The sequence below is a fragment of the Salipiger thiooxidans genome (assembly GCF_900102075.1).
Taxonomy (GTDB): domain Bacteria; phylum Pseudomonadota; class Alphaproteobacteria; order Rhodobacterales; family Rhodobacteraceae; genus Salipiger; species Salipiger thiooxidans.
In genome coordinates, this window is sequence record NZ_FNAV01000008.1 from 1 (window position 1) to 109,120 (window position 109,120).

At 69.7% G+C, this 109,120-nt stretch carries 108 protein-coding genes and 1 riboswitch (1 of these 109 cut by a window edge); of the genes, 67 read left to right on the plus strand and 41 right to left on the minus strand.

Annotated features, from left to right (window positions below; translation table 11 throughout):
- On the plus strand, positions 1-413 hold a 413-nt coding region (locus BLQ77_RS29035), incomplete at its 5' end, for a hypothetical protein (protein ID WP_207545840.1).
- 183 nt (positions 414-596) lie between these two features.
- Here the strand turns inward: BLQ77_RS29035 and hpaR are convergent.
- A complete protein-coding gene (gene hpaR, locus BLQ77_RS12890; RefSeq protein WP_242661711.1) occupies positions 597-1,007 on the minus strand; it encodes a homoprotocatechuate degradation operon regulator HpaR in 411 nt (136 codons plus the stop codon).
- A gap of 156 nt (positions 1,008-1,163) precedes the next feature.
- Here hpaR and BLQ77_RS12895 point away from each other — a divergent pair, with 156 nt between their 5' ends.
- From BLQ77_RS12895 to BLQ77_RS12920, 6 genes are read left to right on the plus strand one after another with little or no spacing between them, the layout of a single operon-like run.
- Positions 1,164-1,556 carry a 5-carboxymethyl-2-hydroxymuconate Delta-isomerase gene (locus BLQ77_RS12895; protein ID WP_089959725.1) on the plus strand — a complete coding sequence of 131 codons (393 nt, stop codon included), beginning with the start codon at positions 1,164-1,166 and terminating at the stop codon, positions 1,554-1,556.
- A 3-nt stretch (positions 1,557-1,559) separates the two neighbouring features.
- On the plus strand, positions 1,560-3,071 hold the full coding sequence (hpaE, locus tag BLQ77_RS12900; protein WP_089959727.1) for a 5-carboxymethyl-2-hydroxymuconate semialdehyde dehydrogenase: 1,512 nt from the start codon (positions 1,560-1,562) through the stop codon (positions 3,069-3,071).
- Positions 3,072-3,103: 32 nt separating this feature from the next.
- Complete coding sequence (gene hpaD, locus BLQ77_RS12905) at positions 3,104-4,084, plus strand: 3,4-dihydroxyphenylacetate 2,3-dioxygenase (RefSeq protein WP_089959729.1); 981 nt, start codon at positions 3,104-3,106, stop codon at positions 4,082-4,084.
- A gap of 10 nt (positions 4,085-4,094) precedes the next feature.
- The gene (locus tag BLQ77_RS12910) at positions 4,095-4,961 is read left to right on the plus strand and encodes a fumarylacetoacetate hydrolase family protein (protein ID WP_089959731.1); all 867 of its coding nucleotides are present in this window, start codon (positions 4,095-4,097) and stop codon (positions 4,959-4,961) included.
- Positions 4,955-5,755: a 2-oxo-hept-4-ene-1,7-dioate hydratase gene (hpaH, locus tag BLQ77_RS12915; protein WP_089959734.1), complete on the plus strand. Its 801-nt coding sequence runs from the start codon at positions 4,955-4,957 to the stop codon at positions 5,753-5,755. The genes BLQ77_RS12910 and hpaH overlap by 7 nt, the downstream gene beginning before the upstream one ends.
- The gene (locus tag BLQ77_RS12920) at positions 5,755-6,513 is read left to right on the plus strand and encodes an aldolase/citrate lyase family protein (protein WP_089959735.1); all 759 of its coding nucleotides are present in this window, start codon (positions 5,755-5,757) and stop codon (positions 6,511-6,513) included. Before hpaH ends, BLQ77_RS12920 begins: the two co-directional genes overlap by 1 nt.
- A 22-nt stretch (positions 6,514-6,535) precedes the next feature.
- Here BLQ77_RS12920 and BLQ77_RS12925 read toward each other — a convergent pair whose 3' ends face one another.
- Positions 6,536-7,438, minus strand: coding sequence for a LysR family transcriptional regulator (locus BLQ77_RS12925; RefSeq protein WP_089960304.1), 903 nt, complete (start codon positions 7,436-7,438; stop codon positions 6,536-6,538).
- 110 nt (positions 7,439-7,548) lie between these two features.
- Between BLQ77_RS12925 and BLQ77_RS12930 the strand changes: the two genes are divergently transcribed.
- The 6 genes from BLQ77_RS12930 to BLQ77_RS12955 all read left to right on the plus strand — a co-directional run bounded on the left by BLQ77_RS12930 (position 7,549) and on the right by BLQ77_RS12955 (position 13,120).
- Positions 7,549-8,724 (plus strand): cytochrome P450, encoded by a 1,176-nt coding sequence (locus BLQ77_RS12930; protein ID WP_089959738.1) that lies wholly within the window; start codon positions 7,549-7,551, stop codon positions 8,722-8,724.
- A 36-nt stretch (positions 8,725-8,760) separates the two neighbouring features.
- Complete coding sequence (locus BLQ77_RS12935) at positions 8,761-9,084, plus strand: 2Fe-2S iron-sulfur cluster-binding protein (RefSeq protein WP_008887707.1); 324 nt, start codon at positions 8,761-8,763, stop codon at positions 9,082-9,084.
- Positions 9,081-10,256, plus strand: a complete 1,176-nt coding sequence (locus BLQ77_RS12940) for an NAD(P)/FAD-dependent oxidoreductase (RefSeq protein WP_089959740.1) — start codon at positions 9,081-9,083, stop codon at positions 10,254-10,256. Before BLQ77_RS12935 ends, BLQ77_RS12940 begins: the two co-directional genes overlap by 4 nt.
- Before the next feature lie 91 nt (positions 10,257-10,347).
- On the plus strand, positions 10,348-11,328 hold the full coding sequence (locus tag BLQ77_RS12945; RefSeq protein ID WP_089959743.1) for a TRAP transporter substrate-binding protein: 981 nt from the start codon (positions 10,348-10,350) through the stop codon (positions 11,326-11,328).
- Positions 11,328-11,825, plus strand: a complete 498-nt coding sequence (locus BLQ77_RS12950) for a TRAP transporter small permease (RefSeq protein WP_311135901.1) — start codon at positions 11,328-11,330, stop codon at positions 11,823-11,825. The genes BLQ77_RS12945 and BLQ77_RS12950 overlap by 1 nt, the downstream gene beginning before the upstream one ends.
- A complete protein-coding gene (locus BLQ77_RS12955) occupies positions 11,822-13,120 on the plus strand; it encodes a TRAP transporter large permease (protein WP_089959746.1) in 1,299 nt (432 codons plus the stop codon). The genes BLQ77_RS12950 and BLQ77_RS12955 overlap by 4 nt, the downstream gene beginning before the upstream one ends.
- Before the next feature lie 117 nt (positions 13,121-13,237).
- Here BLQ77_RS12955 and BLQ77_RS29335 read toward each other — a convergent pair whose 3' ends face one another.
- Positions 13,238-13,399, minus strand: a complete 162-nt coding sequence (locus tag BLQ77_RS29335) for a hypothetical protein (RefSeq protein ID WP_242661712.1) — start codon at positions 13,397-13,399, stop codon at positions 13,238-13,240.
- A gap of 45 nt (positions 13,400-13,444) precedes the next feature.
- On the opposite strand from BLQ77_RS29335, the gene BLQ77_RS12960 reads away from it, so the two are divergent.
- Positions 13,445-13,888, plus strand: coding sequence for a LysR substrate-binding domain-containing protein (locus BLQ77_RS12960; RefSeq protein WP_242661713.1), 444 nt, complete (start codon positions 13,445-13,447; stop codon positions 13,886-13,888).
- Here the strand turns inward: BLQ77_RS12960 and BLQ77_RS12965 are convergent.
- Positions 13,810-14,352, minus strand: coding sequence for a TetR/AcrR family transcriptional regulator (locus tag BLQ77_RS12965; protein ID WP_040384923.1), 543 nt, complete (start codon positions 14,350-14,352; stop codon positions 13,810-13,812). The genes BLQ77_RS12960 and BLQ77_RS12965 overlap by 79 nt on opposite strands.
- A gap of 108 nt (positions 14,353-14,460) precedes the next feature.
- Between BLQ77_RS12965 and BLQ77_RS12970 the strand changes: the two genes are divergently transcribed.
- Genes BLQ77_RS12970 through BLQ77_RS12980 form a run of 3 tightly spaced genes read left to right on the plus strand, consistent with a single transcriptional unit; the run spans position 14,461 to position 18,225 of the window.
- Positions 14,461-14,964, plus strand: a complete 504-nt coding sequence (locus tag BLQ77_RS12970) for a (2Fe-2S)-binding protein (RefSeq protein ID WP_089959750.1) — start codon at positions 14,461-14,463, stop codon at positions 14,962-14,964.
- Positions 14,961-15,998 (plus strand): FAD binding domain-containing protein, encoded by a 1,038-nt coding sequence (locus tag BLQ77_RS12975; protein WP_089959751.1) that lies wholly within the window; start codon positions 14,961-14,963, stop codon positions 15,996-15,998. Before BLQ77_RS12970 ends, BLQ77_RS12975 begins: the two co-directional genes overlap by 4 nt.
- A complete protein-coding gene (locus BLQ77_RS12980) occupies positions 15,991-18,225 on the plus strand; it encodes a xanthine dehydrogenase family protein molybdopterin-binding subunit (protein ID WP_089959753.1) in 2,235 nt (744 codons plus the stop codon). Before BLQ77_RS12975 ends, BLQ77_RS12980 begins: the two co-directional genes overlap by 8 nt.
- Positions 18,226-18,342: 117 nt before the next feature.
- On the opposite strand, the gene BLQ77_RS12985 is transcribed toward BLQ77_RS12980, so the two are convergent.
- Positions 18,343-19,899: a DHA2 family efflux MFS transporter permease subunit gene (locus BLQ77_RS12985; RefSeq protein ID WP_089959756.1), complete on the minus strand. Its 1,557-nt coding sequence runs from the start codon at positions 19,897-19,899 to the stop codon at positions 18,343-18,345.
- A complete protein-coding gene (locus BLQ77_RS12990; RefSeq protein ID WP_089959760.1) occupies positions 19,896-21,065 on the minus strand; it encodes an HlyD family secretion protein in 1,170 nt (389 codons plus the stop codon). The genes BLQ77_RS12985 and BLQ77_RS12990 overlap by 4 nt, the downstream gene beginning before the upstream one ends.
- Positions 21,066-21,202: 137 nt before the next feature.
- Between BLQ77_RS12990 and BLQ77_RS12995 the strand changes: the two genes are divergently transcribed.
- On the plus strand, positions 21,203-21,865 hold the full coding sequence (locus BLQ77_RS12995) for a TetR/AcrR family transcriptional regulator (RefSeq protein ID WP_089959764.1): 663 nt from the start codon (positions 21,203-21,205) through the stop codon (positions 21,863-21,865).
- Between the two features lie 5 nt (positions 21,866-21,870).
- Here BLQ77_RS12995 and BLQ77_RS13000 read toward each other — a convergent pair whose 3' ends face one another.
- A complete protein-coding gene (locus BLQ77_RS13000; RefSeq protein ID WP_089959767.1) occupies positions 21,871-22,341 on the minus strand; it encodes a MaoC family dehydratase in 471 nt (156 codons plus the stop codon).
- A 154-nt stretch (positions 22,342-22,495) separates the two neighbouring features.
- On the opposite strand from BLQ77_RS13000, the gene BLQ77_RS13005 reads away from it, so the two are divergent.
- The 10 genes from BLQ77_RS13005 to BLQ77_RS13050 all read left to right on the plus strand — a co-directional run bounded on the left by BLQ77_RS13005 (position 22,496) and on the right by BLQ77_RS13050 (position 33,390).
- Positions 22,496-23,722, plus strand: a complete 1,227-nt coding sequence (locus BLQ77_RS13005) for a CaiB/BaiF CoA transferase family protein (protein ID WP_089959770.1) — start codon at positions 22,496-22,498, stop codon at positions 23,720-23,722.
- Positions 23,719-24,786, plus strand: a complete 1,068-nt coding sequence (locus tag BLQ77_RS13010) for an acyl-CoA dehydrogenase family protein (protein WP_089959773.1) — start codon at positions 23,719-23,721, stop codon at positions 24,784-24,786. Before BLQ77_RS13005 ends, BLQ77_RS13010 begins: the two co-directional genes overlap by 4 nt.
- Entirely contained in the window at positions 24,783-25,937 is a 1,155-nt protein-coding gene (locus BLQ77_RS13015; protein WP_089959776.1) for an acyl-CoA dehydrogenase family protein, read from the plus strand. Before BLQ77_RS13010 ends, BLQ77_RS13015 begins: the two co-directional genes overlap by 4 nt.
- 128 nt (positions 25,938-26,065) lie before the next feature.
- Positions 26,066-27,202: a TAXI family TRAP transporter solute-binding subunit gene (locus BLQ77_RS13020; protein WP_242661714.1), complete on the plus strand. Its 1,137-nt coding sequence runs from the start codon at positions 26,066-26,068 to the stop codon at positions 27,200-27,202.
- A 145-nt stretch (positions 27,203-27,347) separates the two neighbouring features.
- The gene (locus BLQ77_RS13025) at positions 27,348-29,315 is read left to right on the plus strand and encodes a TRAP transporter permease (protein ID WP_242661715.1); all 1,968 of its coding nucleotides are present in this window, start codon (positions 27,348-27,350) and stop codon (positions 29,313-29,315) included.
- The gene (locus BLQ77_RS13030; RefSeq protein WP_089959781.1) at positions 29,312-30,130 is read left to right on the plus strand and encodes an alpha/beta fold hydrolase; all 819 of its coding nucleotides are present in this window, start codon (positions 29,312-29,314) and stop codon (positions 30,128-30,130) included. The genes BLQ77_RS13025 and BLQ77_RS13030 overlap by 4 nt, the downstream gene beginning before the upstream one ends.
- Entirely contained in the window at positions 30,130-31,323 is a 1,194-nt protein-coding gene (locus tag BLQ77_RS13035; protein ID WP_089959783.1) for a CaiB/BaiF CoA transferase family protein, read from the plus strand. The genes BLQ77_RS13030 and BLQ77_RS13035 overlap by 1 nt, the downstream gene beginning before the upstream one ends.
- On the plus strand, positions 31,320-31,952 hold the full coding sequence (locus tag BLQ77_RS13040; RefSeq protein WP_089959784.1) for a carboxymuconolactone decarboxylase family protein: 633 nt from the start codon (positions 31,320-31,322) through the stop codon (positions 31,950-31,952). The genes BLQ77_RS13035 and BLQ77_RS13040 overlap by 4 nt, the downstream gene beginning before the upstream one ends.
- A 28-nt stretch (positions 31,953-31,980) precedes the next feature.
- Entirely contained in the window at positions 31,981-32,592 is a 612-nt protein-coding gene (locus tag BLQ77_RS13045) for a flavin reductase family protein (RefSeq protein ID WP_008887768.1), read from the plus strand.
- Between the two features lie 30 nt (positions 32,593-32,622).
- Positions 32,623-33,390: an enoyl-CoA hydratase/isomerase family protein gene (locus BLQ77_RS13050; RefSeq protein WP_089959787.1), complete on the plus strand. Its 768-nt coding sequence runs from the start codon at positions 32,623-32,625 to the stop codon at positions 33,388-33,390.
- 54 nt (positions 33,391-33,444) lie between these two features.
- Here BLQ77_RS13050 and BLQ77_RS13055 read toward each other — a convergent pair whose 3' ends face one another.
- From BLQ77_RS13055 to BLQ77_RS13095, 9 genes are all read right to left on the minus strand, one after another.
- On the minus strand, positions 33,445-34,197 hold the full coding sequence (locus BLQ77_RS13055) for a GntR family transcriptional regulator (protein WP_008887769.1): 753 nt from the start codon (positions 34,195-34,197) through the stop codon (positions 33,445-33,447).
- A gap of 129 nt (positions 34,198-34,326) precedes the next feature.
- Positions 34,327-34,995: a glutathione S-transferase gene (locus BLQ77_RS13060; protein ID WP_242661716.1), complete on the minus strand. Its 669-nt coding sequence runs from the start codon at positions 34,993-34,995 to the stop codon at positions 34,327-34,329.
- 3 nt (positions 34,996-34,998) lie between these two features.
- A complete protein-coding gene (locus BLQ77_RS13065; protein WP_089959795.1) occupies positions 34,999-37,098 on the minus strand; it encodes a 3-hydroxyacyl-CoA dehydrogenase NAD-binding domain-containing protein in 2,100 nt (699 codons plus the stop codon).
- Positions 37,099-37,114: 16 nt separating this feature from the next.
- Complete coding sequence (locus BLQ77_RS13070; protein ID WP_089959798.1) at positions 37,115-37,948, minus strand: alpha/beta fold hydrolase; 834 nt, start codon at positions 37,946-37,948, stop codon at positions 37,115-37,117.
- A 36-nt stretch (positions 37,949-37,984) separates the two neighbouring features.
- Complete coding sequence (locus tag BLQ77_RS13075; protein WP_089959800.1) at positions 37,985-38,470, minus strand: UTRA domain-containing protein; 486 nt, start codon at positions 38,468-38,470, stop codon at positions 37,985-37,987.
- The gene (locus tag BLQ77_RS13080) at positions 38,467-39,429 is read right to left on the minus strand and encodes a D-2-hydroxyacid dehydrogenase family protein (RefSeq protein WP_089959803.1); all 963 of its coding nucleotides are present in this window, start codon (positions 39,427-39,429) and stop codon (positions 38,467-38,469) included. The genes BLQ77_RS13075 and BLQ77_RS13080 overlap by 4 nt, the downstream gene beginning before the upstream one ends.
- 74 nt (positions 39,430-39,503) lie before the next feature.
- On the minus strand, positions 39,504-40,454 hold the full coding sequence (locus BLQ77_RS13085) for a Bug family tripartite tricarboxylate transporter substrate binding protein (protein ID WP_089959805.1): 951 nt from the start codon (positions 40,452-40,454) through the stop codon (positions 39,504-39,506).
- Positions 40,455-40,480: 26 nt separating this feature from the next.
- Positions 40,481-42,025, minus strand: coding sequence for a tripartite tricarboxylate transporter permease (locus BLQ77_RS13090; protein WP_089959809.1), 1,545 nt, complete (start codon positions 42,023-42,025; stop codon positions 40,481-40,483).
- Positions 42,025-42,474 (minus strand): tripartite tricarboxylate transporter TctB family protein, encoded by a 450-nt coding sequence (locus BLQ77_RS13095; RefSeq protein ID WP_089959811.1) that lies wholly within the window; start codon positions 42,472-42,474, stop codon positions 42,025-42,027. The genes BLQ77_RS13090 and BLQ77_RS13095 overlap by 1 nt, the downstream gene beginning before the upstream one ends.
- Positions 42,475-42,844: 370 nt before the next feature.
- Between BLQ77_RS13095 and BLQ77_RS13100 the strand changes: the two genes are divergently transcribed.
- The 3 genes from BLQ77_RS13100 to BLQ77_RS13110 all read left to right on the plus strand — a co-directional run bounded on the left by BLQ77_RS13100 (position 42,845) and on the right by BLQ77_RS13110 (position 45,847).
- Positions 42,845-43,909, plus strand: coding sequence for an AbrB family protein (locus BLQ77_RS13100; protein ID WP_165617093.1), 1,065 nt, complete (start codon positions 42,845-42,847; stop codon positions 43,907-43,909).
- A 23-nt stretch (positions 43,910-43,932) separates the two neighbouring features.
- Positions 43,933-44,325 carry a CoA transferase gene (locus BLQ77_RS29340; RefSeq protein WP_242661717.1) on the plus strand — a complete coding sequence of 131 codons (393 nt, stop codon included), beginning with the start codon at positions 43,933-43,935 and terminating at the stop codon, positions 44,323-44,325.
- Between the two features lie 592 nt (positions 44,326-44,917).
- Positions 44,918-45,847, plus strand: a complete 930-nt coding sequence (locus tag BLQ77_RS13110; protein WP_089959819.1) for a hypothetical protein — start codon at positions 44,918-44,920, stop codon at positions 45,845-45,847.
- A 30-nt stretch (positions 45,848-45,877) separates the two neighbouring features.
- On the opposite strand, the gene BLQ77_RS13115 is transcribed toward BLQ77_RS13110, so the two are convergent.
- Positions 45,878-46,696, minus strand: a complete 819-nt coding sequence (locus BLQ77_RS13115) for a sugar phosphate isomerase/epimerase family protein (protein WP_089959823.1) — start codon at positions 46,694-46,696, stop codon at positions 45,878-45,880.
- Between the two features lie 267 nt (positions 46,697-46,963).
- Here BLQ77_RS13115 and BLQ77_RS13120 point away from each other — a divergent pair, with 267 nt between their 5' ends.
- From BLQ77_RS13120 to BLQ77_RS13155, 9 genes are all read left to right on the plus strand, one after another.
- On the plus strand, positions 46,964-48,607 hold the full coding sequence (locus BLQ77_RS13120; protein ID WP_089959826.1) for an ABC transporter substrate-binding protein: 1,644 nt from the start codon (positions 46,964-46,966) through the stop codon (positions 48,605-48,607).
- 125 nt (positions 48,608-48,732) lie between these two features.
- Positions 48,733-49,722, plus strand: a complete 990-nt coding sequence (locus tag BLQ77_RS13125; RefSeq protein WP_089959829.1) for an ABC transporter ATP-binding protein — start codon at positions 48,733-48,735, stop codon at positions 49,720-49,722.
- Positions 49,719-50,702 carry an ABC transporter ATP-binding protein gene (locus tag BLQ77_RS13130; RefSeq protein ID WP_089959832.1) on the plus strand — a complete coding sequence of 328 codons (984 nt, stop codon included), beginning with the start codon at positions 49,719-49,721 and terminating at the stop codon, positions 50,700-50,702. Before BLQ77_RS13125 ends, BLQ77_RS13130 begins: the two co-directional genes overlap by 4 nt.
- A 10-nt stretch (positions 50,703-50,712) precedes the next feature.
- Positions 50,713-51,639, plus strand: a complete 927-nt coding sequence (locus BLQ77_RS13135) for an ABC transporter permease (RefSeq protein WP_089959835.1) — start codon at positions 50,713-50,715, stop codon at positions 51,637-51,639.
- Positions 51,640-51,651: 12 nt separating this feature from the next.
- A complete protein-coding gene (locus BLQ77_RS13140; protein WP_008887750.1) occupies positions 51,652-52,515 on the plus strand; it encodes an ABC transporter permease in 864 nt (287 codons plus the stop codon).
- Between the two features lie 14 nt (positions 52,516-52,529).
- Positions 52,530-53,273 (plus strand): glycerophosphodiester phosphodiesterase family protein, encoded by a 744-nt coding sequence (locus BLQ77_RS13145; protein WP_089959839.1) that lies wholly within the window; start codon positions 52,530-52,532, stop codon positions 53,271-53,273.
- Positions 53,270-53,968 (plus strand): HAD-IA family hydrolase, encoded by a 699-nt coding sequence (locus tag BLQ77_RS13150; RefSeq protein ID WP_089959842.1) that lies wholly within the window; start codon positions 53,270-53,272, stop codon positions 53,966-53,968. The genes BLQ77_RS13145 and BLQ77_RS13150 overlap by 4 nt, the downstream gene beginning before the upstream one ends.
- A gap of 82 nt (positions 53,969-54,050) precedes the next feature.
- Positions 54,051-54,320: a hypothetical protein gene (locus BLQ77_RS28750; RefSeq protein WP_165617094.1), complete on the plus strand. Its 270-nt coding sequence runs from the start codon at positions 54,051-54,053 to the stop codon at positions 54,318-54,320.
- Positions 54,321-54,322: 2 nt separating this feature from the next.
- Complete coding sequence (locus BLQ77_RS13155) at positions 54,323-55,480, plus strand: NAD(P)/FAD-dependent oxidoreductase (RefSeq protein ID WP_165617095.1); 1,158 nt, start codon at positions 54,323-54,325, stop codon at positions 55,478-55,480.
- Positions 55,481-55,712: 232 nt separating this feature from the next.
- Here BLQ77_RS13155 and BLQ77_RS13160 read toward each other — a convergent pair whose 3' ends face one another.
- From BLQ77_RS13160 to BLQ77_RS13185, 6 genes are all read right to left on the minus strand, one after another.
- Complete coding sequence (locus BLQ77_RS13160; RefSeq protein ID WP_089959845.1) at positions 55,713-56,864, minus strand: mandelate racemase/muconate lactonizing enzyme family protein; 1,152 nt, start codon at positions 56,862-56,864, stop codon at positions 55,713-55,715.
- 29 nt (positions 56,865-56,893) lie between these two features.
- On the minus strand, positions 56,894-58,156 hold the full coding sequence (locus BLQ77_RS13165; RefSeq protein WP_089959847.1) for an NAD(P)/FAD-dependent oxidoreductase: 1,263 nt from the start codon (positions 58,154-58,156) through the stop codon (positions 56,894-56,896).
- A 100-nt stretch (positions 58,157-58,256) separates the two neighbouring features.
- Complete coding sequence (locus BLQ77_RS13170; protein WP_089959849.1) at positions 58,257-59,819, minus strand: ABC transporter substrate-binding protein; 1,563 nt, start codon at positions 59,817-59,819, stop codon at positions 58,257-58,259.
- Between the two features lie 98 nt (positions 59,820-59,917).
- The gene (locus BLQ77_RS13175; RefSeq protein WP_089959850.1) at positions 59,918-61,699 is read right to left on the minus strand and encodes an ABC transporter ATP-binding protein; all 1,782 of its coding nucleotides are present in this window, start codon (positions 61,697-61,699) and stop codon (positions 59,918-59,920) included.
- Entirely contained in the window at positions 61,699-62,577 is an 879-nt protein-coding gene (locus tag BLQ77_RS13180; protein ID WP_089959852.1) for an ABC transporter permease, read from the minus strand. The genes BLQ77_RS13175 and BLQ77_RS13180 overlap by 1 nt, the downstream gene beginning before the upstream one ends.
- Positions 62,574-63,515, minus strand: a complete 942-nt coding sequence (locus tag BLQ77_RS13185; RefSeq protein WP_008887651.1) for an ABC transporter permease — start codon at positions 63,513-63,515, stop codon at positions 62,574-62,576. The genes BLQ77_RS13180 and BLQ77_RS13185 overlap by 4 nt, the downstream gene beginning before the upstream one ends.
- A 211-nt stretch (positions 63,516-63,726) precedes the next feature.
- On the opposite strand from BLQ77_RS13185, the gene BLQ77_RS13190 reads away from it, so the two are divergent.
- Positions 63,727-64,488: an IclR family transcriptional regulator gene (locus BLQ77_RS13190; RefSeq protein WP_089959854.1), complete on the plus strand. Its 762-nt coding sequence runs from the start codon at positions 63,727-63,729 to the stop codon at positions 64,486-64,488.
- Positions 64,489-65,678: 1,190 nt separating this feature from the next.
- Here BLQ77_RS13190 and BLQ77_RS13200 read toward each other — a convergent pair.
- Together BLQ77_RS13200 and BLQ77_RS13205 are read right to left on the minus strand one after the other, a co-directional pair.
- Positions 65,679-66,779, minus strand: a complete 1,101-nt coding sequence (locus tag BLQ77_RS13200; RefSeq protein ID WP_089959862.1) for a ParB/RepB/Spo0J family partition protein — start codon at positions 66,777-66,779, stop codon at positions 65,679-65,681.
- A complete protein-coding gene (locus BLQ77_RS13205) occupies positions 66,776-68,080 on the minus strand; it encodes an AAA family ATPase (RefSeq protein WP_008887757.1) in 1,305 nt (434 codons plus the stop codon). The genes BLQ77_RS13200 and BLQ77_RS13205 overlap by 4 nt, the downstream gene beginning before the upstream one ends.
- 583 nt (positions 68,081-68,663) lie before the next feature.
- Here BLQ77_RS13205 and BLQ77_RS13210 point away from each other — a divergent pair.
- Positions 68,664-69,356, plus strand: a complete 693-nt coding sequence (locus BLQ77_RS13210; RefSeq protein WP_089959864.1) for a DnaA N-terminal domain-containing protein — start codon at positions 68,664-68,666, stop codon at positions 69,354-69,356.
- Here the strand turns inward: BLQ77_RS13210 and BLQ77_RS13215 are convergent.
- The 9 genes from BLQ77_RS13215 to BLQ77_RS29345 all read right to left on the minus strand — a co-directional run bounded on the left by BLQ77_RS13215 (position 69,353) and on the right by BLQ77_RS29345 (position 77,160).
- Entirely contained in the window at positions 69,353-70,003 is a 651-nt protein-coding gene (locus BLQ77_RS13215) for an energy-coupling factor ABC transporter ATP-binding protein (RefSeq protein WP_089959867.1), read from the minus strand. The two genes, BLQ77_RS13210 and BLQ77_RS13215, sit on opposite strands and share 4 nt — an antisense overlap.
- A complete protein-coding gene (gene cbiQ / locus BLQ77_RS13220) occupies positions 69,994-70,782 on the minus strand; it encodes a cobalt ECF transporter T component CbiQ (protein ID WP_089959872.1) in 789 nt (262 codons plus the stop codon). Before cbiQ ends, BLQ77_RS13215 begins: the two co-directional genes overlap by 10 nt.
- Positions 70,783-70,785: 3 nt before the next feature.
- Positions 70,786-71,358, minus strand: coding sequence for a NikL family nickel/cobalt ECF transporter subunit (locus BLQ77_RS13225; RefSeq protein WP_089959875.1), 573 nt, complete (start codon positions 71,356-71,358; stop codon positions 70,786-70,788).
- Positions 71,355-71,966, minus strand: coding sequence for a cobalt transporter CbiM (cbiM, locus tag BLQ77_RS13230; protein ID WP_008887566.1), 612 nt, complete (start codon positions 71,964-71,966; stop codon positions 71,355-71,357). Before cbiM ends, BLQ77_RS13225 begins: the two co-directional genes overlap by 4 nt.
- 16 nt (positions 71,967-71,982) lie before the next feature.
- Positions 71,983-72,768 (minus strand): DUF4198 domain-containing protein, encoded by a 786-nt coding sequence (locus BLQ77_RS13235; RefSeq protein WP_089959878.1) that lies wholly within the window; start codon positions 72,766-72,768, stop codon positions 71,983-71,985.
- A gap of 144 nt (positions 72,769-72,912) precedes the next feature.
- Positions 72,913-73,116, minus strand: a riboswitch (cobalamin riboswitch).
- A gap of 204 nt (positions 73,117-73,320) precedes the next feature.
- A complete protein-coding gene (locus tag BLQ77_RS13240) occupies positions 73,321-74,673 on the minus strand; it encodes a cytochrome c (protein WP_089959881.1) in 1,353 nt (450 codons plus the stop codon).
- An 11-nt stretch (positions 74,674-74,684) separates the two neighbouring features.
- On the minus strand, positions 74,685-76,454 hold the full coding sequence (locus tag BLQ77_RS13245; protein WP_089959885.1) for a GMC family oxidoreductase: 1,770 nt from the start codon (positions 76,452-76,454) through the stop codon (positions 74,685-74,687).
- Between the two features lie 3 nt (positions 76,455-76,457).
- Positions 76,458-76,988, minus strand: coding sequence for a gluconate 2-dehydrogenase subunit 3 family protein (locus tag BLQ77_RS13250; RefSeq protein ID WP_242661718.1), 531 nt, complete (start codon positions 76,986-76,988; stop codon positions 76,458-76,460).
- Positions 76,891-77,160, minus strand: coding sequence for a twin-arginine translocation signal domain-containing protein (locus tag BLQ77_RS29345; protein ID WP_242661719.1), 270 nt, complete (start codon positions 77,158-77,160; stop codon positions 76,891-76,893). Before BLQ77_RS29345 ends, BLQ77_RS13250 begins: the two co-directional genes overlap by 98 nt.
- 429 nt (positions 77,161-77,589) lie before the next feature.
- Here BLQ77_RS29345 and BLQ77_RS13255 point away from each other — a divergent pair, with 429 nt between their 5' ends.
- The 6 genes from BLQ77_RS13255 (at position 77,590) to BLQ77_RS13280 (ending at position 85,364) form a co-directional block, all read left to right on the plus strand.
- The gene (locus BLQ77_RS13255; RefSeq protein ID WP_242661720.1) at positions 77,590-78,702 is read left to right on the plus strand and encodes an NAD(P)/FAD-dependent oxidoreductase; all 1,113 of its coding nucleotides are present in this window, start codon (positions 77,590-77,592) and stop codon (positions 78,700-78,702) included.
- 21 nt (positions 78,703-78,723) lie between these two features.
- Positions 78,724-79,713 carry a TRAP transporter substrate-binding protein gene (locus BLQ77_RS13260; RefSeq protein WP_008887574.1) on the plus strand — a complete coding sequence of 330 codons (990 nt, stop codon included), beginning with the start codon at positions 78,724-78,726 and terminating at the stop codon, positions 79,711-79,713.
- 92 nt (positions 79,714-79,805) lie between these two features.
- Positions 79,806-80,303, plus strand: a complete 498-nt coding sequence (locus BLQ77_RS13265; RefSeq protein WP_089959889.1) for a TRAP transporter small permease — start codon at positions 79,806-79,808, stop codon at positions 80,301-80,303.
- Positions 80,300-81,592: a TRAP transporter large permease gene (locus BLQ77_RS13270; protein ID WP_089959892.1), complete on the plus strand. Its 1,293-nt coding sequence runs from the start codon at positions 80,300-80,302 to the stop codon at positions 81,590-81,592. Before BLQ77_RS13265 ends, BLQ77_RS13270 begins: the two co-directional genes overlap by 4 nt.
- Positions 81,593-81,616: 24 nt before the next feature.
- Positions 81,617-83,641, plus strand: a complete 2,025-nt coding sequence (locus BLQ77_RS13275; protein ID WP_089959893.1) for a hydantoinase/oxoprolinase family protein — start codon at positions 81,617-81,619, stop codon at positions 83,639-83,641.
- A gap of 4 nt (positions 83,642-83,645) precedes the next feature.
- Positions 83,646-85,364, plus strand: coding sequence for a hydantoinase B/oxoprolinase family protein (locus tag BLQ77_RS13280; protein ID WP_008887816.1), 1,719 nt, complete (start codon positions 83,646-83,648; stop codon positions 85,362-85,364).
- An 88-nt stretch (positions 85,365-85,452) separates the two neighbouring features.
- Here BLQ77_RS13280 and BLQ77_RS13285 read toward each other — a convergent pair whose 3' ends face one another.
- The 5 genes from BLQ77_RS13285 to BLQ77_RS13305 form a co-directional block, all read right to left on the minus strand.
- Positions 85,453-85,770 (minus strand): DMT family transporter, encoded by a 318-nt coding sequence (locus tag BLQ77_RS13285; protein ID WP_008887654.1) that lies wholly within the window; start codon positions 85,768-85,770, stop codon positions 85,453-85,455.
- Positions 85,771-85,928: 158 nt separating this feature from the next.
- The gene (locus BLQ77_RS13290) at positions 85,929-86,231 is read right to left on the minus strand and encodes an SH3 domain-containing protein (RefSeq protein ID WP_008887701.1); all 303 of its coding nucleotides are present in this window, start codon (positions 86,229-86,231) and stop codon (positions 85,929-85,931) included.
- 231 nt (positions 86,232-86,462) lie between these two features.
- A complete protein-coding gene (locus BLQ77_RS13295; RefSeq protein WP_089959895.1) occupies positions 86,463-86,807 on the minus strand; it encodes a RidA family protein in 345 nt (114 codons plus the stop codon).
- Positions 86,808-86,863: 56 nt separating this feature from the next.
- A complete protein-coding gene (locus tag BLQ77_RS13300; protein ID WP_089959898.1) occupies positions 86,864-88,222 on the minus strand; it encodes an FAD/NAD(P)-dependent oxidoreductase in 1,359 nt (452 codons plus the stop codon).
- A complete protein-coding gene (locus tag BLQ77_RS13305) occupies positions 88,219-88,500 on the minus strand; it encodes a (2Fe-2S)-binding protein (RefSeq protein ID WP_089959900.1) in 282 nt (93 codons plus the stop codon). The genes BLQ77_RS13300 and BLQ77_RS13305 overlap by 4 nt, the downstream gene beginning before the upstream one ends.
- Positions 88,501-88,606: 106 nt before the next feature.
- Between BLQ77_RS13305 and BLQ77_RS13310 the strand changes: the two genes are divergently transcribed.
- The 7 genes from BLQ77_RS13310 (at position 88,607) to BLQ77_RS13340 (ending at position 97,181) form a co-directional block, all read left to right on the plus strand.
- Positions 88,607-89,512 (plus strand): LysR family transcriptional regulator, encoded by a 906-nt coding sequence (locus tag BLQ77_RS13310; protein ID WP_008887779.1) that lies wholly within the window; start codon positions 88,607-88,609, stop codon positions 89,510-89,512.
- Positions 89,513-89,579: 67 nt separating this feature from the next.
- Positions 89,580-90,233 (plus strand): response regulator, encoded by a 654-nt coding sequence (locus BLQ77_RS13315; protein ID WP_089959903.1) that lies wholly within the window; start codon positions 89,580-89,582, stop codon positions 90,231-90,233.
- The gene (locus BLQ77_RS13320; RefSeq protein ID WP_089959905.1) at positions 90,230-91,582 is read left to right on the plus strand and encodes an ATP-binding protein; all 1,353 of its coding nucleotides are present in this window, start codon (positions 90,230-90,232) and stop codon (positions 91,580-91,582) included. The genes BLQ77_RS13315 and BLQ77_RS13320 overlap by 4 nt, the downstream gene beginning before the upstream one ends.
- A 185-nt stretch (positions 91,583-91,767) precedes the next feature.
- The gene (locus tag BLQ77_RS13325; RefSeq protein WP_089959907.1) at positions 91,768-92,850 is read left to right on the plus strand and encodes an efflux RND transporter periplasmic adaptor subunit; all 1,083 of its coding nucleotides are present in this window, start codon (positions 91,768-91,770) and stop codon (positions 92,848-92,850) included.
- The gene (locus tag BLQ77_RS13330; RefSeq protein ID WP_089959909.1) at positions 92,847-95,924 is read left to right on the plus strand and encodes an efflux RND transporter permease subunit; all 3,078 of its coding nucleotides are present in this window, start codon (positions 92,847-92,849) and stop codon (positions 95,922-95,924) included. Before BLQ77_RS13325 ends, BLQ77_RS13330 begins: the two co-directional genes overlap by 4 nt.
- A gap of 54 nt (positions 95,925-95,978) precedes the next feature.
- Positions 95,979-96,881, plus strand: coding sequence for a YghX family hydrolase (gene yghX, locus BLQ77_RS13335; protein WP_089959912.1), 903 nt, complete (start codon positions 95,979-95,981; stop codon positions 96,879-96,881).
- Positions 96,882-96,917: 36 nt separating this feature from the next.
- Complete coding sequence (locus tag BLQ77_RS13340; RefSeq protein WP_089959913.1) at positions 96,918-97,181, plus strand: hypothetical protein; 264 nt, start codon at positions 96,918-96,920, stop codon at positions 97,179-97,181.
- Positions 97,182-97,207: 26 nt separating this feature from the next.
- Here the strand turns inward: BLQ77_RS13340 and BLQ77_RS13345 are convergent, their stop codons facing one another.
- On the minus strand, positions 97,208-97,909 hold the full coding sequence (locus BLQ77_RS13345) for a GntR family transcriptional regulator (RefSeq protein WP_089959916.1): 702 nt from the start codon (positions 97,907-97,909) through the stop codon (positions 97,208-97,210).
- 140 nt (positions 97,910-98,049) lie between these two features.
- On the opposite strand from BLQ77_RS13345, the gene BLQ77_RS13350 reads away from it, so the two are divergent.
- The 8 genes from BLQ77_RS13350 (at position 98,050) to BLQ77_RS13385 (ending at position 106,712) form a co-directional block, all read left to right on the plus strand.
- Positions 98,050-98,337, plus strand: a complete 288-nt coding sequence (locus BLQ77_RS13350) for a UxaA family hydrolase (protein ID WP_008887813.1) — start codon at positions 98,050-98,052, stop codon at positions 98,335-98,337.
- Positions 98,338-98,342: 5 nt separating this feature from the next.
- Positions 98,343-99,524, plus strand: a complete 1,182-nt coding sequence (locus BLQ77_RS13355; RefSeq protein ID WP_040384934.1) for a UxaA family hydrolase — start codon at positions 98,343-98,345, stop codon at positions 99,522-99,524.
- A gap of 4 nt (positions 99,525-99,528) precedes the next feature.
- Positions 99,529-100,461: a hydroxyacid dehydrogenase gene (locus tag BLQ77_RS13360; protein ID WP_089959918.1), complete on the plus strand. Its 933-nt coding sequence runs from the start codon at positions 99,529-99,531 to the stop codon at positions 100,459-100,461.
- Positions 100,448-101,464, plus strand: a complete 1,017-nt coding sequence (locus BLQ77_RS13365; protein WP_242661721.1) for an Ldh family oxidoreductase — start codon at positions 100,448-100,450, stop codon at positions 101,462-101,464. The genes BLQ77_RS13360 and BLQ77_RS13365 overlap by 14 nt, the downstream gene beginning before the upstream one ends.
- Positions 101,465-101,507: 43 nt before the next feature.
- A complete protein-coding gene (locus BLQ77_RS13370) occupies positions 101,508-102,455 on the plus strand; it encodes a tripartite tricarboxylate transporter substrate binding protein (protein ID WP_008887755.1) in 948 nt (315 codons plus the stop codon).
- 128 nt (positions 102,456-102,583) lie between these two features.
- Positions 102,584-104,554 carry a tripartite tricarboxylate transporter permease gene (locus BLQ77_RS13375; protein WP_089959921.1) on the plus strand — a complete coding sequence of 657 codons (1,971 nt, stop codon included), beginning with the start codon at positions 102,584-102,586 and terminating at the stop codon, positions 104,552-104,554.
- A gap of 13 nt (positions 104,555-104,567) precedes the next feature.
- Complete coding sequence (locus tag BLQ77_RS13380) at positions 104,568-105,608, plus strand: YeiH family protein (RefSeq protein ID WP_089959925.1); 1,041 nt, start codon at positions 104,568-104,570, stop codon at positions 105,606-105,608.
- Positions 105,609-105,692: 84 nt separating this feature from the next.
- On the plus strand, positions 105,693-106,712 hold the full coding sequence (locus BLQ77_RS13385; RefSeq protein ID WP_089959927.1) for a helix-turn-helix domain-containing protein: 1,020 nt from the start codon (positions 105,693-105,695) through the stop codon (positions 106,710-106,712).
- Between the two features lie 10 nt (positions 106,713-106,722).
- Here BLQ77_RS13385 and BLQ77_RS13390 read toward each other — a convergent pair whose 3' ends face one another.
- Complete coding sequence (locus BLQ77_RS13390; RefSeq protein ID WP_089959929.1) at positions 106,723-107,490, minus strand: hypothetical protein; 768 nt, start codon at positions 107,488-107,490, stop codon at positions 106,723-106,725.
- A 193-nt stretch (positions 107,491-107,683) separates the two neighbouring features.
- Here BLQ77_RS13390 and BLQ77_RS28440 point away from each other — a divergent pair, with 193 nt between their 5' ends.
- The 4 genes in view from BLQ77_RS28440 to BLQ77_RS13405 are tightly spaced (at most 12 nt apart) and all read left to right on the plus strand, a layout consistent with a single transcriptional unit that may run on beyond the window.
- Complete coding sequence (locus BLQ77_RS28440) at positions 107,684-107,959, plus strand: hypothetical protein (RefSeq protein ID WP_131822016.1); 276 nt, start codon at positions 107,684-107,686, stop codon at positions 107,957-107,959.
- 12 nt (positions 107,960-107,971) lie between these two features.
- On the plus strand, positions 107,972-108,394 hold the full coding sequence (locus tag BLQ77_RS29655) for an ABC transporter substrate-binding protein (RefSeq protein ID WP_089959932.1): 423 nt from the start codon (positions 107,972-107,974) through the stop codon (positions 108,392-108,394).
- Positions 108,340-108,636: an ABC transporter substrate-binding protein gene (locus BLQ77_RS29660; RefSeq protein ID WP_089959935.1), complete on the plus strand. Its 297-nt coding sequence runs from the start codon at positions 108,340-108,342 to the stop codon at positions 108,634-108,636. The genes BLQ77_RS29655 and BLQ77_RS29660 overlap by 55 nt, the downstream gene beginning before the upstream one ends.
- An 8-nt stretch (positions 108,637-108,644) precedes the next feature.
- Positions 108,645-109,120, plus strand: partial view of an ATP-binding cassette domain-containing protein gene (locus BLQ77_RS13405; protein WP_242661722.1) — the 5' portion only. It continues 196 nt past the right edge of the window; 476 of the gene's 672 nt are visible here — the first part of the coding sequence; it begins with the start codon at positions 108,645-108,647; the stop codon falls past the right edge of the window.

Sequence of the window (109,120 nt, forward strand, 5' to 3'; positions counted from 1 at the left end):
AAAGATATAAAGGCCAGGAATTGCAAGACCGTATGGGCGCATTATTGTGGTTCCGCTCTCCCCTGGTTTTGGACTGGATCGAGAGGAACGCACCGGATGTCAATGTAGCCGACAATTGGGGTCAGCTTGCTGCGCTTTCCAACCTCAATTGGACAAAGGCTGACACGTGGCTTACCCGGGGCCGACCGTTTAGTCTGATTGCATTGGATGCACTCGATAAGTTTACACCACGGCCCAAGCATTCATCTATAGTTCGAGAACTAGAGCCGATGCTTCTCGGCAACCCGGATCGTCAGACCATCTTACAGGCCCTTCGATTGCAGATGCTTAACGACCCGGCACCACGAAGCGTCAAAAGGTGTAAATACCTGATCGAAAACGCTGACAAGCTTCGCATTTCCAATGAAAGTTGATCACCAAAGCCGCTGTTTGTCGTTCACGCAGCATAGGTCAATCCGGGCTCGCTGCCGACCTTCGCTGCTTAGGGCACGAACGACAGCTCTTCCTTTGCACATGCGATCTGGGTCAGCGACCTGACTGGAAAGTCGCTTTTGCCTGAGACCTGACACCCTCGCCGGGCGCCCGCCGCCTGGGCCTCAGCTCTCCTCGGCCTCGTCCAGCAGGTCCAGCGTCTCGGCCAGCGCGTCGATGAGCTCGGCCATGCGCCCTGCCCCGATGATCTTCTCGAGCCGCGCGTAGCTCGCGGCGCTTTCGGGCGTCAGCCTTTCGATGAACGCGTTGCCGGCGGTGCTCAGCCGGATCATCGTGCGGCGCCCGTCGCTCGAATCGCGCGCCGTCTCGATCAGCCCCCGGGCATTCAGGGTCTTGAGGATCCGCGACAGCGACGGCGCGAGGATGCAGGCCCGCTCGGCCACATCGCGGGCGTCGAGTTCTTCTGCCTCCTGCAGCACCCGGAGCACCCGCCACTGCTGCTCGGTCACGTCATGGGCATGCAGCATCGGGCGGAATTCGTTCATGATCCGCTCGCGCAGGCGCAGCAGATTCATCGGAAGGTTCCGGCGCGTGTTGGACAGGTGGAACCCGTCCCTGATCGGTTTTTTCGGCATGGGCGTCCCGAGTGGTCTCTTCTGGATTCATGAAATCATCCTTCTTGACAAGCGTCCAGTTAATTAACATGTTCACTATCAGGAGGAGACGAACCCATGCCGCACATGCGCATCGAATACTCGCACGGGCTGACCGTGCCCGAGGTCGAGAGCCTTTGCCGCGCCGTTCACGCGGCGATGGTCGGGGCCGGGATCTTCCCGCTTGCCGGGATCCGCGTCCGGGCCTTCCGCGCCGACGTGGCCATCGTCGCCGACGGTGACGCGAAGAACGATTTCGCCGCGCTGACGCTCTCGGTCGGCGCCGGACGCAGCACCGAGGCACTGCGGGCGGGCGGCGATCTGGTGTTTCGCGCCGCGCAGGGTGCGCTCGCCCACCGGCTTTGCGAGCCCCATTTCGCCCTGTCGCTCGAGATCCGCATCATCGACCCGGAGCTGAGCTGGAAGGACACCCCCATTCACGCCCGCCTGTCGGGACAGAAGAAGGACTGAACGATGAGCGTTCTGCAGGACAACATCGCCAAGGCGCGCGGCTACATGCAGCCGCTGGTCGACACCGGCGTTCTGAACCACATCGACGGCGCGACCGTGCCGGCGCGCTCGGGCGCGGTGATGGAGACGATCAGCCCCGTCGACGGCAGCGTCCTGGCGCAGGTCGCGAAGAGCGGCGCCGAGGACATCGACGCCGCCGTCGCCGCCGCCAAGACCGCCTTCCCCGGCTGGTCGAAGATCCCCGGCGCCGAGCGCCGCAAGATCCTCATCAAGGTGGCGGAGGCCATCGAGGCCCGCGCCGAGGAGATCGCCTTCACCGAGTGCATGGACACCGGGCAGGCGCTGCGCTTCATGTCCAAGGCCGCGATCCGCGGCGCCGCCAACTTCCGCTTCTTCGCCGACCAGGCGCCGGGGGCCGAGGACGGCATGGTCAAGCGCACGCCGACGCAGATGAACACCACCTCGCGCCGTCCCATCGGCCCGGTGGGGGTGATCACGCCGTGGAACACGCCCTTCATGCTCTCGACCTGGAAGATCGCGCCGGCGCTGGCCGCGGGCTGCACCGTGGTGCACAAGCCCGCCGAGTTCTCGCCGATGACCGCCAAGCTGCTGGTCGAGATCGCCGAAAGCGCCGGCCTGCCCAAGGGCGTGCTGAACGTGGTCAACGGGCTGGGCGAGACCGCCGGCAAGCGCCTGACCGAGCATCCCGACATCCGCGCCATCGCCTTTGTCGGCGAGTCGAAGACCGGCTCGATGATCATGAAGCAGGGCGCGGACACGCTGAAGCGGGTGCATTTCGAGCTCGGCGGCAAGAACCCGGTCATCGTCTTCGACGACGCCGATCTCGACCGGGCCGTCGATGCGGCGGTGTTCATGATCTACTCGCTGAACGGCGAGCGCTGCACCTCCTCCTCGCGGCTGCTGGTGCAGGCCTCGGTCTATGACGCGGTCACCGCCAAGGTCGCCGAGGCCGCGGCGCGGATCAGGATCGGCCACCCGCTCGACCCCGAGACGGTGGTGGGCCCCCTCATCCACCCGGTGCACGAGCAGAAGGTCCTGAGCTACTTCGACACCGCCCGCGCCGAGGGTGCGACCATCGCCACCGGCGGCGAGAAGGTCGGCACCGAGGGCTGCTACGTCGCGCCCACGCTTTTCACCAATGCCACGGCGGACATGGCGATCTCGCAGGAAGAGATCTTCGGCCCGGTGCTCACCGCCATTTCCTTCGAGACCGAGGAAGAGGCGCTCGCCATCGCCAACGGCACCGACTACGGCCTCTCGGCCTATCTCTGGACCAACGATCTTGGCCGGGCGATGCGCATGACCGACGCGCTCGAGGCGGGGATGATGTGGGTGAACTCCGAGAACATCCGCCACCTGCCGACCCCCTTCGGCGGCGTGAAGGCCAGCGGCATCGGCCGCGACGGCGGCGACTGGTCCTTCGATTTCTACATGGAGACGGTGAACGTCAGCTTCCCCCGCACCGAGCACCGCATCCCGAAACTCGGCGGCTGACGCCGCCCCTGTCTGCCTGGAGGAGACCAGACATGCCGATCCCCACCCCGAACCTCTACCCGCCCTTCAACATCGTGCGGCTGAGCCACGTCGTCTTCGGCGTCACCGACCTTGCGAAGTCGCGGCACTTCTACGTCGACACGCTGGGCCTGCAGGTGACCGACGAGAGCGAGGAGCGCATCTACCTGCGCGCCATGGAAGAGCGCGGCCACCACTGCATCGTGCTCGCGAAGGCCGAGAGCGCCAGCGCGCGCGCCCTGTCGTTCAAGGTCTACTCGGAAGAGTGCCTCGACAAGGCGCAGGCGTGGTTCGTCGAGAAGGGCCATGCCACGGAATGGGTCGAGCGCCCGTTCCAGGGCCGCACGCTTGCCACCCACGACCATGACGGCATGCCCATCGAGTTCTACCATCGCATGGACCGCCTGCCACCGATCCACCAGCAATACGCGCTCTACAAGGGCGTCAAGCCGCTGCGCATCGACCATTTCAACTGCTTCAGCCCCTCGGTCGACAAGTCCGTCGCCTTCTACAACGAGCTCGGATTCCGGGTGACCGAGTACACCGAGGACGAGGAGAGCAAGCTGCTCTGGGCCGCGTGGACCCACCGCAAGGGCGGCGTGCACGACATCGCCTTCACCAACGGGCTGGGCCCGCGCCTGCACCACACCGCCTTCTGGGTGCCGACGCCGCTCAACATCATCGACCTCTGCGACCTGATGGCAACCACCGGCTACGTCGGCAACCTCGAGCGCGGGCCGGGGCGGCACGGGATCTCGAACGCCTTCTTCCTCTACATCCTCGACCCCGACGGCCACCGGATCGAGATCTACTGCTCGGACTACCAGACCGTGGATCCCGACCTCGAGGCGATCAAGTGGGATCTCAAGGACCCGCAGCGCCAGACGCTCTGGGGGGCGCCTGCGCCCAAGTCGTGGTTCGAGCACGGCTCGGTCTTCGAGGGCGTGACGCCGCGCCCTGCAGAGCTGAACGCAACGCCCATCGTGGCACCCTGAGGAGCCGGACATGACCGAACGCATCGCCACCTTCCGCGCCGGCGGGCGCGACCGATACGGGCTCGTGACCGAGGGCGGGCTCGTCGATCTCACGCCCGAGTTCGGCGCCCGGTTCCCGACACTCCGCGAGGTGATCGAGGCCGGCGCGCTGGACGCGATGGTGCAGGCGGGCGCCGGGCGGGCGCCCTCATGGGCCGAGCAGGACGTCACCTTTCTGCCGCCGATCCCGCGCCCGGACCGGATCATCTGCGTCGGGGTGAACTTTCCCGACCGCAATGCCGAGTACAAGGACGGCAGCGCCCAGCCCGAGCACATGTCGCTGTTCCCGCGCTTCCCCTCGTCCTTCACCGGCCACGGCCAGCCGCTGATCCGCCCGCCCGAGAACGACACGCTGGACTACGAGGGCGAGATCGCCGTCGTCATCGGCAAAGGCGGCCGCCGCATCGCCGCCGAGGACGCCTATGACCACATCGCGGCCCTGACGCTCTGCAACGAGGGCACCATCCGCGACTGGGTGCGCCACGCCAAGTTCAACGTGACGCAGGGCAAGAACTGGGACCGCTCGGGCGCGCTCGGGCCGTGGCTGGTGCCGTTCCGCGACGCCGCGCAGCTCGATGACGCCAGCATCGAGACCCGGGTCAACGGCGAGCTTCGCCAGAAGGACGCGCTGCGCAACATGATGTTCCCGATCCGCAAGGAGATCGCCTACATCTCGACCTTCACCACGCTTGCCCCCGGCGACATCATCGTCACCGGCACGCCCTCGGGCGCCGGCGCGCGCTTCGATCCGCCGCGCTACCTCGTGCCCGGCGACGTGATCGAGGTCGAGGCCCCCGGCATCGGCATCCTGCGCAACACGGTGGCCGACGAATGCTGACGCCGGAACAGATCGAGACCGCCGCCGCGGCGCTGCTGGCCGCCGAGGAGACGCGCGAGCAGATCGGGCTGCTGTCCATTCAGCACCCGGGCATGACGCTCGACGATGCCTACGCGATCCAGTCGGCGCAGATGCGGCAGAAGCTGGCGGCGGGCCGCAGGGTCATCGGCTGGAAGATCGGCCTCACCTCGAAGGTCATGCAGGACGCGCTCGGGATCGACACGCCCGACAGCGGCGTGCTCTACGACGACATGCTGTTCCGGAGCGGCGAGGTCGTGCCCGAGGGCCGCTTCATCCAGCCGCGGGTCGAGGCCGAGATCGCCTTTGTCATGAAAGATGCCATCGGCGGCAACGTGACCCGCGACGAGGTGCTGGCCGCCACCGACCACGTGGCCCCGAGCCTCGAGATCCTCGACACCCGCATCCTGCGCAAGGACCCCGGGACCGGCCGCGCCCGCGTCATCGTCGACACCGTCTCGGACAATGCCGCCAACGCGGGCATCGTGCTGGGCACGCAGAGGAACGCGCCCCGCGCCTTCGACCTGCGCTGGACCGGCGCCATCCTGCGCGCCGGTGGCGAGGTGGTCGCGACCGGGCTCGGCGCCGCGGTGCTGGACGACCCGGTGATGGGCATCGTATGGCTGGCACGGCGCATGCACCAGTATGGCCAGCGCATCGAGGCCGGGCAGGTCATCCTCTCGGGCTCGTTCATCGCGCCGATCGAGTGCCGCCCGGGCACGCGGATCGACGCGGATTTCGGCCCCTTCGGCCAAGTATCGACGGAGTTCGCCTGATGCCCGCACCGCAAAACCGCTTCAAGAGCCGCCTCAGGGCCGGCGAGACGCAGATCGGCCTGTGGGTCGCGCTCGGCGATCCCTCGGTGGCAGAACTCTGTGCCCACGCCGGCTTCGACTGGCTGGTGATCGACGGCGAGCATGGCCCGAACGGGCTGCGCGACCTGCTGGCGCAGCTTCGCGCCGTGGGGCAGGCCTCGCACCCGGTGGTCCGGGTCAAGGACGACGACCGCGCCGGCATCAAGCAGGCGCTCGACATCGGCGCGCAGACCCTCCTTGTGCCCATCGTCGAGAGCGGCGAGCAGGCCGCCGAGATCGTGCGCTCGGTGCTCTACCCGCCGAAGGGCGCGCGCGGCGTCGGCGCGGCGCTGGCGCGGGCCTCCGGCTATGGGTCGATCCCCGACTACCTGCAGACCGCCGACGAGCAGATCTGCCTGCTGCTGCAGGTGGAAACCGTCAGGGGCATGGAGGCGCTCGACGACATTCTCGCCGTCGAGGGCGTGGACGGCATCTTCGTGGGCCCTGCCGATCTGGCCGCCGACATGGGCCACCGCGGCAACCCCGGCGCGCCCGAGGTGCAGGCGACGATCATCGACGCGCTGACCCGGATCCGCGCGGCGGGCCGGGCGGCGGGCATCCTGACGTCGGACAAGGCGCTGGCGCAGTCCTACATCGACATGGGCTGCGAGTTCGTCGCCGTGGGCTCGGACGCGGGCGCGCTCATGGGCGCGCTGAAGGCGCTTCGCGCGCAGTACTGAGCGTCACCGGGGGACCGCGCCGTCACTCGGAGCAGCTCTCCAGCACCAGCTCGCGCAGCCAGCGGTGCATGGCCGAGCGGTGGGTGCGGGCGGTCCAGACCGCGCTGATCTCGAACCGGCCCTTGAACGGGCTCGGCCCCATCACAAGGTCCGCCGCGATCCGCTCGCCAAGGCGGCGCGGCACCGTGGCAACAAGGCTCGAGCCCGCCAGAAGCTCGCGCAGCCCCGCCGGGCTCGGCACGATCAGCGCCGGGCGCAGCTTGTGGCCCGCGGCCTCGAGCTCATGCAGGTAGGCCGATTTCCAGCTCACCCCGTAATCGATCAGCAGGTGGTTGAGCGTAAGGTACTCCTCGACCGTCAGCGCCCTGCCCGCGTCCGGGTGCGAGGGATCCATCAGGCAGGCATATTCTTCGGAATGGATGCGCCGCGAGTGAAAGCCGGAATCCGTCCGCCCCAGCGGCCCGACCAGCAGGTCGGCATCGTGGTTCAAGAGCCGCAGGTGCCCGTCGCCAAGCGCGTTGATCACCCGGATCGACAGGTTCGGCGCCTCCTTGCGCAGCGCCGAGACGATGCGCGGGATCAGCAGGATCCGCTCGTAGTAATTGCAGGCGATGGTCACGCTGAGATCCGATCCCGCCGGGTCGAAGACCTCGGGCTGGGCCATCAGGTCGAGCATGTCGAGCATCTGCCCCGCCTGCGCCAGCAGAGCCTCGCAGCGCCGCGTCGGCACCTGCCGCCCGGCCTCGCGCACAAACAGCGGATCATGGAAGCAGCGCCGCAGTTTCGAGATCGTGTAACTCACCCCCGACTGGTTCACGCCCAGATGCTCCGCCGCCGCGGTGAAGGAGCCCAGCCGGTGCACCAGCAGCAGCGTGTTGAGCGCCGCGAAGTCGAGGCTCCCCGCCTCGCCGCCGAGTCTGTCCATGCCGATCCCCATCAAATTTTCTGATACCATATACAAAATGCATCTTATTGCTCAAGGGCGCACGCGCTCGGTATCAGGAGGGCGAGGAGACATTTCGGGGAGGAGACACTATGGCGGTCGCACCGCTTGACGATACCATTACGCTTGCGCAACTGACGGCGGATCCCTACCCGCTCTACCAGCGCATGCGGCGCGAGACCCCGGTGCTGCGGGTCAAGGCGCTGGGGCGGACCTTCCTGACGCGCGCCGCGCTCACCAAGCAGGTCAAGGACGACCCCGAGACCTTCAGCAGCGACGATCCGAACACGCCGATGAAGCCCGCCTTCCGCGCCCATACGCTGATGCGCAAGGACGGCGCCGAGCACATGTCCGAGCGCAAGGCGATCATGCCGGCGCTGGCGCCCAAGCGCATCAACACCGACTGGGGCCCGCTCTACGAGCGCCTTGCCGAGGAGTACATCTCGCGCCTGCCGCGCGGCGAGACGGTCGATCTCTTCCGCGAACTCTGCGGCCCGCTGGCCGCGCGCATCCTTGCGCATATCCTCGGCATCCCAGAGGCCACGGACGAGCAGATGCGGCGCTGGTCGCAGTGCCTCATCGATGGCGCCGGCAACTTCGGCTGGAAGCGCGAGCCCTTCGCCGCATCGGACGCCGCCAATGACGAGATGGACGCGCTTTTCGACCGGCTGCGCGACGAGCGGATCGGCAACCCGGACGGCTCGGCGTTCTCGTCGATGCTGACCGCCGAGAACCCGATCCCGCTCAGCCAGATCTATTCCAACATCAAGATCGCCATCGGCGGCGGCATCAACGAGCCGCGCGACGCGCTGGCGACGGTGCTCTACGGGCTGCTCGACAACCCCGACCAGCTGGCCGAGGTCAAGGCGCAGGACGCCTGGGGCAAGGCCTTCGAAGAGGCCATCCGCTGGGTCGCCCCGATCCAGGTCAGCTCGCGCCTCGTCACCGCCGACACCGAGCTTGGCGGCTTCGAGATCCCCAAGGGCGACACGGTGATGACGATCCAGGCCTCGGCCTGCCGCGACGAGGAGCTCTACGAGAACGGCGAGGACTTCTTCGTCTTCCGCGACAAGAACCCCCACCAGGCCTTCGGCAACGGCCCGCACCATTGCGCGGGCGCACATGTGGCGCGGCGCACCGTCGGGCGGATCATCCTGCCGATGCTCTTCGACCGGTTCCCGGACATGAAGCTCGACACGGCCGGGGACGTGGTCTGGAAGGGCTTCGGCTTCCGCGGCCCGATCAACCTGCCGGTCACGCTCAACTGACCGCAGCGACGGACATCACGAATGAGGAGGAATGCCATGGTCCAGGTGACCTATGTCGCCCATGACGGGGCGGAAACGACGATCGACGCGACCGAGGGCGACAGCGTCATGCAGGCGGCGGTGGCCAATGACGTCGACGGCATCGTCGGCGAATGCGGCGGCGCGATGATGTGCGCCACCTGCCATTGCTACGTGGACGAGGCGTGGGCCGAGCGCACCGGCCCCCGCGACGAGGGCGAGGACGACATGCTCGAGGGTGCCGCCTCCGAGATCACCGAACGCTCGCGCCTGTCCTGCCAGATCAAGCTTACCGCCGAACTCGACGGTCTGGTCGTGCACCTGCCCGAGGAACAGCTTTGAGCCCGCAGCACATCGTGGTGGTGGGCGCCGGTCAGGGCGGGCTGCAGGCGACCATCAGCCTGCGGCATGCGGGTTATGCCGGGCGGCTCACCCTGATCGGCGCCGAGCCCGGCCTGCCCTACCAGCGCCCGCCGCTGTCCAAGGCCTACCTCAAGGAGGGCCGCGCCGAGGCGCTGATGCTGCGGCCGCAGAGCTTCTTCGAGAGCAAGGACATTGCCTACCTTCCGCAGACCACGGTCGAGGGCATCGACCGTGGCGCGGGCGAAATCGCGTTCCACGGCCCCGACGGCAAGGGGCGCCTGCCCTACGACCACCTCGTGCTCGCCACCGGCACACGCAACCTGCGCCCGCCCATCGAGGGGCTCGAGCACGCCTGCGACCTGCGCACCCTTGCCGACGCCGAGACCCTGCGCACCCGGCTGGGCACGCCGCGCCGCATCGCCGTGATCGGCGGCGGCTTCATCGGGCTCGAGTTCGCCGCGGTGGCGCGCGGGCTCGGTCACGAGGTCGCGGTGATCGAGGCGGCGCCCCGGCTGATGGCGCGCTGCGTCTCGGCCCGGATGTCCGAACATTTCGCCGACCTGCACCGCGGCATGGGTACGGCGCTGCATCTCGGCACCCCGGCGGTGGCCGTCGATGCGGGCGGCGTGACGCTCGGGGACGGCAGCCATCTCGCGGCCGATTTCACGCTGCTTGCCGCCGGGGTCGTGCCCAATGCAGAGCTGGCCGCCGAGGCCGGGCTCGAGGTCGAGAACGGCGTCCGGCTTTGCGGACGGCTCCTGACCAGCGATCCGCAGATCTCGGCGCTGGGGGACTGCGCCAGCTTCCCCGACCCGCGGGACGGCCAGCGCATCCGGCTCGAGAGTGTGCAGGCCGCCACCGACCACGCCCGCTTCATCGCGGCGCGCCTCAGCAAGGGCGGCGAAGATCACTACGCTGCCCTGCCGTGGTTCTGGTCGGACCAGGCGGACAGCAAGCTGCAGATCGCGGGGTTTGCCGGTCCCGGCACCTCGGAGGTGGTGATCTGCGACGGCGTCGTGGCCCGGCTCGACGACCGGGGCCTCGTCGCGGTGGAGACCGTCAACAACGCCGGCATTCACATGAAGAGCCGCCGCCTGCTGTCGGGAGGCACGCCGGCCGGACTGGACGACCTCGTGCAGATCGCCGCCTGAGGCGGGATCCACGGGGCTGGGCCAATACAGTTAACTTGTTAATTATCGTCTCCCGTGGTAGGGAAGACTCATCTGAGGGAGGAGACCCAGAATGAAACATCACCTGATCGCCGCTTCGGCGGGCGTGTCGCTGTGCCTTGCCACGAGCGCGGGCGCCAACGAGCTGAAATACGCCAACTGGGCCTCGCCCATGCACACCATCGTCGCGGCACAGGTCGACCCTCTCGCCAAGGCGCTGGACGAGGGCACCGGCGGCGAGACCACGCTGCGCAGCTACAACGGCGGCGAGCTCGGCGCGGGCCCGGCGGACCAGTTCGTGCGCGTGCTTCAGGGCACCGCCGACATGGGCTGGGGCGTGCATGGCTACACCTCCTCGCAGTTCCCAAAGAGCCTCGTGCTCGAGCTGCCGGGCGCACTGCCGCTCGACCAGCCGGGCTACGCCGCGCTCTGGCGCGCCTTTCCCGACGAGCTGGCGCAGGAATACCCGCGCACCGAGGTGATCGCGCTCTGGGCCTCCGAGCCCAACATCCTGATGATGCGCGACAAGGAGGTGCACAGCCCCGCCGACCTCAAGGGCCTGAAGATGCGGGTCGCGGGCTCGATCTCGGCCGAGGCGATGGAAGCGCTCGGCGCAACCCCGGTGCAGATCCCGATGACGCAGGTCTACAACGGCCTGCAGACCGGCCTCATCGACGGCGTCATCTCGGGCGCCTCCGTGCTCTCGGACTTCAAGCTCAACGAGGTGGTCGGCAGCATCACCTCCGGGCCGAACTTCGGTCGCCTGACCTTCTACACCGTGATGTCGCAGGGCGCCTATGACGGGCTCTCGGACGAGGCCAGGGCCGCGCTCGACACGCTCAAGGGCGAGGAGATCTCGCGCATGACCGAAGAGGCCTGGGTCGCCACCGCCGACGAGGCGCTGGAGGCCGCGCGTCAGGCCGACGGCATCACCGTGCTCGACCTCGAGGGCGACGAGGCGCAGGCCTTCAACGACGCGCTGGCCTCGGTGACCGACGCCTACGTGGCCGAGGTCGGCGGCGAGGCGGCGCTGGCGGCGATCCGGGGCGAATGATGCTGGGCAGGGTGCACTGGCTGGCGGACAGGCTGATCGGCCTGTCCGCGATCGTCGGCACGCTCGGGCTGCTCTTCGTGGTGGCCGTGATCGTGTTCGACGTGGTGGGGCGCAACTTCGGCGCCCCGCTCTACGGCTCGCAGGACCTCATCACCATGACCATGGTGATCATCGTCTTCGGCGGCATGTCGCTCTGCGACCGTGACGGCGGGCACATCGTCGTCGACATCTTCGAGAACACATTCTCGCCTCGGCTCAACCGTGTCATCGACGTGGTCGCCGCGCTGCTGGGGGCGGTGATCTTCGTGCTCATCGCCTGGACCGTCTGGCAGAGCGCCCAGCTGAGCGTCCTGCTGAACCTCGCCACCAACCTGCTGCGCCTGCCCACCGCTCGGTTCCAGTACGCGCTCTGCATCTTCTCGCTGATCACCGCGCTGGGGATGCTGCTGCGGGCCGTGAGCCTGATGCTCGGCCACAAGGCTGCGGGGGCCGCATGAGCAGCGTCTTCGTCGGCTCCGTCGGACTGGCGCTGCTGCTGGTCCTCCTCCTGATGCGAATCCCCGTGGCCTTCGCGATGTTCGCGGTGGGCTTCATCGGCATCTGGATCCTCAACGGGCTGCAGGCCGCGACAGGCCTGCTGTCTTCCGAGACCTTCGCGCTCGCGTCCAATTCCGAGCTTATCGTCGTGCCGCTCTTCATCCTGATGGGCAACGTCGCCAGCGCCACCGGCATGAGCCGCAAGCTCTACGACGCGGCCTATGCCACAATCGGGCAGGTGCGCGGCGGGCTTGCCTCGGCCACGGTGATCGGCTGCGGCGGCTTCGCGGCGCTCTCGGGCTCGTCGGTGGCCTCGGCGCTGACCATGGGCCGCACGGCACTGGCCGAGATGGACCGCTTCGCCTACAGCCCGCGGCTCTCGACCGGGGTCGTCGCGGCGGGCGGCACGCTGGGCATCCTGATCCCGCCCTCCACCGGCTTCGTGATCTACGCCATCCTCACCGAGCAGAGCATCGGGCGGCTCTTCATGGCCGGCATCCTGCCGGGCATCCTGCTGCTCACGGCCTTCCTGCTGACCATCGCACTGCTCTGTACGCTGAAGCCCGAACTCGGGCCCCGTGGTCCCAAGACCAACGCCCGCGAGAAGGGCCGCGCCTTCCTCGGCGCGGTACCGATCCTGGCCATCGTGGTGATCACCATCGGCGGCATCTACAGCGGCATGTTCTCGCCCACCGAGGCCGCCGGCGTCGGCGCGGCGCTGGTCATCCTCATCGGCGCGGTCACCCGCACCCTGACCCTGCGGGTGTTCTGGGACGCCGCGCGCAGCTCCATCGTGACCACCGCCTCGGTCATGCTGATCCTGATCGCGGCGCACATGATCAACCCCTTCGTGGCGCTCAGCCACCTGCCCGCCGAGGTCAGCCGGCTGCTCGTCGCGCTCGACTTCGGGCCGTTCGGGACGCTGGTGGTGATCCTCGCGATCTACCTCGTGCTGGGCTGTTTCCTCGAGGGTCTGGCGATGCTCGTGCTCACCCTGCCGATCTTCATGCCGGTGGTGCTGCAGCTGGGCATCGACCCGATCTGGTTCGGTGTGCTGGTGGTGCTGACGCTCGAGATGGGGCTGATCTCGCCGCCCGTGGGGATCAACGTCTTCATCGTGAAATCCGTCGCCCGCAATGTCGAGCTGCTCGACATCTTCCGCGGTGTGCTGCCGTTCTGGCTGGCGATGCTGCTGACGCTGGCGCTGCTTGTGGCGGTGCCGAGCCTGTCGCTCTGGCTGCCGAGCATGATGTGACCGACGCTCCGGCGCGGCTCCCGCAAGGGCCGCGCCGAGGTCGTTCTTCGACCGCTGCGCGTGGTCCGCTCTCCGCTTCTTTCGGTCTGGAACCGCTCAGGCGCGCAAGCTCCCCGCTCAACCTACGTCCGGCCACCCCAGCGCCCGCGAAAGTCTCCGGGCCGAGGCGGTGGTCAGGCGGATGATGTGCCCGAGCTCGCGGACGCGGACGCGGAAGGCGGGCGCCACCACGTGCACCGAGGCCACCACCGAGCTGTCGATGGCAAAGACGGCAGGCACCCGCTCTGCGACTGCAGGGACATCACGCCGGCGGACCTGCACGGCGTGCCGCTGATCATGACCGGGCACCAGCGGCCGCAGCGGGCGGCGCTGGACCACATGTTCGACAAGACCGGCGTCCGACCGCCGATCAAGATCGAGACCCACACCGACAGCTCGGCCTGCGCCTTCGTCGCTGGGGGGCCCGGCGTGTCGATCGTCAGCAGTCTCTTCGCCAACCTGATCCGCGATTTTCCCATTGTCCTGAGGCGGTTCGGCCCTCGCTCGACCCGGAGCTTCGGGCGGCTGCGGGACAGGGACGTGCCCCTGCCCCTCGCCGCCCGGCGCACCGGCGAGATCCTGATGCGCGAGCTCGTCTGCTCGCTGCTGCCGCCCGACGAGCTGCTGTCGAACGGTCGCTGGCGCCTGCCTCAGCTCCTGGGCCGCAGCCCGTCGAGGAACACGTCGAGCAGCAGCCCGGCGCGGTCGGGGTCGGCGCCGGGGCCGTAGTTGATGCCCAGAAGCACCCGCATCAGGTCCTCGCTGGTGACGTCCGCGCGCACCCGGCCCTCGGCCACGGCGCGGGCGTGCAGCGCCGCCACCGCACCACGCATCCGCTCCGACTGTTCGGAGATGAAGCACGACTCGGGCTCGAACACCGGCGCCAGCGCCGCAACCATGCCGCGCTTGGTCGCCATCATGCGCAGCGCCTCGCGCATCCACTCCTCGAGACTGTCCTCCTCGGCCCGGCGCTCTAGTATCTCGACCTCGCGGGCATAGACCGCCTGGAACAGCGCCTCGCGCGTCGGGAAGTGCCGGTACAGCGTCCCGATCCCCAGCCCCGCCTTGCGGGCCACCGCCTCGAGACTGCCGCCGTCCCCGCGAAAGACCTCGGCCGCGGCGCTCAGAAGCAGCTCGCGGTTGCGCAGCGTATCGGCGCGCGGCTTCCGCGTTTTCGGCTGTTCGGCGCTCATTTCCTTTCCCATACCTCAACCTACTTGAAAACGGAGGATGCCTCCGTATTTTAAGGAACAGGCCCCCGGGGCCCAAGTTCCCGTCAGCTTACAGCCAAAGAGGGAAAGATGACATCGACCCTGAACATCACGATCAACGGAGCGCCGCACGAGATCGCGCTCGACGATCCCCGCGCCACGCTGCTGGACGTCCTGCGCGAGCGGCTCGGACTCACCGGAACCAAGAAGGGCTGCGACCGTGGCCAGTGCGGGGCCTGCACCGTGCTGATCGACGGGCGCCGGATGAACGCGTGCCTCGCCCTCGCGCTGTCCCACGACTGGGCGGAGGTCACCACCATCGAGGGGCTGGCCGAGGGCGACACGCTGCACCCGGTGCAGCAGGCCTTCATCGCCCATGACGGCTTTCAGTGCGGCTACTGCACCCCCGGCCAGATCATGTCCGCCGTGGGCCTGATCGCCGAGGGCGAGGCCGGGCTCGACCCCGAGCGCGTGCGCGAGGGCATGAGCGGCAACATCTGCCGCTGCGCCGCCTATGCCGGCATCACCGACGCCGTGCTCGAGGCCACCCGAGCCTCCGGGACCCGGACCGAGGACGAAAGGACCGACGCATGAACCGTTTCGACTATGCCCGCGCCGACAGTATCGGCGCCGCCATCGCCGCGGCGGGAACGCCGGGCGGCAGCTTCCTCGCCGGTGGCACCAACCTGCTCGACCTGATGAAGATCGGGGCGGCGACGCCGGAGCGGCTTATCGACATCTCGCGCCTGCCGCTCGACCGGATCGAGGACACCGACGGCGGGCTCCGCATCGGGGCCATGGTCCGCAACGCCGACATCGCCCGGCACCCCGAGGTGCTGGCGCGCTACCCGGCGCTGGCCGAGGCGCTGCTCTCGGGAGCGTCGGCGCAACTGCGCAACGCTGCAACCACCGGCGGCAACGTCATGCAGGCGACCCGCTGCAGCTATTTCCAGGACCCGCTGTCGCCCTGCAACCGGCGGGAGCCGGGTTCGGGTTGCGGCGCGCTTGGCGGGCGCACCCGCAACCACGCGGTGCTGGGCTGGGACGAGGGCTGCATCGCCGTGCACCCGTCAGACATGTGCGTGGCGCTCGCCGCCTATGACGCGGTGGTCGAGATCACCGGGCCCGAGGGCTCCCGCGACGTGCCGATGGCAACCTTCCACCCGCTGCCCGACGCCGCGGGCGCCGGCACCCCGGCGCTGGCCGAGGGCGAGATCGTCACCCACATCCGCCTGCCCGACCCGGGCGGCATGGCGCGCAATGCCCGCTACCTGAAGCTGCGCGAGCGGACCTCGTTTGCCTTCGCGCTGGTCTCGGCCGCCGCCGCGCTCGAGATCCGCGACGGCGTCATCGTCTCGGCCCGCCTCGCGCTCGGTGGCGTCGCTGCCCGCCCGTGGCGCTGCCACGAGGCCGAGGCGATGCTCGTGGGCATGGTGCCCACGCGCGGCAGCTTCACCGTCGCCGCCGCGGAAGCGCTGACCGGTGCCACACCCTCGGGCGACAATGCCCACAAGATCGAGCTCGCGCGGCGCATCGCGGTCCGCGCGCTGGACCTCGCCGCGGCAGGGACGCCGGACCGGCTGCCCGCCCTGCCCGCCTCCGCCTTTGCAGGAGAAGACAATGGATGACATGCTGAACACTCAGGGCCACGTGCGGCTCGGCTCGAGCGCGGGCCAGCCGCTGACCCGCCGCGACGGCATCCTCAAGGTGACCGGCGCCGCGCCCTATGCCGCCGACGCGCGCCCCGAGGGCGTGCTGCACGCGGTCACTTTGGCCGCCGGGATCGCACGCGGTCGCGTGGCGCGCCTTAACAGCGCCGCCGCCGAGGCGCATCCGGGCGTCGTCAAGGTCTACACGCCCGCCAATACGCCCGCGCTGGCCGTGAGCCCGGACGAGAAGATCCACCCCTTCGTCTGGCGCATGGAGGTGCTGCAGGACGACCGCGTGCGCTATGCGGGCCAACCGATCGCGATGGTCGTGGCCGAAACGCTCGAGGCCGCGACCGAGGCCGCGCGGCTGCTGGCGCCGGACTACGAAGCCGAGCCCCACCGGGTGACGCTCGACGATGCCGAGCCCTTCGACACCGAGACCACGGCGTTCGGACGGCCCGCCAACATGACCAAGGGCGACCTCGCCACGGCGCGCGCCACCTCGTCCCGGCACGTCACCACGCAGGTCGACACCTCGGCGCAGTACCACAACGCCATGGAGCCCCACGCGATCACCGCCCAATGGGTCGGCGACCGGCTCGAGATCGACACGCCGAACCAGGCCATCGGGCTCTCGAAGCAGACCTTTTCCGCCTTCCTCGGCATCGCGCCCGAACAGATCCTGCTGCGCAGCCCCTTTATCGGAGGCGGCTTCGGGTCCAAGGCGATCCTCTACGGGGCGCAGCTGCTGACCATCCTCGCGGCGCGCGATCTCGAGAGGCCGGTGAAGCTGGCGCTGCGGCGGGACCAGGTCTACGGCCCCACCGGGCATCGTGCCCCGACACGGCAAACCCTGCGCATCGACATGGATGACATGGGCCGCATCACCGCGCTCGACCACGATACGATCACGCTGACCTCGAGCTTCGACCAGTTCCTCGAGAGCGCCTCGAACGCGTCGCACAGCCTCTATGCGGCGCCGGTGCTGCGCACCACGCACCACGGCCGGCGCGCCGACGTGGGCACCCCCGGGCCGATGCGCGCGCCGGGCGAGGCACCGGGGTCGGCCGCGCTCGAGATCGCCATGGACGAGGCGGCCCGGGCGGCGGGGCTCGACCCGCTCGACTTCCGCCTGCTGAACCACGCCGACACCGACCCGGCGTCGGGCATGAGCTTCTCGTCCAAGGCGCTGCGCGAATGCTACGCCGAGGCCGCCGGGCGCTTTGGCTGGGCCGGGCGCCCGCAGGAGCCCCGGCAGATGCGCGAGGGGAGGCTGCTCAAGGGCTGGGGCATGGGCACGGCGCAGTTCCCCTGCCCGATGTTCCAGGCCGCGGCCCATGCCACGCTGCGCGCCGACGGCTCGGCTGTGGTCGAGACCTCGGCCGCCGACATGGGCCAGGGCGCGTGGACGGCACTGGCGCAGATCGCCGCCGACGGCTTGGGCATCGACATCGACAAGGTCGAGTTCCGCTCGGGCCATTCCGACCTGCCCGACGCGGGCGTCGCGGGCGGCTCCGGCCACACCGCCACTGCTGGCACCGCGCTCTTCAACGCGGGCTCGGACGCGGTGCGCCAGCTCGCCGATCTGGCCACGCAGGACCCCGCCTCGCCGCTCTTCGGCGCCGGAAACGCGGGCGTCACGGCGCGGTCGGGGCGGCTCTGGCGCAACGATGACGACCGCTCCGAGGCCTACGAGGACATCCTTGCCCGCGCCGGGCTCGAGCTCATCCGCGGCGAAGGCACCGGCGCGCGCGAGGGCGAGCCCACCCACGCGATGTTCTCGCACGGGGCGGTTTTCGCCGAGGTGCTGGTCGATCCCGATCTCGGGCAGGTGCGCGTGAGCCGCCTGATCGGCGCCTTCGCGGCGGGGCGGATCATCAACCCCGCACTGGCCCGCAGCCAGCTTCTGGGCGGCATGATCTGGGGCATCGGCATGGCCCTGCAGGAAGAGGCGCTGCACGACACCCGTTCGGGACGGTTCGTGAACAACGACCTCGCGGGCTACCACGTGCCGGTCAACGCCGATGCGCCGATGGTCGAGGCGATCACCGTCCACGAGGATGACCCCTTCGTGAACGCGCTCGGCATCAAGGGCGTGGGCGAGATCGGCGTCACCGGCACCGTGGGCGCCATCGGCAACGCGGTCTGGCACGCCACCGGCGTCAGGCCGGGGCGCTTCCCGATCCACCCCGAAACGCTGATCTGAGGATGGATCCAGAACCAACAACGAAGGGCCCGGCGGAACGCTCCGCCGGGCCCTTCTTCTGCCCGTGATCCTGTCCGGGACTTCACCCGTGGGCTTGTTCGCGACCCCGCCCGCCGGTCAGTGCGCGGCCGCACCCGCCCCGCTGCGCGGCGGCTTCATCGCCAGCGCCAGCACCGCGAGCCCCGCGAAGAGCACGGTGATCAGGGTGAAGACGTCGATGAAGGACATCACCGTCGCCTGCTGCGCCACCCGCCCCGCGAGCTGCGACAGCGCCCCGGTCTGGCCGTCGATGCCATTGGCCTCGAGATTGGCGGCCAGCATGTCGATCTGGCGCAGCGCCTCGGGGTTGGCCCAGTTCAGCGCCTCGTTGAGCCGCGCCGTGTGCAGCGCACCGCGGTCGGTCAGCAGCGTGTTGATCACCGCCAGACCCACGGCGCCACCGAGGTTGCGCATCAGGTTGTAGAACCCCGAGGCGCTCTTCATCTTGTCGGGCGGCAGCGTTCCGAGCGCGAGGTTGTTGATCGGCACCATGCAGATCATCAGCGACAGCCCCCGCAGCACCTGCGGCCAGAGCAACTCGTTGAAATCCCAGTCGGCGGTCATGCCGGTGAGCATCCAGCTCGAGACCGCGAAGCCCACGAAGCCCATCAGCAGCATCACCCGCAGGTCCATCTTCGACGACAGGATCCCCGCCAGCGGCGCGCTCACGAACATCGCGAGACCCGAGACGAACACCGTCTGGCCGGTCATCAGGCTGTCGTAGCCGCGGATCGAGGACAGGTAGAGCGGGTAGAGATAGGTCATCCCGTAGAGCCCGATCCCCATCACGAAGCTGAACACCGAGCCCACCGCGAAGTTGGTGTTGGCGAAGGCCGAGAAGTCGACCACCGGGCTCTTGAGAGTGAAGGCGCGCCAGAAGGTGACGATGCCGCCCACCACCATGACCACGAAGAGCGCGGCGACGATCTCGTCCTGGAACCAGTCGTTGCCCGGGCCTTCCTCGAGCACGTATTCCATGGCGCCGAGGAAGCAGGCCAGCGCCCCGAGGCCGATCCAGTCGAAGCTGTCGAAGAGCTTCCACTCGGGCTTGTCGAAGTCGATCAGGGTGATGGCGCCGATGGTCACGAGGATGCCCGCCGGCACGTTGACGAGGAACAGCCAGTGCCAGCTCATGGCGTGGCTGAGATAGCCGCCGACGGTCGGGCCCACGGTGGGCGCCAGCGTTGCCACGAGGCCGATCATCGGCGAGACGATGGCGCGTTTCGAGGCCGGGAAGATGGTGAAGGCCGCGGCGAAGACCGCCGGGATCATGCCGCCGCCGAGGAACCCCTGCACCGCGCGCCACAGGATCATCTCGTTGATCGAGCCCGAGGTGGCGCAGAGGAAGGACGCGGCGGTGAAGCCCGCGGCCGACGCGGCGAAGAGGTAGCGCGTCGACATCATCCGGCCCAGCAGGCCGGAAAGCGGGATCATGATGACCTCGGCGATCAGGTACGAGGTCTGCACCCACGAGATCTCGTCCGACGAGGCGCCGAGCCCGGCCTGGATCTCGGGCAGCGAGGCCGAGACGATCTGGATGTCGAGGATCGCCATGAACATCCCGAAGACCATGACGAAAAACGCCGCGACCCTGCGCGGCGTGAGTTCCGGTTCCTGTGGGGCGGCGGCGCTCATTGCAGCGCCTCCGCGACGTCCGTGCCCTCGGGCGCCGTGCGCTGGTCGATCTCGACCACCACGGAGAGGCCCGCGCGCAGGCCCGGGGTGCCGTCCGGCAGCTCGATGCGCACCGGCACGCGCTGCACGATCTTGGTGAAGTTGCCGGTGGCGTTGTCCGCCGGCAGCAGCGAGAACACCGAGCCCGTGGCCGGCGCGACCGAGACCACGCGGCCCTCGATCTCGTGGCCCTCCATGGCGTCGATGCTCACCCGGGCGGTCTCGCCCGCGACGATGCCGGGAAGCTGGGTTTCCTTGAAATTGGCCTCGACATAGAGCCCGTGGTCGGGGACCACGGCGGCAAGCCGGGCACCGACGTTGACCAGTTCCCCGGCCTCGATGGCGATATTGGCCACGGTGCCGTCGAAGGGCGCGCGCAGCACGGTATGGTCGAGGTCGCGCTGCGCCTGCGCGATGCCGAGCTCGAGATCGCGGCGGCTGGACTCGGTCTCGGCCCGCTCTGCCCGCAGCACCTCGATCTCGGCCTGCGCGCCCTTGATCGCCGCCTGCGCCGCGGCGCGGTTGGCCTCGGCGGTCTCGAGCGCACCGTTGGCGTCGTCGAGATCGGCCTGCGAGGCGACCTTGCGGTCGGCCAGCCCCTTGACCCGCGCCTGGGTGATGCCGGCGGTGCGCAGCGTCGCCTCGGCGGCGGAAAGCTGGGCCTCGGCCTGCGTCACGCTGGCCTCGGCGGCGGTGATCTGCGCGTCGATGCGCGCCAGCGTGCGGTCGAGCGTCGGCAGCTTGGCCTGCGCGTGCTCCAGCGCGATGCGATAGTCGCCGTCCTCGATCCGCACCAGAACCTCGCCCAGCGTCACGTGCTGGTTCGCCTGCACCGGGATCTCGGCCACGTAGCCCTGCAGCTTGGACGAAACCAGCGACAGGTCCGCCTGCACGTAGGCATCGTCGGTCTCGACCATGAAACGCCCGTCCGTCCACCAGTGATACCCCTCGTAGCCGCCCGCCAGAAGCGCAACCAGCGCGATGCCGCCAACGATCCGCTTGCGGCGCCCGCCCTTCTTCGGCACCGGGGCGGCGGCGGTTTCGGGCGCGCGGGCCTGAGCCTGTGCGGGGGCCTCTGCGGCGGCCTGGTCGGAAGAAGGGGCGTCGATGCGGTCGTGGCGGGACATGATGTCGGTCTTTCGGTGCAGGGGGCGAATCCGGGGGCGACGAACGGATCGAACCGGTCGGTTCGATTGCACGTAGGGCAGGCCCGACACGAAATCAAGTCTTCATCGAACCACCCGGTTCGATTATATGTCCTCCCATGACAACCAAGACACATCCCGAGCCGGCTGAACTCTGCGCGCACAGACGCCGCCACGCCGCGGGCTCCGACCCCGAGAAACGCCGCCAGATCCTGGACGGCGCCTGGAGCGTGTTTGTCGATCAGGGCTTCGACGCCGCGTCGATGAACAGCATCTGCAAGGCGGCGGGGGTCTCGAAGGGGACGCTCTATGTCTACTTCGAGAACAAGGAGGATCTCTTCGTCGCGCTGGTCGAGGACAAGCGGAAGGCGTTCTTCCAGGGCATCTTCGAGCGGCTGGTCGATGCCGGGACCATCGAGGAACGGCTCTTTGCCTATGCCAGCGGTCTGGCGATCCAGCTCAATTCCGAGGACGTGATCCGGGCGCAGCGCATCGTCATCAGCGTGGTCGAGCGCATGCCCGAGCTCGGCACCCGCTTCTACGACGCGGGCGCGCGGCATTTCCTGAGCTGTCTCCAGGACTTCCTGAAGCGCGAGACCGAGGCCGGCAACCTCGCGGTCACCGACCCCGAACTCGCCGCCGCGCAGTTCGTCGAGCTTTCGACCACCGGGACGTGGCGGGCGCGGCTGTTCGGCCGCCGCGACGAGGCGCCGACCGAGGACGAGATCGCCTACGTGGCGACCGAGGCGGTGCGGGTCTTCATGGCCGCCTACCGCGCCTGAGCCTCTCAGGCCGCGGCGGCAGCGCCCGCGATCAGCAGCACGCCATGCGCCACCAGCGCGGGCTTGGCGGAGCCTTCGAGTTCGATCGTCGACTGCAACTCGATCCGGGCGCCACTGCCCTTGGCGCTCGCCCCGATCACCGCCTGCGCCAGCCGCACCCGGGAGCCCACCGGCACCGGTGCGGTGAAGCGCACCTTCTCGTAGCCGTAATTGAGCCCTGCCCCGCGGCTCTCGATCCGGAAGAGCTGGCGCTGCATCCGGGGAATCAACGACAGCAGGAACAGCCCGTGCGCGATGGTCTTGCCGTTCGGCCGCTCGCGCGCGGCCCGCGTCACATCTACATGGATCCAGTGATCGTCGCCGGTAAGCTCGGCAAAGCCGTCGATTTGCTCCTGGGTGATCTCGAGCCACTCGGTGGCGCCCAGATTGGCGCCGGTATGGGTCGCAAAATCAATGGGTTCGTTCAGGATGAGCATGACGGTCTCCTCTGCTGCCCGGCCCCGGCAAGCGGTACGCCGCCGCCGGTCCGCTCCCCTCAAAGCTAATAAATCATAATTATCATTTTTAACTTGCGCAACCGCGAGCGGATCGGGATGCTTGGCGCAAGAAATATTCAGGAGGAGGTGCGCCATGGCAGCCATGCTTGGCCATATCAAGGTGCTCGATTTCAGCCGCGTCTTTGCCGGGCCATGGGCCGCGCAGATGCTGGCGGATTTCGGTGCGGACGTCATCAAGGTCGAACATGTGAAGGGCGGCGACGACGTGCGCCGCATGGGCGTGCCGCATCTCGGACCCGACGGGGCGCCCACCGGCGAGACCTCGTCCTTCCTCGCGATGAACCGGGGCAAGCGCTCGCTGGCGCTGGACCTGTCGAAGCCCGAGGGGCAGGAGGTCGCGCGCCGGCTCGTGGCCGAGGCGGACGTGCTGATCGAGAACTTCAAGACCGGCACGCTGGCCCGCTTCGGGCTCGACTACGACAGCGTCGCCGCGATCAACCCTCGGCTGGTCTACTGCTCGATCACCGGCTTCGGCCAGACCGGGCCGATGAAGCACCTGCCGGGCTACGACCCGATCTTCCAGGCGATGAGCGGGCTGCTCGCGATGACCGGCACCGCCGACGGCGAGCCCGGTGCCGGGCCCGCGCTGGTGGGCTACTCGATCTCGGACATCACCGCCGGGCAATACGCGGTCTCCGCCATTCTCGCGGCGCTCAACCACCGCGACGCGGGCGCGGGCCATGGCGCGGGGCAGTTCATCGACATCGCGCTTCTCGACACGCAGATCCACGCCGCCTCCCACATGGCGATGAATTACCTCTCCTCCGGGCGACTCCCGCGCCGCAACGGCACCGCCTCGCAGATCACCTGCCCGTGGCAGGCCTTCGACTGCGCCGACCGCCCGATCATGATCGCCATCGGCAACAACGCACAGTTCGCCCGCTTCTGCGACCACCTCGGGCTCGACGGCGTCGCCACGGATCCGCGCTTTGCCACCAACCTCGCCCGGGTCGAGAACGCCAGCGCGCTGATCCCGATGATCGCCGCGAAGCTGGCCGAGAAGACCGCCGACACCTGCTATGACGAGCTCGAGGCCATCGGTATTCCCGCCGGGCCGCTGAACAGCTTCGAGGACGTGTTCCGCATGGAGCAGGTCGCCGAACGTGGCCTCCTGCGCGAGCTGCAGCACGAGACCGCGGGCCGGGTGCGCTACGTCGCCAACCCCGTGCGCTTCTCGGGCGGCGCGCCCGCAACCACGCCGCCGCCGCGCTTTGCCGAGCATACCGACGAGGTGCTGAAGGCACTGGGGCTGGAGCCCGACCAGATCGCGGCGCTGCGCCGCGCGGGGGTGGTCGCATGATGGACGGCACCATGAACGAGGACTGGATCGAGAACGCCCGCATGATCGTCGAGAGCGCCCGCGCGGTGGTCCCGGCGGATGGCAACCTCGCCCGGGTGCGCGCCGCGCGCTTCCAGGGGTGCGGCTTCGACCGCGCGGTGATGGCGCAGGCAGCCGAGCTCGGCTGGCCGCTGATGCGCGTCGCGGAGGATGCGGGCGGGCTCGGCCTTGGCCTGCGCGAGACCTGCGCGCTGATGGAGGTGCTGGGCGCCGGGCTGCTGCCCGAGCCGGTGCTGTCGACCATCACGGCCGCGGCGCTGCTGCAGGAGGCCCTGCCCGAAGAGGCGATGACCGGCGAGGCGGTGATCGTCACCGCCTGGCAGGACGCCACCGGCGATCAGGGCTGGCAGGGCGGCGCTCGGGACGGCACGCTGCAGGGCACCAAGGTCCACGTTCCCGGGGCCGATGGGGCAGACCTCTTCGCCGTGCTCACCTGCGCGGGCGTGGCGATCGTGCCCCGCGATGCGCAGGGCGTGACGGTCGAAAGCGCCGAGACGCTCGACGGCTGCCGCCCCGGACGCGTGCGTCTCGACGGCGTCGCCGCAGAGATCCTGCCCTGCCCGCGGGCCGAGGCCGTGCTGCAGGACGCGCGGCTTGCTCACGCCGCCTACCTGCTCGGCCTCTCGGGCCGCGCGCTGGAGATCACGCTCGACTACCTGCGGGTGCGCGAGCAGTTCGGCCGACCCATCGGCAGCTTCCAGTCGCTGCAGCACCGGGCGACCGAGATGAAGATCTCGCTCGAGCTGTCGCGCGCCGCGATCTTCGCCACCGCGCGCCGCTTCGACGCCGGGGCCGACCCGCGGGCCCGCGCGCATGGCGCCGCCCGCTGCAAGCTCCGCGCCTCGGCGCTGGCGATGCTGGTCGCCCGCGAGGCGGTGCAGATGCACGGCGCCATGGGCATCACCGACGAGGCCGACATCGGCCTCTTCGTGCGCAAGGCCATGGCCGAGGCCAACACCTATGGAAGCCCGAGAGAGCAGCGCGCGACGCTGACAGGACTGCTGGCAGAGGAGCACGCGGCATGACCGGACAGCCCGACTACAACGCCATGAGCGACGACGATTTCCGCGCCATGGTCCGAAGCTTCGTCGAGGCGAGCTACCCCGACATCCCCCGCCATTCGCTGAGCCGCCTGCACTGGCACGAGGTGAAGCCATGGTATCTGATCCTGTCGCAGAAGGGCTGGATCTGCCCGACATGGCCGCGCGAGCATGGCGGCATGGGGCTCACCGCGGGCAAGCACCTCATCATGATCGAGGAATTCGAGCGCTACGGCTGCGCGCGGGTCAACGACATCGGGCCGGTCATGCTGGGGCCGCTGCTGCTCAGGCATGGGAGCGAGGAACAGAAGGCGCAGTTCCTGCCGCGCATCCTCTCGGGCGAGGACGTCTGGGCGCAGGGCTACAGCGAGCCGGGCGCGGGCTCGGACCTTGCCGCCGTGCGCTGCGAGGCGGTGCGCGACGGCGACGACTGGGTGATCAACGGCCAGAAGACCTGGTGCACGCTGGGCATGGACGCCAACTGGGTCTTCATCCTCGCCCGCACCGACAAGACGGTGAAGAAGCAGGCGGGCATCAGCTTCCTGCTGGTGCCGATGGACGCGCCCGGCGTGACCATCCGCAACATCGAGAACCTCGAGCTCGAGGCCGAGTTCTGCGAGGTCTTCTTCGACGACGTGCGGGTGCCCGCCGACCACATCGTGGGCCGGGTCAACGACGGCTGGTCGGTGGCCAAGGCGCTGCTCGGCCACGAGCGCGTGTTCATCGGCGCGCCGCGGCTTTCCGCCAGCGCGCTGGCGCGGCTCGGGCACATCGCCCGCCGCGCCGGGGTCTGGGACGACCCGGTGTTCCGCGACCGCTACGTGACGCTGCAATGCGACGTCATGGACCTGACGGATCTCTTCGAGACCTATGTCGACCGGCTGCGCGACGGGCGCGAGATCGGCGCCGACGTGGCGATGCTGAAGATCTTCCAGAGCGAGCTTTACCAGCGCATCTCGGAGCTGATGATGGAGGTCGCGGCCGAGGACTCGGGCCTGCGCGCCACGCCCGAGGGCGACCGGCAGCTGCACGCCGCCGCAACCTGGCTCTCGGCGCGGCCGACGACGATCTTCGGCGGCTCGACAGAGATCATGCGCAACATGCTGGCCAAGGCGGTGCTCGAGCTTCCGAGCTGAGCCGCGTCACGCAAAAAGTCTAAAAGGTATAAGATTGACTTTTATACTTTTGCACACTAGCCTGATCGAAATTCCGACGCCACCGACCAGGAGGCGGGGCGCCGGGTCGGTAATGCGAAAAGGGAGGAATGGCTTTGTTGGGATCCGCATTCATCAGGGGCACGGTCGCCGCCGTCGCCATCTTCGCCGGGCAGGCCGTCCTGGCCGACGAGGTGACGCTGCCGCGCACCATGGTCTGGACGTCCTACGACCTCGGCTCGACCGGCTACGTCGAGGCCTCGGCCATGGCCGACGCGCTCGACAAGAACTACGGCACCACCGTGCGCCTGACGCCCTCGGGCACCGGCATCGGCCGGATGCTGCCGCTCGCCAAGAAGCGCGCGACCTTCGGCTTCATGGGCAACGAGATCTTCTTCGCCTCCGAGGGCATGTTCGAATTCGCCGCCCGTGACTGGGGCCCGCAGGAGGTGCGCGTGTTGCTTGGCCGACCCGCCGCCGTCGGCCTGATCACCGGGCTCGACACCGACATCGAAAGCGTCGCGGACCTCAAGGGCCGCAAGGTGGGCTTCGTGCAGGCCAGCCCCTCGACCCTGATGAACACCGAGGCCGCGCTGGCCTTCGGCGATCTCACCGTCGACGACGTCGAGCAGGTGATCTACCCGGGATACGGCGCCATGGTGCAGGGCTTCATCGCGGGCGAGATCGACGCCGTTCCGGTCACCCCCACGGTGTCAGCCCTGCGCGAGGCCGAAGGCGGCCGCGGCGTGCGCTGGCTCGACATGCCGGGATCGGACAGCGCCGGCTGGGACCGCGTGCGCGCCTCGGCCACGATCTTCTCGCCCACGTCGATGACCGTCGGCGTCAGCATCTCCGAGGACGATCCCGCCGAGCTTCTGGGCTACCGCTACCCGCAGCTCACCACCTATGCCGACACCAGCGAGGACGAGGTCTACAACCTCGTGAAGGCGCTGGACGAGAGCTATGACCTCTTCAAGGACGCCAACGGCGTGATCGCGCGCTGGAACATGCAGGACGCGGGCAGTTCACCGGCCGGCGCGCCGTTCCACCCGGGCGCCATCAGGTACCTGCGCGAGATGGGCGTATGGGACGCCGAGGACGACGCCTGGAACGAGACCCGCATCGCCCGGCTCGAGGCGGTGAAGTCGGCCTGGGCCGCGGCCACCGAGAAGGCCGATGCCGAAAAGGTCTCGGACGACGACTGGCCGGCCTTCTGGGACAGCTACCGCAGCGACGCGCTGAACTGACACGGCGGGGAGCCGCGCCCGGCCCGCGCTTCGCGCAACGGCGGCACGGCTCCCCCGGCAGATCTTCCGACCCCCGGCACGGGCGCAGGCCCCTGCCCGACCGGCGGCCGCCCCGCAGCTTCCTGACGACCGGAGCCCCTCCAGCATGCAGCCTGAAATCACCATCGAGAGCGTGGGCGACACCAAGCCCTGGGCCCGTGAGGGCGTACGCCTGACCGGCGCCGCGTGGTTCGCCACGCTGGTCCTGTCCAGCGCCGGCCTCGCGATCATCCTCAACCAGATCTTCAACCTTCAGGTCTTCGGGTTCCGGCCGATCAGCACGTCCTACTACTACATCATCGTCGGGCTCTTCATGCCGGTCGCGTTCATCACCTCTCCCGCCCGCGAGGCCGACACGGAGCGGGTACGCTGGTACGACTGGGTGCTGGCGGCGGCGGCCTTCGGTGTCTGCATGTATTTCGCCGCGCATACCGACGAGATCCTCAACCGCGGCTGGGAATTCCAGGCGCCGCTGCCCGTGGTGCTGCAGGCCGGCGCGCTGGTGCTGCTCTCGCTCGAGGCGGTGCGCCGCTGCGCCGGGCTGCCGCTCTTCATCATCTGCGCCATCTTCGCGGCCTTCCCGCTCTACACCGGCTACCTGCCGGGCTTCCTCTGGGGCGTGCAGATGACGCTGCCCGAAACCGTCCTGAGCCACTCGCTCGGTGTCGAGAGCATCATCGGCATCCCGATCCGGGTGATCGCCGACCTGCTCATCGGCTTCATCGTGTTCGGCGTGGCGCTCACCGTCTCGGGCGGCGGCACCTTCTTCATGGACCTCGCCTCGGCGCTGATGGGCCACGCCCGCGGCGGCCCGGCCAAGGTCGCGATCCTGTCCTCGGGCTTCTTCGGCTCGCTGTCGGGCAGCGTGATCTCGAACGTCATCTCCACCGGCTCGATGACCATCCCCACCATGAAGCGCTGCGGCTACCCGGCGGCCTATGCCGGCGCAGTGGAAAGCTGCGCCTCGACCGGGGGCGCGCTGATGCCGCCGGTGATGGGCTCGGTCGCCTTCGTCATGGCCTCGTTCATGAACGTGCCCTACGCCGAGATCATGGTCGCGGCCACCGTGCCCGCCCTGCTCTTCTACCTCGTGCTGCTGATCCAGACCGACTGCTACGCCGCCCGCAACGGGCTCAAGGGCCTGCCCCGCGACCAGCTTCCGAAGGTCTGGAAGGTGCTGCGCTCGGGCTGGGTCTACCTGATCAGCCTCGCGGTGCTGGTGGCGATGCTTCTGGCCACCAATGCCGAGGCCAAGGCGCCCTTCTACGTCACCGTGCTGCTGGTCCTCACCGCGCTCTTCCGGGCCCGCAAGGACAACATGCTCCGCCCCCTGCTCGACATGGTGATGGAGACCGGCGCCACCATCGGCATGCTGGTGGGCGTGCTCGCCGGGGTCGGCATGGTGGTCGGCGCGCTGGCGATTACCGGGGTCGGCAACGCCTTCAGCCGCGAGCTGCTGCAATACGCCGGCGGCAACCCCTACCTGCTGCTGGTCTTCGGCGCACTGACGAGCTTCATCCTCGGCATGGGGATGACGGTCTCGGCCTGCTACATCTTCCTTGCGGTGGTGCTTGCCCCCGCGCTGGTGCAGGGCGGATTCAGCCAGATGGCCAGCCACCTCTTCATCCTCTACTGGGCGATGCTCTCCTATATCACGCCGCCCGTGGCCATGGCCGCCGTCGCGGCCTCGTCGATCGCCAAGGCACCGGCCATGCGCACCGGGGTGACCGCGATGCGGCTCGGCGCCATCCTCTTCGTGCTGCCGTTCCTCTTCGTGCTGCAGCCGAGCCTGATCCTCGAGGGCGCACCCGGCGAGATCGTGCTCTCGGTCTCGACCGCGATCCTGTCGATCCTGATGCTGTCGGCGGCCTCCGAGCGCTACATCTACTTCGTCGGCCGCAGCGCCAGGGGCTGGGAGGCGCTGGTGCTGCTCGCGGGCGGGCTCTGCCTGCTGGTGCCGGGCCTCACGACCGACCTCGCAGGCCTTGCCGCCCTGGCGCTGGTGATGGGCACTGCCTTCCTCTCGAAATCCGACATGCGCCCCGCCGTGGCCACCGCGAAGGACAGCGAATGACCGACCACACGATCCCCCTGCCCGACGGCGGCACCCTCCACGCCCGCATCGAAGGACCGGACGGCGCGCCCTGGGTGGTGTTCTCGAACTCGGTGATGACCGACCTCACGGTCTGGGACGCGCAGGCCGCGGCGCTGTCCGGGGACTACCGGGTGTTGCGCTACGACCAGCGCGGCCACGGCCGGTCGAGCGTGTTCGAAGGCGCGATGGACTTCGACGGCTACGGCGCCGACCTGCTGGCGCTGCTCTTGGCCTGCGGCGTCCGCGACTGCGTCTTCGTCGGCCTGTCGATGGGCGCGCCCACCGGGCTTGCCGCCTTCGCGGCGCGACCGGATCTCTTCGCGGGCTTCGTCGTCGCCGATGGCGTGTCGAAAAGCGCCCCGGGCCGCGAGGCCTTCTGGACCGAGCGCCGCGACACCGCCCGCGCCGAGGGCATGGACCGCATCGCCCGTGAGACCGCCGCGCGCTGGATGCCCGGCGTCGCAGCGGAGGACCCGCGCGTCACGGCGCTGGTCGAGATGATCGCCGCCACCCCGGTCGAGGGCTTCGCCGCCGCGACCCACGCGCTGCAGAGCTACGACCACAGCGCCGCCCTCGCGGGCCTCACCGTGCCCTTCCTCGGCATCGCCGGCGAGAAGGACGGTGCCATGCCCGAGGCCATCCGCAAGCAGTTCGGCAGCCTGCCGCGCGCCAGCTTCGCCGAGATCCCCGGCGCCGGCCACGTGCCAAACTTCCAGACCCCCGACGCCTTCACGACCGCGCTGCGGACGTTCCTCGACGTCCACGCGCCCGCCAAGACCAAGGAGACCCGCTGATGTCCGGTCCACTCTCGCATGTCCGTGTCCTCGACCTGAGCCGCATCATGGCCGGGCCGTGGTGCGGCCAGATCCTCGCCGACCTTGGTGCCGACGTGATCAAGGTCGAGCGGCTCGGCGCCGGGGACGACACCCGCCGCTGGGGTCCGCCGTTCCTCAGGGATCGCGACGGCAACACCACCAAAGAGGCGGGCTACTACCTCTCGGTGAACCGCGGCAAGCGCTCGGTCGAGCTCGACCTCAAGAGCGAGGAAGGGCGCGCCGCGGTGCGCGCGCTCGCCGCCGAAAGCGACATCCTGCTCGAGAACTTCAAGACCGGCACGCTCGACCGCATGGGGCTGGGCTACGACGATCTCGCCAAGGTCAATCCGCGGCTGATCTACTGCTCGGTGACCGGCTTCGGGCTCACCGGGCCGCAGGCGGGCGATGCCGCCTATGACTTCATGATCCAGGGCATGGGCGGGCTGATGAGCGTCACCGGCGGCCCCGACGGCGAACCGGGCGGCGGTCCCCAGAAGGTGGGCGTGCCGATCATCGACATCATGACCGGCATGTACACCGCCATCGGCGCGCTGGCGGCGCTGGCCAACCGCGACCAGACCGGCAAGGGCGACCACATCGACCTCGCCATGCTCGACGTCTCGGTGGCGATGCTCGCCAACCAGGCGATGAACTACCTCGTCTCGGGCCAGAAGCCGGTGCGGCGCGGCAACCGCCACCCCAACATCCAGCCGCAGAACGTCTACCCGGTGGCCGACGGCTACATCGTGCTTGCGGTGGGCAACGACGGCCAGTTCCGGAAATTCTGCGAGGTCATCGGCCTGCCCGCGCTGGCCGACGATCCCGCCTACGCCACCAACGCCGCGCGGGTCGAGAACCTCGACGCGCTCGAGGCACTGCTGATCGAGGCGCTGGCGGCGCGCACCATCACCGAATGGTGTGAGGCCTTCGCCGCCGCGGGCGTGCCATCGGGGCCGATCAACACGGTGGACCGGGTGTTCGAGGAGCCGCAGGTGCAACACCGCCGCATGCTGCGCGACATCCCGCACCCGCTTTCGGGCACGGTCAAGCAGGTCGTCAGCCCGCTCAACTTCCGCAACGCGCCGCTCTCCTTCGACAAGGCGCCGCCGTTGCTGGGACAACACACGCAAGAGGTGCTCGAGGCACTCGGACTGGGAGAGATGCAGGCATGAAGAACGGAGTCGACACCAAAGCGGCGCCGGGGCGGATCAGTTTCCCCGCGCCCGAAACGATGAACACGGCGCAGCGCGAGGTCTACGAGCAGATCGTCTCGGGGCCGCGGCGCACGCTGGTCGGCCCGCTGCGCGCGGCGCTGCACAACCCGACTCTGGCGGACCGCTGGCAGCGGCTCGGGCAGGTGCTGCGCTTCGAGACCTCGCTGCCGACGCGGCTCTCGGAGCTGGCGATCCTCGTCACCGCACGGCGCTGGAACAGCCAGCTGGAATGGGCGATCCACGCGGGCGACGCCGACCGCGCCGGGCTTGACCCGGCGGTGGCCGAGGCGATCCGGGTCTGCGAGCCGCCGGACTTCGGCGACGACGCCGAGGGCCGCGAGATCTACGAGTTCGCGCGTCAGATCGTGCAGACCGGCGACGTCGATCCCGACAGCTATGCCGCCATCGTCGCCCGCTGGGGCGAGGTCGGCGCGGTCGAGCTGACCGCCGTGATCGGCTACTACACGCTGGTGGCGATGACCCTGAACGTGCACCGTATCCCGCTGCCCGAGGGCGTTTCGTGCTCGCTCCCCGGCGAGCACGGCGTGCTGGCCGAGATGCCCGGAGCGGTGGCGGCCAATGCCTGACAGCCGCCTCGAAGGATCCGCCACGACGATGTTCTACGACCCCCGCACCGAACACCACGGCCTGCCCCACAACCCGTGGATGGCGCTGATTGTACCCCGGCCCATCGGCTGGATCTCGACCGTCTCGGCCGAGGGCACGCCGAACCTCGCGCCCTACAGCGCCTTCAACACCGTGGCCGCGAACCCGCCGCACGTGATGTTCTCGAGCGACAGCGCCAAGGACAGCATCACCAACGCCGAGACGACGGGCCATTTCTGCGTCAACATCGCCACGTGGGAGCTGCGCGAGGCGATGAACCTCAGCTCGGCGCCCTACGCCCCCGATGTCGACGAGTTCGCCGCCGTGGGCCTGACCGCCGAGCCCTGCCGCAACATCCCAGGCGTGCGCGTGGCCGAAGCGCCGGTGTCGATCGAATGCCGGGTGGCGCAGATCGTGGGGCTTGCGCCCGCGACCGGGGCCACCTGCACCAACCGCATCGTCTTCGGCGAGGTCATGGGCATCCACATCGACCAGCGGGTGCTGCGGGACGGCAAGGTCGACCTCGCGCTACTGCAGCCGCTCGCGCGGCTGGGATACCGCGACTACACCGTGGTGCGCGAGTCCTTCGAGATGCTGCGCCCCGTGCTCGACCAGAACTGACAGACGACACGACAGGCAGGAGACCCGCCGATGAGCAGCTTTGAGACCCTCACCCTCGACGTCGCCGATTTCGTCGCGACCGTCACCATCGACCGCGCCCCGGTGAATGCCCAGAACAACCGCTTCCGCGAGGAGCTGACCGAGGTGATCGACGCGCTCGGCGACCGGACCGACGTGCGTGTCATCGTGCTGACCGGCGCCGGCAAGGCGTTCTCGGCCGGGGCCGACCTCTCCGAGCGCCCGACCCAGGACCCGGGACACTACACCGCCCACAACCGCCGCGTCCGGGCGAGCTTCGACTGCCTGCTCGAATGCCCGAAGCCGATCATCGCGGCGGTCAACGGCGCCGCCATCGGCGCGGGCTGCGTCACGGCGCTTTGCTGTGACATCCTCGTGCTGTCGGAAAAGGGCTTCCTGCAGATGACCGAGGTGATGGTCGGGCTTGCCGGCGGCGTCGCGCATGTGCGCCGCCACTTCGGCGAGAGCGACGCGCGGATGATGATCTACACCGCCCGCCGGGTCTATGGCCCGGACCTGCTGCGCATGAACGTGGCCAGCGCCTGCGTCGCCCCCGAAGAGCTGCTCGCCACCGCGCGGGGGATCGCGGCGGACATCGCCAGGGCCAGCCCCTCGGCGGTGCGCGCGGCGAAGAGGTCGTTCCAGATGACCGAGGGCGTGTCGGTCTACGAGGGCTACCGGTTCGAGCAGGGCCAGACCAAGGCGCTGTCGACCTCCGAGGACACCGCCGAGGCCATGGCCGCCTTCCGCGAGAAGCGCGCGCCGGTGTTCCGCAGCTGAGCCTTCACCGCCGTCCGGGGCGGCGGGCGGCGGGTGGGGCGCCCGTAACAGGGTTCAGCGCAGCTTGACCTCGATCTTCATCATGTCGCCGCGGTAGATGCCGTTGGCGAGCATGATGATGTCGCCATTCTGGTTCGCCACCACCCGCTGCACCCGCGCGATCGGGTCGCCGATCGAGATGTTGAGCTGCGAGGCGGTCTCGAGATCGGCCGAGCCGATGGTCACGATCTGGTTGGCGTTGGCCACGGTCTGGCCGGGAATGTCCGCCACCAGCCGCATCGCGGTGACCCTGGTGTAGTTCTCTTCGGGGATGTGCTCGCAGATCCGCTCGTCGACGTAGACATCGGCCAGCAGGAAGGCCTGCCCGTCGCGGCTGTGCTTGCGGCGCAGGTGCCGGTAGGACGGCGCGGGGTTGCCGAGCTCGCCCTCGTGGCGGGGCAGCAGGACTCCGGTCTCGTCGCCGAGGATCTCGATGGTGGCATTGTCCCGCGCGATCAGCAGGCCGGTCCAGTCGGTCTTGACCTCGCACCACAGATCCCGCTTCGGGCGCTCGATCACGAAGGTGCCCTTGGCCCGGAAACGCTCGATCAGCCCTTCCTTCTCGAGGATATCGAGCGACTGGCGGATGGTCATGGTGGCCACGCCGCACTGGTCGGCCAGCTCCTTCACGGTGGGGATCTTGCTGCCCACGTCCCACTCGCCGCTCTCGATGCGCTGGCGGAACAGGCTCGCAAGCTGGATGTAGCGCGACACGTTGCTCTTCTGCAGAGCCTTGACTGTCGCGTTGTCGGGTCTCGTCGCGGCCATGATGTGTCCTCGCTGGATTGCTCCCTCAAGGATAAGGCCGGCGCGGGCACCCTTCAATCATAAAAGCTAGGTTTTAGACCAATGATATCGCGGCGGGTCGGGGCCCCTGCCCTCCCCGCCGCGCAGCCCTCAGAACCAGAGCTGGCCCGCGGTGACATCGCCGGCGCCGCCCTCGTCATCCATCACCATGGTCGCGGCGACCGAGGGCCGCGTGGCCTGCGCGGCCTCCCACGCGGCGAGCTGCGGCGCCCGCGCCCGCCAGCCGCAGTCGGGCCAGCGGAAATCGAGCTGCCCGAGCGCGCAGAGCACCGCCACGTGGCCAAGGCCGAAGGGCGTCTCCGCCAGCGCAGCGGCCTCGGCTTCCAGCAGGTCGAGCGAGGCGCGGACCTTGCTGCGCCAGCCGTCGGTGACCGCCTCCCAGGCGCCCGCCGGGCGGGTGAGTTCGGTGCGCCAGACCAGCAGGATGTCGGTGAGCCCGTCCCCCAGCGCCTGCCAGCGCAGCTGCGCCATGCGCGGCCCCGGCTCGGACGGCAGCAGACCGGTGCCTGCGCGCAGATCGAGGTATTCGCAGATCACCCGGCTGTCGAAAAGCGCCAGCCCCTCCCCGGTGACCAGCGTCGGGATCTTGCCGAGCGGATTGTCGGCCATCACCGCCGGGTGCGGCGTCATGTGCACCGCCACCACCGAGCGCACGCAATCCACCTGCCCGAGCAGGCCGGTCTCGTGCAGGACGATCATCACCTTGCGCACGAAGGGCGAGCGCGGCGACCAGTGCAGCTTCATCCTTGCATCCCCCATCGGTCAGCCCTCCCGTCCGGTGTCGAGCCCGGCCAGCACCTCGGCCACCGGCCCGGCGCGGAACCCGTGGCCTACCGCCGCGGCCAGCGCCTTCAGGTCCGCCTCGAGCTCGGCGCGGCCCTCGGTCGCCGCCCAGTAGAGCGGCCCGCCGCGCCAGCGCGGGAAGCCGTAGCCATTGGCCAGCGCCACGTCCACGTCCGAGGCCCGCTGCGCGATGCCCTCGTCGAGCAGGCAGGCCGCCTCGTTGACGATGGCCGCGAGCAGCTGGCGCTGGATGGTCCCGGCGTCGAAGCTTTGCGGGCTCACCCCGGCCTCGGCCCGGGCGGCGTCGATCAATGCCGCGACCTCGGGATCGGGCTCGGCGGCGCCGGAGCCGGAGCCGTAGGCATACCAGCCCTTGCCGGTCTTGCGTCCGAGCCGCCCGGCCTCGCAGAGCCGGTCGGGGATGGTGACGTAGCGCGCCTGCGGATCGCGGCTCGCCGCCTGCCGCTTGCGCATCGCCCAGGCGATGTCGAGCCCGGACATGTCCGACACCGCGAAGGGCCCCATGGCAAAGCCGAAGCCCGTGGCGGCCGCATCCACCTCTTCCGGCGCAGCCCCGTCGAGCACCAGAAGCTCGGCCCGGCGCCGATAGGCGGCGTAGATCCGGTTGCCGACGAAGCCCTCGCCCACGCGCGCCACCACCGGCTGCTTGCCGAGCCTGCCCGCAAGCTTGAGCCCGCTCGCCAGCACCGCGTCCGACGTGCGCGCCGCGCGCACCACCTCGAGCAGCTTCATCACATCGGCGGGGCTGAAGAAATGAAGGCCCAGCACGCGCTCGGGATGGGAGAGCCCCTGCACCATCTCGTCGATGTCGAGATAGGAGGTGTTGGTGGCGATGATCGCCTCTGCGGGCAGCGCCGCCTCGAGCCGGGCGAGCACGTCCTGCTTGACCGACATCTCCTCGAAGACCGCCTCGATCACCAGATCGCAGCCCGAAAGCGCGCCGTAGTCGACCGCACCCGAGAGCGCGGCGCGGCGCTGTTCGGCGCCGGAGGCCGACAGCCGGCCCCTGGCGACCTGCGCCCCGAGGCTGGCGTCGATGCCAGAGAGCGCCGTTGCCAGCGCCGCCTCGTCGCGTTCGATCAGCACCACCGACAGACCCGCCGCGAGCAGCGCGCGGACGATGCCCTGCCCCATGGTGCCACCGCCGATCACGCCCGCGGCCGAAACCCGGAGCGCCGCTGTCATGTCGAGCCCGTCGACCGAGCCCGCCGTGCGCTCGGCGAAGAAGAGGTAGCGCAGCGCGAAGGCGTCGTCGCTCAGCCGCAGGCGCTGGAACACCGCGCGCTCGTCGGCGAGCATGGTCCCGGCGTCTCCGTCCGAGGCCCGCACCAGCCGGATCGCCTCGGCGATGTTGGGCCGGCCCTTGCCACGCTTCAGCGCGGTGCGGGCGGCGGCGTCGATCGCGGCCTCGTCCTCGGGCGGCGGCGGCAGGGTGCGGGCGAGCCGCTTGGGCCGCGGCCCCTCGCGCAGGAAGGCCAGCGCGGCGGCCAGCAGGTCGCCTTCGGCCAGCCCGTCCACCAGCCCGAGCGTCAGCGCCTCGGTGGCGGGGATGCGGGCGGCGCGGCAGATCAGGTCGATGGCGCTTGCACGGCCGGTGAGGCGCGGCATCCGCTGGGTGCCCCCGGCGCCCGGGATGAAGCCCAGCGAGACCTCGGGCAGGCCCAGCCGGGCGTCAGGCGCGGCGATGCGGTAGTCGCAGCCCAGCGACAGCTCGAGCCCCCCGCCAAGCGCCACCCCGTGCAGCGCCGCGACCACCGGGAAGGGCGCGTCCTCGATGGCGGCTATGACGTCGGGCAGCTCGGGCCACGCCAGGGGCTTGCCGAACTCGCGCAGGTCCGAGCCCGCGACGAAGCAGCGCCCGGCGCCCATCAGCACGGCGCCCGCGGCCCCCGCCTCGCAGGCGGCAGCGATGCCGTCGGTGATGCCGCGGCGCACTGCGTGCGAGCCCGCATTGACCGGCGGGTTGTCGATGGTCAGCACCGCGATATCGCCCTGCATGGCGAAGCCGACCGTGCCCGGGGACGCCTCGGGCGTGTCCTGTGTCACATGGGTGTTCATGGCTGGCGACCTTTCGTCAGTCTTGGTTTCGTTCGGGCCCGGAGCCGTCGCGCAGGGCATGGATCCAGGGCAGCATCAGCGCCGCCACCTCGGCGGGCTTCTCGTCGGGAAGCGCGTGGCTCGCCCCGTCGACGGTGGCAAGCGTCACGCGGGGCGCGAATTCGCGCAGGTAGAAATCGCGGGCCCCGGCGGGCCGGAACGGGTCCTGAAGCCCCACCACGTCGAGCACCGGCGCCCGGCCCGAGGTCCACCAGCTGTCGCGCTCGGTGCGGGTGCGGGCGGCCCGCTGCGCCCCCACGAGCGCGCCGTTCCAGCCCTGCAGCCAGGGGCGCGGGTCGTGGCCCTCGGCGAAGAAGCCGAGCCGCAGCGCGGCAAGACGCTCGTCCTCGGGGGCGTCGGGGTCCATGGCGACCTCGATGGCGCGCGACAGCTGCGCCGGCCACTTGCCGCCGCCCGCCGCCAGAAGCACCAGCCCGTCGATCAGCTCGGGGCGGTCCTGGGCCACGGTGCGGGCGATCCAGCAGCCATAGGCGTGGCCCACGACGACGGCGCCGCCCGCGCCTTTCTCGGCGGCAAGCGCCGCGGCGGCGTCCCCGGCAAGGTCGTGGAAGTCGATGTCCTCGAGCGGGCCGGTGCTGTCGCCCATGCCGCGCGGCCAGGGCAGCACCACGCGCAGCCCGCCCGTCGCCAGCGCCTCGGCGAGGTGCCGGAAATCGTCGGGCCCGCGCCCGGTCGAGGCGATCAGGCAGAGCGTGGGCGCGGCCTCGCCCGAGGGCCCCAGCACCCGGTAGGCGATGCTGGCAGCACCGTTCTGCACCGTGCGGATCGTCTCTGTCATCGTGGTGGTCATCTCCGTCTCCTCACCGGCGGGTCGTCGCCCGCCCGGTCACTTCAGTTTCACCCGCAGCCGCGCCGCGTCGCCCCGGTAGATGCCGTCGGTCACGAGGAACCGCAGCCCGTCGCTGTCCACCGCCACCCGCACCACCCGCGCCATCGGCTCGCCGAGCCGCACCGACAGCTCCTGCGAGACCGTCAGATCGGCACCGATGACGGTGAGCTCCTGCTGGGCGTCTGCAACCTGCCGCCCCGGCAGTTCCGAGGCGATGCGCATGGCGGTCATCTGCGCCAGCGCGTCCGGCGGCAGCGCCGCGTAGGCGCGCTCGTCGATGTAGAGATCCGAGACCATGAAGGCCTCGCCGTCGCGCCAGTTGCGGCGCCGGATGCGGCGGTACGACTGCGCGGCCCGGCCCGGCCAGTCGCCGCTCTCGATGCGGCGGCGGAAGAGCCCGGCGAGCTGCAGGTAGCGCGACACTGCACTCTTGCGCAGTGCCGCGGCGGTGGCGGTCGGGCTGGCGGGGCTGGCGATGCTCATGTCATCACGCGCAGCGGCGCACCGCCGAGCCAGCCGCCGATATCCTCGACCGCGTCGCGGTAGTAGACGCGGTAGTTCTCTTCGGTGACATAGCCCATGTGCGGCGTCGCCTGCACGTTGTCCAGGCGTCGGAAGGGATGGTCCAATGGCAGCGGCTCGGTATCGAAGACATCGAGCACGGCGCCCCCGATGCGCCCCGCCTCGAGCAGCGAGATCAGCGCCGCCTCGTCGGCGAGCGGCCCGCGCGCGGTGTTCACGAACAGCGCGTCGGGCTTCATCCGCCCCAGCAGCTCGGCCGAGATGATGCCCCGGCTGCCGGGCACCAGTGCCAGCTGCACCGTGATCACGTCGCTGGTGGCAAAGAGCTCGGGCAGGTCGAGCGGCAGGACGTCGAGCTCGGCGGCGCGGTTGTCGAGGTCGGTGCGGGTCCAGCCCGCGACCTCCATCCCGAAGGCCTGCCCGAAGCGCGCCATGCGGCGGCCGAGCTTGCCGAGCCCCACGACGCCGAGCCGCCGGCCCTGAAGCGAGCGCCCGAGGCCGTTCTGCCAGGGTCCCCCGGCGCGGAAATTGGCGACCTCCTGCGGCAGGCGCCGCATGAACGCGAGGATCCCGGCCCAGGCCAGCTCTGCCGCCGGGTTGCCGGCCGAGCCGGTACCGCAGACGGTGATGCCGAGCGCCCGCGCGGCCTCGAGGTCGATGCTGCGGTTGCGGGCGCCGGTGGTGATCAGCAGCCGCAGGTTCGGCAGGCGCTTCAGCAGGCTTTCGGGAAAGGGCGTGCGCTCGCGCATTGCGACGATCACCGTGCAATCGGCAAGCGCCGCGGCCACCGCATCCTCATCTCCGAGGTGCTCGGCATAACGGCGCAGGGTCACGCGGCCGTCGAGGCCGCTCCAGTCTGCGCAGGCGAAGGCCGCGTCCTGGTAATCGTCGAGAATGGCGCAGATGGGCAGGTCGGTCATGTCCGGAGCAATCCTTTGATCAGTGAACGGAAGACGGCAGAGCACCCCGACGCGGGGCGCTCCGCTCTCTGATCTTATTGCGAGAGACCCTGCGATTCCGCGAGTGCCTTCCACATGTCGAGCTCGGAATCGACCTGCTCCGCAAAGCCCTCGGGCGTGGTGGCGTTCAGCGTCCAGTCGAGCGGCGTGACCTTGGCGATGAACTCCTCGTTCCTGAGCGCCGCGTTGACGTCGGCGTTGAGCTTCTCGACGATCGCCGGATCGGTGCCCGCGGGCACGAACATGCCGACCCACTGCTTGATCTCGAGATCCGGGTAGCCCAGCTCGGCGGTCGAGGGCACGTCGGGCTGCGCGTCGATGCGCGCGCTGCCGAGCACGGCCAGCGCCTTGATCTTGCCGCTGGTGAGGTTCTCGCCCGCCGAGCTGACCGACGAGCCGTAGATGTCGGTCTCGCCCGAGAGGATCGAGACCACGGCGGGGCCGCCGCCCTTGAAATGCACCACGTCGACGTCGGCGCCGCTGTCGGCGATGAACTTCTCGATGGCGAAATGCGTGGTGGTCCCGAGGCCCGCGGTGGCGGCGAACTTGGGGCTCTCCTTGCTGGCGGCCACAAACTCGTCGAGCGTGTCGAAGTCCGAAGTCGCGTTGGTCACGAGGATGTAGGAGACGTGGCCGACGTTGGCGACCGGGATCAGGTCCTCGCGCGGGTCGAAGGGCAGGTCGGGCTGGATCGCGGGCGCCGTGACATAGGCCGAGGTGGTGACCAGCAGCGTCTGCCCGTCGGGCCTGGCCTGCGCCACCTGCGCGGTGCCCACCATCGAGCCGCCGCCCGGGCGGTTGTCTATCAGCACCGGCTGGCCCCAGGCCTTTTCGAGATAGGGCGCGAGATGGCGCATGAACACGTCGGTATTGCCTGACGGCGAATAGGGCACCACGACGGTGACGGGCCCGGCGGGGTAGTCGGCCGCAAAGAGCGGCTGGGCCAGTCCCAGCGCCATGGCGGCAGCGGTCAGCAGGGTCTTCATCTGTTTCCTCCTCGGTTGGGGTTGGGTCAGCCCTCGCGGGCCTCGTGGGTCGTGGCGCCGTCTCCCGCGGCGCGCGCGGCCCGTCGTCTGCGGATGATCTCGGCGCTCCAGACGCTCCAGATCAGGATCATCCCCGTCAGCGCCATGATCACCGCGCTGATGGGGCGTTCGAAGAAGGTCAGGAATTCCCCCCGCGACAGCACCATGGCGCGGCGGAAATGCTCTTCCATGAGCGGGCCCAGCACGAAGCCCAGCAGCAGCGGCGCACCGGGGAAGCCGAAGATCCGCATCGCGTATCCCAGCGCCCCGAAGACCAGCACCATCCAGACGTTCAGCACCGTGAAGCCCGAGGTGTAGGCGCCGATGCAGATGAACATGAGCACCGCCGGATAGAGGATGTGGTAGGGGATGGTCAGCATCCGCACCCAGACCCCGATCAGCGGGATGTTGAGCAGCAGCAGGATCAGGTTGCCGACCCAGAAGCTCATGATCAGGCCCCAGAAGAGCTCGGGCTGGGACGAAATCAGGTTCGGCCCCGGGGCCACGCCGTGGATCATCAGCACCCCCAGCATCAGCGCCATGGTGGCACTGCCGGGCACGCCCAGCGACAGGGTGGGGATGAAGGCGGTCTGGTCGGCGGCGTTGTTGGCGGATTCCGGCCCCATGATGCCCTCGATGGCGCCGTTACCGAAGCGCTCGGGCGTGCGCGAGACACGCTTCTCGATGGCATAGGACAGGAAGGCGGCGATCGACGGACCGGTGCCCGGCAGGGTGCCGAAGAACGACCCGATGGAGGCGCCGCGCAGCATCGGGAACCACGACCGGCGCATCTCGTCCCGCGACGGCTTGATGGCCTTGAGCCTGAGCGTCTCGGGGTCGATGTCGGCGGTGCGCACCCGGCGCACCGACATGATGATCTCCGCCACCCCGAAGACCCCCATGGCCAGCGCGATCAGGCTCACGCCCTCGAGCAGGCCCATGACGCCGAAGCTGAAGCGCACCGTGGCGCTCTGGCTGTCCATGCCCACGAGGCCGATGATGATGCCCAGCACCACCATCGACAGCCCCTTGACCGCCGAGCCCTCCGAGATCGTCGAGGCCGCGACCAGCCCCATCAGCATCAGCGCGAAATACTCCGCCGAGCCGAAGCGCAGCGCGTAGTCGGCGATCACCGGGGTGAAGAGCGTCAGCAGCACGATGCCGAAGGAGGCGCCGAAGAACGAGGCCACCGTGGTCATGAAGAGCGCCACGCCGCCCCGGCCCTGCCGTGCCATCGGGTAGCCGTCGAGGCAGGTCACCGCGTTGGCGGGCGTGCCGGGCAGGTTCAGGAGGATCGACGCGGTGGAACCGCCGTAGGTCGTGCCATACCAGATCCCCGCCAGCATGATGAGCGCGGTGGTGGGCTCGAGATGGAAGGTCAGCGGGAACAGCATCGAGATCGCCGCCAGCACGCCGAGCCCGGGGATCACCCCCACCAGCGTGCCGAGGAAGGCGCCGAGAAAGCAGTAGAAGATGTTGGTGAGGCTGAGCGCGACGCTGAAGCCGAGACCGATGTTGGCAAGGAACTCCATCAGAACGGCCACCGCACCAGCGAGATCGGCAGCCCGAGCCCGACGACGAAGACCAGCGGCGCCATCAGGCACAGCGCCAGCGTCAGCAGCGCGAGGCTGACCGGCTGCACCCGCAGCTCGGCCAGCGACGAGATCACCGTGATCGCAAGGATCGCCGGCACCAACCCGAAGGGCACGATGACCAGCGCAAAGGCGGCGATGCCGCCCAGCACGAAGAGCGGCGAGAAGATGCGGATGTCCGGGCGGCTGCCGGGACGGCGCAGCGCCTGCAGCGACAGCAGCACCCCGAGCCCGGCCAGCAGCACCCCGAGGATGGCGGGGAACATCCCCGGCCCCATCCTCTGCAGCGTGCCAAGCGGATACTGGCTGATCGAGACGTAGCTGACCGCGGCGCCCGTGAGCACCAGACCAAGCCCTCCGACCAGATCGGTGTAATCGATCCTTGTCATTGCGATTCCCCTCCCGTTGCGGCCGTCCTCCCGGCCCCCGTTGCCGGCCGTATCCCGGCGCAGCCGAAGGGCGCGCATCGCAAGATCGAAAACCGTTGCCCTATAAAACCTGTAAATATACCTTTATGTCAAATATCCATTGCGCCAAAGGGCAATATATCTTACCTCGGAAAATATCCGCTTTTTATCAAAGCCATGCCGGAAATACGACGGAGATGCGGCGGGACTTCAGGCGTTTCACCTGCCTCCCCCAGGACACCTACCGTGGCGAGGCCGTCCTTCCGAGCCCCCAATTCCCCGTCTTGAATCATTTTTATAGCTCATTATGGTCAGAACCCGAGAGACCGCCTGTCGCGGTGACGAGGATCCCATGCGCAAACACCTGCCGCTCCTGACGCTCTACGTCGTCGCCGCGCTCGCGGGGGTCCTGTTCAGCCGCGTCGGCACGCCGCTGCCGTGGATGATCGGGCCGCTGGTGATCACCGGAGCGCTGAGCGCCTCGGGGCTCGTCACCGTCGCCGTTCCCATCCGCACCCGGCCCATCGGGCAGGTGACCATCGCGACCTTCGTGGGCGCGCATTTCACCCCCGACGCGCTGCATTCGCTGCTGCAGACCGCGCCGATGCTGCTGACGGTGAGCCTCTTCATCCTCGTCGCCGCCATTCTCGTGGCGCAGATCCAGCGCCGGGTCTACGGCACCAGCACAGTGACGGCGCTGCTGTCGGTGACGCCCACCTCGCCGGTCGAGGCCGGGGTGCTGGCCGAGCACATGGGCGTCAATCCCGGGCCCGTCGTGCTGGCCCAGACCGCGCGCATCGCGCTGGTGGTGACGGTGGTGCCGTTCCTGCTGCAGCTCGGCGCACCCCCCGGGGCCGCGCCGCTCGCGCCTGTGCTGCATCACGGCAGTCTGCCGGGGCTCGCGGTGACGCTGGGCGGCGCGCTGCTCGGGCCGGTGCTGTTCCGGCTGCTGCGCTTCTCCAACCCGTTCTTCCTCGGCCCGCTGTTCCTTGCGGCGCTGTTCTCGTCCGTGGGCCTGCCAAGCTACGAGATCCCGGGCCCGCTGCTCGCCATCGCGCAGATCGTGCTCGGCACGTGGCTGGGCTCAAGCTTCCGCCGCGAGCTTCTGGAACAGCGCGGCGCGCTGATCGGCTCGGTACTGCTGTCCTCGTCACTGCTGCTCGGCGCCTGCGTGCTGGGCGCCTGGGGAATCTCGGCGCTGTTCGGCGCCCCCTTCCCGACGGTGATGCTGGGCATCGCGCCGGGCGGTGTGACCGAGATGGCGCTGACCGCGGGCGTGCTCGGGCAGGACGTGGCGCTGGTCACCGCCATGCACCTCACCCGGATCTTCGTCATCATGCCCAACCTCGGCTGGATCGCGCGCGTGACCCACCGGCTCGACGGGGCCCGGCGCGGGCGCCCCGAGCCCGGAGAATGACGCCCACGACACGGAGTCCCGCCATGCCCAGAGCCTTCGACGGCCTGCGCGTCATCGACGCCCCCCACGTGCTTGCCGGGACCTTTGCCGCGTATCAGCTCGCGGTGCCGGGCGCCGAGGTCATCAAGATCGACCGCCCCGACGACCCCGGCCAGGTGCGCCGGCGGGTCAGCACGACCTTCTGCTGGTTTCCGCCCGAAAGCGCGGTCACCGGCGCATCGAGCGACGACGCCTTGAGGCGCACCTGCCTCGAGATGCCCGTGATCGGCTCGAGCGCCTTGGCGCTGCTGAAGCAACCGCGGCTCGAGACCTTCTGCGGCACGCAGAGCACCGCGCTCTCGAGGATGGTCTGCATCAGCGGCAGCGCCTCTTGCTTGCGGTCCCCGGGCGCAAGGCCAATGGGCACGATGAAATGAGCGTAGGGGATCGAGACCACCTTCACCGGGTCGTGGCCTCGCCCGCGCACCGCAGCCGCAGGCCCCGTTGCGCGCGGCAAGCGGGCAAGTGGCTGAGCCCATGGGGAAATTTCCCAGGGACTCATATTCCGACTGAAAGAGTCAAATTTAAAACCTGACAATTGCTGTCAACTATATGGTTTCATTGGATTTTTTGTTGACGCCGCCGCGGTTTGCAGGTACTTCATCCTCAACAGCGACGCATCTATCGACCTAGCAAGGCAGCAACCCAGCTTTTCGCCAGGCAGCCACCCAGCAAGGCAGACAGACAGCGCAGCCAACGGACGAGGCGGATCCACGATCCGCCTTTTTCCGTTTCCGGGACCCAAGTCCGGCCCGCCGCACGATCCCGCCGGAACTCCGGGCAGGATGCCACCTGAGCCGACAGGACGACGGTCTCCGAGGATGACCGCCCCCGGACCAGACGCCCGCCTCTCGAAGTACGCCACGAATTGCTGTTTAATGCCAGTTCCAGCCGACCGGACGGCGCCCCCCCGGAGCACCCCGCATGGCCCCCATAGAGTCCGGTCCCCCTCTCCGGGACCGTCAGCGCATGACCGAGCCCCGCACCCCCCGCCGCACCGCGACCGCGCTGGCGCTGGTGGCGGCGGTGCTGATGGCCTGCACCGACCGGTCCGCGCCGGATCCGGAGGCGGTGGCCGACGGGCAGGACTGGAAATTCGCCGAGGAAGTGCCCGACGCCTACCGCGAGGCGTCGCTCAACATCGCCGACGGCGGGCTCTACAGCATCAACCCCGACGGCACCAACGACGCCCCCCTCACGGCCGGGGAGGCGCGCAAAAGGCTCACCGGGGAACGGCACCTGATCCTCGTGCATGGCACGCTCTACGATCCGGTCGAGACCGGCTTTGCCAACCCCCATCTCACCATCTACCAGGTCGCGCGCCAGCAGGTCTCGGGGCGGGTGGCGCTGGCGGGCATCGGCTGGCGCTCGGGCGGGCACGGCATCGGGGGCTATCTCGACGCCTGGAAGGACGGGCGCGGCGGGCCCTACGGGCTGGCCTCCGAAAACGCCATCGAGGCGGCGAGGCTCTTGGCCGAGGCCCTGCCGCCGCCGCCCGCCAGCTACGATTTCATCTGCCACAGCATCGGCTGCGACATCGTCCGCCGGCTGCTGCAGTCGGACGCGGTGCGCCCCGGCCACGTGCTGATGCTGAGCCCCGACACCGACTACGCCGAGATGGCCCGCTGGGCCGAGCGGACCGGCACGCCGGTGCTTCAGGTCACCGCCTCGACCGACGGCGTGCTCGGCTTCGGGCAATACGCCGAGCGCAACAGGGCCTTCGCCCCGCCACGCGAGCAGGGGCCGTACCGGTCGCTGCTGGTGGACGTGGCGCACTACGTCCCCGACCGCTCGCACTGGAGCCTCAACTACTGGAACCCGCGCCGCTACCTCGACCACATGGCGCCGCTCGAGATCCCGGCGCTGTGGAAGAGCTACCTCGCCTTCCTCGCGTTGTGACGGGCGGGCATGGACCCGCCCGCCGCCGCGTCAGCGCGCCAGTCCCATGGCCGCCAGACGCTGTGCCGAGGGCAGGATCTGCGCCTTGTCGCGCAGCTCGAGGATGAGCCGCGCGCGGCCGTCGAGCGGCGCCACCGCATCGAAGACCGAGGCCCAGTTGATGGTGCCGAGCCCGATGCCCCAGTGCCGGTCGGCGTAGCCGTCCGCATCCTGCAGGTGCACGTGGCGCAGCCGCTCGCCGGCGCGGCGGATGTAGTAGTCGACCGGCGCAGCGCCATGGGTGCCGTGGGCATAGTGTGCGTGGCCGGTGTCGACCGATACCGCCACCGCGTCGCTCGAGAAGCTGTCGGCGAGCAGGCAGCGCGCATCGGTGTCCTTGTCCTCGATGTTCTCGATCACGAGGGTCACGCCCAGATCCTCGGCGCGGGTCACCGCCGGGGCGAGGGTCTCGTGCACCAGCGCCACCACCCGGTCGCGGGCGTCGGCGTAATTGTCGAGGTTGTTGTAATCCCACGTGGTGTAGGGGCTGTGGATCACCATCTGCGTGGCCCCCAGCGCCTCGCAGACCTCGAGCCCCTGCAGCAGGCGCTTCGTGACGATGGCGCGGATCTCGAAATCGAGGTTCGCAAGGCTCAGCCCCCAGAACGGCCCGTGGATCCCCAGCCGCCCCTCGTAGCCGTCGAGCAGCGCCCGGGCGCGGGCCACCAGCGGCTGCCAGTCGCCGCTGAGCACCTCGGCGGTGGTGAAATCCTGCAGCTCGAGGTCGCGCTGGTCGGCGAGCACCCAGTCGCGCAGCGTGTCGAGCGTGTCGAGCGGCATCGCCGCTCCGAGAAGGGGGAGAGAGGTCATGTCGGCTGTCCTGAAGAGTCAATGTGTCCGTTGCCCGCTCGGCAGGCAACGCCGCCCCGCTCTAGGCAGGCCGCATGACGCGTTCATGACGGACACGAGCAATTGTCGGCCACCTGAGCAATTGTCGCATTAGCGTCGTCAAACGGTCGCTCAGCTGTCGTGAAGCGTCGCTTTATGGCCTTCATCGCGGATGCCGCCCCACCCTTTTGCATCCGTCGAGCCAGGATCACCACCCCGGTATCGGACCGGGACGACAGGAGACATGACATGATCATACTCAACCGCCGCCACGCGCTTGGCCTGATCGCCGCAGGCACCGGCAGCGTCGCGATGCCCGGGCTGCTGCGCGCCCAGGGCGCCCGCCCCTCGATCACCATCGCCGTTCAGAAGATCACCAACAACAACACGCTCGATCCGTGGAACGAGCAATCCAATGTCGGCGAGCGCGTCTTCTTCCCGAACCTCTGGGAAAGCCTCATCGGCCGCGACTGGATGGGCACCCAGGGCCCCGTCCCCTCGCTTGCCACGGACTGGAAACGCCTCGATGACAGGACCATGGAGCTGAAGCTTCGCGAGGGCGTCAGGTTCCACAACGGCGACGAGATGACCGCCGAGGACGTGGCCTTCTCGTTCTCGCCCGAGCGTGTCTTCGCCGATACCCAGCCGGTCGGAGGCAAGACCATCTTCGCCGAGGACTACAAGCCCGCCACCGCCAAGGACCTGCCGCCGAACGTGCCCGGCATCGGCCGCCGCCTGTGGCCGGCGCTCGAGGGCGTCGAGATCGTCGACAAGTACACCGTACGCTTCCACAACGCGACGCCGGACGTGACGATGGAAGGCCGCCTTTATTCCTTCGGCAGCCAGATCGCCAGCCGCCGCGCCTGGGACGAGGCCGCCTCCTACGCCGAGTGGGCCGCCAAGCCCGTCACCACCGGCGCCTACATGGTCGAGGAACACCGCCCCGACGTTTCGCTGACCCTCGTCGCCTTCGACGACCACTGGGAAGGCCGCCCGCCGCTCGAGCGCATCACCTTCGTCGAGGTCCCCGAGGTCTCGAGCCGGGTCAACGGCCTGCTCTCGGGCGAATACGACTTCGCCTGCGACCTGCCGCCGGACCAGATCGGCAACGTGCAGGGCCAGAGCGGTTTCGAGGTCCAGAGCTCGACCATCTGGAACCACCGCATCTCGGTGTTCAACACCCAGAACGACATGCTCGCCGATCCGCTGGTGCGCCGCGCCATGACCCATTCGATCGACCGCGACGCCATCGTGCAGGCGCTCTGGGGCGGCATGACCAATGTCCCCGCCGGTCTGCAGTTCGAGAGCTTCCGCGCCTCGAACATGTTCGTCGAGGGTTGGGCCGCGCCCGAGTTCAACCCCGAGCTCGCCCGCGACCTGCTCAAGCAGGCCAACTACAAGGGCGACCCGATCCCCTATCGCCTGCTCAACAACTACTACACCAACCAGGTCTCGAACGGTCAGATCATGGTCGAGATGTGGAAGCAGGTCGGTCTCAACGTGCAGATCGAGATGAAGGAGAACTGGGGCCAGATCCACGACCCCGAGGGCATCAAGGGCGTGCGCGACTGGTCGGCCTCGAACACCATCAACGACCCGATCACCCCGATGGTGGTGCAGTTCGGCCCCAACGGCGAAGTCCAGCAGAAGAAGGACTGGTCCAACGCCGAGCTCAACGAGCTGTCCGTCGTGATGGAGACCTCGACCGACCAGGCCAAGCGCAAGCAGGCGATCACGCGGATGCTCGAGATCGCCGAGCGCGAGGATCCGGCCTACCAGGTGCTGCACCAGAACGCCGTCTTCACCGGCATGCGCTCGGACCTGAACTGGAAGGCCGCCCCCGCCTTCGCGATGGATTTCCGCGCCTCGAACTGGAACGCCTCGCAGGGGTAAGCCCCGCCTGACGCACACCCCGGCGGATCCGCGCGATCCGCCGGGAATTTTCGTTGCGGCCCGTTGTTGCCGGCCCGCCCGGTGGCGCCGGACAGACCGCGACCAGCCCAACAACAGGAGATGTCATGACCAAGCTCGTCGAGATCCGCGACCTGCGCGTCGCCTTCGACGGCGTGCCGGTGCTGCACGGGATCGACCTCGACGTCGCCCCGGGCGAGGCGCTCGGCCTCGTGGGCGAAAGCGGCTGCGGCAAGTCGGTGACGTGGCTCGCGGCGCTGGGGCTGTTGCCCGAGAAGGCCCGCGTCAGCGGGTCGGTGGTGCTCGAGCACCGGACGCTCTCGAACGCGCCCCGCTCCGAGCTCGAACAGGTGCGCGGCGGGCGCATCGCGATGATCTTTCAGGACCCGTCGAGCGCGCTCAACCCGGTGATCCGGATCGGCCGCCAGATCTGCGAGGCGCTGCGCCTGCACCGGGGGCTTTCGGGCAAGCCCGCGCAGGCCGAGGCGCTGCGGCTGATGGACATGGTCGGCATCCCCGACCCGCGCCGCCGCTTCAACCTCTACCCCCACGAGTTTTCCGGCGGCCAGTGCCAGCGCCTGATGATCGCCATGGCCCTGGCGGGCGAGCCCGACCTGCTGATCGCCGACGAGCCCACCACGGCGCTCGACGCCACGATCCAGGCCCAGATCCTCGACCTGCTGGCGACACTCCGGCGCGAGACCGGCATGGCCACCGTCTTCATCAGCCACGACCTCGGCGCCGTGGCGCAGGTCTGCGAGCGGGTCTGCGTGATGTACGCGGGCCGCATCGTCGAGGCCGGCCCTGTGGCGCAGCTCTTCGAGGCTCCGCGCCATCCCTACACCCGTGGGCTCTTCGATGCGATCCCGCGCATGGACGGGCCGCGAACCCGGCTCATCCCCATCGACGGCACCGTGCCCGACCCCCGCGCCCTGCCCGCCGGTTGCGCCTTTGCGCCGCGCTGCGCGCGCGCCCAGGTCTTCTGCCGGACCGAGCGTCCCGAGCTTCTGCCGCAGACCGACGGCCGGTTGCTGGCCTGCGCCTACCCGGTGCCGACAGCCCCCGCCGTCCCGCAACGCGAAAGGGTTTCCCAATGACGCCGATCCTCGAAGCGCGCGACCTCGTGCGCATCTACGAGACCCGCGAGGGTCTCTTCGGCAAGGTCACCCCGGTGCGCGCCGTCGATGGCGTGAGCCTTGCCGTCTCCCCGGGTGAAACGCTGGGCATCGTCGGCGAGAGCGGCTCGGGCAAGTCGACGCTGGGGCGGATGCTGCTTGGCGTCGATCCCGCGCAGGGTGGCGAGGTCCGCTTCGGCGGCGCCCCCATGCCCGAGCGCCGCACCCCCGCGTGGCGGGCGCTCCGGGCCAGGATGCAGATGGTGTTCCAGGATCCGCTCTCGGCGCTCGACCGGCGGCTCACCATCGCCGACCAGATCCGCGAGCCGCTCGACATCCACCGCGTCGGCACCCCCGAGGAGCGCGCCTCCCGCGTCGCCTCGCTGATGCGCAACGTGGGTCTTCGCCCCGATCAGGCCGGACGCTACCCGCATGAGCTTTCGGGAGGCCAGCGCCAGCGGGTGGTGATCGCCCGCGCGCTCGCCACCGATCCCGCGCTGCTGGTCTGCGACGAGCCGGTCTCGGCGCTCGACGTCTCGATCCAGGCGCAGGTGGTGAACCTGCTGCGCGACCTGCAGGAGACCACCGGCCTCGCCATGGTCTTCATCAGCCACGACCTCAAGGTGGTGCGCAACCTCTGCGACCGGGTGGCGGTCATGTACCTTGGCCGCATCGTCGAGGAAGGCCCCGCCGAAGCGCTCTTCGCCCGCCCCCAGCACCCCTACACGCAGGCGCTGGTGTCCTCGGTGCCGGTGCCGGGCCGCCCTCTCGACAGCCGCATCATCCTGCAGGGCGAGCCGCCCAACCCCGCCGCGCGCCCCTCGGGCTGCGCCTTCCACTCGCGCTGTCCCGTGGCCGAGCCCATGTGCCGCGGCGCCGTCCCCGGCCTGCGGGTGACCGCCCCGGGCCGCGCCAGCGCCTGCCACCTCGTCGCGGGCGCCGCCCCCGCCTCCGCCGCCTGAAGGAGCGACCATGATCCGCTTTCTGTCCATCAGACTGCTGCGCGCCGTGGTCACCGTGCTTGCGGTGATGACCTTCGCCTTCGTTGTGCTGCGCATGTCCGGAGACCCGGCGCAGGTGCTGCTCGGACCCGACGTGCCGCAGAACGTCATCGACGATTTCCGCGCCGCGTGGGGGCTCGACCGGCCGCTGGCGCAACAGTACCTCTCGTATCTCGGCCAGATCGTCTCGGGCGATTTCGGCATCTCGATGCGCGACCGCTCGCCCGCCTTCGAGCTGGTGATGGAGCGCCTGCCCGCCACCCTGCAACTGACCGTGCCGGCGCTGCTGCTGCAGCTCTGCATCGGCATCCCCGCGGGGATCTACGCGGCGCTCCACCGCGACAGCCTGATCGACCGCGGGGTGATCCTGCTGGCCGTCGCGGGCTTCACCATCCCGTCCTTCGTGCTGGGCCTCGTGCTGGTGCTGATCTTCGCCGTCACCTTCTCGATGCTGCCCTCGGGCGGCTTCGGCAGCGTCTGGCACGGCATCCTGCCCACCATCACCATCTCGATCGGCGGCATCGGCATCCTCGCGCGTTTCTCGCGCTCGGCGATGATCGAGGTCATGGGCCAGCCCTACATCCGCACAGCCTCGGCCAAGGGCGTGAGCTGGCGCCACGTGATCTCGCGCCACGCGCTGCCCAACGCCGCGGTGCCCATCGTCACCATCGTGGGCTTCATGGTGGGCTCGCTGGTGGCGGGCGCGGTGGTCACCGAGACCATCTTCAGCTGGCCCGGCATCGGGCGCCTGCTCATCGTATCGGTGAGCAACCGCGACCTTGCCGTGGTGCAGTGCATCCTGCTGATGATCGCCGCCGTCATGGTGGTGTCCAACCTGATCGTCGACCTGCTCTACGGCTGGCTCGACCCGCGCCTGCGCACGCAGCCCGCCCACTGACCGGAGGCCCCGATGACCCTCGCCCTCGACGAGACCCGCCCCCGCCGTCCTGTCCTGTCGCGCCTTGCGGCGATCCCCGCCACCGTGGGCTTCGGCTTTCTCTGGCTCGGGTTCATGGCGGTCTGCGCGCTCTTTGCCGACCTGATCCGGCCCTATGACATCACCCAGATGGACCTGATGGCACGCCTCGCACCGCCCGGCAGCCCCGGACACTGGCTGGGCACCGACGAGCTTGGCCGCGACGTGCTCTCGCGGCTGATCCAGTCGATCCGCGTGTCGCTGGTGATCGCTTTCGGCGCGACGATCCTCTCGGCGCTCTTCGGCACCACCCTGGGCTTTCTCGCCGCGCAGTTCCGTGGCTGGGTCGAGCATCTGGTGGTGATGCTCGCCGATTTCCAGGCCGCCCTGCCCTTCCTGATCATGTCGCTGGCGGTGCTGGCCTTCTTCGGCTCGTCCATGTGGCTGCTGGTCTGCCTCATGGGCTTCTACGGCTGGGAACGCTACGCCCGCATCGCCCGCGGCCTCGCCATCTCGGCCGGCGCGCAGGGCTACGCCGCGGCGGTGGTGCAGCTCGGCGCCACGCCGTCGCGGGTCTACCTGCGACACATCCTGCCCAACGTCGCCTCGACCCTCATCGTGTCGATGACCCTCACCTTCCCCGAGATCATCCTGATGGAATCCGGCCTCTCGTTCCTTGGCCTCGGCGTGCAGCCGCCCGAAAGCAGCCTCGGCAACATGGTGGGTTTCGGACGCGAATATCTCACCACCGCCCCCTGGGTCATGCTTGCACCAGCGGTGGTCATCATGCTCACCACCCTCTCGATCAGCCTCGTCGGCGACTGGCTGCGCGACAGGCTCGACCCCACGATCCGCTGAAAGGACCCCATCCCATGACCAAGATCACCGGCCATCGCGGCGCCCGCAACCTCTGGGCCGAGAACTCGCTCACCGGCTTTGCCGAGGTGGTGACGCTGGGCGTCGACGCGGTGGAATTCGACGTTCACCTGACCGACGCGGGCGAACTCGTGGTGATCCACGACGCCACGCTCGAGCGCACCACCCACGGCACCGGCGAGGTCCGCGCCCTGTCGCCCGAGGCCCGGGCCGCGACCCGGCTGAAGGACAGCACCGACGCGATCCCGACGCTCGACGAAGTGCTGGCGGTGCTGGCGCCCGCGGATGGCATCGACCTGCATGTCGAGATCAAGCTCGACGCGCAACGCAGCCCCTACCCCGGCATCGCCGAGGCCGTGGCCGACCGGCTGCGCGCCCACGGGCTCGAGCAGCGCGCCGTCCTCACCTCCTTCGACCCCGGCATCCTCAGCGACTGCCGCCTGCACGCGCCGCAGGTGCGCCGTCTGGTTTCCGCCGATGCGGACTGGGTCGGCCGGCAGGGCGGGCTCGAAGGCTTCGTCGCCGCCGTGTCCGACCTGGCCGAGATCGTGGCGCTGCGCCACGATTTCCTCGCCGCCAACTGGGACGAGGTCTGCCGGCTCTGGCCGCGCGAGCGGCTCTGCGCCTGGACGGTGAACGACGCCGAAACGATGCGGGCCTGGCTCGACCGCGGCGTCGGCCACCTCACCACCGACGCGCCCGACGTGGCGCTGGCCCTGCGCAAGGGGGTGCCCGCGTGAACGTGCTGACGCTTCCAGAAGCAGGGACCGCCGCGCCGCTGCCCAGGGGGCTGGTGATCTTCGACTGCGACGGCGTGCTGATCGACAGCGAGCTCATCGCCTCGCGCCTGATGGCCGAGGCGCTGCGCGCCGCCGGGGCCGAGATCACCGCCCACGACGCGCATGTGCGCTTCACCGGCGGCTCGCGTGGCGAGATGCTGCGGATCTGCCGCGAGGACTACGGGCTCCACGATCCCGAACCCGCACTCGCGGGCTGGGAGGACCGGCTCTTCGCCGCCTTCCGCGCCGAGCTGAAGGCGGTGCCGGGGATCGAGGCGCTGGTCGCCGGGCTCGACCGTCCCGCCTGCGTCGCCTCGAACAGCCGCATCGCGCGGCTCGAGAACTCGCTTGGGCTGCTGCCGCTGCACGCGATGTTCGGCGGCCATGTCTACTCCGCCGAGATGGTCGCCCGCCCGAAGCCCGCGCCGGATCTCGTCGAGCACTGCCTCGCCCGCATGGGCGTGCCGGCGCAGGAGGCGGTGATGATCGACGACAGCCCGCACGGCATCGAGGCCGCCCGCGCCGCCGGGGTCGCCGCCATCGGCTTCGTCACCCCCGGCGACCCGCGCGACGGCCGCGCCGAACTGCTCCTTGCTGCCGGGGCCGTTGCGGTGGTCCAAGGCGCCCCGGCCCTCGCGGCACTGCTCGAGGCCTGAAGGCCGGGCGGGCGGGCCGTGAAACTGCGGCCCTGCGCGATGCCAGCCCGGTTCCCCGCGCTGCGTCGCGCAGGGCATGGTGGTGCTGGCCCTCACCACCGCCCCCGCCTCGATGGGACCGTGGGTTGGCAACATCCGCGTCGTCGACCCCTCCCGCCATCCCGGCGAGCGCCGCCTCGACCGCATTTGGGTGCTGGTCGGAGCCATCGCCGCGCTGTCGCACAAGGGCGTGGGCATCCGCCCCGAGCAGCGTTTCGGCAATCGCAACCGGAGCGCGGCAAAGGGAATTTCCATTCCCGCCAGGCTGGTGGCAGAGTTGCGGGAGATCACAAACCTGCCCGAGGACTTCTGACCATGCCCGAGATCGTCATCATAGGAGCCGGCATCTCCGGTGCCGCCGCCGCCTGCCGCCTTGCCCGCGCCGGCCACGACGTGCTGCTGCTCGACCGCTACGCCCCGGCCGCGATGGCCTCGGGCTGGACGCTCGCCGGGGTGCGCTGCTCGGGCCGCCACCCGGCCGAGCTGCCGCTGGCGCAGGCCGCGGTGACCGAGTGGCAGACCCTGCACGAGGATCTCGGCGCCGACCTCTTCTACCGCCGCGAGGGCAACCTGCGGCTCGCCCGCACGCCCGACGAGGTGGCGGTGATCCGCGACATGGTCGCCGACCAGACCGCCGCCGGGCTCGAGCTCAGCTTCATCGAGGGCAAGGACGTGCAGGAGATCGCGCCCGCCGTCTCGCCCTCGGTGCTGGCCGCCAGCTGGTGCCCGGGCGACGGCCATGCCGACCCGCACGCCTCGGTCGCGGCCTTCATCGAGGCTGCCGTCCGCGCCGGAGCGCAGACCAGCTGGGGCGAGGAGGTGACCGGCCTCGACGTCGAGCACGGCAGGATCACCGGCGTGACCACCACCACCCGCAGCATTCCCTGCGAGCGGGTCATCCTTGCCGCCGGCGTCTTCGCCGACAAGCTGCTCGCCCCCCTCGGCCTGTCGCTGCCCTACCTGCTGCGCGTGGTCACCGTGGTGCGCTCCGAGCCGCTGCCCGAGCGCATCCTTGCGCCGGTCATCGGCGTCGCCAACGCCGACTGCGCCGGGCGGCAGGAGATCGGAGGCCAGTGGCGCGCCAGCACCGGCGTGGGCCCGTGGGACGGCAATTACGACGACAGCACCGGCAAGCCCGAGATCCGCCCGACGCTCGCCTCGGTGCGCGACGTGATCGACCGCTTCGGCACGGTGATCCCCGCCTTCAGCTCGGCCCGCATCCAGTCCGTATGGACCGGGATCATCGACACCACCCCCGACGCCCTGCCGGTGCTCGACACGCCGCAGGCGGTCGAGGGCCTGGCGGTGGGCGCGGGCTTCTCGGGCCACGGCTTCTGCCTCGGCCCCGTCACCGGCCGCATCCTCGCGGCCCTCGCCACGGGCGACCCCGTGGACCACGACCTCGCGCCCTTCCGTCTCGCCCGCTTCGAGGGCTGGAACGGCCGGGCCGAGGCGCTGACCCTGCACGGCTGACGCCGGACGGGACCTCTTGACCGGACGGTGACCCGCGTTCGCCGCGCACGAAACCGGGCGGCCACGGGCCGGCCCGGACAAAGGACCCATGCGCAATGGCCTGACGAACTGGCGTGAAGTCCGGCGGCACCTTCACCGATGTCTGCCTGTTCGAGGACACCCGCCGAGGGCTGGCGTTCCGGAAGGTCTCCGCGACCTCGGACGCCCCCCCTGCCCCGTCAACCTGGCGCGATCACTCCAGCGTTTCGAGGAACCACGGCGCGATCGCCGCCGCGTCGATCTCGACGCCCAGCCCCGGCGCCTCGCTCGGGCGCAGGTGGCCATCCCTGACCCGCGCCTCGGCGGGGTCGGCCACGAAGGCGTTCCAGCCGTCGTGGTGGCGGAAATAGGGGTAAAGCTCCATGATCGCGAAATTGGGCAGGGTCGCCCCCACCTGCAGCGCCGCCTCGGTGCTCAGCGGCGTGGCGCAGACATGCGGTGCGCAGAGCATCCCGAAGGCCTCGGCCATGGCGGCGATCTTCTTGGTCTCGAGCAGGCCGCCGGTGTTGCCCGGATCGGGCTGCACGATGCTCACCGCGCGCGCCTCGAAGAGCGGCCGGAAGCCCTCGCGCGTGTAGTGACGCTCGCCCCCGGCGACCGGCATCGGCACGGCGCGCGCGACCTCGGCCAGCCCCGCGGTGTCGGCGGGGTCCACGGGTTCCTCGACGAAATAGATGTCGAACTCGGCGAAGCGCTCGCAGAGCCGGATCGCCTCGGGGGCGATGACCCCGCCCGACAGATCCAGCATCAGGTCCACGTCCGGCCCCACCGCCTTGCGCACCGCCCGCACCCGCGCCACCGCGAGATCCGCCGCCTCGCGGGTGATCTGCCGGTGGCTGACGTGGCGCATGTTGCGCCCCACCATCTGACCCAGCGGGTAGAATTTCAGCGCGGTGTAGCCGTCCTTCAGCGGGCGCTCGGTGGCGCGGGCGAAGTCGTCGGGCTCCTGCGAGGCCTCGTACCAGCCGTTGGCGTAGCAGCGCATCTCGTCGCGCACCGGCCCGCCCATCAGCCGCGACACCGGCACGCCCAGCTCCTTGCCGAGCAGGTCCCACATCGCCATCTCCAGCGCGCTGGCGGCGGCATGCACGATGGTGCCGCCGTTCTTGCCCCAGAAGGTGTGATCGTGGCAGTCGGCGAGGAAGGCCTCGATGGCCCCCGCCTCGCGCCCCAGCAGCAGCGGCGCGAGATCGCGGATCATGCCGGCGGCGGCAGCGGCGCCACGGCCATAGGCCACCCCGGCCTCGCCCCAGCCCTCGAGGCCCGCGTCGGTGCGCAGCCGCAAGAGGATCGGCTGCAGCTTGCCGGACTGGCCGCGGTAGATGTCGATGGCGGTGATCTTCATGGGTCTCTCTCCGGTCTGTCGTGTCAGGCTCAGAAGCGGCTGGCGCGGAACGGCCGCAGCTCGGGCGGCGCCTCGCGCCCCGCCAGCAGGTCGGCGGCGAGCGAGGCCGTGCGCGGGGCGCCGCTCAGGCCCCAGTGGCTGTGGCCGAAGGCCAGCACCGCGTTGGCGGCGCGCGGGGCGCGGTCGATGACCGGCAGGCTGTCGGGCAGCGACGGGCGGTTGCCCATCCAGCGGCTGCTCACCGGCCCCAGCGCGCCCTCACGGAACATCTGCCGCGCGCCCCGTGCCAGCGCCTCGGCGCGGCGCCAGTTGGGGGCGGTGCCGGGGCTGTCGAGCTCGACCGTGCCGGTGACCTGCAGCCCCATCTCCATGCCGGTGGCACCAAAGCCCCGGGTGCCGTTCATGATCTTGTGGTTGAGCCGCACGTCGCTTTCACCGAAGACCACGTGGTAGCCGCGCTCGGCCACCAGCGGCAGCCGTGCGCCGAGCTCGGCCGCAAGCCCCCCCGAGCCGATGCCCGCACAGAGCGCCACGCCCCCCGCCGCCACCTGCCCGTCGCCGGTGCGCAGGGCAACGACGCGGCCGTCGCGCAGCTCGAAGCCCAGCACTTCGCTGCGCAGGAAGCGCCCGCCGCCGCGCTGGAAGATCCCGAAGAGCGTGTCCACCAGCCGCTTCGGGTTCACCGTGTGGCCGTTGCCGGGCAGCTTCAGCCCGCGCCGGAAGATGCCCGCGAGGTCGGGCTCGATCTCGCGGATCCGCCCCGCGTCCAGCTCCTCGGACGGAACCCCGAGCGCCTCGCGGATGGCGGCAGCGGCAAGCTCTCCCCTGCCCTGCTGGTCGCCTTCATAGAGGTAGAGGTAGCCATCCTCGCGCAGGAGCCCCGCCGCCAGCTCGGGGCCGAGGGCGGCGCGGTAGGCGTCGAGACAGCCCGCGTGCAGGAACCGCATGCCCCGCGCCGAGGCGGTGGCCGCCGCCGCGCGGCTGCCGAGGATCCAGCGCAGGATCCACGGCACCGAGCGCAGCGCCCAGGACGGGCTCACCGTCACCGGGCCATCGGGGTCGAGGTACCACCTGGGGATCTTGCGCAGGATGCCGGGCATGGCGAAGGGGGTGCAGGTGTTGGGGCCGATGGCCCCGCCGTTGCCGTAGGAGCAGCCCGCCGCCGGGCCCTCGCGGTCGACCAGCAGCACCGGCGCCCCGCGCCGTTGCAGCTCGAGCGCGGTCATCACGCCGACGATCCCCGCCCCGATCACGATCATCGGGGCCGCGGCGGACGGTGTCGTTTCGGTCATCTTGCGGGACTTTCCGGATAGGTCGCGCCCGGCTCGTGGCCACGGCGCCGGTCGAGGGACGCGCCGCTCCGGGCGCGCGCCCCTCGGGATCCTCGGATCCTTACTCGGTGAAGTGGGTGGCCTCGGTCACCACCGGGCCCAGCGACATCGCACCCTTGAGCTCGTATCCCCAGTCGAGCGCCGCCTTGCGAACCCAGACCTGCGCGACCTCGGCCATCGGCACGGCGCAGACCTCCTTGACGATCAGCTCCTGCGCTTCCTTCCAGAGGGCCAGCTGCTTGACCGGATCGGTCTCGACCCGCGCCGCCTCGATCTGATCGTCGGCGACCGAGCAATGGCTGAAGTTGGTCACCTGCCCGGGCGCACCGATGGCGCTGTCGGAGTGGAAGAACTGCGTCAGGTAGACGTCCGCCACCGGGAAGCGCGCGGCGCCGTACTGCACCAGCGGGCTCAGGTCCTGGCGGATCATCTGGTGCCAGGTCGCGTGCTCCACCGGCTCGAGCTCGAGCGTGATGCCGGCCTCTTCGAACAGCGACTGCAGCAACAGCGCGTTGCTCTCGAGGCTGTTGAGCTGGCTCGCCAGCATCTTCACGGTCAGCCCGTCGCCGTAGCCCGCCTCTTCCAGCAACGCCTTGCTGGCCTCGGGGTCGTACTCGTACATCCCCACGTCCTCGCTGAACCCGAGGTTGTTGGACGGGATCACCGACTTGCCCGGGCGGGTGAACTCGGGGCCGCGGTACTGCACGAAGATGTCGGGGTTGACCGCATGGGCCACCGCCTGCCGCACCTTGATGTCGTCGAAGGGCGCCTGCGTCACGTTGATGTTGAGCAGCGACAGCTCGGCCGGGTCGAAGATGTCGACCGCCGCGCCCTCGATGGCGCTGGAGCGCGCCAGCCACTGCTTGTCGGCAAGGCCCTTCGAGGCGTCGATCTCGCCCGAGACGAAGGCAAGGTCGCGGGCCGAGGACGAGGTCAGGAAGCGGTAGACCACGGACTCGAGCTGCGGCGCACCGCGGAAGTAGTCGGCATGGCCCTTGAAGGTGGCGCTGACGCCGGGCTCGACGCTGTCCAGCTCGAACGGGCCGAAGCCGATCGGGTTGCGGGCAAAGCTCTCGCCGCGCTCCTCATAGGCCGCCTTCGAGACGATGAAGCCGCCGGCGTAGTTGGCGAGGATGCCGAGCACGCTCGGGATCTGGTTCTTGAGCGTGACCTTGACGGTGTAGGGATCGACCGCCTCGACAGAGTCCACGGCGGCGTAGTCGCCCGAAAAGGCCGAGGTGTCGGGGTTCATCGCCTTCTCGATGCTGAACACGACGTCATCGGCGGTCACCTCGCCATAGCCGCCCTGCCACTGCACACCCTGCCGCAGGTGGAAGGTCCACTCGAGCTTGTCGTCGGTCGACTCCCAGCTCTCGGCAAGGTCCGGCTCGATGCCTGCGGGGTCGGTGCTGCCCGGCTGGAAGCGCACGAGCCCGCCAAAGACCCACGCGGCCAGCGTCCGGTCCGAGGTCGAGCTGGCGAAATGCGGGTCGAGGCTACCGATGTCGGCGGCGTCGGCGCCCAGCGTCAGGGTGGTCTGCTGTGCCAGCGCCGGCACCGCGGTGAGCGCGGTCGCCGCCAGAAGCCCGGCGGCAAGGCCGGTGCGCATCAGTTTCGTGATCATGGTCAATCCTCTCTGTTGAAGGGTCGCGCGCCCCGGCTGTCCCGGGAACTGGCTGGTTGTTATGCTCTTGTGTCTCTGCCTTTGCGCTCCAGGGTCCGTCAGGCCTCGCAGCGCACGAAGTGGTCGCTCCCCAGCCGACCCCATTGCGCGGGCGGCGACTGGAAGCCCACCGGCTTGATCGGGCTCGAGGGCTTGTCCTCGGTCAGGATCGGCCTGCGCGAGCCGCGCTGGTCCGGGTGGGTGATCGGGATCGCCGACAGCAGCCGCCGGGTGTAGGGGTGGCCGGGCTGGCGGATGACCTCGGGGGTGGGACCGATCTCGACGATCTCGCCGAAATACATCACCGCCACACGGTCGCAGATCCGCTCGACCGCCGACATGTCGTGGCTGACGAACAGGTAGGACACGCCCAGCTCTTCCTGCAGCCCGATCATCAGGTCGATGATCTGCCCCTTGATCGACACGTCCAGCGCCGACACCGCCTCGTCGGCGATGATGAGCTCGGGCTCCATGGCCAGCGCCCGGGCGATGCAGATGCGCTGGCGCTGCCCGCCCGAGAACTCGTGCGGCAGGCTGCCGGCACGGGCGGGGTCGAGCCCCACCTTCTCCATCAGCCACGCCATGCGCTCCTGCGCCTCGGCGCCCTTCGCGAGGCCATGCACCAGCATCGGCTCGAGGATCGCCGACCCCACCGACTGGCGCGCGTCGAGCGAACCGTAGGGGTCCTGGAAGATCATCTGCACCTTGCGCCGCATCGCCGCGAGGCTGGCCTTGTCGCGATAGTCGATCCGCTGGCCCGCGACCCGGATTTCGCCGCCCTGCCGGGGCGCGAGGTCGATGATCGCCTTGCCGATGGTCGACTTGCCCGACCCGGACTCGCCCACGAGCCCCAGCGTCTCGCCCCGCGCGATGCTGAGCGACACTTTCTCGACCGCGTGGACATTGCCCTGCACCCGGCCGAGAAGCCCGCCGTGCACCGGGAAGCGCACCTTCAGGTCGCGCACCTCGAGCACCGTGGCCCCTGCCCCACAGGCCTCGGCCGCCGCGGGCAGCGCGCCGCCGGGCAGCGGCTCGGGCGCGGGACGCGCCTCGGGCCGGGCGCCGGCCAGCGTCGGCGCAGCGCGGATCAGGTCGGCGGTGTAGGGATCGCGCGGGTTGCTGAAGACGTCGTGCACGGCCCCGTGCTCAATCACCTTGCCGTGGCGCATCACCAACACCTCGTCGGCGACCTCGGCCACCACTCCCATGTCGTGGGTGATGAAGAGCACCGCCGCGCCGGTCTCCTGCTGCAGGTCCTTGAGCAGCTGCAGCGTCTGCGCCTGCACCGTCACATCAAGCGCCGTGGTCGGCTCGTCGGCGATGATCAGCGACGGGCTGCAGGCCAGCGCCATGGCGATCATGATGCGCTGCCGCATCCCGCCCGAGAAGGTGTGCGGGTACTGCCGCAGGCGCTTTTCGGGCGCCGGGATCCGCACCTTGCGCATCATCTCCAGCACCGCCTCCTCGAGCTCGGCGCCGCTCAGCCCGCGGTGCAGCCGGATCACCTCGGCGAGCTGGTCCCCGACCCGCTGCACCGGGTTGAGCGAGGTCATCGGCTCCTGGAAGATCATGCTGATCTCGCCGCCGCGGATCCGGCACATGTCGCGCTCGGAGAGCCCCAGCAGGTTGCGCCCTCCAAACAAGATCTCGCCCGTCGCGCGCCCGATGCCCTGCGGCAGCAGCCCCATGATCGCAAGCGAGGTCACGCTCTTGCCCGAGCCGCTCTCGCCCACCAGCGCCAGCGTGCCGCCGCGCGGGATGTCGAAGCTCAGGCCGTGCACGACCTCCTTGCCGCTGAACGAGACCCGCAGGTCCCGGACGGAAATCGCCGCATCAGTCATCACGAGGCATCCTTCAGCCGCGGGTCGACCACGTCGCGCAGGCCGTCGCCGATCAGGTTGAAGGCCAGCACCAGCAGCAGGATCGCGATGCTGGGCGCGAGCGCGAGGTGGAACGAGCTGAGGATGTTGTCGTAGCCCTCGCGCACCATGCCGCCCCAGGTGGGGGTCGGCGGCGCCAGCCCGAGGCCGATGAAGGCCAGCGACGCCTCGGTCCGTACCGCGGTCGCCATCCACAGCGAGGACATCACCATGACCTCGGGCAGGATCGCCGGCATGATGTGGCGGAACAGGATGCGCGGCCCCGAGAAGCCGAGCGCCCGGCAGGCCTGCGCGTATTCCCGGTCGCGCTGCGTCATGACCCCGGCGCGGGCGATGCGGGCGAAAGCCGGCGTCGCGGTGAACGCGATGGCGATGATGATGTTGCCCATCGTCGCCCCGATCAGCGCCACCAGCGCCAGCCCGAGGATCAGCGCCGGGAAGGCAAGGATCACGTCCATCACCTGCATCAGCACGATATCGGTGCGCCCGCCGAGGAAGCCCGCGATCATGCCGAGGAAGGTGCCCACGATCATCGCCACCACGATGGCGAAGATGCCGATGGTCAGCGAGTAGCGCGCGCCGTAGAGCAGCCGCGCCCAGATGTCCCGCCCGTACTGGTCGGTGCCCAGCAGGTGGCCGTCTCCCGGGGGCGAGAGCTGGTGCAGGATGTTCTGCTTCGAGGGCGAATACTCGGTCAGCCACGGCGCGAAGATCGCCGCCAGCACCAGCGCCACCACGATCACGAGGCCGATCCAGGTCGAGAGGTTGAGCCGCCGCAGCAGCCCCAGGCGCGCACGGCGCTTCGCGGGCGCGGCGGGCGGGTGTGCCATATCGGTCATTTGTACTGGATCCTCGGGTCGAGAAGGCCATAGGTCAGGTCGGTGGCAAGGTTCACCACCACGACCATCAGCGTGTAGACGACGATCATGCCCTGCAGCAGCGTGTAGTCCCGCTGGGTGAGCGCGGTCAGGATCAGCTTGCCGAGCCCGGGGCGCGAGAACACGATCTCGGTCAGCACCGAGTTGCCGATCAGGATGCCGAGGTAGAGCCCCACCACCGTGGTGATCGGGATCAGGCAATTGCCAAGCGCATGGGTCCAGACCACCCGCGACGGCGACACGCCCTTGGCCCTCGCGGTGCGCACGAAGTCCTGGCTCAGCACCTCGAGCATGGCCGAGCGGGTGACCCGGGTGATGTAGGCCATCATGATGAGCGCCAGCGCCAGCGTCGGCAGCGCCATCTGCCGCAGCCGCTCGGTCAGGGTCTCGGCATTGCCCGCCGAGATCACCGGGAACCAGCCGAAGTGGATGGCGAAAACCATCATCAGGATGATCGCCGCCACGAAGGCGGGCAGCGACAGCCCGATGAGCGACACCAGCCGCATCAGGTAGTCGGGGATGCGGTTGCGCCGCACCGCCGCCCAGACCCCCGCCGGCACCCCCAGCACGGTGCCGAGTACCAGCGCCGCGAAGGTCAACTCCAGCGTGTATGGCAGCACGTTGAGGATCTCCGACGTGACCGGCCGCCCGGTCACCATCGAATTGCCGAGGTCGCCCTGCAGGGCGCGGCCGAGAAAGCTCGCGTATTGCACGAGGATCGGATCGTTGAGCCCCAGCCGGTCGCGCAAGGCGGCCACGCTGTCGGGGCTGGCCTGATCCCCGAGGATCACCAGCGCCGGGTCGCCGGGCAGGATCCGCACGACCAGGAAGACCAGCGTCAGCACGCAGATGAGCGTGATGAGCGCGAACCCCAGTCGCTTCAGGATGAAAGTCAGCATGTCGTTCCCTGTCGTCGTCTCCGTCCCGGTTGTCCGGGCCGGACCGCATGCGTCCTCAGGCCCCCCTGCCCCTGTGCCGGGGCTTCGGGCGGCGACGCCGCGTCAGGGGTGATCGAACGCAATTGACTCACCCACGTCAACAAATTCTTATAAAGATAATTGGATGGGCCGATAAATTCCGGTTATCGGAACTCATGGAGGGCATCTGGTCATGAAAGACGCGCGGTCGTCTTCCAACGCCGAACGCGCGCTCGAGATTCTGCTGATCCTCGGCGATGCCACCGCCGAAGGTTTCAGCCTTGCGCAGATCTCCGAGCGGCTGGGCTGTGCCAAGTCGGTGGCCCACCGCAGCCTCAGCGCGTTGCGGGCCAAGGGCTTTGCCGAGACCGCCGGGCGCTACGGCCACTACCGGCTCGGGCCCTCGATCCCGGCGCTCACCAAGCGCCAGGACCGGCTCGAGCCGCAGGCCCGCAAGCTGCGCCCCGGCATGACCGAGTTCGCCCGGCACAGCGGCCTCACCGTCTACCTGATCCTGCAGGCCGGGCTCGACGCGGTCTGCGGCGAGATGATCAGCCGCTCGAGCCGCCGGCATTTCACCATGGGCGTCGGCGCCCGCATCCCGATGGGCGTGCAGGCCGGCAGCGTGGCGCTGCTGTCGCTGCAGGACGACGAGGCGGTGAGCCGGGTGCTCGACGCCAACGCGCACCGCTTCCCGGTCTTCCCCGCCTGCCAGAAGGTCGACCGCGAGGTCGTGGCGGCGCAGGTCGCCGACGCCCGGCTCCGGGGCTTCGCGGTGAACATGGGCTACTACCTTCCGGGCGAAGGCGGGCTCGGCCTGCCGATCCCCGCCCAGGGCGCCTACGAGGCCGACGTCGCGGTCTCCTTCACTGCGCCGATCGAGCTCATGTCCGAGGAATGGATGGTCCGCACCATCGACGAACTGCGCGGCTTCCTCGCGGTCGGCGCCGGCTGATCCGGGGTGCATTCCAGGGTGTTTCGGTCCCTCCGGGGGGCGTGCGCCGGTTTCGATGTCGGGATGGCGGTGCGTGGGCCTCGGGGACCTGACGGAACGAAAATCATCTTTTTGTTCCGTCACTTCGGCAAATGCCTGTGCCCTGCCCTTTCCGACCCTCTGGGCCTCTGGGCCTCTGGGCCTCTGGGCCTCTGGGCCTCTGGGCCTCTGGGCCTCTGGGCCTCTGGGCCTCTGGGCCTCTGGGCCTCTGGGCCTCTGGGCCTCTGGGCTTTGAGGACCTTGCCGTGTGCCCCGGCGCAAGGCCCGGTCCGCGTCCTCGTTCTATATAGTCCAGGCGCAGGAAGGTCACGGGGAAGTTCCCCGCTGCACGGATTTTCCGCCGCTCGGCCACCCCACCGAACCCGGTTCGGCGTCCCGGCCCCTGCCCGACAGCCTGTCCCCTGTCCCCTGTCCCCTGTCCCCTGTCCCCTGTCCCCTGTCCCCTGTCCCCTGTCCCCTGTCCCCACGGGGACGATCCCGCCACCGAGCCGGCCCGGCAAGGAGCTCTGACCAGATGCCGGTCTTCGCCACCGGCGAGGGCAGCTCGCGCGGTACCTTTCGCTGTCCCCGCGGGGACACCTGCGGCGATCCTCTCCCCCTGTCCCCATGGGGACACGGCCATCGGCCTGCCTCGCGCATTGCCCCGCAGGGTCTCCCGTCAATGTGCCGGAGGCCGCCCTGCCCCCGTCCACGACCCGCCATCGCCCGTCCCGTCCCCGTGGGTCTCAGCCGTCCTTGCCCGGCCATCCCGACGGCTCAGGGACCGTTGCCGTCCTCTCAGCCCACGACCGCAGGTCGGCTCTGCTCCGCCACCCTGCCCGTTCGCCTCACCGCACCGCCCGTGATCCGGCATCCCCGATCAATGATCCTCGCCCCTTGATCCGGGGCCCTCATGAAGCATCACCGCTCGCTCCAGCTCTCGCCTCACCTGACGCCGCGCCGTCCAGTCCTCATCGCCTGTCCCCGCGGGGACACTTCGTGGCTCTCTCGCGTACTCCCGAAAATCCACATCCCGAGACGGGCCCGGAACCCGCGCGCCATGGCGCAACGCCGCCACGCAATCGCCGAATACACCCAACCCCCAAAGACACGAAAAGGCGGCGCGCGGGGTGTCCGCGGCGCCGCCCTGGCATCGTGTCGGAAGAAGGCGCTCAGTCGTCGAGCGCTGCCATGAAGGCCGCCACCGCGGCCTCGAGCCGGTGCCGGTCGATGCTCGAGAAATCGCGCTCCATCTGCAGCTCGACCTTGCCGTCGCGCGCGGCGCAACGGACTGTCCCCGCGGGGACAGTGCAGCGCAGCGTGGTCTTGGCAGCCGCGTTCTTGCCGCTGGGGCTGCGCGGCGCCGGCGCCGATTGCGTGGTCTTCAGCGCGTCCTGCAGAACCGCCACCTCGTAATCCGCCGAGCGCTCGCCCTGTTCGGAAAGCGCCTTGCGCAGCCGCGCCTCGAAGCCGCGCTCCGCGCTCATGCGCTTGGCGACGTCGAGCCCCAAGTTGCGCGAGATCGCCTCGGGGTGTTGCAGCACGTCGCCCAGCGTTTCCACCAGACCGGCAAAATGGCGGATGTAGCTGCGCTTCTGCCGGCCGGCGGAGGCGAAAAGCACGTCCACCGCCGAGGCCACATCCGCAGACGCCGTGCCCGGGTCCTCGGCGTAGCGCATGGCGAGCACCGCCATTTCGGCAAACGAGATGTCGCGGCGCACGAGGTTCTCGTCGACCATCCGCCGGTACAGCCCCTCGAGCGCCTCGCCGGTCGCGACCAGGCCCGCCGGGATCCGGGCGAAGGCCTCGTCGCCGGTTTCCGCGAAAAGCTCGCGGTAGGCGCGCAGACGACGGAAGCCCTGGACCAGTTCGTAGCCGTCACCGACGGGCTCGACCTGGATCGGGTTGGACAGCCCGATGGCGCGGATCGAGGCCTTCAGTTCAGCAATATCCGGGTCGGCGCCGGTGCCGCGGTCGCGGGTCAGCTTCTCGGTCCGGATCGCGTCGATGGCAATCAGGTCGGTGATCAGCCCGGCGCGCTTCAGCCGGACGTGCTCATGTGCGAGCCGGTCGTTCTCTTCCCGGATCGCGCGCTCGGCCTCGGCGCGCTCGCGCAGCGCGTCGGCGTTTTCCGAGATCGCCGCGGCCATGGGACCGCGCCGCGCCTCGGGTTTGGACGCGGGCGCGGGCGCCGAGGTCCGGCGTCCGCCGCCGGTGTAGACCCCGTCCTGCGTGCTGGGAAAGTCGATGTCGAAACCACGTCTCTTGCTCATGCCTCATCCTCCAGCTTGTCCCACGCGGTCAGCGCGTGATCGCGGAATTCCTCGTAGGCCCGGTCGAAGCTGGCGCGGGCGCGGCGCCAGGTCTCGCGGGTCATCTCGCGATAGTCGATCTCGTAGATCGAGCTCAGGAACCGCCCGGATTGTTCGACGGCCCGGGTCATCTCGATCGGGTGCTGGGTCACTCTGTCTTCCCAGACCTTTTCAAAGGCCGAACGCATCGCGCGGTGCAATTCGTTGCCGGGCTCGTAGCGGGTGAGCAGGAAGCGCACGTCCTGGAACACCTTGGGCAGTTGCAGTGTCCCCGCGGGGACAACCCCCTCGAACCCCGAGAGATCGGCGAGCGCCTCGGAGAGCTGGCCGATGAACGAGGTGGTGGAATCGTATTCCCAGTAGCCCGGGCCGGAGGGGACGTAGAGCATGTCGGCGGCGAAGACCGCGTTCATGCTCTGGTAGCCGATGGCGGGCGGGCAGTCGAAGATCACCATGTCGTAGGCGTCGCGGGGCAGGGCGTCGAGGTAGCGCGACACGGCGGCGAAGAACGACCACTCGGGGTTCAGGTGGCGGTACTGGGCGCTGGCGAACTCGACGAAGGCCGCGTTGGCGCAGGAGGGGATGATGTCGATGGTGGGCCAGGACGTCGGTTTGATGAAGTCGGCGACGCGCAGGTCGCGCAGGCCCATGTCGGTGATCGCCTCGGGCAGGCGGCGCTGGGGCAGGGCGGAGCCGCTCTCGGCGCCGCGCATGGCCGCGTTCATCCGGTCGGTCTCGCGGATCAGGTCGCGAGCCATGATGCCCCAGACCGTATATTCCTCGGTGATGTCCGAGAGCCCCATCGAGTGGCTGAGCGTCGCCTGCGGGTCGAAGTCGACGCAGAGCACCCGGTAGCCATCGAGCGCCGCGGCATGGGCGAAGTGCAGCGCCACGGTCGACTTGCCGGCGCCGCCCTTGAAGTTCGAGATCGCGACGCGGATCGCCCGCTTGCCCGCCGGCCGCCGCGGCATCAGGCTCTTGCGGTTGACCTTGAGCTTGCGGCGGATCTCGTTGATCTCCTCGAGCGCATACCAGCGCTGGCGGCCGTCTTCCTCGACCAGCCCCTGCGGCAGCGAGGGGTCGGCGGCCATGCGGCCCCGAAGCGTAGACTGGTTGACCCGGAGGATGAGCTCGGCCACCTCCCAGCTCGAGAACCGCCTGAGCCGCTTCTCGAGCTCCGGCGAAAAGGTCTGCTGCCGGATCCAGCCCTGCATCTTCAGGGACTGCGCCTGCATCCGCGCAAGGTCTTCGTGAGTGAACATGGTGCCTCCTGCTCTGCCCGTCGTGCCGTCCCGGTGCCTGTCCCCGCGGGGACGCTGGCTTGCGATGCCTGTCGTGGCGTTTGTCCCCGCGGGGACACCGGCCATCTTTGGAACATCGGGACGCTAATTTTCTCTGCTCCACCATTTACGTTGATTTGCCAGAAATGCCAAAGCCTATTATGATGAAAGCATCGGATGTGGCGAAATCGCCAATTCCCGGTGAAACCAACGGAAACCCCGCGGGGGCAGGGCAACGACACCCCCTCGTGATTCGGCAAGGCTCTGGAGACTCTGGCCGAATACTGAGGGACACTCCGGGCGCTCCACCCAGATATTGGGGGACATTTTCACCGAATAAGGGGACAGCCAATATGTCCCCCAATACCTAGATACCCATTTTTTCATTCGAAAAAGGATTGGGATCAGGACGTAAATCCCTGACGCCTTGACAGAATCGGTTTTCCGGACGCAAATAGATCGAGATCACCAAAGAACGCTGAGTTGACGGCGCAAGGGATCTTCACGGGCCACCAAGAGCCCGGGATCGAGGCAGGCCCGCAGGGGCGAGACACGAGGGCAGCATATGCTTGCCAGAAATCCGGCCGCGCGCAACGCCCCGGCCATGAAATACGACCTTCTCACGGTCATGGGAGCCTTTGCCCTGGCGCAGGACAAGGGCCGGCAGCGGCTCGTTCTGCGACTGATGACCCTGGTGACCGCCCGCTACAACTGGGGGCGCGACGAGCTGGCGGTGGGCCAGCGCGAGATCGCCCGGCTGTGGCTGGTGGACGAACGGACGGTCAAGCGCGAGATGGCGAAGCTTCGGGCGATGGGGTGGCTCACGGTGCGGAGGCAGGGCGCTCGGGGCCGCGTCACCGAGTACTCGCTGGCGATCGAACGCATCCTTGAGGACAGCCGCCCCCGCTGGGGCGACGTGGGGCCCGATCTCGAGCACCGGCTCAGCGCCACCCCCGAGGAGGCGCCGAAGGTGGTGCCGCTGCCGGTCAAGGGCAGGGTCGCGGCCCCCGAGGTCTCGGACGGCACCGAGTGGTCGCTGGCACGCGCGCTGCTGCACGCCGAGGACCCGGCGCTTTACGGGTCGTGGATCGCGGCGCTCGAGCGCCGCAGCAGGGCAGGGGGGCGGCTGACGCTGCAGGCGCCCTCGCGCTTCCACGCGAGCTACGTCGCCACCCATCTCGTGTCGCGGCTGCTCTCGGCCTGCCGCTCGGTGGACGGCAGCGTCGACGAGATCGTGGTGGGCAGCGCCGCGGGCTAGGACGGCACCAGTCTGCCGTCGCGCAGGTCGAGCGCGTCGGGGGCCAGGGCCGCGCGGAAGGCGGCGGAGTGGCTCACAAGCAGGATCGCCTGCGGCAGGGCGCGCAGGATCTCGAGCAGGCGCCCTTCGTTCTTCGGGTCGAGCGCATTGGTCGGCTCGTCGAGCAGCAGCGCCTCGGGTTCCATGGCGAGCACGGTGGCCAGCGTTACCAGCCGCTTCTCGCCGCCCGAGAGCTTGTGGGTGATGCGGTCGCGCAGGTGGGCGAGGTCGAGATCGCCCAGCACCCGGTCGACGATGGCCAGCGCCTCGTCACGGCTGCGCCCGAGGTTGAGCGGACCGAAGGCAACGTCCTCGGCCACGGTGGGGCAGAAGAGCTGATCGTCGGGGTCCTGGAACACCAGCCCGATGCGGCGGCGGACCTCGTGAAAGTCGGCCTCCTGGCGGCGGGGCGTGCCAAAGGCGGTGACGGTGCCCGCGTCGGGGCGTTGCAGCCCCAGCGCGATGCGCAGCAGGGTCGACTTGCCGGCGCCGTTGGGACCGGTCAGCGACAGCCGCTGGCCGGGCATGAGCCGCAGCGAGACGCCGTCGAGCACCGGGGCGTGGCCGGGGTAGGCGAAGCGGATGTCGGAGAGCGCGATCAGGGCCATGCGAGATCGACGCCGAGGAGCGCGGTACAGAGGCCGCAGAAGACCACCGCGACGCGCCGGTCGCGGGCGGTGAGGGCAAAGTCGCCGAGCAGCGGAAAGCGCCCCGAGAAGCCGCGGCAGCGCATCGCCGAGAGGATGCGTTCGGAGCGTTCGATGGCCCGCACCAGCATCATGCCGACGAGGTAGCCGAAGCTGCGGTAGGTGTGCCAGTTGGTGCCCGGGCGGAAGCCCCGGACCTTCATCGCGGCGCGCAGGCGCAGGTACTCGTGCCGGAGCACCTCGATGTAGCGGATGGTGAACATCAGCAGGTGCACCAGCCGTTCCGGGCAGTGCAGCCGGTGCAGGGCGTGGCCCAGCGTCACCGGCTCGAGGGTGCCCACCAGCACCATCAGCGCGAGGATGACGGCGTTGGCGGTGAGCGCGATCTCTGTGGCCTGCCGGAGCCCCTGCCAGCTGGCGGTGAGGCCCCAGAGGCTGAAGATCGCGTCGCCGGGCACGGTGAAGGGCAGCATCACCAGCATGAAGAGGATGAACCCGTCCATCATCGCCATGCGCCTGAGCGTGGGCCCCGGCGGCAGCTTCGACAGCGCCATGAGCCCCACCGCCATGGCCAGCGCCGCGGCCATGGCGGGCAGGGTGGTGAGCGCCACGGTGACGATGCCGAAGACCCCGGCCATGACGATGCGCAGCCGGGGGTCGAGCTGGCCCACGGTCCCGTACTCGGGCGCGGCGCCGGCCTCGGCCAGGGTCTTTTCGCTGGGCCTCAGCGCGTGGGCCACGGCTCAGCCCGCGAGCTTGCGGCGCGCCGCGAGGTAGAAGCCGAGCCCGAAGAGGCCGACGATGTAGCCGATGCCGCCGAGGATGCTTTGCAGGTCGTTGTGTTCGCGGTAGGCGGCGATCTCGCGGCGCAGGGGCCGGACCTCGTCGCGCACCGCCTCGGCGATGGCCTGTTTCTCGGCCGCACCGAGGGCGCCGCCGGCGGGGGAGGGGGCCTCGCCCGGCGCTGCGGGCGCAGGCGCGGCGGCCGGGGCGGCGCCGAGGATCCGCGCCACGTCCTCGGCGGGCATGGTGACCTCGGCCACGTGGCCGGCGCCGAGGTTGGCGTGGAAGCTGTGGGCCACCGGCGCCGTGGGGACATAGGTGAAGAACCCGTCGGCGTCGGTGCGGGTGCGGCCCAGCTCGGTGCCGTCGGGGCCGGTGACGACGACTTCGGTGTCTGCGGCCATGTCCCCGTTCGAGAACCCGAGCTCGCCCTCGATGGCCTCGCCCGAGGGGAAGACCCCGGCGATGACCTTGTGGGCGGCGGCGGGCAGGGGGGCGCAGGCCAGCGCCGCGATCAGGAGGAGGCGTCTCATGCGGCGATCCCCCGGACGAAGAGCTCGGGCTTCACCTTGCGCGCCAGCAGCACCGCGAAGCCGGTGAGCACCGCCTCGATCGCCATGACGGGGATGTGGGCGAAGAACACCAGCTTCGCGGCGGGCAGGAAGCCCTCGCCCGAGAGCGCCAGGGCTGCGGCCACCATGGCGGTGGTGCCGGCGATGGCGAAGGCGCCGCCGAGGCCGCCCCAGACCGCGCCCTGCACCGGCGTGCCGCGGCCGATCAGCCGGCCGAAGAGCAGCCACGCCAGCACCGCGGGCAGCGCGATGTTGAGCGTGTTGACCCCCAGCACCGTGAGCCCGCCGAAGCCGAAGAACACCGCCTGCAGCAGCAGCCCGACGAAGAGCGCCGGGAAGGCGGCCCAGCCGAGCAGAAGCCCGGCCAGACCGTTGAGGATGAGGTGCACCGACGACGGCCCGATGGGCACGTGGATCAGCGATGCGACGAAGAAGCTGGCCGACAGCACCCCGGCGGTGGGGATGCGGTCGAGGTCGAGGGTTTTCAGCCCGAGGGCGATGCCCCCGGCGGCGGCGACGGCGCCGCCGATCACCACCGGGTTGGAAAGCGCGCCGTCAACGATGTGCATGGGCCCGTGCTCCTGTCTATTCCAGGTCCCAGGCGCGGATCCAGATCACCGCGTCCTGGCTGAGCTCCTTGCCCTCGTGCTCGGTCACCGGGCCCGAGCCGAGCGCGGCGAAGCCCCAGTGCCCGGCCCGGGGCACGCCGAAGGTGAAGGTGCCGTCGGGGCCGGTCACCGCGACCACCGAGCCGCCGGGCGGCGGGGTGACCACGGGCTGGGTCGCGGCGCCGCTCGTCATGTCGGGTTCGGCGGCCATGTACTCGATCTCGATCTCGACGCCCGCGGCGGGGGCGCCGTCGCGCAGCACCTGCCCGCTGAAGGTCGAGCCTGCGATGACGTTGTAGGGCTTGTTGAGCGGCACGATCTCGGTCGGCAGCCCCACCGGTTCGGCCCAGTCGGTGGGCAGCTGGTTGCGGTTCAGGAAGGCCTTGGTGATCTGCTGGATATAGAGATCCTCGGAGGCCTCAAAGTAGGGCTGCGGCACCGTCACCAGCACGTAGTCGCCCGAGCGCCGCACCGGCACCGCGCCGACGAGGGCCGCGCCCTCGTTCTCGCCGCCCGTGAAGGTGACCGGCTCGAGCGTGCCCAGCAGGTCGGTGCGCTCGCCGTTGTGGAGCACGAAGAACTCCTGCGGCATCTCGAGATCCATGACATGGCCGTTTTCGAACGGATGCCAGAAGATCAGCTTGACCGGCACCTCGCCGGGCGCCTCGATCATGGTGTCTTCGGTGTATTCCAGCAGGAAGTGGGCCGAGGCGGTGGCGGGAATCGCCAGCGCGGTCGCGGCCGCGAGAAGGATGGTCTTCACAGGTCTTCGTCCTTGTCCGATGCGCCACACCCGGCGCAGGTCAGTTTGGACGGCGGGACGGTCGAGCCCATACCGGGAGGCCGCGGTGCGGCAAGCCGGATACCAGCTCCGGCGCTCACCCCGACGCCCGGTGGAAACGCCCCTTCCGGGAGGCGTCGTCCGGCAGGTCTCCTGACTCGCGGGTCTCAGCTCGGGGCCGGCCTTCCCGGATTTCTCCAGTGGCATGATCGGCCCTGCTCACCGCTTACAGTTGCGGGGGCAGTTGCCGCATTGGCGCACGAGGCGCCGCACGGCATTCCCTCTTTCGCCCGAGGCGATTGCTTCGGGACCGGACATGGCGCAGTCATGGCAGAGAGTCCGCCCCCGCGTCAATCGCGGATTGCTGCCGGGCCGGAGGAGGGGCAGGGGCCCGGTCATCGGGGGAGCTGCGCTGCGGAAACTGGCGGGAGTCGTTGCGCCGCCACATGAAAAAGGCCCCCGGAGCGCTGTCCGGGGGCCTTTTCGGGTCTGGTGGGCCCCGGTCACGACGGGCGTGACAGGGGCCGTTCGGGCTTAGTGCGAGGCTGCGCTGGCGCGGACCGCTGCGACGTCGGCGGCGCTGATGGCCGGGGCGTCGTTGCCCCATGCGCCGCGGAGCCAGGTCGCGAGTTCGGCGACCTCTTCATCCGACAGGCGGTCGGCGTAGCCCTGCATGCGCAGGGTCATCGGACGTTTCGCGGTCGAGGCGACCTCGGCGCCGTTCAGGATCACCGAGATCAGCGGCTTGGTCTCGGAGCCGTTGACCAGCCTGTTGCCCTGAAGCTCGGGGAAGATCTCGGGCGCGCCCTTGCCGGTGGCGAAGTGGCAGCCGATGCAGTTGTCGGTGTAGAGACGCGCACCGAGCGGCATGTCGGGATCGGAGTCGATGAGCATGGCGGTGTCCGCCTCGCCCGCCTTGTCGGCCTCGGGGACCTCGATCGAACCGGCCCTGGGGGCCAGCGTCTCGGGAACCTCGACCGCGTCGCCGTCAAGCCCCTTGAGGAAGGCGGCCATGGCGATGTTGTCCTCGTCGGTCAGCTTCTGCAGCGAGTGCTCGACCACGAGGCCCATCTCGCCGTTGGCGGTGGAGTGGGCGTTGCGGCCGGTGGCGAGGTAGGCGGCGGTCTCGGAGACCGTCCACCTGTTCAGGTCGCTGTCCTCGCCGCGGAGCGCCGGAGCGTTCCAGCCGTTGATGACGCCGCCTGCGAGGAAGTTCGCGTCGTCCACGGTCACGCCGTCCTGCGACATGAAGGGCGAGCGCGGGCTGTGGCAGGCCGCGCAGTGGCCCGGGCCCTCGACCAGGTACTGGCCGCGGTCCTGCACGTCGGACACCTCGGCCGGGGTGAAGCCCGGGCCGTGGGTGAGCGCGAGCCAGTTCCACGCCCGGATGCCGAAGCGCAGGTTGAACGGGAAGGAGAGCGCGGTCTCTTCGACCTCGTTCTTCACCGGCTGAACCTCGGTCATCAGGTAGTCGTAGAGGGCGCGCATGTCCTCTTCCGTCATCAGACGGTAGTTCTCGTAGGGCATGGCCGGGTAGAGGTGGGTCCCGTCGGGCTCGACGCCGTCGATCATGGCGCCGCGGAAGTCGTCAAAGGACCAGTTGCCGATCCCGGTCTCGGGGTCGGGGGTGATGTTGGTCGACCAGATGGTGCCCATGGGAGAGGCGATGGCCTTTCCGCCGGCGAGGGTGCCGCCCTCGTCGGAGGTGTGGCAGGCTACGCAGTCCGAGGCGTTCAGGACATATTCGCCCTGGCCCGGTTCCGGCTGCCAGTCGGCGGGCAGTTCGGCCACCGGCTGCGTGCGCTGAACCGGCACGAAGATGAAGGCCAGGAGCGCGATGCCCCCCAGCACGACGAGGCCCGCGACGATGCGGAGAAAGGTTTTCATGGGTATTCTCCTCAGACCAGCGGACGCGGGTTGGACAGGTACTGGGTGCGGATCGCGTTGACCGTGTGGTAGGCCAGCGCCCCGACGAGCCCGGTCGGGTTGTACTGGGTGTTCTGCACGAAGTTGCCTGCGCCCATGGCGAAGACGTTGTGCGCCTTCCAGGTCTGGCTGTAGCGGTTGACCACACCCTCGCGGGCGTTCTCGGACATGATGTGGCCGCCGGTGTTGTGCGTGGTCTGGTAGGGACGCACGTCATACTGGGCTCCGATGTTCTTGAAGCCCGCCTGCATGAGATCGGGGTTCATCGACGCCGCCAGCGGTTCCATCTTCGACTTCATGAACTGGTTCATCCGCAGGTCGTTGTCCTGCCAGTTGAACGTCATCCGCATCAGCGGCCGGCCGTGCCGGTCGGTGTAGGTCGGATCGAGGTCGAGGTGGTTGTTGGCGTAGGCCATGTGCGAGCCGTGCGAGCCGATCGACATGGCGTGGCCGTAGTTCTCGCCGATCGCCTGCTTCCAGCCCGCGCCCCAGGCCGGGGTGCCCGCAGGCAGCGGCATGTTGCGGATCGGCTGGCCGTTGAAGGTGCCGGAGCGCCAGTACGAGCCACCGATGAAGCCCTCGGCGCCGAAGTCGTTCTGGCTGATCGAGAAGTCGTCGATGACCATGCCGTTGGCGCCGTGGCCGACGAACGGGTTGAACTCTTCCTCGCGGAAGAACATCGTGATGCCGCCGTTCATCTGGTAGGCGTAGTTCTTGCCGAGCGTGCCTTCGCCGGTGAGCGGGTTGTAGGCTTCGCCGAGGCCCGACAGCAGCATCAGGTGCACGTTGTTGAGCTGGTAGCTCGACAGGATCACCATGTCGGCGGGCTGGAAGACCTCTTCCTGCGCCGCGTCGTCCCAGTAGGTGACGCCGGTCGCGGTCTTGCCGTCGGCGGCAAGCTCGACCCGCAGCACTTCGGACTGGGTGCGGTAGCTGAAGTTGGGGTAGCGCTTCAGCGCGTCGAGGATCGTCGTCTGCGGCGAGCTCTTCGAGTACTGGTAGCAGCCGAAACGCTCGCAGAAACCGCAGAAGTTGCAGGGGCCCATCTGCATGCCGTACGGGTTGACGTAAGCGGTCGACGCGATGCCCGCGGGGGCCGGGAACGGGTGGTAGCCCATCGCCTTGGCCGCGGCCTGGAACTTGGACGAGTCGTAGGTCGTCGGCAGCGGCGGCATCGGGTAGTCTTCCGAGCGCCAGCCCTCGAACGGGTTGCCGCCTTCGCGGATCTCGCCGTTCAGGTTGCCGGCGTAGCCGGAGATGCCCGCGACCTTCTCGAACTGGGTGAAGAACGGCTCGAGGTCGTCGTAGCTCACCGGGTAGTCGCCGAGGTTCATGCCCTCGGGGATGATGCCCTCGCCCCAGTTCTCGACCACGTGCGAGCGCAGCTTCAGCTCGGCCGGCTGCGGACGCCAGTTGAGGCCGTTCCAGTGGGTGCCGGCACCGCCGACGCCGTTGCCGGGCAGGAAGGAGCCCAGCGAGCGGTAGGGCAGGGCGGTCTCGTCGCCGCTGCGGCGCACGGTCAGCGTCTGCTGCGACAGCTTCTGCATCATCTTCAGACGGACGCCGTATTTCAGCTCGTCGATCTGCTGGGGATACTGGAAGTCGGGGACGGTGTTCTGGTCATGGCCGCGTTCGAGCGCGACGATCTCGAGCCCTTCCTGCGCCAGTTCGATGCCCGCGATGGAGCCGGTCCAGCCGAGGCCGACGATGACCACGTCCTTTTTCTGTTCCTGACGTGCCATGGTTTATGCCCTTTCGCCGCTGATCGAAACCGGACCCAGCGGGTATTTCACGTTGTGCCGCTCGGGCCATGCGCGATAGGCCGCGCGGGCACCCGGGAAGCCGATGTAGACCCACGACTGCATGCCGTGGTTGCCGCCGTAGATCGGGTCGGCGAAGTAGCCTTCCTTGGTGTTGGCGAGCAGGATGGTGAAGAAGTCGCGCAGCTCGGACGGAAGCCCGACGTCGCCTTTCTGCAGCGAGGTCAGCGAGGCGTCCTGCTGCTCGGGCGAGAGCTTGGCGAAGATCTCGCCGTGGGTCTCCTCGCACCATGCGTCGAAGGCGGGGATCGCCTGACGGTAGACCTCGGCCGGGTTCAGCGGGGACTGCCAGCCGCGCGCGGGCTCGGCGGAGGGGTCGTGCGGACCTTCCATGTACCAGTCGCCGGCGGCGCCGTAGTCACCGGCCAGCTGCAGGTCGATGAAGACGGGCACGCGGGTCTCGATGGCGCCGGGGCCATCGCCATCCGAGGGGATGAGTCGTGCGGTCGCGGCCATCACGAAGGCCCATTCGTCGGCATTCAGATAGGCGCGGTCGTAGTCTTCGAGGGGAACGGGGGGGGGTGCTTTCCTGCGCTTGCGCGGAAGCGGCCAGCCCCGTGAATGCGACACCTGCGGCGGAAGCTTTGAGGAAGCTCCGGCGGCTCGGGTATCCGGGAAGGTCGGTCATTTCGGGTGTCCTGCCGTATGAATCTGGTGGGAACGTCGGTGCACCGGGGAGGGTGCGACATCGTGCGCCTACGCCGCGTCACGCTGTCGCGCAAGCGGGGCTCAAGGGGGTGCAAGGCAGCTATGACGCAGGGTCATGCCCCTGTGGGATCGGTCTCTGGAATGTGATGCAGTGACCGAACGGTCAAAAAGTCATATATAGTAGCGGTGGGAGCGGGAGCGACGGCGTCATGTTCGGGGTGCGGTCTGCATGTGAGCGCACAGTCACTGTGCGTTTCCGCGCCACCGCCATCGGCGCGCAGCCCCCGCCCCTCGGGAGGGGGGGTCGACTATAACAAAATCGCATACAACGTGAACGCAATGATATTTGCGTTATGGTCGCCGCGTCCCCTTAATCGCCCGGAGGTTTCTCAGCAACGAAAGGCGCCAGGTGACGGATCTGGGACATTGGGACATTGTCGTGGTCGGCGGCGGACTTGTCGGAACAGCGACGGCCCTGGGCATGGCGCGTGACGGGGCGCGGGTGCTGGTCCTCGATTCCTCGGACACCAGCTTTCGTGCCAGCCGCGGCAACTTCGGGCTGGTCTGGGCACAGAGCAAGGGCGCGGGCAACCGCGACTACGCCACCTGGACCCGGACGGCGGTGCGCGAATGGCGCGCGCTCGAGGCCGAGATCCGCGAGCTTTCGGGCGTCGAGACGCATTACGAGACCGGGCTCGGGCTGCACCTCTGCCTCGGCGAGGACGAGTTCGCCAAGCGCGCCGAGATGATCGGCCGGGTCGCAGCGCACCAGCTGCCGGGCGATGACGTGCGGATGATCCGCCGCGACGAGCTGCTCGAGATCATGCCCGACGTGGGTCCCGGGGTGGTGGGCGCGTCGATGTCCTCGCTCGACGGGGCCTGCCAGTCGCTGGCGCTCTACCGCGGGCTCAGCATCGCGCTGCAGACGGCCGGCGCGAGGCTCGTCTCGAACGTGCAGGTCAGCGCCATCGAGCTGCAGGGCGACGGCTACCGGATCGAGGCCGAGGGGCTGCGGGCGACCGCCCCCAAGGTGCTGATCGCTGCCGGGCTCGCCACGAACAGGCTTGCGGCGCCCTTCGGCATCCCCGAGATCGTCCGCAGCCAGAAAGGCCAGATCCTCGTCACCGAGCGCGCCCGCCAGATCCTCCCGGCGGTGACCTCGGGCATCCGGCAGACCGCCGAGGGCACCATCCTCATCGGCGACACCAAGGAAGAGACCGACGAGGACCGCTCGACCGGGCAGGGCATGCGCCAGCTCGCGGCGCGGGCGGTGCGGCTGCTGCCCGAGATCGGAAACCTGCGCGTGGTCCGGAGCTGGGCGGCGCTGCGGGTGCTCACCCCGGACGGCAACCCGGTCTACGACGAGAGCCCCTCGCATCCGGGGATCTTCGTTGCGACGACCCACTCCGGCGTGACGCTTGCGCCGGCCCATCGCGGCCCGCTGGCGCAGTGGATCATGAACGGCCAGCGCCCGCCCGAGTTCGCGAGCTTCGGCGCGCAGCGCTTCGCCAAGACCAACTGAATGACCAACAGGAACACAACAATGAAACATCTTCCACTCGCGTCCCTCACCATCGCCGGCCTGCTGGCTGCCTCCGCCGCAAGCGCCGACGTCACCTGGACCTTCGGCGGCATCAACCCGCCGGGCGCGCCGGTCACGCAGGCCTCCAAGCGCTTCGCCGAGCTGGTGAACGAGCGCACCGAAGGCCGCGTCACCATCAACTTCTACGAAGGCTCGCAGCTCGGCTCCGGCCCGGCCCAGATCGAGGCCATGTCGGTGGGCGCGCAGGACGGCTACATCTCGTCGGGCTCGAACGCCTCGAACCTCGTGAAGGAATTCGGCGTCGTCGACATTCCCTTCGTTTTCGCCAGCCAGCAGCACTTCCTGACCTTCATGGAGAGCGACCTCGCGGCCGAGCTCAAGGACGAGCTGCGGGACGATTTCAACGTCCGCATCCTTGCCACCAACTGGTTCCGCGAGCCGCGCGTCTTCATGACCAAGGGCGACTGCGTCCATGGCCCCGCCGACATCGCCGGCAAGCGCGTGCGCTCGCCGAACCTGCCGATGTTCATCGCCGGCTGGGAAGCCATCGGCACCGTGCCGGTCACCATCTCCTACGGCGAGACCTACATGGGCCTGAGCCAGGGCGTCGCCGACATGGCCGAGAGCGCCGGCGAGCAGGTGTTCTCGTCGAAGTTCTACGAGGTGCTGCCCTACGTCACCGACGCCGAGATGATGTACCCGCAGAACTCGGTCTACATCGCCGAAACCTCGTTCCAGCAGCTCTCGGACGAGGACAAGGAGATCGTCACCAAGGCCGCCGAGGACGCGGGCGACTACTTCGTGTCGCTGGTCGAGGAAGAGACCGCGCCGAACCGCGAGACCATGGAAGCCGAGGGCGTGACCTTCTGCGACATGTCCGACGAGGTGCGTGCCGAGTTCGCCGCCATGGTGGCCGACTCCGTCCCGACCTTCGAGGAGGAGGGCCTGCTGCCCGAGGGCTGGTGGGACCAGATCCAGGCGATGAAGTGATCGCGCCGCGCCGGGCCTGACCCCGGCGCGCCCCCGAGCGACGGCGCGGGCCCGCGGCGGCCCGCGTCCCCCCACGTTTCCGGACCCCGACAATGACCATGATCCTCAACGGTCTGCACCGGACCATGCTGTGGCTATGCGCCGCGCTGGCCATCACGATCATCGCGGCGCTCAGCGTCCAGATCACCTCGCGGTACGTGTTCAACGCGCCGGTGCACATGACCGACAACATTGCCGAGATCTCGCTGATCTGGATGACCTTCCTCGGCGCCGCGGTGGTGTACCGCGAGGGCGGCCATATCGGGCTCGACCTGATGGCGAACCGCGTGTCGGCGCCGGTGCAGAAGATCCTGCGCATCGTGCTGCACGGGCTGGTGATCGCCGTGCTGGCCTATGTGCTGACGCAGGTGCGCCAGCTGCAGCCGCTGATGTCGCGGCTCGAGTTCGGCACCATCCCGAACGGCCCCCTTACCTCGAAATTCATGCTTGTCCTGCTGCCCTTCGGTCTGGGCGCGGGCACGACCATCCTCTTCGCGCTCGAGGCCATCTGGAGCGAGCTGCGGGGCGGCAAGGCGGAGGCTTCTGCATGACCACCGCGATCTTCCTGATCCTCTTCTTCGGGCTGCTCGTCCTCGGCCTGCCGGTGGCCTACACCATGCTGGTGACCTCGGCGGTCTACATCCTGCTGGCGGGCCTGCCCGAGATCCAGCTCACCATGCGCGCCTCGAACGGCATCGAGAGCTTCTCGCTGCTGGCCATCCCGATGTTCCTGCTTGCGGGTAACCTGATGAACGGCATGGGCGTCACCGAGCGCATCTTCAACTTCGCGGGCGTGCTGGTGCGCCACATCACCGGCGGGCTCGGCCACGTCAACGTGGTGGCCTCGATCCTCTTCGCGGGCATGTCCGGCTCGGCCGTGGCCGACGCAGGCGGGCTTGGCGCGGTCGAGATCAGGGCCATGGAAAAGGCCGGCTACTCGAAGCGCTTCTCGGCGGCGGTCACCGCGGCCTCGGCCACCATGGGCCCGATCATCCCGCCCTCGATCACGCTGGTGGTCTACGGTTTCCTCGCCGAGGAATCCGTCGGGCGGCTGTTCCTTGGCGGTGCCCTGCCGGGCCTGCTGACGGGCTTTGCGCTGATGGTCATCATCTGGATCCTGGTGAAGACCGGGCGCGAGGAGGCCCCGCGCCTGCCGCGTGCCGGCTTCCGCGAGGTGATCTGCGCCTTCTGGAAGGCGATCCCGGCGCTGATGGCCCCGGTGATCCTGCTCGGCGGCATCCTCGCGGGGGTGTTCACGCCCACCGAGGCCTCGGTGGTGGTGGTGCTCTACATCCTCGTGATCGGCACCCTCTCGATGGGCTTCGACCGCGCGCAGATCGTCGAGGCGCTGCTCGGCACCGTGCGGACCTCGGCGGCGACGCTCTTCATCATCGCGGTCTCGGCGGTGTTCGGCTGGATCATCTCGATCCAGCGCCTGCCCATCGCGATGGTCGACATGATGCAGGACATGTTCGTGTCCAAGGCCGCCGCCATGGCGCTGATCATCGTGATCCTGCTGATCGTCGGCATGTTCATGGAGGTGCTGGCGGCGCTGGTGCTGCTGGTGCCGACGCTGCTGGCCATCGCCACGAGCTTCGACATCGACACCGTGCATCTCGGCGTGACCGTGGTCGTGACCATGATGATCGGCACCATCACGCCGCCTGTGGGGCTGGTGCTCTATACGGTGATGACCGTGGCCCGTGTCGGCATGGGCGATCTCACCCGGGCGCTGGCGCCCTTCTATGTCGCGATGATCGTGGTGGCGCTGCTTGTCGCCTTCGTGCCGCAGATCACGCTTTTCCTCCCGGACCTGCTGATGCCCCCGGCGCAGCGGTGACCAGACTGCAAAGGACCTGACCCAATGTACCGTATCGGCTTCGATGTGGGTGGCACCTTTACCGACTTCACGGCCCTTGAGACCGGAAGCGGCAAGGCGATCCACTTCAAGACCTCCTCGACCCCGCACGACCCCTCGGAAGCGATCGAGACCGGCCTGCGTCACTACGTCGAGGAGCTGGGCATCGCCCCCTCCGACTTCGAGTTCGTCGGCCACGGCACCACCGTCGCCACCAACATGGTGATCGAGCGCCGCGGCGTGCCGACCGGGCTCATCACCACCAGGGGCGCGCGCGACGTGCTCGAGATCGGGCGGCAGACCCGCCCGCATCTCTACGATTACTCGGTGACCAAGCCCGAGCCGCTGGTCGAGCGCTACATGGCGCTGGAAGTGACCGAGCGCCTGAACGCCGACGGCGAGGTCCTGCAGGCGCTCGACGAGGCCGGGGTCCGCGCCGCCGCCGAGACGCTGCGCGAGGCCGGGGCCCAGGCGGTGGCAATCTGCTTCCTGCACGCCTACCGTGACGGCCGGCACGAGCGCCGCGCCGCCGAGATCGTGCGCGAGGTGCTGCCCGACGCCTACGTCTCCATCTCCTCCGAGGTGCTGCCCGAGTTCCGCGAGTTCGAGCGGTTCTCGACCACGGTGATCAACGCCTACGTGGGTCCGCGCATGGACCGCTATCTCGAGCGCTTCCTGCAGCGCCTTGCCGACATCGGCATCGAGAGCGCGCCGCGCACGATCCACTCCAACGGCGGTCTGATGTCGGTGGACACGGTGCGCAGCTTCCCGGTCCGCACCTGCCTTTCGGGCCCCGCGGCGGGCGTCGTGGGCGCGGCCAAGGTGGCCGGCGTCTCGGGCTTTTCGAACATCGTGACCTATGACGTGGGCGGCACCTCGACCGATGTGTCCCTGGTCGAGGCCGGGCGTCCGGCCTTCACCACCTCGCGCCTCGTCGCCGACTACCCGGTGCGTTGCCCGATGCTCGACATCAACGTGATCGGCGCCGGTGGTGGCTCCATCGCGGCGCTGGACGACGCCGGCGCGCTCAAGGTCGGGCCGCGCTCGGCCGGTGCCTCCCCGGGCCCCGTGGCCTACGGGCAGGGCGGCACCGAGCCCACCACCACGGACGCCAACCTCGTGCTGGGCCGGCTCGATTCCGACACGCTGCTGTCGGGCCGGATGCAGGTCGACAAGGCCGCCGCGCGCGAGGTCATCGAGAGCAAGATCGCCAGGCCCCTCGGGCTCGGCGTCGAGGAGGCCGCGCTCGGCATCCTGCGCATCGCGGTCGCCAACATGGGCCGCGCCATCCGCGCCGTGTCCACCGAGAAGGGCCACCGCCTGCAGGACTTCGCGCTCTTCGCCTATGGCGGCGCGGGCCCGCTGCACGCCGCTGCCGTGGCGGTCGAGACCGGCATGAAGACCGTGATCGTCCCCGCCCAGCCCGGCACCATGTGCGCCCGGGGCATCCTGCTCTCGGACGTGGGCTTCGACTTCGTGCGCACCGGGGTCTCGACCGCCAGCGCCGGGAGCTGGCCCGCCATCGGCGCGGCCTTCGGCCAGATGCGCCAGGACGGCAACGACTGGCTCGCGGGCGAGGGCGTGGCCGAGGATCGCCGCTCGATGCAATACGTGGTCGATGCCCGCTACGACGGCCAGAACCACGAGGTTCAGGTCGTGCTCGACGGCCCCGACGCTTCCTATGACGCCTTCCTCGAGGGTTTCCGCGCCGCCCACCGGCAGGAGTACGGCTACGACATCGAGAACCGCGCGGTCGAGATCGTGAACCTGCGGCTCTCGGTCAAGGGCGCCTCGGCGGCAGCCCCCGACGCGGAGTACACCGCGCAGGACGGCGACGCGGTGATCGGCTCGCGGCAGGTCTATTTCGACGGCGGCTGGTACGAGACCGCGATCTACGAGCGCGCGCGCCTGCCGGTCGGGCCCTATGTTGAAGGCCCCGCCATCATCCAGGAAATGTCCTCGACCACCATCGTGGAGCCCGGTCAGCGGCTGCGCGTGGACGGGTCGGGCACCATGCTCATCGAGGTGTGACCCCATGACCGAGATCAACAAACCCGCCCTCTCCGACCCCATCGCCATGGAGGTCTTCACCAACCGGCTGCTCGCGGTCGCCGACGAGATCGGCACCTCGATGATCCGGGCCTCGTTCTCGTCCAACATCAAGGAGCGCAAGGACTGCTCGGTCGCGCTGTTCTCGGCGGACGGGAGGCTGATCGCGCAGGCCAGCCACATCCCGCTGCACCTGGGCTCGCTGATGGGCTCGGTCAACGCGGTGCTGGCGGCCTACCCGATCGGGCGCATGGTCGAGGGCGACGTCTTCATCTGCAACGACCCCTACGCCGCGGGCGGCACCCACACGCCGGACATCTCGGTGGTGACGCCGGTCTACGCGGGCGGGCGGCTGCGCTACTTCACCGCCAACATCGGCCACCACTCGGACGTGGGCGGCACGGTGCCGGGCTCGATCCACGGCGGCGCCAAGTCGATCTTCGAGGAAGGCCTGCGGCTTCCGGTGATGAAGCTGTTCCGCGCCGGTGAGCTCGACGAGGACCTGCTGCGGATGATCTCGCTGAACTCGCGGTCCTCCGAGGAGCGCTGGCTCGACATCAAGGTGCAGGCGGCGGCGAACGAGCGCGGCGCTCGGCTGATGCGCGAGCTCGCCGACACGCTGGGCGCCGACAAGGTCGACGCGCTGGTCGAGGATCTTTTCGCCTACACCGCGCAGCGTCTGCGCAACCGCATCGCCGAGATGCAGGACGGCACCGCAACCTTCCACTCGAAGATCGAGAGCGACGGGCTCGGCCCGGTCGAGGTTCCGATTCAGGCCAACGTCACCGTCAGGGGCGACCGGCTGATCGTGGATTTCGAGGGCACCGGCCCCCAGGCGCGCGGCGGTCTCAACGTGGTGGCCTCGGCGCTCAACGCCTCGGTCTACTACGTGGTGAAGACGCTGCTCGACCCGTACCTGCTGCCGAACTCGGGCATGTTCGACGGCGTCGAGATCTCGGCCCCCAAGGGCAGCCTGCTGAACCCGAACGAGCCGGCGGCCACCGGCGCGCGGTCGATCACCTGCAACAAGGTGGTGCGGGCGCTGATCGGGGCGTTCTCGCAGCTGCTGCCCGAGGACCGCGGCCAGGCGGCCGGCCAGGACATCGTTCCGGTGATGGTCTTCGCGGGCAAGCGCCGCGGCCGTGACGAGGGCTACGTCTACCTCGAGTCCATCGGCGGCGGGGCCGGGGCCCGGGCGCTGGGGAACGGCATGGACGGGGTGCACGTGCACGTCACCAACTCGTCCAACCTGCCGATAGAGCCGCTCGAGATCGAGTACGACCTCATCGTCGACGAATACGCGCTGGTCGAGGACAGCCCGGGCGCCGGCCGCTACCGCGGCGGCATGGGCATCGCCCGCCAGATCTCGGCCCCGAACGGCGACGTGGTGTTCACCGCGCGCTCGGACGGTCACCGCGAGGGCGCGCCGGGCGCCAAGGGCGGCACCGCCGGCCGCGAGGCGCATCTGGTGAAGAACGCCGGCACCGACGGCGCCGAAGAGCTGAGCCCGATGATCGCGGGGCTGACCCTCGGCAAGGGCGAGAACGTGCGGCTCGAGACCCCGGGCGGCGGCGGCTACGGCGCCGTGGCGGAACGCGACGTGGCGGCGCTTGCGGGCGACCTGCGCGACGGCCGCATGAGCCGGGCGCGGGCCGAAGAGCTCTACGGCGACGAAAAGGTGGCCGCGGCGCTGGCAGGCGTCTGAGCCTCCGAACGGCCGGCATCACTCACGGAACGGGCCGGCGCCCCCTGCCGCAAGGCGGGGGGCGTTTTCCGTCGCGGGGGAGGGGCGGTCAGTTGGACGAGAGCTTCATCAGCACGAGGCCGGTGAGGATCAGCAGCGCCGCCGCAAGCCGCATCGGCGTCACCGCCTCGCCCAGCACGAGGATGCCCACGACGAAGGCGCCGAGCGCGCCGATCCCGGTCCAGACCGTGTAGGCGGTGCCGAGCGGAAGCACCCGCATCGCAAGCGACAGCAGCGCGAAGCTTGCCACCATCGCGACCAGCGTCACGACGCTGGGAATGAGCAGGGTGAAGCCCTCGGATTTCTTCATGAAATACGCCCAGACGATTTCGAGACATCCGGCGAGAACGAGCTGGAACCAGGCCATGACTCGGCCCTCCTGACATTGGGCCGGGCCGTCCCGGGATGGAGCAACGGGCGCGGGTCGTCCCGCACGGCCACGGATATGGACCCGTGGCCGGTGGCGATCAAGCTGGCGGGGCCGGATGGCGGCCCGGGCGTGGCCCGGGGGCAACCCCCCGGCGTTCAGAGTTCGCGCAGGTAGGCCCACGAGACCCAGCCGCGCAGGCTGCGGGCGCGCTCGAGCGACACCTCGCACCAGCGGGTGCCGCCGGTCTGGGTACATTCGTGCACGCGTACCACGGTGCCGTTGGGCAGCCCCACCCAGACGTCGAACCCGGTGCCGGGTCCGCCGCGCATCTTCAGCATGTCGCCCTCGGCGACGCCGTATACCTCGAATTTCTCGCGCCAGGCCGCGGCGGCGGGCTGGGCGAGCACGATGGCCGACAGCACCCCGGCTGCCAGCGTCCTGATGGCTGGTCCTCGCATGGTTTCGTCCTGTTTGTTTGTTGTGTCTTGTCGTCTGCCTCGGCGCACAGTCTACCGCGTCGCGCGTCGCAAGGAAACGCCGCGATGGGGTCCAGGCCCGGTCAGGGCGGAAGCGTGTCGCGCCGGTCGCGGGGGACCTGCCTGACAGACGGGCACGACCACACCCGGGCCAACAAAAAAGGCCCCCCGCAAGGCGGGAGGCAAGTGGGGAGACTTATTGGGGGGAAGAGGTTACTTCGACGCGACCGTCACGACCTCGACCAAGGTGCCCGGCGACAGCTCGGCGCCACCGATGTAGGCGCGGACGGGGAAGGTCTCGGGCGCGAGCCACTCGCACCATGCCTCGTTGAAGGCGTCCTTCTGGTCGAAGGCGGCGGAGTAGATCATCACCTGCAGCAGCTTCTCCTTGGAGGTGCCGGCCTGTGCCAGCAGCTCTTCGAGCTTGCCGAAGATTTCCTGCGCCTGGCCCTTCATGTCCTTGGTCTTGTCGGTGGCGACGAGGCCGCCGATGTAGACGGTGTCGCCGTGCTCGACGATGCGGTGGTGAATCTTGCCCTGGATGTGACGGGTGATCATGGGGAGACGTCCTTTTCTTGGGGTCGTGAGGGAGTGATCGTTCGGGGCGCGCGGGATCAGTCGTCCCGCGCGGCCATCTCGCTGAGGGTCAGCGGCTTCAGCGGGGGACGGATGCGGAAATAGCCGGTGTCGTCTGGGCTGCGGCCGCTGCTCTGCGCGATGAGCCCGGTGACGGCGAGCCCGCAGGTGCGGCCCTGGCAGGGGCCCATGCCGGTGCGCAGGAAGGCCTTGACCTGGTTCGGACCCGGCGCGCCCGCGGTGGCGGCGGCGCGGATCTGGCCGGCGGTGATTTCCTCGCAGCGGCAGACCAGCGTGTCGTCGGACGGGGAGAGCGCCTGCGCGCAGGGCCGGTAGAGCGCCTCGAGCAGGGGGCGCACGGCGGCGTCCCTGGCCAGCGCCTGCACAAGCGGCGCGGTGACGCTGTCGGGCCTGCCCGCGATGCGCGCTGCCGCCAGCCGCCCGGCCAGCGCCGCCGAAACCGCACCGCGGATGCCCGCGCCGTCGCCCGCCACGAAGAGCCCCGGCACCGAGCTTTCGCCATAGGTGTCGCAGACCGGCGCGAAGGCGTGCTGGTCGGCGTTCCAGCGGTGCTCGCAGCGCATCAGCCGGGTGACCTGCTGGTTCGGCACGACGCCGTGATGCAGCCCCGCGGTGGTGGTCTCGATCCGGTGCCCGCGGCCGCCGCTGGTGAAGCGCACCGCCTCGAGCGTGGCGTCGCCCTCGAGCGCGATGGCCTGCGCGTCGCGGTAGATCGGCACGCCCGCGCGCCTGAGCTTCAGCAGCAGCCCCGCGCCCTTGGCGAGGTAGCCGAACCCGCGCAGGGCGCGCGGCAGGTGCTTGCCCGCCGCGAGGTAGTTCGCGGTGGGCACCGTCTCGACGATGGCGCGGGGCGGCCTGCCCGCCGCCACGAGCTGCGCCGCGAGCAGAAGCTGAAGCGGCCCGCAGCCCACCAGCACCACGTCCTCGGGCACGACGCCCGAGGTCTTGAGCAGGATCTGCAGCGCGCCGGTGGTGGTGACGCCGGGCAGGGTCCAGCCGGGCAGCGGCATCGGGTGCTCGAGCGCGCCGGTGGCGACGATCAGCTTCGCCGCCTCGACCTGCGACGAGGCGCCGTTTTGCGAGTAGGAAAGAAGAAACCCGCCGTCCTCCTGCTCGATGTGCCAGACCGAGGCACCGCAGAGATGCTCGGCCCCGGAGGCGGCAAAGCGCGCGGCCAGTGCCTGACCGGCGGCATAGTCGGGCCCGAGGATCGCCAGCCGCGCCTCGCTGGCGCGGGTCACGTCGCGGTAGATCTGGCCGCCGGGGCGCAGCGCCTCGTCGAGCACGGTGACGGAGAGCCCGGCGGCGCGGGCCTCGACGGCGGCGGCCATGCCCGCGGGCCCGGCGCCGATGATGCAGAGATCGCGGCGGCTCATGCGGGCCCCCTCTGGCGGGTGACCACCATGCCGTCGCGCACCTCGGTCATGCAGGCCTGCCGGTTGGGCGTGCCGTCGATGGTGACGAGGCATTCGAAGCACGCCCCCATCATGCAATAGGCGGCGCGGTCGCTGCCGCTGACGGGCGTGGTGCGGAATGCGCCGACATTGCCGGCCAGCAGGGCCGCAGCCAGCGTCTCGCCCGCCTCGGCCTGGAGAGGCTGGCCTTCGAAGCTGAACTGGACCGGCTGCCGCAGCGGTTCGGTACGGGTATACATGGGGCGGTGCGTGACTTTCAGAGCGTGGTTCGGGGCAGTTTCCTTGCAACGGGGGGCATAAATCAAATAACAATACCCGCGACCTTTATGCGGGAATGTTATACCGATGCTGTCGCAACGCGCGCTGGAAGCCTTTCACACGGTTCTCGAGACCGGCAGCGTCTCGGGCGCCGCCGAGATCATGAACGTGTCGCAGCCCGCGGTGAGCCGGCTGATCCGCGATCTCGAGGAGCGCACGGGCCTGCGGCTCTTCATCCGCTTCGGCGGCAAGATCGTCCCCACCCCCGAGGCGCGCGAGCTCGCGGTCGAGGTCGAGCGCGCCTTCGTCGGTCTCTCGGCCATCGAGAAGACGGCGCATGACATCCGTCTCGGGCGGCGCAGCACGGTGTCGATCGCGGCGATGCCGGCGCTGGCGCACACGGTGCTGCCCGATGCGCTGGCGGACCTGCTGGCGGCGCGGCCGAACTTCCGGCTCTCGCTGGAATCGATGCAGACCCACAACGTCATCCGCCGGGTGGCGGCGCGGCAGAGCCAGCTCGGCTTCAACTCGCCCACCCGGCACGAACACGACGTCGACCTGATCCGCACCATCGATCTGCCCTATGTCTGCATCCTGCCGCCCGGCGACCCGCTGGCCGAGCGCGAGAGCATCGGCTTCGGGGACTTTCCCCGCCGGACGGTGGTGGGCTTCTCGGACAACACCGCGACCGGGGGCATGCTGAACCGCGAGTTCGCCAAGATGGGCGAGAGCCCCGAGATCGCGGTGCGCTCGCATCTCTCGACCATCGTCTCGGCGCTGGTGCTGCGCGGGCTGGGGATCTCGCTGGTGGATCCGTTCACCGCGCGCGAGCATGTGGCGCGGGGCGGGCTGGCGCGGCCCTTCGACGGGCCGCAGCGCTTCCGGCTGGCGATCATCCGGCCGCGCGGCATGTCTCTGGGGCCGGATCTCGAAGCCTTCCTCGAGGCCTTCGACCAGCGCGTCGCGAGCTACACCGAGGCATGGCCGTCCTGACCGGCCCCCCCTTCAGTCTGGCTTCAGTTTGGCCGACTATGGGGCGGGTACCGCTGCCGGAGAGCTCATGCGCATTCTGCTGATCGAAGACGACGCCATCGTGGGCGATGCGCTGGTCAAGAGCCTTGGCCGCGACCGCGCCGATGTGGTCTGGAGCCGCGACGGGCTCGAGGCCGAGGCGATGCTGCGCGGTGGCGGCTTCGATCTGGTGGTGCTCGACCTGGGGCTGCCGGGGCAGGACGGGCTCACGCTCCTGCGCGGGCTGCGGGGGCGGGGCGACGTGACGCCGGTGCTGGTGCTGACCGCGCGCGACGGTGTCGAGGACCGGATCCGCGGGCTCGATCACGGCGCCGACGACTACCTGCTGAAACCCTTCGACACCGGCGAGCTGCTGGCGCGCTGCCGGGCGCTGCTGCGCCGGGCGCAGGGGCGGGGCGACGACCGCATCGAGCTGGGCCAGCTCACGGTGGATCTTCAGGCCCACACGGTGACCCTTGCCGGGCGCGTCCTGACCCTGCCGCAGAAGGAGTTCCGCCTGCTGGTCTACCTCGCCGAGCGCCGCGGCCGCGTCGTGCCCAAGCCCCAGCTCGAGCAGATGCTCTATGGCTGGGACGAAGGCGCCGAGAGCAACACCGTCGAGGTCTACGTCTCGGCGCTGCGCCGCAAGATCGGCGCCGCCAGCATCCGCACCCTGCGCGGCGTGGGCTACATGATCCCGTGACCCCGCCGCCCGCCGCCCCCTCCGGAACCGCCGCCCGGCTGAGCCTGCGCCGGAGGCTCTTCCGCGAGCTGCTGCCGCCGCTCTTCCTGCTGTGGCTGGTGGGCAGCGGCTTCATCCTCATGCGCAGCTGGGACGAGATCGGCGATTCCTACATCGACCAGCTCGAGCATCTCGCCTTCACCCTCGCGCAGGTGCTGGACGAGACCGCGATGACCGCCGAGGAGGCGGTCGAGAGCGTCCGGGCCCGGCGCGACCGCAACTTCTTCGTCATCGTCCTGCGCGAGGGCCAGCCGGTCCTGCGCAGCGCGCTCGCCCCCGAGGGCATGGTGGCGATGCCCGGGGACGGCTTCGAAACGCGGCGCTACTACCTTGCCAGCGCCGAGGCGCGCGACGGCACGGTGCAGGTGATCACCGGGCTCAAGAAGGAAGAGGTGCGCCAGCTCACCACTGCCGTGGTCGGTGGTGCGGCGCTGCCCATGGCGCTGGTGATGATCGGCATGTGGGCGGTCATGTACGTGGGGGTTGGCCGGGCGCTGGCGCCGGTCGAACGGCTGCGGGCGCAGCTTGCGGCGCGCAGTCCCGGGGCGCTCGATCCGGTGGGCACCGAGGGCGTCCCCGAGGACCTGCAGCCGCTGGTGCGGGCGCTCGACGACCTGCTGTCGCGGCTGCGCGACGCCATCGCCAGCGAGCGCGATTTCGTCGCCGACGCCAGCCACGAGCTGCGCACGCCGCTGGCGGCGATCCGGGCGCAGGTCGAGACCATCGACCGCGCCGCGCTCGATGCGCCGAGCCGCGAGGCGCTGGACCAGGTGCTGCGCGGCGTCGACCGTTCGACCCGGCTGGCCCAGCAGCTGCTGCGCCTTGCCCGCGCTGACCGGCTCGACCGCCCCGATGCGCCCGAGACCTGCCTGCACGAGGCGCTGGCCTCGGTGGTCTCCGAGCTGTTCCCGGCGGCGGTGCGGCAGGACACCGAGCTCGAGCTTGCGGCCGATCCGGTGATGCTGCGCATCCGGCCCGAGGATCTTGGCATGCTGGTCGGCAACCTCGTCGAGAACGCGCTGCACCACGGCGGCCCCGGCGGGCAGGTGCGGGTGAGCTGCGGCAGCGAAGGCGGCGTCGCGTGGCTGCGGGTCGAGGACGCGGGCCCCGGCATCCCCGAGGCCGAGCGTGCGCGCCTCTTCGCGCGGTTCCGGCGCGGCGACGGTGCGCGGGCGCATGGCGCGGGGCTGGGGCTGTCGATCGTCGATTCGGTCGCGGGCCGGATGGGCGCCACGGTCACGCTGGGCCGCTCCGCCGATCTCGGCGGACTTTCGGCCGAGCTGCGCTTTCCGCCGGAGGCCACCGTGTGAGCCTTGATTTGAGGCGGGCGTGCGACCTCGCAGTCTGCCGTGCGAAGCTGAGGGGAAGCTGAAGTGCTTTCCGCAGGCCTCCACACGATAAGTTCGATTGTTCCCGCGCTGCGGACGCGCGAGTCTTGCACCGATCCCACCCTGTTGCCCGAGGACCCCCGCGGCCCTGAAGGAGACCCTTCGACATGCGTTCCCTGCGTATCCTGTTCGGCGTGGTGCTGCTCGTCGCCGCCAGCTTTTGCGGCTTCGTGCTGACCGGCGACATGCTCGCCGCGACCGACCCCGCCGCCGGCAACCGCCAGCGCGGCGAGACGGCGCTCGTGGTGCAGACCCGGCCGGCCGAGCTGCTGTGCTTCGCCGAAACCGTCGAGGCGGTGGGCAGTACGCTGGCGCGCCACGCGGTGACGCTGCACCCGTCGGCCTCGGGGCGCGTCGACGAGGTGCTGTTCTCGGCCGGGCAGCGGGTGCAGGAGGGCGATCTTCTGGTGCGGCTCGACGACGCCGGGGCGCGTGCGGCGCTGGCCTCGGCCGAGGCGACGGTGGCCGAGGCCGAGACCGCCTTCGCCCGGCTCGAGCGGCTGCAGACCACCGGCAGCGTCACCGAGGCCAACCTCGAGGCCGCCCGCGCGACGCTGCTGCGTGCCAATGCCGAGCGCGACTTGGCCGAGACGGTGCTGCGCGACCGCAGCCTCGTGGCGCCCTTCGACGGCGTCGTGGGTCTTTCGGATCTCGCGAGGGGGCAGCTGGTGGACAGCAGCACCGAGGTCACCACGCTGGACGATCTGTCGGTGATCCAGGTCGCCTTCGCGGTGCCCGAGCGCCACTATGCCCGCCTGCAGCGGGGGCAGGCGGTGGCGCTGACCTCGCCTGCCTTCCCCGACCGCAGCTTCACCGGCACCATCAGCGCCATGGCCACCCGGGTCGATCAGACCACGCGCTCCGTCGGGCTGCGCGCCGAGGTGCCGAACGAGGACGGGCTGCTGGCCGCGGGCATGTTCATGCAGGCAACGCTGACGCTCGACGAGCACGAGGCGCCGGCGGTGCCTGAGCGCGCGCTCAGCGTCTCGGGCGGGACCAGCTACGTGCATGTGGTGCGGGATGGCGTCGCGCGGCGCATCGCTGTTACCACCGGGCGGCTGCGGGACGGCATGATCGAGGTCGAGGGGCTCGAGCCGGGGGCGGCGGTGATCGTCACCAACCTCCAGCGCCTCTCGGACGGCGACCCGGTCGAGATCGAGCCGCTGCGGCAGGTCGAGGCGGGGCAATGAGCCTTCCGGACCTGTCCGTCCGGCGGCCGGTGCTGGCCACGGTTCTCAACCTGCTGATCGTGCTGATCGGGGCGATGGCACTCAGCCGCCTGCCGGTGCGCGAGCTGCCGCAGGTGGACACCGCCGAGGTGACGGTTCGGGTGAGCTACACCGGCGCCGCGCCCGACGTGATCGACAACCAGGTCGCCTCGGTGATCGAGGGCGCGCTGGCGGGGCTGTCGGGCCTGCAGAGCATGGAGACCGAGAGCGAGCGCGGCCGCTCGCGCACGGTGCTGATCTTCGAGCCCTCGCGCGACATCGACAGCGCCACCAACGACGTGCGCACCGCCATCGACCGGGTGGTCGGGGACCTGCCCGACGGCGCCGACGTTCCCAGGGTCGAGAAGAACGATGACGAGGGCGACCCGGTGGTGCGGCTGGCGCTGTCCTCGCCCGGCATGACGCCGCTCGAGCTGTCGGATTACGCCGACCGCTTCCTCACCGACCGGCTGGCGCGGCTGCCCGGCGTCGCCAATGCGCAGATCTTCGGCGAGCGCGCCCGGGCGATGCGGATCTGGCTCGATGCGGGCCTGATGGCGGCGCATGGCGTCACCTCCGGCGACATCACCGCAGCGCTGCAGGCCAACAACGTCGAGCTGCCCGCGGGCGAGATCGAGACCGGCGCGCGCCAGCTTCAGCTCCTTGCCCGGACCCGCTTCACCAGCGCCGACGAATTCGCCCGGCTGGCCATCCGCGACGACGGCGAACGGCCGCTGCGGCTTGGCGATGTGGCGCGCATCGAGGAGGGGGCCGAGAGGTCCGACAGCATGTTCCGCTCGGACGGGGCCACCGGCCTCGGCATGGGCATCCAGGCGCAGGCGCAGGCCAACACGGTCGCCATCTCCGACGCGGTGCGGGCCGAGATCGAGGCGATCCGCCCGACCCTGCCGGAGGGCATGTCGCTGCGCGTGACCACCGACGAGGCGGCCTTCATCCGCACCACGCTCGACGAGGTGGCGCAGGTGTTCTTCGAGGCGGTGCTGCTGGTCACCGCGGTGATCTTCCTGTTCTTGGGCTCGGCGCGCCTGTCGCTGGTGCCGGTGGTGACCATCCCGGTCTCGATCCTCGGCGCCGCACTTGCCATGCTGCTCTTGGGCTTCTCGCTCAACGTGCTGTCGCTGTTTGCGATGATCCTCGCCATCGGGCTGGTGGTCGATGACGCCATCGTGGTGCTCGAGAACATCCAGCGCCACCGCGCCATGGGGCTCAGCCGGGCCGAGGCGGCGCGGCAGGGGGCCAACCAGGTGAATTTCGCGGTGATCGCCACCACCGCGGTGCTGATCGCGGTGTTCCTGCCGGTGAGCTTCATGGAAGGCGAGATAGGCAAGCTCTTCGGCGAGTTCGGCATCGTGCTGGCGGTGGCGGTCTCGGTCTCGGGGCTGGTGGCGCTCACCATGGCGCCGGTGCTGGCGTCGCGGCTGCTGCCGCGCGAGGGCAAGACCAACTTGCTGACCCGCGCCGTGGACGCGGTGCTGTCGCGCATCGAGCGCGGCTATCGCAGCGCGCTCACCGCGGTGCTGAAGGTGCCCGAGATCGTGCTCGGCGCGGCGGGCTTCGCCGTGGCGGCGAGCGCGGCGCTCTACCTCGCGCTGCCGCAGGAGGTCACCCCGCAGGAGGACCGCGGCCGTTTCGTCGTCATCGTCAGCGCGCCGCAGGGCACCAACCTCGCCTACACCAACGACGCGGTGGGCCGCATCGAGGCGGCGCTCGAGCCGATGCGCGACGAGGGGCTGGTCGAGAATGTCACCGCCATCGTCGGCGCCTTCGGCGAGCTCAACCGCGCGCTGATGTTCGTGGGGCTGGCGCCGTGGGATGCGCGCGACGTCAGCGTGCAGCAGGTCATCGCCCGGCTGCGCGGCGAGCTGTCGGACCTGACCGAGGTGCAGGTCTTCATGCGGCCCTCGGGCGGGCTCGGGATCTCGTCGGGGACCGGTGCGCTTCAGTTCCTGCTCGGCGGGCCCGAGATCGGCCAGGCCTCGGAATGGGCCGAGGCTCTGGCCGCCCGGCTCGAGGACGACCCGGACCTGTCGGGGGTCGAGGTCGACTACGACGTCAACCAGCCCGGCGCCACGCTCACCGTCGACCGGCTGCGGGCGCAGGACCTCGGGCTCGACGCCGAGACCGTGTCCTCGACGCTTCAGGTGCTGGTCGCCTCGCGAACGGTGGGGGAATTCAGCGACGGCGGGCGGCAGTACCCGGTGATCCTGCAGGCGGCGCCCGAGGACCGCGACAACCCGGCGGATCTCATGTCGATCCTGCTGCGCAACAGCCGCGGCGACCTGATCCCGCTCTCGGCCTTCGCCAGCATCGAGGACGTGGCGACGGTGCCCGCGATCACCCGCTACAACCGCATCCACAGCGTCGGCGTCGAGGCCGACCTCGCCCCCGGCGCCGATCTCGCGCAGGTCATGGACCGGGTCGAGACCGCGGCGCGGGCGCTGCCCGCCGGGGCCTCGCTGGCATGGGACGGGCAGGCGGCGGATTTCGCCCGCGCCTCGGGCGGCATGGCGATGGTCTTCGGCATGGCGCTTGCCATCGTCTTCCTCGTGCTTGCCGCGCAGTTCGAGAGCTTCCGCACGCCGCTCGTCATCATGCTGACGGTGCCGCTGGGGCTGGGTGGGGCAGCGCTGACGCTCTGGCTCACCGGGCAGTCGGTCAACGTCTTCAGCCAGGTCGGGCTGGTGCTGCTCGTGGGGCTCATGGCCAAGAACGGCATCCTGATGGTCGAGTTCTCGAACCAGCTGCGCGAAGAGGGCCACGCCCTGCGCGAGGCCGCCATCGAGGGCGCCGTCACCCGGCTCCGGCCCGTGACCATGACCACCATCGCCACCATTCTCGGGGCGGTGCCGCTGGCGCTGGCCACCGGGGCGGGGGCCGAGAGCCGCGTCGCCATCGGCATGGTGATCACCGGCGGGCTGGCCTTTGCCTTCGTGCTCACCCTGTTCGTCACCCCCGTGATCTACCTTCTGATCGAAGGCGTCCTGCCAAGGCGCCGCGAGACGGAGGAAAAGGCCGCCGTCACCCCGGCGGAATGACCCCGGCCGGGCCCCCGGGCCCGCGCCGGATCACCAGAGAGGAGGAGGAAGACCATGACACTCGATACCCCGAAGGCCCGCATGACCGCGCGGGATTTCTCGCCCGAGCTGCTCGAGCTCTACGACTTCTACGCCCACGGCATGATCACCAAGCGCGAGTTCCTCGAGCGGGCGGGCCGGTTCACCGCCGGCGGGCTCACCACCATGGCGGTGCTGTCGATGATGTCGCCGGATTACGCGCTGGCCGAGCAGGTGAGCTTCAACGATCCCGACATCAAGGCCAACTGGATCACCTATCCCTCGCCCAACGGCCACGGCGAGATGCGCGCCTACATGGTGCGCCCGGCGGGGGTCGAGAGCGCGCCCGGCGTGGTCGTGGTGCACGAGAACCGCGGGCTCAACCCCTACATCGCCGACGTGGCGCGGCGGCTGGCCAAGGCGGGGTTCATCGCCATGGCGCCCGACGGGCTGACCCCGGTGGGCGGCTATCCCGGCAATGACGAGGAGGGCCGGGCGCTGCAGCAGCAGGTCGATCCCGAGAAGCTGATGAACGACTTCTTCGCCGCCATCGAGTTCCTGATGGCCCACGAGGAGGTGACCGGCAAGGTCGGCATCACCGGCTTCTGCTACGGCGGCGGCGTGTCGAACGCGGCGGCGGTGGCCTATCCCGAGCTCGGCGCCGCGGTGCCCTTCTACGGCCGCCAGCCCGATGCCGCCGACGTGCCCCGGATCGAGGCGCCGATCCTGCTGCACTACGGCGAGCTCGACGAGCGGGTGAACGCCGGCTGGCCCGCCTACAAGGCGGCGCTCGACGCCAACGGCAAGACCTACGAGGCCTATATCTACGAGGGCGCCAACCACGGCTTCCACAACGATTCCACCCCGCGTTACGACGCCGAGGCGGCCGAGCTCGCCTGGTCACGGACGGTGGAGTGGTTCCGCCGCTACCTCGTCTGAGGGTCTGACGTCCGGCTGCCACGAAAGGACCCGGCGATGACCCTTGCCCCCGCCGTCCCGGCGCCCGCCAGCTACTCGACCACCCAGAAGCTGCTGCACCGGGCGGTGGTGGCGCTGGTGGCGGCGCAATACCTGCTGCTCGACCGGATGGGCCGTGCCTTCCACGCGCCGAGGCGGGACGAGCCGGGCGCCTACGCCACGGTCACGGTGCTGCACATGATCTGCGGCTCGCTGGTGCTGGGCGATGCTTTGGCGCAGCAGGTCCTGTGGCGGAACGAGGTGCTCCGGCGCATGATCTGATCCTGCGCCCCGCGCAATCGCGGGGATCAGGACACCGAGACGAAATAATCGTGCTGGTCGGTGAGGCTCTGGCTGCTGCGCAGCTCGACCACCCGGTCCAGCACGTCGATGGCCCGGCGCCGCACCTCGAGCACCGGCGTCCCCGCGGGGACGCCGAGGGCCTTGGCGCTGGCCTCTGACACCGCGTGGGCGCTCAGCCGTTCGTCGGCGCGCACGATGATCACCGAATAAGCCTGCTGGTAGAAGACGTAGAGCGTGTTGGGCAGCGGCACCCGGTCGGCGAGCCCTGGGAACAGCGCCGCCGACACCACCGAGACCTCGTGCGTCACCGGCCGCTGCGCGAGGCTGCGCACGCGCTCGATCTCGATCACCGACTCGGGCCGCCCGAAGAGCTCGGCGCGTTCCTCGGGGGTGGCGGCGCGGCGGCGCACGGTTTCCCACTCGAGCCGCGGGCTTTCCAGCGTGCCGTCGGGGTTGCGCAGGCGGAAGAAATTGAACAGCGAGGTCTCGGGCGTGCGCACCGTCACGAAGGTGCCGCGCCCCTGCACCCGTTGCACCAGACCGCGCGCCTCGAGCTCCATCAGCGCCTTGCGCGCCGTGCCCTGGCTGACGCCGAGCTCGGCGCCGAGCTGGGTTTCGCTGGGGAGCATCGCACCTGAGGGCAGGCTGCCCGAGGCGATGCGGTCGACGATGGTGTTCATCACGACCTGGTAGAGCGGTGGCGCCATTCATGATCCTCCGTGTGGTCATCCGGTGTTAGCATCCCTGCGCCACCGGCAACAAGTTTTATATAATTAGTCTTGTATAAGTATTGATGTAGATGTTACGCCTTCCGCCAGGAGAGATTCTGGGCAGAGGAGGGCCTGACGTGGGCAAACCACATCTTCTTGTGCACGACCGCGAGGACAACGTGGGGGTCGTGGTGGTCGAGGGGCTGACGGCGGGGACGGAGATGCTCTGCGTGGTCACCGAGGACAATTCCGACTTTTCGCTGGTGGCCAACGCCGACATCCCGATCGGCCACAAGGTCGCGCTCCGGGATCTGACCGAGGGGGAGACGGTCATCAAGTACGGCGAGGACATCGGCAAGATGGTCGGCGCCGCCGAGAAGGGCGGTCACGTCCACATCCACAATTGCAAGACGAAACGGTGGTGACCGGAATGGCATTCGATATCAGCAACATCACCGTGAATGCGTGGCGCCGCGAGAACGGCCGCGTGGGCGTGCGCAACCACGTGCTCATCCTGCCGGTGGACGACATCTCGAACGCCGCCTGCGAGGCGGTGGCCAACAACGTCAAGGGCACGCTGGCGATCCCGCATGCCTATGGCCGCCTGCAGTTCGGCGAGGATCTCGACCTGCATTTCCGCACCATGATCGGCACCGGCGCCAATCCCAACGTGGCCGCCGTGGTGGTCATCGGCATCGAACCCGAGTGGACGCAGGTGATCGTCGACGGCATCGCCGAGACCGGCAAGCCGGTGACCGGCTTCTCGATCGAGCAGAAGGGCGATTTCGAGACCATCCGGCAGGCGAGCTGGAAGGCCAAGGAATACGTCCACTGGGCCACCGAGCTGCAGAAGGAGCCGTGCCCGATCTCGGACCTGTGGATCTCGACCAAGTGCGGCGAGAGCGACACCACCACCGGCCTGTCGTCCTGCCCGACCGTGGGCAACATGTACGACAAGCTGCTGCCAGAGGGCATCTACGGCTGCTTCGGCGAAACTTCCGAGATCACCGGGGCCGAGCACATCTGCGTCAAGCGCGCGGCCACCCCCGAGGCGGGCGAGGCCTTCATGAAGATCTTCCAGGCCTACCAGGACGAGGTGATCGAGCCCTACAAGACCTCTGACCTTTCCGACAGCCAGCCCACCAAGGGCAACATCCTCGGCGGCCTGACCACCATCGAGGAGAAGGCGCTCGGCAATCTCGAGAAGATCGGCAAGAGCTCGTCCTACATCGACGCGATGGGCCCTGCGGTGGCACCGAAGAAGGGGCCGGGGCTCTATTTCATGGACACGTCCTCGGCGGCGGCGGAATGCGTCGTGCTGATGGCGGCGGCGGGTTACGTGATCCACACCTTCCCGACCGGGCAGGGCAACGTGGTCGGCAACCCCATCGTTCCGGTGATCAAGATCTCGGGCAACCCGCGCACCCTGCGCACCATGTCCGAGCACATCGACGTGGACGTCACCGGCGTGCTGACCCGCGAAATGACCATCGAGGATGCCGGCGACGCGCTCATCGACATGATCGTGCGCACCGCCAACGGCCGCAACACCGCCGCCGAGGCGCTGGGGCACCGCGAGTTCTCGCTCACCAAGCTCTACCGGTCGGCCTGACCGGATGCGGGTGGTCGTCTCGGAATTCATCGACGAGGCCGCGCTGGCGAAATTCGGGCCGGAGATCGCGGTGACCTACGATCCGGGCCTCGTCGACGACCGGGAGGCGCTGCTCGCGGCGCTTCCCGGGGCGCAGGCGCTTATCGTGCGCAACCGCACGCAGGTCGACGCGGCGGTGCTGGAGGCGGCGCCGGGGCTGCGGGTGATCGGCCGGCTGGGCGTCGGTCTCGACAACATCGACCTCGGGGCCTGCGCCGCACGCGGCGTCGTGGTCCATCCCGCCACCGGGGCGAACACGCTTTCGGTGGCGGAATACGTGATCTCGGTCACGCTGTCGCTGCTGCGCGGGGTGCATGGCGCCAACGCGGCGATGATCGCGGGCAGCTGGCCGCGCAACGCGCTGATCGGGGCCGAGGTCTCGGGCCGGGTCATGGGGCTGGTGGGCTACGGCGGCATCGCCCGGGCCGTGGCCGAGCGGGCGCGGGCCATGGGGATGCAGATCGCCGCCTTCGATCCCTACCTGCCCGACACCGACCCGGCGTGGCAGGACGTGCGGCGCTGCGATCTCGGGACGCTGCTCGCCAGCGCGGACGTGATCTCGCTGCACGTGCCGCTGACGCCCGAGACCCGCGGGCTGGTGGGACCCGAGGCCATCGCCTCGATGAAGCCCGGCGCCGTGGTCATCAACACCGCGCGCGGCGGCATCGTCGACGAGGCGGCGCTCGCCGAGGGCCTGCGCAGCGGGCGGCTTGGCGGGGCGGCGCTCGACGTGTTCGAGACCGAGCCGCTGACGGCAGAGGCGGCAGAAAGGTTCGCCGGGCTGGAGAACCTCGTGCTCACTCCGCACGTTGCCGGGGTCACGCAGGAGGCCAACGTGCGCGTCAGTGCCATCACCGTCGAGAACGTGCTGCGGGAGCTTGCCCATGCCGACGCCTGATCGCGTCATGCGCCGCGACGAGGCCGAGGCGCTGATCCGGCGGGTGCTCGAGGCCAACCGGGTTTCGGCGCGCAACGCCGCAAGCGTGGCGCGGGCGCTGGTCGCGGCCGAGATCGACGGCCAGCGCGGCCACGGCTTCTCGCGCGTGGCGGCCTATGCGGCGCAGGCGCGCTCGGGCAAGGTCAGCGGCGCGGCCTGTCCGGTGGCCGAACCGGGCGGCACGGCGCGGGTCGACATCGACGCCCGCGACGGCTTTGCCTTTCCCGCCATCGACCTCGCCATCGAGGAGCTTGCGGCGCGCGCCCCCGAGACCGGCGTCGCCGTCGCCGCGATCCGGCGCTCGCATCACTGCGGCCAGCTCGGCGCCCATGTCGAACGGCTGGCCGGGCGCGGTTTCGCGGCGTTGATGGTCGCCAATTCGCCCCGGGCCATGGCGCCCTGGGGCGGCAGCGCGGCGCTGTTCGGCACCAATCCCATCGCCTTCGCGGCCCCGCGTCCGGGCAAGCCGCCGCTGGTCATCGACCTGTCGCTGTCGCGGGTCGCGCGCGGCAAGGTCATGGCCGCCGCCAAGGCCGGCACGCCGATCCCCGAGGGCTGGGCGCTCGATGCCGAGGGCCGGCCCACCACCGACCCGGCGGCGGCGCTGCAGGGCACCATGGTGCCCGCGGGCGATGCCAAGGGCGCGGCGCTGGCGCTGGTGGTCGAGATCCTCGCCGCCACCCTCACCGGCGCGCGGCATTCGGACGAGGCGGCGTCGTTCTTCGACGCCGAAGGGCCGCCGCCCGGGGTCGGGCAGCTCATCCTCGCCTTCGACACGTCGCGGGTTCCGGGCGCGGGCTTCGGTCCGCGGCTCGAGACCCTGCTCGACGCCATTCTCGCACAAGAGGGCACAAGACTGCCCGGCGAGTCTCGCCTGCAGGCCCGGCGCGCCCTGGAGGAGGGCGCGGGTCTGCGGGTTCCGGGGCATCTTCTGGAGGAGATCGAAGCCCTGGCGGGCGCCTGAGCCCGCCGCAACAGACCGTCTCATGACTCAGGGAGGAGATCATATGAGAAAGTCCATCATCCTGGCCGCGGCGCTCGCGGCATTCACCGGCACGGCACAGGCGCAGGAGTTTCCGCCCGGTCCGGTCGATTACGTCATCCCCTTCGGGCCGGGCGGCGAGTCGGACGTGACCGCGCGCATGCAGCAGCCCTACTTCAAGGCGCTCTACGACGAGGAACTCGTGGTCTCCTACAAGCCCGGCGGCGGCGGGGCCGTGGGCTGGTCGCAGCTCAACTCCATGGCCGCGGACGGCTCGGTCATCATGGGGGTGAACCTGCCCCACATCATCGTGCAGCCCGAGCAGGGCAACGTCGGCTTCACCACCGATGACATCGCCTCGGTCTACTGGTTCCACTACACGCCCGACGCCATCGTGGTGCGCGAGGACAGCCCGTTCCAGACCCTCGACGACCTGATCGCCGCCGCCAGGGAGACACCCAGGCAGGTGACCTTCGCGGGCTCGGGCAAAGGCTCGGCCAACCACCTCGTGCAGGTCAAGTTCGACCAGCTCGCGGGCGTTGAGACCACCTACGTGGCCTTCAAGGGCACCGGCGCCGCGGTGACCGCGATGCTCGGCGGGCAGGTCGCGGCGGAATGGGGCTATACCACCGTGGGCGTGGGGCAGGAGGGCAAGGCCCGGCTGCTGGCCGTGGCCACCGAAGAGCGCCACCCGGCCTTCCCCGACGTGCCGACCTTCCGCGAGCTCGGCTACGACATCGTCTCGGGCGCCTATCGCGGCATCGCCGTGCCCTCGGGCGCCTCGGAGGAGACCCGTCAGCAGGTCTCGGACGCCATCGCGGCGATCAACCGGGACGAGGAGTTCCGGCAGAAGATGATCGACGGCGGCTACGCGCTGGTCGACGTGCCCTACGGCCCCGAGATGGACGCCTTCATGGCCGAGCGGTCCGAGGAATACATCGCCGCCGCCAAATCCGCCGGCGTGCTGAACTGACAGACCTGAGCGACGGGTGCCGCGGAATGGCTGCGGCGCCCGTCCGTGATGCCGCGCGGCCGGGTCCCTCGGGCACCGGGACCGTGGCGGCCGGCTGACACAGGCGTTGCGTCGCACGGGATCCTTTCATGCTCGATTACCTGATCGCGGCGATGTCGCCGCTCAACATCCTTCTGGCCCTGCTGGGCGTCGCCGCGGGCACCATCATCGGCTCGATCCCCGGGCTGACCGCCACCATGGCGGTGGCGGTGCTGGTGCCGGTGACCTTCGCCATGTCGCCCGACAGCGCACTGATCCTGCTGGGCGCGATCTACACCGGGGCGATCTACGGCGGCGCCTACGCGGCCATCCTGCTCAACACGCCGGGCACGCCTTCGGCCATCGGCACCACCTTCGACGGCTACCCGATGGCCAAGAAGGGCGACGGGGATCTCGCGGTCTCGGTGGCCTGCCTGTCGTCGCTGGTGGGCGGGATGGTGGGCGCGCTGGCGCTGCTTCTGCTCGCCCCGCCGCTGGCCGAGGCGGCGCTGGCCTTCGGCCCGGTGGAGTACTTCTGGCTCGCGGTCTTCGGCCTGTCGCTGATCGCGGCGCTGTCGACGGGGGATTTCCTCAAGGGGCTGATCGGGGCGGGGTTGGGGATTCTCATCGCCATGATCGGGATTTCCGAGACCAGCGCCGAGGTGCGCTTCACCTTCGGCTCGAACACGCTGCTCGGCGGCATCGAGACGGTCTCGGCCCTCATCGGCCTTTACTGTGTGCCGGTTCTGATGGAGCTGGTGGCCCGCCCCGAGCGCCATCTCGAGCAGCCCGAACAGTCGCGCGGCTTCCGCCTGCCCGAGGCGGTGGCGATCATGCTGCGCGAAAAGGTCAACCTGCTGCGCAGCTCGGTCATCGGAACGCTGGTGGGCGCGCTGCCGGGTGCCGGCGGCTCCATCGCGGGGCTCGTGGCCTATTCCGAGGCGCGGCGCACCGGGCGCGGCGAGCCCGCCTACGGGCAGGGCAACCCGGGCGGCATCGTGGCGACGGAATCCGCCAACAACGCCACCGTGGGCGGCGGCTTCATCCCGACGCTGGTGCTGGGCATTCCCGGCACGCCGCCCGACGCGGTGATCCTCGGCGCGCTGCTGGTGCAGGGCGTGCGCACCGGGCCGACGCTGTTTTCCGAGGGCTCGAGCATCGTCTACACCTTCATCTTCGGGTTGTTCCTCGCGACCCTGCTGATGCTGCCGGTGGGGCTGCTGATCGGACGCTTCGCCTACCGCGCCATCGTGCAGGCGCCCAAGGCCGGGCTGGTGCCGGTGGTGGCCTTCATGACGGTGATCGGCAGCTTCGCGATCCGCAACAGCCTTGCCGACGTGGGCGTCATGGTGGTGCTGGGCATGATCGGCTGGCTTGCCACGCGCCGGGGCTTCTCGGTCTCGCCCATCGTGCTGGGCCTGATCCTCGGGCGCATCGCCGAGGAGGCCTTCGTGCAGAGCTGGACCATCGGCGACGCCATGGGCAACGTGGCGGGGCAGTTCTTCGGCCGGCCGCTGTCGATGGTCATCATCGCGCTGACCCTGCTGAGCTTCATCTACCCGTTCATGCCGCGGATCCGGCAGATCGTCACCCGGCAGACCCCGCTGGAAATCGCCGAGCGCGTCACCGCCTCGCCCGCCGCCATCGCCCGTGACCTCGTGGGCATCGGCGTCATGGCCGCGGTGGCGGCGACCGCGCTGGTGCAAAGCGCCTCGCTCAACCCCGAGGCGGCGGTCTTCCCGCGCACCATCGCCATCGCGATGCTGGTGTTCTGCGCGCTGGCGGCGCTCAACGCCGTGGTCACCCGCCACGTGGTCGAGGACCGCTCGGACGGCTCGACCCCGCGCCGCCTGGCCGTGCCGGTGGCGATGGCGGTGGGCGTGATGCTGGTGCCGGTCCTGGGCTTTGCCTGTGCGGGCATCGTCATGGGGCTGGCGCTGATGGTCTGTGCCGAGCATGAGCGCCGCAGCGCCGGAAGCTGGGCGCTGCTCGCGGGTGGCGTGGCGGCGATCATCCTCGCCTTCACGCTGGGCTTCCGCGAGATCCTGTCGGTGCCGCTGCCCGGCGGCCGGCTGTTCTGAACGGGCGGAGGGCATGGCGATGCGATCTCCGGGCCTGACCCTGCCGCGCCGTGCTGCGCTGGCGTCCACGGTGCGCAGCCACTGGCCGGGCGTGCTGGTCTGCGGCCTCGCGGCGCTGGCGGCGCAGTTCCTGTCGGACCATTACGGCGCGCCCGCGATGCTGATGGCGCTGCTCATCGGGCTGTCGCTGCATTTCCTCGTGGAAGAGGGCGAGCGCTGCGCCGCGGGCATCTCGGTCTCGGCCCGCACCGTGCTGCGCATCGGCGTGGGACTCCTGGGCGCGCGCATCAGCTTCGAGGTCTTCGCAGAGCTCGGCCCCGGCGTCATCGCGCTGGTGGTGGCGGCGCTGGCGGCGACCATGGCTTTCGGCTGGCTGGCGGCGCGGGTGCTGGGGCGGGGCTGGCGGCTGGCGATCCTCACCGCGGGCTCGGTGGCGATCTGCGGCGCCTCCGCCGCCATGGCGATCGCCGCGGTGCTGCCGAAGAACCCGCTGTCCGAGCGCAACCTCAGCTTCACCGTGTTCTCGGTCACGCTGCTCAGCACGCTGGCGATGATCCTCTACCCGATCCTCGCGCAGGCGCTGGGGCTGGGCGAGCTGGCCTCGGGCGTCTTCCTCGGCGGCACCATTCACGACGTGGCGCAGGTGGTGGGGGCGGGGTTCTCGGTCTCGGACACGGTCGGAGAGACCGCCACCACGGTCAAGCTGATCCGGGTCTCGATGCTGGCGCCCTTCGTGCTGATCCTGACGCTGGCCCTGCGCCGCGCCGGGGTCGAGGACCGCCACGGCAGCGCCCGCCCGCCCGCGGTGCCGGGCTTCGTGCTGTGCTTCCTCGTGCTGGCGATGGTCAACTCGCTGGGCTGGCTTCCCGAGGCGCTGCGCTCGCTGCTCTGGGCGGCGTCGAAATGGGCGATGCTCACCGCCATCGCCGCGGTCGGCATGAAGACCGAGCTGAAGCGCATTCTAGAGGTGCCGCGCCAGTCGGTGGTGCTGATCGTGCTCGAGACGGTGTTCATCGCCATGTTCGTGCTGGGCGGGACGCTGCTGCTGACCTGACCGCCCCGCGCGCGGTGGTTGGCGTTTGCGGCAAGGCTGTGAAAGGATGGCCGGACGTCCCCTTTTCCCACGCCCGGTTCCCCGATGCAGCAGGCCCGATCCGACCTGACCGACGCCGCCCGGCCCCAGGCCGCGCTCGGCGACGTGTTCCGCGCCGAGATCCTCGCCGCGCGGCTCGAGGGCGCGCTGCGCGCCGATGCCGAGCTGGCGGCGCTGTGGCGCGGTCAGGCGGCGGTGCAGGAGGCCTGCGCCTCGGCCTGGCTCGAGGACCTGCCGGTGACGCCCGAGGACCTGCTCTGCCGCAGCTTCCGCGACCGGGTGGGCGATGCCGACCGCGACCGGGCCTCGGTGACCGCGGCGGGTCTGTTGCGCGGGCTGCATTCGCCGGGACCGCTCGAGACCGACCCCGAAGAGGTGCTGACCCGGCTCTGGACGCTGGCGGCGGGCGACCGCGTGCCGCCCTTCCTGCCCGAGGATTTCGACGCGGTGCGTGCGGTGCTGGCCGGGGCCGAGAGCCCCATCCTCGGCGCGCTCTCGGTCGCGCGGCTGGTGGGCTACGCCACCGAGGGCCGGGCACCTGCGGTCGAGCGGCTGGCCTTCGTCGCCGCCGACCACGCGCTGCGCGGCTCGGGGCGGTTCATGCTGGGCGAGGCCGAACCTCATGCGCTGGTCGCCGCGCCGCGCGGGGTGTGGGTGCTGCAGCCGGCGCTGGGGCTGGTGGACAATGGCTTCCGGCTCTGGTCGGTGGCGGGCCCCGAACGCACGGCCGAGCTGCTGGCGGGGCTCAGCCGGACGCTGGAGCGCGGGCTCGGAGCGCTGCCGATGCTGCGGCGCTGGCTCGAACAGGCGGGGGCGGCGAGTGGCGGCGCCCATGGGGCCTCGCGCCTGCCGCAGTTCCTCGACCTGCTCAAGACCCGGCCCATCGTCACCGGGCCCGGCGCGGCGCAGGCATTGCAGATCACCCCGCGCGGGGCGCAGAAGCTCATCGACCAGGCCGCCGAGCTGGGCCTCGTCGCCAAGATCACCCCGCGCGCGAGGTGGCGGGCCTGGGCGGTGACGCCCTTCGCGCGGATGCTGGGCCGGGGGCCGGTGCAGGCCCCCTAGCACCGGCCTCTTACGGAGACAGCACCTTCACGGTGAAACCCCAGACGTCCTCGGGTCCGTTGCCGTCGTCGTAGAAATTGTACTCGTAGCTCAGGCCAAGCTGGACCGGCGTTGAGCCGAAGGTCACCAGCTTGCTGAGCTGCAGGCCGACGGGGATCGAGACGAACTCGTCCTGTTCCCAGTCGTAGGTGAAGGACATGTCCGAGCTGCCGATAGACCAGCCGTCGTTCAGTGTGACCGAGAAGATCGGCTGCAGCACCGAGACATTGACCGGGTCGCGGTCGCCGTCGCCACCCATGTCGATGATGTTCTGGTTGAACAGGCCCCAGATGCCCCAGTTGGCCTGCGCAATGAAGCCCGCCGCCGGGCCGAGGCCCCAGCGGTCGGTGGTCAGGTCGTCGTCGCCCACCGGCAGCAACGCCACGGCGCCGAGCCCGAAGCGGCCCCAGCTGCGGTCGAAGGTGGTGAGGTTGAAGACCGTGGCGTCGGACCAGCCCTCGGTGTCGCCGGGGCTCGAGGTCACGTAGGGGAGGGTCAGGCGGAAGATGTTGTTGGTGCCGCCCAGCGTGTAGGGAATGGCCAGCCGGAACTGAAGCCGGTTGCCGTCGGCGTCGTCGAGCCCGTGATAGCGCGACGTGTAGAAATCCTGAAACACGTAGGCGGTGAGCGAGGCGGTCGGATCGCTTGCCGCCTGGTTGAGGTCCTGGCCGCCGTCCTGTGCCGTGGCCGCGGTGCCGAGCACTCCGGCAAGCACCACGGTTGAGATAAGACTACGCATGCGAGATGTCCTTTGTCCGTGCGGGGCGGGGCCTCGGGCGGCGGGGCGGTCGTCCTGCCGGTGAAGCCTTGTCCCGGGATGCCCTTCGCGCGGAATCCGCGCCAGCGTCATTCTATCATAGCGTGTGCCTCGCGTATCGCGCTTTTCACACGCCTTGCGGAGGTATGGGGCCACCGTCTCCCCGCGATCACGGTTGCCCCGGAGGGGCCTGTGCCTTTGCACGGGATGCAACCGCCGCGCCGATGGCCCGCCCGCTGGGGCGGTCACCTTCCTCTCGGCCGAGAACCTCTCGGACAAGTGGGACCCCTGCAACCACATGCTGCTGTCCTGCGGGGGCCCGGAGATATCGCCCGCCCACGTGGTGGATGCGGGCACGCTCGACGAGACGTTCGTCGGCACGGGCCCCTTCACGTGGCTGTCCTGCGAGGGCGAAGAGGCCGGCGTGAAGCTCGAGGCCAACACCGGATAATGGGACGGCACGCTGCACCTTGCCGGGTACGTCTTCCGCTTCGTCGGGGACAGCCAGACCCGCCGTGCCACGCTGCGGGCCGGGCAGGCGCAGATCATCGACCGGGTCGAGCCGGACAGGATCCCGATGATCGAGCCCGACCCGAACCTCGGCGTGGGGCGGGTGAAAAGGGTCGAGAGCAAGTGGCTGACCTTCCGCGTCGCCAAAGAGCCGATGAACACCCTCAAGCTGCGTCAGGCCATCGCCCACGCGATCGACGTGGCGTCGATCATCGAGAACATCATGATGGGCTCGGGCGAGGCCAACAACGCGTTCCTGACCGCCTCGCACATGTTCGCGGGCGCCTCCGACAGCTTCCCGACCTATGCTCCGGAAAGGCCATGGCGCTGCTTGCCGGGGCCGGCTACCCGAAGGGCGAGGGGCTGCGCGAGCTGACCTGCCACGTCACGGTGGGGTTCCGCCCGAGGACCAACGAATACGGTCAGTTCATCGTCCAGACCCTTGCCGACATCGGCATCAAGGTGACCCTGCAGGCCCTTGAGGCCGCCAAGTACAACCAGATGCTCTTCGGCCCCAGGGCGGGCGATCTCTTCGAGCACGGCTGGTTCATCGCCACCACCGACCCCGAGGTGCTGCTCTCGTCGCTGCTCCGCGCCACCCCTATTCCGAGGGGCTGATCCGCCCGGTGCCCTCCGAGAGCGTGGGCCAGCCGTCGAACTTCCTGATGCGGGTGCCGGGGCAGTTTTCCGGCGGCCAGCGCCAGCGCGTCGCCATCGCGCGGACGCTGGTGCCCGAGCCGGAGCTGCTGCTGCTCGACGAGCCGGTCACGGCGCTCGACGTGTCCATCCGGGCGCAGGTGCTCAACCTGCTGGCAGATCTGCGTCGGGATCGCGGGCTCGGCTACCTTGCGGTGTCGCATGACCTTTCGGTCCTGCGCTTCCTGTCGCACGATGTCGGCGTGATGCACGGGGGCCGCATCGTCGAGCGCGGCAGCGTCGAGCGGGTCACCACCGCGCCGGAACACGACGACACGCGCCGCCTGCCCGAGGCGGCGCCGACCATCGCCCGCTCGCTGGATCGCTGGCGGCAAATACGGAGAGCCAGAATGTGTGACACCATGATCGCGATGGGCACGATCACCGGGACCGGGCGAACCAGCCT

Excerpts from the sequence above, each read along its gene's own strand:
- hpaR (WP_242661711.1), bottom strand. The coding sequence starts at position 1,007 with ATGAATCTGCTGCGCCTGCGCGAGCGGATCATGAACGAATTCCGCCCG.
- BLQ77_RS12895 (WP_089959725.1), top strand. The coding sequence starts at position 1,164 with ATGCCGCACATGCGCATCGAATACTCGCACGGGCTGACCGTGCCCGAG.
- hpaE (WP_089959727.1), top strand. The coding sequence starts at position 1,560 with ATGAGCGTTCTGCAGGACAACATCGCCAAGGCGCGCGGCTACATGCAG.
- hpaD (WP_089959729.1), top strand. The coding sequence starts at position 3,104 with ATGCCGATCCCCACCCCGAACCTCTACCCGCCCTTCAACATCGTGCGG.
- BLQ77_RS12910 (WP_089959731.1), top strand. The coding sequence starts at position 4,095 with ATGACCGAACGCATCGCCACCTTCCGCGCCGGCGGGCGCGACCGATAC.
- hpaH (WP_089959734.1), top strand. The coding sequence starts at position 4,955 with ATGCTGACGCCGGAACAGATCGAGACCGCCGCCGCGGCGCTGCTGGCC.
- BLQ77_RS12920 (WP_089959735.1), top strand. The coding sequence starts at position 5,755 with ATGCCCGCACCGCAAAACCGCTTCAAGAGCCGCCTCAGGGCCGGCGAG.
- BLQ77_RS12925 (WP_089960304.1), bottom strand. The coding sequence starts at position 7,438 with ATGGACAGACTCGGCGGCGAGGCGGGGAGCCTCGACTTCGCGGCGCTC.
- BLQ77_RS12930 (WP_089959738.1), top strand. The coding sequence starts at position 7,549 with ATGGCGGTCGCACCGCTTGACGATACCATTACGCTTGCGCAACTGACG.
- BLQ77_RS12935 (WP_008887707.1), top strand. The coding sequence starts at position 8,761 with ATGGTCCAGGTGACCTATGTCGCCCATGACGGGGCGGAAACGACGATC.
- BLQ77_RS12945 (WP_089959743.1), top strand. The coding sequence starts at position 10,348 with ATGAAACATCACCTGATCGCCGCTTCGGCGGGCGTGTCGCTGTGCCTT.
- BLQ77_RS12950 (WP_311135901.1), top strand. The coding sequence starts at position 11,328 with ATGCTGGGCAGGGTGCACTGGCTGGCGGACAGGCTGATCGGCCTGTCC.
- BLQ77_RS12955 (WP_089959746.1), top strand. The coding sequence starts at position 11,822 with ATGAGCAGCGTCTTCGTCGGCTCCGTCGGACTGGCGCTGCTGCTGGTC.
- BLQ77_RS12965 (WP_040384923.1), bottom strand. The coding sequence starts at position 14,352 with ATGAGCGCCGAACAGCCGAAAACGCGGAAGCCGCGCGCCGATACGCTG.
- BLQ77_RS12970 (WP_089959750.1), top strand. The coding sequence starts at position 14,461 with ATGACATCGACCCTGAACATCACGATCAACGGAGCGCCGCACGAGATC.
- BLQ77_RS12975 (WP_089959751.1), top strand. The coding sequence starts at position 14,961 with ATGAACCGTTTCGACTATGCCCGCGCCGACAGTATCGGCGCCGCCATC.
- BLQ77_RS12980 (WP_089959753.1), top strand. The coding sequence starts at position 15,991 with ATGGATGACATGCTGAACACTCAGGGCCACGTGCGGCTCGGCTCGAGC.
- BLQ77_RS12985 (WP_089959756.1), bottom strand. The coding sequence starts at position 19,899 with ATGAGCGCCGCCGCCCCACAGGAACCGGAACTCACGCCGCGCAGGGTC.
- BLQ77_RS12990 (WP_089959760.1), bottom strand. The coding sequence starts at position 21,065 with ATGTCCCGCCACGACCGCATCGACGCCCCTTCTTCCGACCAGGCCGCC.
- BLQ77_RS12995 (WP_089959764.1), top strand. The coding sequence starts at position 21,203 with ATGACAACCAAGACACATCCCGAGCCGGCTGAACTCTGCGCGCACAGA.
- BLQ77_RS13000 (WP_089959767.1), bottom strand. The coding sequence starts at position 22,341 with ATGCTCATCCTGAACGAACCCATTGATTTTGCGACCCATACCGGCGCC.
- BLQ77_RS13005 (WP_089959770.1), top strand. The coding sequence starts at position 22,496 with ATGGCAGCCATGCTTGGCCATATCAAGGTGCTCGATTTCAGCCGCGTC.
- BLQ77_RS13010 (WP_089959773.1), top strand. The coding sequence starts at position 23,719 with ATGATGGACGGCACCATGAACGAGGACTGGATCGAGAACGCCCGCATG.
- BLQ77_RS13015 (WP_089959776.1), top strand. The coding sequence starts at position 24,783 with ATGACCGGACAGCCCGACTACAACGCCATGAGCGACGACGATTTCCGC.
- BLQ77_RS13020 (WP_242661714.1), top strand. The coding sequence starts at position 26,066 with ATGGCTTTGTTGGGATCCGCATTCATCAGGGGCACGGTCGCCGCCGTC.
- BLQ77_RS13025 (WP_242661715.1), top strand. The coding sequence starts at position 27,348 with ATGCAGCCTGAAATCACCATCGAGAGCGTGGGCGACACCAAGCCCTGG.
- BLQ77_RS13030 (WP_089959781.1), top strand. The coding sequence starts at position 29,312 with ATGACCGACCACACGATCCCCCTGCCCGACGGCGGCACCCTCCACGCC.
- BLQ77_RS13035 (WP_089959783.1), top strand. The coding sequence starts at position 30,130 with ATGTCCGGTCCACTCTCGCATGTCCGTGTCCTCGACCTGAGCCGCATC.
- BLQ77_RS13040 (WP_089959784.1), top strand. The coding sequence starts at position 31,320 with ATGAAGAACGGAGTCGACACCAAAGCGGCGCCGGGGCGGATCAGTTTC.
- BLQ77_RS13045 (WP_008887768.1), top strand. The coding sequence starts at position 31,981 with ATGTTCTACGACCCCCGCACCGAACACCACGGCCTGCCCCACAACCCG.
- BLQ77_RS13050 (WP_089959787.1), top strand. The coding sequence starts at position 32,623 with ATGAGCAGCTTTGAGACCCTCACCCTCGACGTCGCCGATTTCGTCGCG.
- BLQ77_RS13055 (WP_008887769.1), bottom strand. The coding sequence starts at position 34,197 with ATGGCCGCGACGAGACCCGACAACGCGACAGTCAAGGCTCTGCAGAAG.
- BLQ77_RS13060 (WP_242661716.1), bottom strand. The coding sequence starts at position 34,995 with ATGGGGGATGCAAGGATGAAGCTGCACTGGTCGCCGCGCTCGCCCTTC.
- BLQ77_RS13065 (WP_089959795.1), bottom strand. The coding sequence starts at position 37,098 with ATGAACACCCATGTGACACAGGACACGCCCGAGGCGTCCCCGGGCACG.
- BLQ77_RS13070 (WP_089959798.1), bottom strand. The coding sequence starts at position 37,948 with ATGACCACCACGATGACAGAGACGATCCGCACGGTGCAGAACGGTGCT.
- BLQ77_RS13075 (WP_089959800.1), bottom strand. The coding sequence starts at position 38,470 with ATGAGCATCGCCAGCCCCGCCAGCCCGACCGCCACCGCCGCGGCACTG.
- BLQ77_RS13080 (WP_089959803.1), bottom strand. The coding sequence starts at position 39,429 with ATGACCGACCTGCCCATCTGCGCCATTCTCGACGATTACCAGGACGCG.
- BLQ77_RS13085 (WP_089959805.1), bottom strand. The coding sequence starts at position 40,454 with ATGAAGACCCTGCTGACCGCTGCCGCCATGGCGCTGGGACTGGCCCAG.
- BLQ77_RS13090 (WP_089959809.1), bottom strand. The coding sequence starts at position 42,025 with ATGGAGTTCCTTGCCAACATCGGTCTCGGCTTCAGCGTCGCGCTCAGC.
- BLQ77_RS13095 (WP_089959811.1), bottom strand. The coding sequence starts at position 42,474 with ATGACAAGGATCGATTACACCGATCTGGTCGGAGGGCTTGGTCTGGTG.
- BLQ77_RS13100 (WP_165617093.1), top strand. The coding sequence starts at position 42,845 with ATGCGCAAACACCTGCCGCTCCTGACGCTCTACGTCGTCGCCGCGCTC.
- BLQ77_RS29340 (WP_242661717.1), top strand. The coding sequence starts at position 43,933 with ATGCCCAGAGCCTTCGACGGCCTGCGCGTCATCGACGCCCCCCACGTG.
- BLQ77_RS13110 (WP_089959819.1), top strand. The coding sequence starts at position 44,918 with ATGACCGAGCCCCGCACCCCCCGCCGCACCGCGACCGCGCTGGCGCTG.
- BLQ77_RS13115 (WP_089959823.1), bottom strand. The coding sequence starts at position 46,696 with ATGACCTCTCTCCCCCTTCTCGGAGCGGCGATGCCGCTCGACACGCTC.
- BLQ77_RS13120 (WP_089959826.1), top strand. The coding sequence starts at position 46,964 with ATGATCATACTCAACCGCCGCCACGCGCTTGGCCTGATCGCCGCAGGC.
- BLQ77_RS13125 (WP_089959829.1), top strand. The coding sequence starts at position 48,733 with ATGACCAAGCTCGTCGAGATCCGCGACCTGCGCGTCGCCTTCGACGGC.
- BLQ77_RS13130 (WP_089959832.1), top strand. The coding sequence starts at position 49,719 with ATGACGCCGATCCTCGAAGCGCGCGACCTCGTGCGCATCTACGAGACC.
- BLQ77_RS13135 (WP_089959835.1), top strand. The coding sequence starts at position 50,713 with ATGATCCGCTTTCTGTCCATCAGACTGCTGCGCGCCGTGGTCACCGTG.
- BLQ77_RS13140 (WP_008887750.1), top strand. The coding sequence starts at position 51,652 with ATGACCCTCGCCCTCGACGAGACCCGCCCCCGCCGTCCTGTCCTGTCG.
- BLQ77_RS13145 (WP_089959839.1), top strand. The coding sequence starts at position 52,530 with ATGACCAAGATCACCGGCCATCGCGGCGCCCGCAACCTCTGGGCCGAG.
- BLQ77_RS13155 (WP_165617095.1), top strand. The coding sequence starts at position 54,323 with ATGCCCGAGATCGTCATCATAGGAGCCGGCATCTCCGGTGCCGCCGCC.
- BLQ77_RS13160 (WP_089959845.1), bottom strand. The coding sequence starts at position 56,864 with ATGAAGATCACCGCCATCGACATCTACCGCGGCCAGTCCGGCAAGCTG.
- BLQ77_RS13165 (WP_089959847.1), bottom strand. The coding sequence starts at position 58,156 with ATGACCGAAACGACACCGTCCGCCGCGGCCCCGATGATCGTGATCGGG.
- BLQ77_RS13170 (WP_089959849.1), bottom strand. The coding sequence starts at position 59,819 with ATGATCACGAAACTGATGCGCACCGGCCTTGCCGCCGGGCTTCTGGCG.
- BLQ77_RS13175 (WP_089959850.1), bottom strand. The coding sequence starts at position 61,699 with ATGACTGATGCGGCGATTTCCGTCCGGGACCTGCGGGTCTCGTTCAGC.
- BLQ77_RS13180 (WP_089959852.1), bottom strand. The coding sequence starts at position 62,577 with ATGACCGATATGGCACACCCGCCCGCCGCGCCCGCGAAGCGCCGTGCG.
- BLQ77_RS13185 (WP_008887651.1), bottom strand. The coding sequence starts at position 63,515 with ATGCTGACTTTCATCCTGAAGCGACTGGGGTTCGCGCTCATCACGCTC.
- BLQ77_RS13190 (WP_089959854.1), top strand. The coding sequence starts at position 63,727 with ATGAAAGACGCGCGGTCGTCTTCCAACGCCGAACGCGCGCTCGAGATT.
- BLQ77_RS13200 (WP_089959862.1), bottom strand. The coding sequence starts at position 66,779 with ATGAGCAAGAGACGTGGTTTCGACATCGACTTTCCCAGCACGCAGGAC.
- BLQ77_RS13205 (WP_008887757.1), bottom strand. The coding sequence starts at position 68,080 with ATGTTCACTCACGAAGACCTTGCGCGGATGCAGGCGCAGTCCCTGAAG.
- BLQ77_RS13210 (WP_089959864.1), top strand. The coding sequence starts at position 68,664 with ATGCTTGCCAGAAATCCGGCCGCGCGCAACGCCCCGGCCATGAAATAC.
- BLQ77_RS13215 (WP_089959867.1), bottom strand. The coding sequence starts at position 70,003 with ATGGCCCTGATCGCGCTCTCCGACATCCGCTTCGCCTACCCCGGCCAC.
- BLQ77_RS13225 (WP_089959875.1), bottom strand. The coding sequence starts at position 71,358 with ATGAGACGCCTCCTCCTGATCGCGGCGCTGGCCTGCGCCCCCCTGCCC.
- cbiM (WP_008887566.1), bottom strand. The coding sequence starts at position 71,966 with ATGCACATCGTTGACGGCGCGCTTTCCAACCCGGTGGTGATCGGCGGC.
- BLQ77_RS13240 (WP_089959881.1), bottom strand. The coding sequence starts at position 74,673 with ATGAAAACCTTTCTCCGCATCGTCGCGGGCCTCGTCGTGCTGGGGGGC.
- BLQ77_RS13245 (WP_089959885.1), bottom strand. The coding sequence starts at position 76,454 with ATGGCACGTCAGGAACAGAAAAAGGACGTGGTCATCGTCGGCCTCGGC.
- BLQ77_RS13250 (WP_242661718.1), bottom strand. The coding sequence starts at position 76,988 with ATGGCCGCGACCGCACGACTCATCCCCTCGGATGGCGATGGCCCCGGC.
- BLQ77_RS29345 (WP_242661719.1), bottom strand. The coding sequence starts at position 77,160 with ATGACCGACCTTCCCGGATACCCGAGCCGCCGGAGCTTCCTCAAAGCT.
- BLQ77_RS13260 (WP_008887574.1), top strand. The coding sequence starts at position 78,724 with ATGAAACATCTTCCACTCGCGTCCCTCACCATCGCCGGCCTGCTGGCT.
- BLQ77_RS13265 (WP_089959889.1), top strand. The coding sequence starts at position 79,806 with ATGACCATGATCCTCAACGGTCTGCACCGGACCATGCTGTGGCTATGC.
- BLQ77_RS13270 (WP_089959892.1), top strand. The coding sequence starts at position 80,300 with ATGACCACCGCGATCTTCCTGATCCTCTTCTTCGGGCTGCTCGTCCTC.
- BLQ77_RS13275 (WP_089959893.1), top strand. The coding sequence starts at position 81,617 with ATGTACCGTATCGGCTTCGATGTGGGTGGCACCTTTACCGACTTCACG.
- BLQ77_RS13280 (WP_008887816.1), top strand. The coding sequence starts at position 83,646 with ATGACCGAGATCAACAAACCCGCCCTCTCCGACCCCATCGCCATGGAG.
- BLQ77_RS13285 (WP_008887654.1), bottom strand. The coding sequence starts at position 85,770 with ATGGCCTGGTTCCAGCTCGTTCTCGCCGGATGTCTCGAAATCGTCTGG.
- BLQ77_RS13290 (WP_008887701.1), bottom strand. The coding sequence starts at position 86,231 with ATGCGAGGACCAGCCATCAGGACGCTGGCAGCCGGGGTGCTGTCGGCC.
- BLQ77_RS13295 (WP_089959895.1), bottom strand. The coding sequence starts at position 86,807 with ATGATCACCCGTCACATCCAGGGCAAGATTCACCACCGCATCGTCGAG.
- BLQ77_RS13300 (WP_089959898.1), bottom strand. The coding sequence starts at position 88,222 with ATGAGCCGCCGCGATCTCTGCATCATCGGCGCCGGGCCCGCGGGCATG.
- BLQ77_RS13305 (WP_089959900.1), bottom strand. The coding sequence starts at position 88,500 with ATGTATACCCGTACCGAACCGCTGCGGCAGCCGGTCCAGTTCAGCTTC.
- BLQ77_RS13310 (WP_008887779.1), top strand. The coding sequence starts at position 88,607 with ATGCTGTCGCAACGCGCGCTGGAAGCCTTTCACACGGTTCTCGAGACC.
- BLQ77_RS13315 (WP_089959903.1), top strand. The coding sequence starts at position 89,580 with ATGCGCATTCTGCTGATCGAAGACGACGCCATCGTGGGCGATGCGCTG.
- BLQ77_RS13325 (WP_089959907.1), top strand. The coding sequence starts at position 91,768 with ATGCGTTCCCTGCGTATCCTGTTCGGCGTGGTGCTGCTCGTCGCCGCC.
- BLQ77_RS13330 (WP_089959909.1), top strand. The coding sequence starts at position 92,847 with ATGAGCCTTCCGGACCTGTCCGTCCGGCGGCCGGTGCTGGCCACGGTT.
- yghX (WP_089959912.1), top strand. The coding sequence starts at position 95,979 with ATGACACTCGATACCCCGAAGGCCCGCATGACCGCGCGGGATTTCTCG.
- BLQ77_RS13340 (WP_089959913.1), top strand. The coding sequence starts at position 96,918 with ATGACCCTTGCCCCCGCCGTCCCGGCGCCCGCCAGCTACTCGACCACC.
- BLQ77_RS13345 (WP_089959916.1), bottom strand. The coding sequence starts at position 97,909 with ATGGCGCCACCGCTCTACCAGGTCGTGATGAACACCATCGTCGACCGC.
- BLQ77_RS13355 (WP_040384934.1), top strand. The coding sequence starts at position 98,343 with ATGGCATTCGATATCAGCAACATCACCGTGAATGCGTGGCGCCGCGAG.
- BLQ77_RS13360 (WP_089959918.1), top strand. The coding sequence starts at position 99,529 with ATGCGGGTGGTCGTCTCGGAATTCATCGACGAGGCCGCGCTGGCGAAA.
- BLQ77_RS13365 (WP_242661721.1), top strand. The coding sequence starts at position 100,448 with ATGCCGACGCCTGATCGCGTCATGCGCCGCGACGAGGCCGAGGCGCTG.
- BLQ77_RS13370 (WP_008887755.1), top strand. The coding sequence starts at position 101,508 with ATGAGAAAGTCCATCATCCTGGCCGCGGCGCTCGCGGCATTCACCGGC.
- BLQ77_RS13375 (WP_089959921.1), top strand. The coding sequence starts at position 102,584 with ATGCTCGATTACCTGATCGCGGCGATGTCGCCGCTCAACATCCTTCTG.
- BLQ77_RS13380 (WP_089959925.1), top strand. The coding sequence starts at position 104,568 with ATGGCGATGCGATCTCCGGGCCTGACCCTGCCGCGCCGTGCTGCGCTG.
- BLQ77_RS13385 (WP_089959927.1), top strand. The coding sequence starts at position 105,693 with ATGCAGCAGGCCCGATCCGACCTGACCGACGCCGCCCGGCCCCAGGCC.
- BLQ77_RS13390 (WP_089959929.1), bottom strand. The coding sequence starts at position 107,490 with ATGCGTAGTCTTATCTCAACCGTGGTGCTTGCCGGAGTGCTCGGCACC.
- BLQ77_RS29660 (WP_089959935.1), top strand. The coding sequence starts at position 108,340 with ATGGCGCTGCTTGCCGGGGCCGGCTACCCGAAGGGCGAGGGGCTGCGC.